General features: G+C 55.7%; 98 protein-coding genes and 1 pseudogene (2 of these 99 only partly in view). 50 read left to right on the plus strand and 49 right to left on the minus strand.

Annotated elements, in window-relative coordinates; translation table 11 throughout:
- From ACJY2L_RS07020 to ACJY2L_RS07040, 5 genes are all read right to left on the minus strand, one after another.
- Positions 1-173: the start of an anti-sigma factor family protein gene (locus tag ACJY2L_RS07020; protein WP_439213362.1), read on the minus strand. 562 nt of this gene lie to the left of the window's left edge; only the first 173 of its 735 coding nucleotides appear in the window; it begins with the start codon at positions 171-173; its stop codon lies off the left edge, out of view.
- Positions 170-679, minus strand: a complete 510-nt coding sequence (locus ACJY2L_RS07025) for an RNA polymerase sigma factor (protein WP_439213363.1) — start codon at positions 677-679, stop codon at positions 170-172. Before ACJY2L_RS07025 ends, ACJY2L_RS07020 begins: the two co-directional genes overlap by 4 nt.
- Positions 680-688: 9 nt before the next feature.
- The gene (locus ACJY2L_RS07030; RefSeq protein ID WP_439213364.1) at positions 689-1,228 is read right to left on the minus strand and encodes a cytochrome b; all 540 of its coding nucleotides are present in this window, start codon (positions 1,226-1,228) and stop codon (positions 689-691) included.
- Complete coding sequence (locus ACJY2L_RS07035; RefSeq protein WP_439213365.1) at positions 1,225-2,271, minus strand: catalase family peroxidase; 1,047 nt, start codon at positions 2,269-2,271, stop codon at positions 1,225-1,227. The genes ACJY2L_RS07030 and ACJY2L_RS07035 overlap by 4 nt, the downstream gene beginning before the upstream one ends.
- 129 nt (positions 2,272-2,400) lie before the next feature.
- Entirely contained in the window at positions 2,401-3,324 is a 924-nt protein-coding gene (locus tag ACJY2L_RS07040) for a DMT family transporter (protein ID WP_439213367.1), read from the minus strand.
- A gap of 74 nt (positions 3,325-3,398) precedes the next feature.
- On the opposite strand from ACJY2L_RS07040, the gene ACJY2L_RS07045 reads away from it, so the two are divergent.
- Complete coding sequence (locus ACJY2L_RS07045; RefSeq protein WP_439213368.1) at positions 3,399-4,253, plus strand: LysR family transcriptional regulator; 855 nt, start codon at positions 3,399-3,401, stop codon at positions 4,251-4,253.
- A 39-nt stretch (positions 4,254-4,292) separates the two neighbouring features.
- Here the strand turns inward: ACJY2L_RS07045 and ACJY2L_RS07050 are convergent, their stop codons facing one another.
- Entirely contained in the window at positions 4,293-5,225 is a 933-nt protein-coding gene (locus tag ACJY2L_RS07050) for a LysR substrate-binding domain-containing protein (protein WP_439213369.1), read from the minus strand.
- A 114-nt stretch (positions 5,226-5,339) separates the two neighbouring features.
- On the opposite strand from ACJY2L_RS07050, the gene ACJY2L_RS07055 reads away from it, so the two are divergent.
- Positions 5,340-6,065, plus strand: coding sequence for an SDR family oxidoreductase (locus ACJY2L_RS07055; protein ID WP_439213370.1), 726 nt, complete (start codon positions 5,340-5,342; stop codon positions 6,063-6,065).
- Positions 6,066-6,129: 64 nt separating this feature from the next.
- Here the strand turns inward: ACJY2L_RS07055 and ACJY2L_RS07060 are convergent, their stop codons facing one another.
- From ACJY2L_RS07060 to ACJY2L_RS07070, 3 genes are all read right to left on the minus strand, one after another.
- Positions 6,130-7,452, minus strand: coding sequence for a methyl-accepting chemotaxis protein (locus tag ACJY2L_RS07060; RefSeq protein WP_439213371.1), 1,323 nt, complete (start codon positions 7,450-7,452; stop codon positions 6,130-6,132).
- A gap of 346 nt (positions 7,453-7,798) precedes the next feature.
- A complete protein-coding gene (locus ACJY2L_RS07065) occupies positions 7,799-8,476 on the minus strand; it encodes a cupin domain-containing protein (RefSeq protein ID WP_439213372.1) in 678 nt (225 codons plus the stop codon).
- 89 nt (positions 8,477-8,565) lie between these two features.
- A complete protein-coding gene (locus ACJY2L_RS07070) occupies positions 8,566-8,784 on the minus strand; it encodes a hypothetical protein (RefSeq protein ID WP_439213374.1) in 219 nt (72 codons plus the stop codon).
- A 320-nt stretch (positions 8,785-9,104) separates the two neighbouring features.
- On the opposite strand from ACJY2L_RS07070, the gene yajD reads away from it, so the two are divergent.
- The 3 genes from yajD to ACJY2L_RS07085 all read left to right on the plus strand — a co-directional run bounded on the left by yajD (position 9,105) and on the right by ACJY2L_RS07085 (position 14,982).
- Positions 9,105-9,452: an HNH nuclease YajD gene (yajD, locus tag ACJY2L_RS07075; RefSeq protein ID WP_439213375.1), complete on the plus strand. Its 348-nt coding sequence runs from the start codon at positions 9,105-9,107 to the stop codon at positions 9,450-9,452.
- Between the two features lie 686 nt (positions 9,453-10,138).
- On the plus strand, positions 10,139-14,098 hold the full coding sequence (locus ACJY2L_RS07080; RefSeq protein WP_439213376.1) for an Ig-like domain-containing protein: 3,960 nt from the start codon (positions 10,139-10,141) through the stop codon (positions 14,096-14,098).
- 332 nt (positions 14,099-14,430) lie between these two features.
- Entirely contained in the window at positions 14,431-14,982 is a 552-nt protein-coding gene (locus ACJY2L_RS07085; RefSeq protein WP_439213377.1) for a hypothetical protein, read from the plus strand.
- A 118-nt stretch (positions 14,983-15,100) separates the two neighbouring features.
- Here the strand turns inward: ACJY2L_RS07085 and ACJY2L_RS07090 are convergent, their stop codons facing one another.
- On the minus strand, positions 15,101-15,712 hold the full coding sequence (locus tag ACJY2L_RS07090) for an MFS transporter (RefSeq protein ID WP_439213503.1): 612 nt from the start codon (positions 15,710-15,712) through the stop codon (positions 15,101-15,103).
- On the minus strand, positions 15,681-16,037 hold the full coding sequence (locus ACJY2L_RS07095) for a hypothetical protein (RefSeq protein WP_439351289.1): 357 nt from the start codon (positions 16,035-16,037) through the stop codon (positions 15,681-15,683). The genes ACJY2L_RS07090 and ACJY2L_RS07095 overlap by 32 nt, the downstream gene beginning before the upstream one ends.
- A gap of 542 nt (positions 16,038-16,579) precedes the next feature.
- Between ACJY2L_RS07095 and ACJY2L_RS07100 the strand changes: the two genes are divergently transcribed.
- From ACJY2L_RS07100 to ACJY2L_RS07110, 3 genes are all read left to right on the plus strand, one after another.
- A complete protein-coding gene (locus ACJY2L_RS07100; protein ID WP_439213379.1) occupies positions 16,580-17,050 on the plus strand; it encodes an isochorismatase family protein in 471 nt (156 codons plus the stop codon).
- A 269-nt stretch (positions 17,051-17,319) separates the two neighbouring features.
- Positions 17,320-18,099, plus strand: coding sequence for an MBL fold metallo-hydrolase (locus tag ACJY2L_RS07105; protein WP_439213380.1), 780 nt, complete (start codon positions 17,320-17,322; stop codon positions 18,097-18,099).
- A gap of 71 nt (positions 18,100-18,170) precedes the next feature.
- Positions 18,171-19,145, plus strand: coding sequence for a GlxA family transcriptional regulator (locus ACJY2L_RS07110; protein WP_439213381.1), 975 nt, complete (start codon positions 18,171-18,173; stop codon positions 19,143-19,145).
- A 150-nt stretch (positions 19,146-19,295) separates the two neighbouring features.
- Here the strand turns inward: ACJY2L_RS07110 and ACJY2L_RS07115 are convergent, their stop codons facing one another.
- Both ACJY2L_RS07115 and ACJY2L_RS07120 read right to left on the minus strand, forming a co-directional pair.
- Entirely contained in the window at positions 19,296-19,520 is a 225-nt protein-coding gene (locus tag ACJY2L_RS07115; protein ID WP_439213382.1) for a hypothetical protein, read from the minus strand.
- Between the two features lie 363 nt (positions 19,521-19,883).
- A complete protein-coding gene (locus ACJY2L_RS07120; protein ID WP_439213383.1) occupies positions 19,884-20,423 on the minus strand; it encodes a cysteine hydrolase family protein in 540 nt (179 codons plus the stop codon).
- Positions 20,424-20,726: 303 nt separating this feature from the next.
- Between ACJY2L_RS07120 and ACJY2L_RS07125 the strand changes: the two genes are divergently transcribed.
- Positions 20,727-21,104: a RidA family protein gene (locus ACJY2L_RS07125; protein ID WP_439213384.1), complete on the plus strand. Its 378-nt coding sequence runs from the start codon at positions 20,727-20,729 to the stop codon at positions 21,102-21,104.
- Between the two features lie 39 nt (positions 21,105-21,143).
- On the opposite strand, the gene ACJY2L_RS07130 is transcribed toward ACJY2L_RS07125, so the two are convergent.
- Positions 21,144-22,388, minus strand: coding sequence for an aromatic amino acid transporter (locus ACJY2L_RS07130; RefSeq protein WP_439213385.1), 1,245 nt, complete (start codon positions 22,386-22,388; stop codon positions 21,144-21,146).
- Between the two features lie 655 nt (positions 22,389-23,043).
- Between ACJY2L_RS07130 and ACJY2L_RS07135 the strand changes: the two genes are divergently transcribed.
- The 5 genes from ACJY2L_RS07135 (at position 23,044) to ACJY2L_RS07155 (ending at position 27,744) form a co-directional block, all read left to right on the plus strand.
- A complete protein-coding gene (locus tag ACJY2L_RS07135; protein WP_067436030.1) occupies positions 23,044-23,241 on the plus strand; it encodes a hypothetical protein in 198 nt (65 codons plus the stop codon).
- A 16-nt stretch (positions 23,242-23,257) separates the two neighbouring features.
- Positions 23,258-23,608 (plus strand): hypothetical protein, encoded by a 351-nt coding sequence (locus ACJY2L_RS07140; protein ID WP_439213387.1) that lies wholly within the window; start codon positions 23,258-23,260, stop codon positions 23,606-23,608.
- A gap of 73 nt (positions 23,609-23,681) precedes the next feature.
- Entirely contained in the window at positions 23,682-24,962 is a 1,281-nt protein-coding gene (locus ACJY2L_RS07145; RefSeq protein WP_439213388.1) for an HlyD family secretion protein, read from the plus strand.
- Positions 24,952-27,054: a peptidase domain-containing ABC transporter gene (locus ACJY2L_RS07150; RefSeq protein ID WP_439213390.1), complete on the plus strand. Its 2,103-nt coding sequence runs from the start codon at positions 24,952-24,954 to the stop codon at positions 27,052-27,054. The genes ACJY2L_RS07145 and ACJY2L_RS07150 overlap by 11 nt, the downstream gene beginning before the upstream one ends.
- A gap of 36 nt (positions 27,055-27,090) precedes the next feature.
- Positions 27,091-27,744, plus strand: coding sequence for an ATP-dependent Clp protease proteolytic subunit (locus ACJY2L_RS07155; RefSeq protein ID WP_439213391.1), 654 nt, complete (start codon positions 27,091-27,093; stop codon positions 27,742-27,744).
- Positions 27,745-27,752: 8 nt separating this feature from the next.
- On the opposite strand, the gene ACJY2L_RS07160 is transcribed toward ACJY2L_RS07155, so the two are convergent.
- Both ACJY2L_RS07160 and ACJY2L_RS07165 read right to left on the minus strand, forming a co-directional pair.
- Positions 27,753-28,691, minus strand: coding sequence for a LysR family transcriptional regulator (locus ACJY2L_RS07160; protein WP_439213393.1), 939 nt, complete (start codon positions 28,689-28,691; stop codon positions 27,753-27,755).
- A gap of 170 nt (positions 28,692-28,861) precedes the next feature.
- Positions 28,862-29,083 (minus strand): annotated as a pseudogene (locus tag ACJY2L_RS07165) (choline transporter); the annotation flags it as partial.
- 450 nt (positions 29,084-29,533) lie between these two features.
- Between ACJY2L_RS07165 and ACJY2L_RS07170 the strand changes: the two are divergent.
- Both ACJY2L_RS07170 and ACJY2L_RS07175 read left to right on the plus strand, forming a co-directional pair.
- Entirely contained in the window at positions 29,534-30,067 is a 534-nt protein-coding gene (locus tag ACJY2L_RS07170) for an SRPBCC family protein (RefSeq protein ID WP_439213394.1), read from the plus strand.
- Positions 30,068-31,234 carry a zinc-dependent alcohol dehydrogenase gene (locus ACJY2L_RS07175; RefSeq protein WP_439213396.1) on the plus strand — a complete coding sequence of 389 codons (1,167 nt, stop codon included), beginning with the start codon at positions 30,068-30,070 and terminating at the stop codon, positions 31,232-31,234.
- A 12-nt stretch (positions 31,235-31,246) separates the two neighbouring features.
- Here ACJY2L_RS07175 and ACJY2L_RS07180 read toward each other — a convergent pair whose 3' ends face one another.
- Positions 31,247-32,236, minus strand: a complete 990-nt coding sequence (locus tag ACJY2L_RS07180; protein WP_439213397.1) for an SDR family oxidoreductase — start codon at positions 32,234-32,236, stop codon at positions 31,247-31,249.
- 378 nt (positions 32,237-32,614) lie between these two features.
- Positions 32,615-33,130, minus strand: coding sequence for a thioredoxin family protein (locus tag ACJY2L_RS07185; RefSeq protein ID WP_439213398.1), 516 nt, complete (start codon positions 33,128-33,130; stop codon positions 32,615-32,617).
- A 158-nt stretch (positions 33,131-33,288) separates the two neighbouring features.
- Here ACJY2L_RS07185 and ACJY2L_RS07190 point away from each other — a divergent pair, with 158 nt between their 5' ends.
- On the plus strand, positions 33,289-33,711 hold the full coding sequence (locus ACJY2L_RS07190) for a GFA family protein (RefSeq protein ID WP_439213399.1): 423 nt from the start codon (positions 33,289-33,291) through the stop codon (positions 33,709-33,711).
- 5 nt (positions 33,712-33,716) lie between these two features.
- Here the strand turns inward: ACJY2L_RS07190 and ACJY2L_RS07195 are convergent, their stop codons facing one another.
- Together ACJY2L_RS07195 and ACJY2L_RS07200 are read right to left on the minus strand one after the other, a co-directional pair.
- The gene (locus ACJY2L_RS07195; RefSeq protein WP_439213400.1) at positions 33,717-34,010 is read right to left on the minus strand and encodes an AzlD family protein; all 294 of its coding nucleotides are present in this window, start codon (positions 34,008-34,010) and stop codon (positions 33,717-33,719) included.
- Positions 34,007-34,741 (minus strand): AzlC family ABC transporter permease, encoded by a 735-nt coding sequence (locus tag ACJY2L_RS07200; protein WP_439213401.1) that lies wholly within the window; start codon positions 34,739-34,741, stop codon positions 34,007-34,009. The genes ACJY2L_RS07195 and ACJY2L_RS07200 overlap by 4 nt, the downstream gene beginning before the upstream one ends.
- A 215-nt stretch (positions 34,742-34,956) precedes the next feature.
- Between ACJY2L_RS07200 and ACJY2L_RS07205 the strand changes: the two genes are divergently transcribed.
- Positions 34,957-35,355, plus strand: a complete 399-nt coding sequence (locus ACJY2L_RS07205) for a hypothetical protein (protein ID WP_439213403.1) — start codon at positions 34,957-34,959, stop codon at positions 35,353-35,355.
- On the opposite strand, the gene ACJY2L_RS07210 is transcribed toward ACJY2L_RS07205, so the two are convergent.
- On the minus strand, positions 35,319-36,200 hold the full coding sequence (locus ACJY2L_RS07210) for an ROK family protein (RefSeq protein ID WP_439213404.1): 882 nt from the start codon (positions 36,198-36,200) through the stop codon (positions 35,319-35,321). The genes ACJY2L_RS07205 and ACJY2L_RS07210 overlap by 37 nt on opposite strands.
- 206 nt (positions 36,201-36,406) lie before the next feature.
- Here ACJY2L_RS07210 and ACJY2L_RS07215 point away from each other — a divergent pair, with 206 nt between their 5' ends.
- Complete coding sequence (locus tag ACJY2L_RS07215; RefSeq protein ID WP_439213406.1) at positions 36,407-37,306, plus strand: LysR substrate-binding domain-containing protein; 900 nt, start codon at positions 36,407-36,409, stop codon at positions 37,304-37,306.
- Here the strand turns inward: ACJY2L_RS07215 and ACJY2L_RS07220 are convergent.
- The 6 genes from ACJY2L_RS07220 to ACJY2L_RS07245 all read right to left on the minus strand — a co-directional run bounded on the left by ACJY2L_RS07220 (position 37,281) and on the right by ACJY2L_RS07245 (position 46,695).
- The gene (locus tag ACJY2L_RS07220) at positions 37,281-38,087 is read right to left on the minus strand and encodes a substrate-binding domain-containing protein (protein ID WP_439213505.1); all 807 of its coding nucleotides are present in this window, start codon (positions 38,085-38,087) and stop codon (positions 37,281-37,283) included. The two genes, ACJY2L_RS07215 and ACJY2L_RS07220, sit on opposite strands and share 26 nt — an antisense overlap.
- Positions 38,087-39,403, minus strand: coding sequence for an MFS transporter (locus ACJY2L_RS07225; protein ID WP_439213407.1), 1,317 nt, complete (start codon positions 39,401-39,403; stop codon positions 38,087-38,089). The genes ACJY2L_RS07220 and ACJY2L_RS07225 overlap by 1 nt, the downstream gene beginning before the upstream one ends.
- 465 nt (positions 39,404-39,868) lie before the next feature.
- Positions 39,869-40,957 carry a type I restriction endonuclease gene (locus ACJY2L_RS07230; RefSeq protein ID WP_439213408.1) on the minus strand — a complete coding sequence of 363 codons (1,089 nt, stop codon included), beginning with the start codon at positions 40,955-40,957 and terminating at the stop codon, positions 39,869-39,871.
- A gap of 280 nt (positions 40,958-41,237) precedes the next feature.
- Positions 41,238-42,809, minus strand: coding sequence for a sensor domain-containing diguanylate cyclase (locus tag ACJY2L_RS07235; RefSeq protein ID WP_439213409.1), 1,572 nt, complete (start codon positions 42,807-42,809; stop codon positions 41,238-41,240).
- Positions 42,810-42,872: 63 nt separating this feature from the next.
- Positions 42,873-43,856 (minus strand): FAD:protein FMN transferase, encoded by a 984-nt coding sequence (locus ACJY2L_RS07240; RefSeq protein ID WP_439213410.1) that lies wholly within the window; start codon positions 43,854-43,856, stop codon positions 42,873-42,875.
- A gap of 61 nt (positions 43,857-43,917) precedes the next feature.
- Positions 43,918-46,695: a flavocytochrome c gene (locus ACJY2L_RS07245; protein ID WP_439213411.1), complete on the minus strand. Its 2,778-nt coding sequence runs from the start codon at positions 46,693-46,695 to the stop codon at positions 43,918-43,920.
- 575 nt (positions 46,696-47,270) lie between these two features.
- Between ACJY2L_RS07245 and ACJY2L_RS07250 the strand changes: the two genes are divergently transcribed.
- From ACJY2L_RS07250 to ACJY2L_RS07300, 11 genes are all read left to right on the plus strand, one after another.
- Entirely contained in the window at positions 47,271-48,782 is a 1,512-nt protein-coding gene (locus ACJY2L_RS07250; protein WP_067435964.1) for a DASS family sodium-coupled anion symporter, read from the plus strand.
- Between the two features lie 125 nt (positions 48,783-48,907).
- Positions 48,908-50,554, plus strand: a complete 1,647-nt coding sequence (gene fumA / locus ACJY2L_RS07255) for a class I fumarate hydratase FumA (protein ID WP_439213413.1) — start codon at positions 48,908-48,910, stop codon at positions 50,552-50,554.
- Between the two features lie 221 nt (positions 50,555-50,775).
- Positions 50,776-51,807 carry an isopenicillin N synthase family dioxygenase gene (locus ACJY2L_RS07260; RefSeq protein ID WP_225702090.1) on the plus strand — a complete coding sequence of 344 codons (1,032 nt, stop codon included), beginning with the start codon at positions 50,776-50,778 and terminating at the stop codon, positions 51,805-51,807.
- 14 nt (positions 51,808-51,821) lie between these two features.
- Positions 51,822-52,616, plus strand: a complete 795-nt coding sequence (locus ACJY2L_RS07265) for a MetQ/NlpA family ABC transporter substrate-binding protein (RefSeq protein WP_439213414.1) — start codon at positions 51,822-51,824, stop codon at positions 52,614-52,616.
- Positions 52,609-53,385 (plus strand): methionine ABC transporter ATP-binding protein, encoded by a 777-nt coding sequence (locus ACJY2L_RS07270; protein WP_439213415.1) that lies wholly within the window; start codon positions 52,609-52,611, stop codon positions 53,383-53,385. Before ACJY2L_RS07265 ends, ACJY2L_RS07270 begins: the two co-directional genes overlap by 8 nt.
- Complete coding sequence (locus ACJY2L_RS07275; protein WP_439213417.1) at positions 53,373-54,041, plus strand: methionine ABC transporter permease; 669 nt, start codon at positions 53,373-53,375, stop codon at positions 54,039-54,041. The genes ACJY2L_RS07270 and ACJY2L_RS07275 overlap by 13 nt, the downstream gene beginning before the upstream one ends.
- Positions 54,042-54,568: 527 nt before the next feature.
- On the plus strand, positions 54,569-56,128 hold the full coding sequence (locus ACJY2L_RS07280) for a putative bifunctional diguanylate cyclase/phosphodiesterase (RefSeq protein WP_439213419.1): 1,560 nt from the start codon (positions 54,569-54,571) through the stop codon (positions 56,126-56,128).
- A gap of 210 nt (positions 56,129-56,338) precedes the next feature.
- Complete coding sequence (locus tag ACJY2L_RS07285) at positions 56,339-59,452, plus strand: efflux RND transporter permease subunit (protein ID WP_439213420.1); 3,114 nt, start codon at positions 56,339-56,341, stop codon at positions 59,450-59,452.
- A 93-nt stretch (positions 59,453-59,545) separates the two neighbouring features.
- On the plus strand, positions 59,546-60,346 hold the full coding sequence (locus ACJY2L_RS07290) for an SDR family oxidoreductase (RefSeq protein WP_439213421.1): 801 nt from the start codon (positions 59,546-59,548) through the stop codon (positions 60,344-60,346).
- Between the two features lie 59 nt (positions 60,347-60,405).
- Positions 60,406-60,804, plus strand: a complete 399-nt coding sequence (locus tag ACJY2L_RS07295; RefSeq protein WP_439213422.1) for a YybH family protein — start codon at positions 60,406-60,408, stop codon at positions 60,802-60,804.
- Positions 60,805-60,820: 16 nt separating this feature from the next.
- Positions 60,821-61,138, plus strand: a complete 318-nt coding sequence (locus tag ACJY2L_RS07300) for a hypothetical protein (RefSeq protein WP_439213423.1) — start codon at positions 60,821-60,823, stop codon at positions 61,136-61,138.
- A 22-nt stretch (positions 61,139-61,160) separates the two neighbouring features.
- Here the strand turns inward: ACJY2L_RS07300 and ACJY2L_RS07305 are convergent, their stop codons facing one another.
- Positions 61,161-62,012 carry a Vmh family MBL fold metallo-hydrolase gene (locus ACJY2L_RS07305; protein ID WP_439213424.1) on the minus strand — a complete coding sequence of 284 codons (852 nt, stop codon included), beginning with the start codon at positions 62,010-62,012 and terminating at the stop codon, positions 61,161-61,163.
- Positions 62,013-62,206: 194 nt separating this feature from the next.
- Between ACJY2L_RS07305 and ACJY2L_RS07310 the strand changes: the two genes are divergently transcribed.
- Positions 62,207-63,115 carry a LysR family transcriptional regulator gene (locus ACJY2L_RS07310; RefSeq protein WP_439213507.1) on the plus strand — a complete coding sequence of 303 codons (909 nt, stop codon included), beginning with the start codon at positions 62,207-62,209 and terminating at the stop codon, positions 63,113-63,115.
- 83 nt (positions 63,116-63,198) lie between these two features.
- On the opposite strand, the gene ACJY2L_RS07315 is transcribed toward ACJY2L_RS07310, so the two are convergent.
- The 6 genes from ACJY2L_RS07315 to ACJY2L_RS07340 all read right to left on the minus strand — a co-directional run bounded on the left by ACJY2L_RS07315 (position 63,199) and on the right by ACJY2L_RS07340 (position 68,885).
- The gene (locus ACJY2L_RS07315) at positions 63,199-63,453 is read right to left on the minus strand and encodes a biofilm/acid-resistance regulator YmgB/AriR (protein ID WP_209502769.1); all 255 of its coding nucleotides are present in this window, start codon (positions 63,451-63,453) and stop codon (positions 63,199-63,201) included.
- 45 nt (positions 63,454-63,498) lie between these two features.
- Positions 63,499-63,792 (minus strand): hypothetical protein, encoded by a 294-nt coding sequence (locus tag ACJY2L_RS07320; RefSeq protein WP_439213425.1) that lies wholly within the window; start codon positions 63,790-63,792, stop codon positions 63,499-63,501.
- A gap of 192 nt (positions 63,793-63,984) precedes the next feature.
- The gene (gene ycgZ / locus ACJY2L_RS07325; protein WP_439213426.1) at positions 63,985-64,230 is read right to left on the minus strand and encodes a regulatory protein YcgZ; all 246 of its coding nucleotides are present in this window, start codon (positions 64,228-64,230) and stop codon (positions 63,985-63,987) included.
- Positions 64,231-65,045: 815 nt separating this feature from the next.
- Positions 65,046-66,770 (minus strand): ABC transporter permease, encoded by a 1,725-nt coding sequence (locus ACJY2L_RS07330; RefSeq protein ID WP_439213508.1) that lies wholly within the window; start codon positions 66,768-66,770, stop codon positions 65,046-65,048.
- A gap of 17 nt (positions 66,771-66,787) precedes the next feature.
- The gene (locus tag ACJY2L_RS07335; protein ID WP_439213427.1) at positions 66,788-67,786 is read right to left on the minus strand and encodes an ABC transporter substrate-binding protein; all 999 of its coding nucleotides are present in this window, start codon (positions 67,784-67,786) and stop codon (positions 66,788-66,790) included.
- Positions 67,787-67,799: 13 nt separating this feature from the next.
- The gene (locus ACJY2L_RS07340) at positions 67,800-68,885 is read right to left on the minus strand and encodes an ABC transporter ATP-binding protein (RefSeq protein ID WP_439213428.1); all 1,086 of its coding nucleotides are present in this window, start codon (positions 68,883-68,885) and stop codon (positions 67,800-67,802) included.
- A gap of 355 nt (positions 68,886-69,240) precedes the next feature.
- Between ACJY2L_RS07340 and ACJY2L_RS07345 the strand changes: the two genes are divergently transcribed.
- Positions 69,241-70,455, plus strand: a complete 1,215-nt coding sequence (locus ACJY2L_RS07345; protein WP_439213510.1) for an MFS transporter — start codon at positions 69,241-69,243, stop codon at positions 70,453-70,455.
- A gap of 182 nt (positions 70,456-70,637) precedes the next feature.
- Positions 70,638-72,065 (plus strand): alpha,alpha-trehalose-phosphate synthase (UDP-forming), encoded by a 1,428-nt coding sequence (locus ACJY2L_RS07350; protein WP_439213429.1) that lies wholly within the window; start codon positions 70,638-70,640, stop codon positions 72,063-72,065.
- Between the two features lie 18 nt (positions 72,066-72,083).
- On the opposite strand, the gene ACJY2L_RS07355 is transcribed toward ACJY2L_RS07350, so the two are convergent.
- Both ACJY2L_RS07355 and ubiT read right to left on the minus strand, forming a co-directional pair.
- Positions 72,084-73,133 (minus strand): tyrosine-type recombinase/integrase, encoded by a 1,050-nt coding sequence (locus ACJY2L_RS07355; RefSeq protein WP_439213430.1) that lies wholly within the window; start codon positions 73,131-73,133, stop codon positions 72,084-72,086.
- Positions 73,134-73,207: 74 nt separating this feature from the next.
- On the minus strand, positions 73,208-73,738 hold the full coding sequence (gene ubiT / locus ACJY2L_RS07360; RefSeq protein ID WP_439213431.1) for a ubiquinone anaerobic biosynthesis accessory factor UbiT: 531 nt from the start codon (positions 73,736-73,738) through the stop codon (positions 73,208-73,210).
- A gap of 199 nt (positions 73,739-73,937) precedes the next feature.
- On the opposite strand from ubiT, the gene ubiU reads away from it, so the two are divergent.
- The 3 genes from ubiU to fhuE all read left to right on the plus strand — a co-directional run bounded on the left by ubiU (position 73,938) and on the right by fhuE (position 78,301).
- Positions 73,938-74,933, plus strand: coding sequence for a ubiquinone anaerobic biosynthesis protein UbiU (gene ubiU, locus ACJY2L_RS07365; protein ID WP_439213432.1), 996 nt, complete (start codon positions 73,938-73,940; stop codon positions 74,931-74,933).
- 9 nt (positions 74,934-74,942) lie between these two features.
- A complete protein-coding gene (locus ACJY2L_RS07370) occupies positions 74,943-75,821 on the plus strand; it encodes a U32 family peptidase (protein ID WP_439213433.1) in 879 nt (292 codons plus the stop codon).
- 269 nt (positions 75,822-76,090) lie between these two features.
- Entirely contained in the window at positions 76,091-78,301 is a 2,211-nt protein-coding gene (gene fhuE, locus ACJY2L_RS07375; protein WP_439213434.1) for a ferric-rhodotorulic acid/ferric-coprogen receptor FhuE, read from the plus strand.
- 105 nt (positions 78,302-78,406) lie between these two features.
- On the opposite strand, the gene ACJY2L_RS07380 is transcribed toward fhuE, so the two are convergent.
- The 5 genes from ACJY2L_RS07380 to ACJY2L_RS07400 all read right to left on the minus strand — a co-directional run bounded on the left by ACJY2L_RS07380 (position 78,407) and on the right by ACJY2L_RS07400 (position 82,787).
- Positions 78,407-78,613, minus strand: a complete 207-nt coding sequence (locus tag ACJY2L_RS07380; RefSeq protein ID WP_067435895.1) for a YdgH/BhsA/McbA-like domain containing protein — start codon at positions 78,611-78,613, stop codon at positions 78,407-78,409.
- A gap of 195 nt (positions 78,614-78,808) precedes the next feature.
- Positions 78,809-79,492 carry a biuret amidohydrolase gene (gene biuH, locus ACJY2L_RS07385; RefSeq protein ID WP_439213435.1) on the minus strand — a complete coding sequence of 228 codons (684 nt, stop codon included), beginning with the start codon at positions 79,490-79,492 and terminating at the stop codon, positions 78,809-78,811.
- Positions 79,479-80,795, minus strand: coding sequence for a purine-cytosine permease family protein (locus tag ACJY2L_RS07390; RefSeq protein WP_439213437.1), 1,317 nt, complete (start codon positions 80,793-80,795; stop codon positions 79,479-79,481). The genes biuH and ACJY2L_RS07390 overlap by 14 nt, the downstream gene beginning before the upstream one ends.
- Entirely contained in the window at positions 80,795-82,237 is a 1,443-nt protein-coding gene (locus ACJY2L_RS07395; protein ID WP_067435886.1) for an amidase, read from the minus strand. The genes ACJY2L_RS07390 and ACJY2L_RS07395 overlap by 1 nt, the downstream gene beginning before the upstream one ends.
- 256 nt (positions 82,238-82,493) lie before the next feature.
- A complete protein-coding gene (locus tag ACJY2L_RS07400) occupies positions 82,494-82,787 on the minus strand; it encodes a VF530 family DNA-binding protein (RefSeq protein ID WP_439213438.1) in 294 nt (97 codons plus the stop codon).
- Between the two features lie 281 nt (positions 82,788-83,068).
- Here ACJY2L_RS07400 and ACJY2L_RS07405 point away from each other — a divergent pair, with 281 nt between their 5' ends.
- The 3 genes from ACJY2L_RS07405 (at position 83,069) to ACJY2L_RS07415 (ending at position 85,836) form a co-directional block, all read left to right on the plus strand.
- Positions 83,069-83,800: a YoaK family protein gene (locus ACJY2L_RS07405; protein ID WP_439213439.1), complete on the plus strand. Its 732-nt coding sequence runs from the start codon at positions 83,069-83,071 to the stop codon at positions 83,798-83,800.
- A 147-nt stretch (positions 83,801-83,947) separates the two neighbouring features.
- Positions 83,948-84,673, plus strand: coding sequence for an HPP family protein (locus tag ACJY2L_RS07410; protein ID WP_439213440.1), 726 nt, complete (start codon positions 83,948-83,950; stop codon positions 84,671-84,673).
- A gap of 146 nt (positions 84,674-84,819) precedes the next feature.
- Entirely contained in the window at positions 84,820-85,836 is a 1,017-nt protein-coding gene (locus tag ACJY2L_RS07415; RefSeq protein WP_187485480.1) for an AI-2E family transporter, read from the plus strand.
- A gap of 10 nt (positions 85,837-85,846) precedes the next feature.
- Here ACJY2L_RS07415 and ACJY2L_RS07420 read toward each other — a convergent pair whose 3' ends face one another.
- A complete protein-coding gene (locus ACJY2L_RS07420) occupies positions 85,847-86,782 on the minus strand; it encodes an AraC family transcriptional regulator (RefSeq protein WP_067435872.1) in 936 nt (311 codons plus the stop codon).
- 165 nt (positions 86,783-86,947) lie between these two features.
- Between ACJY2L_RS07420 and ACJY2L_RS07425 the strand changes: the two genes are divergently transcribed.
- Positions 86,948-87,691, plus strand: coding sequence for an SDR family oxidoreductase (locus ACJY2L_RS07425; RefSeq protein ID WP_439213441.1), 744 nt, complete (start codon positions 86,948-86,950; stop codon positions 87,689-87,691).
- Positions 87,692-87,882: 191 nt separating this feature from the next.
- On the plus strand, positions 87,883-88,515 hold the full coding sequence (locus tag ACJY2L_RS07430; protein WP_067435867.1) for an acyl-homoserine-lactone synthase: 633 nt from the start codon (positions 87,883-87,885) through the stop codon (positions 88,513-88,515).
- Here the strand turns inward: ACJY2L_RS07430 and ACJY2L_RS07435 are convergent.
- Positions 88,487-89,236, minus strand: coding sequence for a helix-turn-helix transcriptional regulator (locus tag ACJY2L_RS07435; protein ID WP_439213443.1), 750 nt, complete (start codon positions 89,234-89,236; stop codon positions 88,487-88,489). The genes ACJY2L_RS07430 and ACJY2L_RS07435 overlap by 29 nt on opposite strands.
- A 585-nt stretch (positions 89,237-89,821) precedes the next feature.
- Between ACJY2L_RS07435 and ACJY2L_RS07440 the strand changes: the two genes are divergently transcribed.
- Entirely contained in the window at positions 89,822-91,177 is a 1,356-nt protein-coding gene (locus ACJY2L_RS07440; RefSeq protein WP_439213444.1) for a glycoside hydrolase family 10 protein, read from the plus strand.
- Here the strand turns inward: ACJY2L_RS07440 and ACJY2L_RS07445 are convergent, their stop codons facing one another.
- On the minus strand, positions 91,178-92,209 hold the full coding sequence (locus tag ACJY2L_RS07445; RefSeq protein WP_439213445.1) for a LacI family DNA-binding transcriptional regulator: 1,032 nt from the start codon (positions 92,207-92,209) through the stop codon (positions 91,178-91,180).
- A 296-nt stretch (positions 92,210-92,505) separates the two neighbouring features.
- Between ACJY2L_RS07445 and ascF the strand changes: the two genes are divergently transcribed.
- Together ascF and ACJY2L_RS07455 are read left to right on the plus strand one after the other, a co-directional pair.
- Entirely contained in the window at positions 92,506-93,954 is a 1,449-nt protein-coding gene (gene ascF, locus ACJY2L_RS07450; protein WP_439213446.1) for a PTS cellobiose/arbutin/salicin transporter subunit IIBC, read from the plus strand.
- 32 nt (positions 93,955-93,986) lie between these two features.
- The gene (locus tag ACJY2L_RS07455; RefSeq protein ID WP_439213447.1) at positions 93,987-95,417 is read left to right on the plus strand and encodes a 6-phospho-beta-glucosidase; all 1,431 of its coding nucleotides are present in this window, start codon (positions 93,987-93,989) and stop codon (positions 95,415-95,417) included.
- Positions 95,418-95,515: 98 nt separating this feature from the next.
- Here the strand turns inward: ACJY2L_RS07455 and ACJY2L_RS07460 are convergent, their stop codons facing one another.
- The gene (locus ACJY2L_RS07460) at positions 95,516-96,724 is read right to left on the minus strand and encodes an aldose 1-epimerase family protein (RefSeq protein ID WP_067435853.1); all 1,209 of its coding nucleotides are present in this window, start codon (positions 96,722-96,724) and stop codon (positions 95,516-95,518) included.
- Between the two features lie 658 nt (positions 96,725-97,382).
- Between ACJY2L_RS07460 and ACJY2L_RS07465 the strand changes: the two genes are divergently transcribed.
- The gene (locus ACJY2L_RS07465; protein WP_439351290.1) at positions 97,383-101,108 is read left to right on the plus strand and encodes an autotransporter outer membrane beta-barrel domain-containing protein; all 3,726 of its coding nucleotides are present in this window, start codon (positions 97,383-97,385) and stop codon (positions 101,106-101,108) included.
- A gap of 55 nt (positions 101,109-101,163) precedes the next feature.
- Here ACJY2L_RS07465 and ACJY2L_RS07470 read toward each other — a convergent pair whose 3' ends face one another.
- On the minus strand, positions 101,164-102,549 hold the full coding sequence (locus ACJY2L_RS07470; RefSeq protein WP_439213449.1) for a J domain-containing protein: 1,386 nt from the start codon (positions 102,547-102,549) through the stop codon (positions 101,164-101,166).
- On the minus strand, positions 102,546-104,246 hold the full coding sequence (locus ACJY2L_RS07475) for an Hsp70 family protein (RefSeq protein WP_439213451.1): 1,701 nt from the start codon (positions 104,244-104,246) through the stop codon (positions 102,546-102,548). The genes ACJY2L_RS07470 and ACJY2L_RS07475 overlap by 4 nt, the downstream gene beginning before the upstream one ends.
- A 283-nt stretch (positions 104,247-104,529) precedes the next feature.
- On the opposite strand from ACJY2L_RS07475, the gene ACJY2L_RS07480 reads away from it, so the two are divergent.
- Positions 104,530-105,429, plus strand: coding sequence for an ATP-grasp fold amidoligase family protein (locus ACJY2L_RS07480; RefSeq protein WP_439213512.1), 900 nt, complete (start codon positions 104,530-104,532; stop codon positions 105,427-105,429).
- A gap of 30 nt (positions 105,430-105,459) precedes the next feature.
- Here the strand turns inward: ACJY2L_RS07480 and ACJY2L_RS07485 are convergent, their stop codons facing one another.
- Both ACJY2L_RS07485 and ACJY2L_RS07490 read right to left on the minus strand, forming a co-directional pair.
- Complete coding sequence (locus tag ACJY2L_RS07485; protein WP_439213452.1) at positions 105,460-106,527, minus strand: ATP-binding protein; 1,068 nt, start codon at positions 106,525-106,527, stop codon at positions 105,460-105,462.
- Complete coding sequence (locus ACJY2L_RS07490; RefSeq protein ID WP_439213514.1) at positions 106,524-107,225, minus strand: response regulator; 702 nt, start codon at positions 107,223-107,225, stop codon at positions 106,524-106,526. Before ACJY2L_RS07490 ends, ACJY2L_RS07485 begins: the two co-directional genes overlap by 4 nt.
- Before the next feature lie 283 nt (positions 107,226-107,508).
- Between ACJY2L_RS07490 and ACJY2L_RS07495 the strand changes: the two genes are divergently transcribed.
- The 4 genes from ACJY2L_RS07495 to ACJY2L_RS07510 form a co-directional block, all read left to right on the plus strand.
- Positions 107,509-107,763, plus strand: coding sequence for a hypothetical protein (locus ACJY2L_RS07495; RefSeq protein WP_439213453.1), 255 nt, complete (start codon positions 107,509-107,511; stop codon positions 107,761-107,763).
- A gap of 188 nt (positions 107,764-107,951) precedes the next feature.
- Entirely contained in the window at positions 107,952-108,842 is an 891-nt protein-coding gene (locus ACJY2L_RS07500) for an ABC transporter six-transmembrane domain-containing protein (RefSeq protein WP_439213455.1), read from the plus strand.
- A 63-nt stretch (positions 108,843-108,905) separates the two neighbouring features.
- The gene (locus ACJY2L_RS07505; RefSeq protein ID WP_439213456.1) at positions 108,906-112,007 is read left to right on the plus strand and encodes a multidrug efflux RND transporter permease subunit; all 3,102 of its coding nucleotides are present in this window, start codon (positions 108,906-108,908) and stop codon (positions 112,005-112,007) included.
- A gap of 522 nt (positions 112,008-112,529) precedes the next feature.
- On the plus strand, positions 112,530-115,343 hold the start of the coding sequence (locus ACJY2L_RS07510) for an autotransporter outer membrane beta-barrel domain-containing protein (RefSeq protein WP_439213457.1). 3,198 nt of this gene lie beyond the right edge of the window; the window shows 2,814 of its 6,012 coding nt (coding positions 1-2,814); it begins with the start codon at positions 112,530-112,532; the stop codon falls past the right edge of the window.

A 115,343-nucleotide genomic window follows, 5' to 3' on the forward strand; every position in this document is an offset into this window, starting at 1 on the left:
TACGGCGGTTGCCGATGTATCGCCTGTCGTAAAAGCTGCTTATCCTGACGCAACGCCGCCATTTCGGCGGCGATCTGCGGGTTCTCCGCCAGATAACGTTCTATCTTTTCGGCGCGGGCATCGTCAACTTCGCCATCCATCCACGCATGCAGTTCCTGTTCACCGGGCGTCATTTTAGCCTCCTCAATGGCAGTGGTGCGGCCTGACCTTCCAGCTTTTCATGCAGCAGTTTACGCGCCCGTGAGAGGCGAGACATCACCGTGCCCAGCGGGATATTTAATGCCATAGCAGCCTCTTTGTAACTCAACTCTTCCACGCTCACCAGCAACAGTATCGCCCGATAATCGGTGGGCAGCGTGGCGAAGAGCGCCAGCGTGTCGTCGGCAATCACCATCGATTCCACCGACGGGCCTGAGCGCTCTTCACCAGTAAAAAATGCCAGGATAGCCCGATAACGCTTACCTCGCCGTTCGCCATCAATAAACTGTCGATAAAGAATAGAGAACAGCCATGCCCGCAGGCTGTGTTCAGGTTTACGCTGTGCGCTGTGCGTCAGCGCTTTAAACAGACAGCTCTGCACCAGATCCTCAGCGCTGTGTGGATTTCGGGTCAGCCACAGGGCAAAACGTTGCAAATGCGGCATAACATCGCGAATTTCTTCATCAGTAAGATGTGACACAGAGGACCCTCAGCGTTTGCGCTTTCCCGCCATACTGGCAAACACGCCGTCCCGCAGGATCAAGGCATGCAGCAGTGCCGCCGCCAGATGCACCATAATGGTCAGGAACAGCAACAACGCAACGATCGAATGCAGAGAACGCAACAGCGCATAACTGCCGTTATTGATTGGCACAATCGGCGGTAATACCAGGCCACCTCCCAGCGTCACCGGATAGCCCGCTGCTGAAAGCATAGCCCAGCCAATCAGCGGCTGCGCCAGCATCATGGCATACAGCGCCCAGTGTGAAAGATGCGCCATGGCACGTTGCCAGCCCGGAATCGAGTGAGGCAACGCCGGAACAGCGGTACAGAACCGTAACCACAGGCGTGCCAGCACCAGCACCAGGATCATCAGGCCCAGCGGCTTGTGAATCGATACCAGCAAAGCATGTAACGAAGAAACGGTAGAGACCATGGCCACGCCGATCAACAGCATGAACAGAATCAGCGCGGCCATTAGCCAGTGCACCACGCGTAGCACAGGGTGAAAATGGGTAACCTGTTTCATAGTGAATGCCCTGACTGCTCGCGGGTGCGAAGGTTATAGGATTTGGCGTAGGCCGCGGAACGCGCATTCAGCAAAGGATCGTCAGATGCGGCGATGCCATCGGGCAGAATCAGCGGGTCATAATTAATGTCATTACATTTCCCTTCCCGCTGAGGCACGGCACGGTTGATTACCAGCGTGCCGGCATTAACGGTCTGACGATCGGCGGGCCACGCGCGCGACGCATCGTTTCCTGCATCGCCCGCGCCCGCCAGGGTAATGATCAAATCCCACTTCAGTGGCCCCTTCGCCAGGCGCTGCTGTAGATCCTTTTGCAGAAAATCGCTGTCGCCTTGTTCTGCTGCGGTAATCGGTTGCCGTGGCGTATGGGGTACCATGCTCCAGCGAACCAGATGCTCATGATGGGAAGCGTCGTCAAACAGAAAGGTGTTCAGGCTGTTGTATTGCTCGCTGCTCCAGCTGGAAGCAGGAACGGCCTGTTTTACCCAGCGGACAAAATGGGCGATTTCCGGATGTTTATGCACCAGCGCTTGCATGCTGGCCGGGTTGGGCTTGCCGGTTGTGGGATCGGGCCGTGACGCCTCTTGCTGATCGTAAAACCCCTGAACGGTCGCGACCGGAAAAAACGGTATCGCATTCATGCCGGTACGCCACTGTTCCCCGTTCGCCTGCTGGAATAACAGCGCCATACTGCGAACCGGAACGGCGTAATCGGGTGCCGCGGGATTACCGCCCGCAATTGCTAAGCGGCCTGTTACCGGCGTGCTGCCCGGTGCAAACAGCGCCGCACGGGAAAGGCTGCTGGCCTGGCCGTTGGCGATAAAATCACCCAGGATACAGATGCCTTTTGCATGATTGCGGCGATAACCGGGGTGTTTTCCGCCGGTTTGCTCAAGCGCGACAATCATTTTATCGGCGGACAGCCGTTGAGGCGTCAGCCAACCGCCTGCCCATAAAAATAGTAAAATCAACGCCAGCGGAACAGCGGCTACCAGCAAAAGCCGGGTCAACTTTTGGCGATTGGAAAGTGAAGGTTGTGTCATATCATGCGCTCGTCGGTTATCTGAGAGCAGATAAGACGAACCACCGGAAAGCTTATTCCCGCGAAAAGAAAATTTTTTTGCTGGCGGCGGTCGGGATCTGAACAGCAATAAATCAGATGCCCGCTCGGCTCAGCGGCGCTCGGCGCGCATCACCAGCGCGATGCCAATGGCGGAAATCATCATTCCCAACGCCATCTGCCAGGAGAGCGGCTCACCGAACATCATCCACGCCCAGAGCAGCGTAATGGGCGGACTGAGATAGAGCACGCTGGCCACGCGGGTTGCCGAACTGCGGCGCAGGCAAATCCAGTACAGCCCGTAGCCGCCGAAGGTTGACAGCCCAACCGTCCATAACACGCTCAGCGCGAAGCCCGTTGAGGGAATCGGTGCCAGACTGCCCTGGCTACCCTGAATGAGGGCGAAGGCGAAACTCGACACAAAACACTGTAACCAGAGGTTAGGCAGCAGGCCCATTGTCGAGGCGTCGCTGGCGCGCTTTTGCCACAGGGTGGCGACCGCCAGCGATAACATGCCTGCCAGCGGCAAACCGTAGGCCCACAGCGGCGCGTCGCCCAGCCCGAGCACGCTGTGAGTTACGGTGAGTACGCCAACCAGCCCGAGGAGCAGCCCCAGCCAGATCTTCGGTGCCAGTCGCTCGCCAAGACAGGCCGCCGCCAACAGCGCCATGCCCAGCGGCAGCAGATCGGCGCAGAGCGCGGCCAGACCCGCCGGTACGCCGAGCGCAATGCCTTGTGTGACGCCGGTCATGTAGCCCGCCATCGCCAGCAAGCCGATGGCGGCGTTTTTCAGCAGTACGCGAAACGAGGTTTGCCGCAACGGCCGCAGCACAAAGGGCAGCAGTAACAGAGAAACCACCACGCAGCGCCAGAAGACCACCAGCAACGCCGGGGCGTAATCGATAGAAAAACGGGTGCCGATAAACCCTGAACTCCAGGCGATGACCAGCCCGGCTTCCAGCAGTGGCAGCGGCAGAGTGGGCAGCCAGTGGCCACGTAGTGCAGGGTTAAGTTGGATCGGGAATGTTTTGTTCATTCCTCAAGGCTAGGCAATTGGGGTAATCTGGTAAATCAAAATATCGTGCATCAGTCGTTCACAAAGGTTAAATCATGAATGCGACTCTCGACATCGATCTGTTACGCACCTTTCATGCCGTGGTGCGCATCGGGAAATTCAGCGCGGCCGCTGAACAGCTGCACAAAAGTCCGGCAGCGGTGAGCGTGCACATTCAGCGTCTTGAAGCGGTGGCAGGCGGACGGCTGTTGAATCGCGACAACCAGTCCGTTTCCCTGACCGCGCTCGGCAAGCGTTTGTTGGCCTCCACCGCCGAACTGTTACACGCGCACGATCGGGTGCTGGCCGATCTGCACGGCACCGATCTGGTCGGACGCATTACCCTGGGCGTGCCCGATGAATATGCGCTGCACGTTATTCGCGACATCCTGCCGATTTTTACCGCCGCCTGGCCCAATGTGGTGTTGGAGCTGAAGACCGGGCCAAGTTATCTGCTCAGAGAATGGGTGCAGCGCGACAACGTGCAAACGGCGGTGGTGACGCAGCTGAAAGGGTATGCTGGCCCGCACAGCCAGCTATTGACGTCGACCACGCCGGTTTGGGTCGGGCCTATTAGTAGCGATCTGCTGCGCCGCGATCCTTTGCCTTTGGCGGTGCACGCCGTGCAATGCCCTTACCGCGAGGCGATGATCGAGGCGTTAAACGCATCCGGTCGCCGTGTACGCATTGTGCTCGAAAGCCACTCCAATCAGGCGGTTAAAGCCTGTGTGGAAGCGGGTCTGGCTATCAGCCTGATTGACCGCGGCAAAGTCACCGAACGCATGCAGATACTCGATGGCATGCCGTTGATTGCCGACCATGACATCGTGTTTATGCGCAGCGCCACTTCTGCGGGTGATAAGGCCATTACGTTACTGGCAGAGGCGATGCAGCAGCGGTTTCGGTTATAGAGGTCGCGCCGTGGCATAATCCGCAACCGGCCTGACGAATCACCGGCTGAGCATCGCGCGTTGTGCCTCTTGTTCGCGCAGAAAATCGATAAACGCCCGCAGTGGAGCAGTCATAAAGCGGCTGGAGAAATAGAGCCACGGCCCCTCAAACGACGACCACCATTCCGGTAAAACCGGCAAGAGATCGCCCGCGTCGAAATGCGGCTGTAGCCAGTTTTCAAACGTCGCGATGATGCCGTTACCGTTGCGCGCAAAATCGATGGCTGCCGATGCGCCATCGACCCCAATGATCAGCCGTCCTGGCGGATCCACGCGCAGCATCTGTCCGTGACGACTGAAATCCCACGGCACCAGCGCGCCGCTGGAAAATTTCAGCCGTATGCAGTCATGTTCAGGTAAATCAGTTGGATGGGTAATGCGGTCGCGCGACGCGAGATAGGCGGGCGAGGCGGCCAGTGCCAGGCGCTGGATGCGCGGCCCAATGGGCACCGCGATGGCATCCTTCGCCAGATGTTCGCCGTAACGAATGCCCGCGTCGCAGCCCGCCAGCGTGGCGTCCACCAGCCGATCATCGACCATCAGCTCCACACGAATCTGCGCATGCTGTGAGAGAAAGCGATCCAGCAGCGGCGGTAAGATGTCCACCATGACAGCGCCGGTGATGTTCAGTTTGAGCGTGCCGCGCAAATCCTGCTGCGGCGTAGTCACATCATTGAGCGCGGCGCGCACCTCCGTAAGCAGCGGCGCGATGCGCTCGGCCAGCGCCTGACCCGCTTCGGTCGCCCTGACGCTGCGTGTGGTGCGGGTAAACAGGCGTGCGCCAAGGCTGCGCTCCAGCGCCGAAACTTTCTCGCTGACCGTGGAGGGCGACAGGCCAAGCTGGATCGCCGCCGTGCGAAAACTCTTCTCGTTAAACACCGTCAGAAAAACCGCCAGGTTCTCCATTCCAGTCGCATCGCTATTGTTCGCCATACCGATCAGCCTGTTCTTATTATGCTCGTTTATCAAAACTATCAGGCAGGCTATAAATTCAGAACACAAAAAACGCCTGTTAAGCAGAAAGGCACTTATCTTCAGGAAACGCAGATGAACAGCAAGAGCGTACTTATCACGGGCGGCAACAAGAGCATCGGTTTTGAAACGGCCAGGCAGTTAGGTCAGCGGGGCTATACGATTTGGCTGGGTTGCCGCGACGAACAACGTGGCGAGGTGGCCGTTGCCAGACTGGCTGCGGAAGGCATCAATGCGCGGTTAATCATCATGGATGTCACCAACCTGTCGGGCATTCAGGCCGCGGTGCAGCGGATGCAGGAGGAAGAGGGAAAGCTGGATGTGCTGATTAATAATGCCGGGATTTCGGGTGCGCAGCCGGTTGCTCCCAGCGCGCAAAGCCTCAGTGACATCATGGCCGTTTATGATACCAACGTGTTTGGCGTCATCAGGGTGACGCAGGCGTTTCTTCCGCTGCTTAAATCCGCGCCCTATGGCCGTATTATCATGGTCAGCAGCGGCCTCGGTTCGCTGGAATGGGTCGCCGACCTCAGCCATCCCTATTCTCAGGTCGAGGCGATGGGCTACACCAGTTCGAAGTCAGCGCTTAATGCCATTACGGTAGCGTTCGCCAAAGAGCTGATCAAAGACAACATCAGCGTCAATGCGGTTGATCCGGGTTATACCGCTACCGATTTCAACGGCCACACCGGCTACCGAACGGTAGAGCAGGCTGCGGCGGGTATCGTCTGGCTGGCGGAGCAGGAGAGAGCGGAGATGACGGCAGGTTTCTGGTTTGATCAACAGCGGGCGCCCTGGTAATGGCCTCGCCCCCGTCGGCACCGGCGCCGATGGTTCAATGCCGATCGTTCTCCGCAGCGCGTTGTTATTCCGCCTCAACCGAACGCGCAACTTCTTTGACAGCGCTCTCCACGCGTTCTGAATTGCGCTGAATGCTGGCGATCACCTCGCTGGCTTCGCGCATCAGCGTAACGCCTTGCCCGGTATTTTCCAGGCTGGTTTCGATGCCTTTCAGTACGTCTCTGGTCAGCTGGTTGTTGCCGGATACCACCTTTTCAATCGCTTCGGTAGCGCCGCTGACGTTGGCGGCCAGGCTACGCACTTCGGCGGCGACAACGGCAAAGCTGCGGCCCGATGCGCCCGCTTTGGCAGCCTCGATCGCCGCGTTAAGCGCAATCAGGCGCGTTTGCAGGGCAAAGCCACGAATGGTTTCCACCATGCCATCAATGCTGTCTGACTGCTTGTTAAGACGGACAATGTCGGTCGAGACCGTGTTCATATCCTGGGCAATTTTATCGATCATGCGTATGCTGTTTTCGATCACATTGGCTCCGGCCTGCGCGCTGCCGCGTGTTTGCACTGCCATTTCCCACGCATGCACCGCCGCATTTTGCTCTCGCTGATTGCGCAAAACCTGTTCCGTCACGTCAGACGCAAACTTCACGATTTTGTACAGCTCGCCTTTGCTGTTAAACACCGGATTATAGGTTGCCCGCAGCCACAGCGGCTCACCGCGACGGTTAAGGCGGGGAAACTGGCCGGAGAAAAACTCACCCTGATTAAGCCTTTCCCAGAACTGCCGGTATTCGTCGCTGCGGCAGAGTTTTTCTGAGCAGAACAGACGGTGATGCTGACCCAGCACCTGATCGCGCGTGTAACCGGTGGCCTGCAGAAAGTTTTCGTTTACATCAAGCACGATACCGGCGGGACTGAAGGCGATCACCGCCATTGAGCGGCCGATCGCATTAATCACCGATTCCTGTTCCAGCGCAGATTCCATGCGCGCCGAGATGTCTGCGGCGATTTTAATGATTTTAAACACCTTGCCGCGACGATCGGCGATCGGGATATAGCTGGCTTCCAGCCAGACCGGGCGGTTACCGCTGGCCAGCCGCAGATATTTATTGCTGAAGCTTTCTCCCGCCGCGAGACGCTGCCAGAAGCGGCGATATTCAGGGGAATTAACCAGCTCCGGCGGGCAGAACATGCTGTGATGGCGGCCAATGATTTCATCAGCCCGGTATCCCATCGCCGTCAGAAACAGCGGGCTGGCTTTCTGAATGATGCCGGTAGGAGTGAATTCAATCACGGGCATCGCCTGGCTTAAGGCGTTAAAAGACGCGGATGAACGCTGGCCGCGGCGAGGGTTCAGCAGGGCAAAAAAATTTTTCACTACATTCAGTTGCATCAGAGATACCGGGTGAAATGGGGACTAGCTGGGTTATCGGCAGATCCGGCGTTCACATCACCCATCACTGTGATAGTTTCTGCTGATTATTATGTCCAGGCGTTACAGGCGAGGTAAATCAGACATTACGTCAGGCTCGCCGGCTGCGGAGAGAAGGGTGAGAAGGGAGAAAACGGCGGTCAGGTGGTGTGAAGGTCAACCTGAGGGAATGATGGTGTTCATTCCCGCAGGTTGCGTGCATGGGTGCAATTCGCGGGCGGCGTGCAGCTGGAGCTATCAAATGCTGCATCTTAGTGCCACAGGGCTCAGGCGGTTGATGACTGAAAGGGCCGGTTCAACCGATCGTTTAATCGGTGAACGTGAAATCCGCGTGGTGGAGATGACCGGTTTTCACATAGACCAGGGTGTCGGCAGCGGCGGCGTGCAGGGCGGGGTAGGCACCCGGAGCAAAGCGCAGCCAGCTCCCGGTTGGATAACGGGTTGCCGCCGAGGTTAATTCACCGGACAGGATCAACACTTCTGCTCCGCTTGCGGCGTGGTCCTGCACCAGCGGCTCGCCGTCCGCCAGCTTTTGCAGCAGCACCGTTTCACGCTGGCTACTGTACAGTGGGCAGAACTGCCTGCGCGGCTCGCCCTGCCAGAGCGTGCGATCGTGGGTATTGGTGCGCACCCAGGCGCTGTCATCGGCAGACATCTGACGAAGCTTAACAAACAGCGTGGCGCCTTCGCGACTTGATGGCTGATGGGACGATCCATCCGGGCTGCGCAGATAGCAGCCTGCGGGATAGTCGATACCGTTTTCGCTGAAAACGCCGCTCAGCACCAGGATTTCTTCACCACCTGGATGACTGTGCTGAGGAAAATCAGCGCCAGGCGCATATCTGACCAGGCTGGTGGCCCGCGCCTTTTCAGCGCCGATACGATCGAGCATAACGCGCTCGACGCCTGCCTGTGGCGAACTGATCCAGTGATGATCGTCAGGCGTCACCACAACGTTTTGTGAAAAATCAGCATTGATTAACATGGTTCTCTTCTTGTTATGCGGTATCCGCACATAATTAATGCCTTGCATCGTCAGAACAGCGCGGGTTTATCGCGAGTTACGGCAGGCGTTTACTTTCGCCCTGCTTTTTTCTTCAGCAGAAACATCGCGAAGGCGGTCAATACCCCAATCAAGGGGAAGGTGGCGGCACCTGCGAGAAAATTGTGCTGATCGGTGCGCTTTTCACGGCGAATGTCGGCAAAGCGGCGCAGCGCCCGGTCTGCATTCAGTGCGCTAACTTCTTCAAATTGCTTTTCATATCCCTGTTGCGACAGCTGTTCTGCACCCATGGCGTCCGATCTCTCCAGCGCAACAACGTGCCTGGCTTTCTTGTAGAAACAGTAGTGGGGCATGGCTGAATTCCTGCTAAGAGAAGCGAGTAAATAGTCCGTTTGTCTGCATACGGGTTTTTAGCCGTTGACTGAAGGCGCCAACGCATCACTTACGATAACAACATTAGCGAGCCGCGCGATAGCAGTGTGTGCTTACCTTCGTCCGCCGCCAGGCAAAAACAGGGCGCACCGCCTTTAGCCTGTCTCGTTCTGTGCCGATATGGGATATATTGATAACCCTTCTATAAATTCGCCTTTTATCACAGGTAATATCGGCAATGGCTCTGATCCCAAAAAACTATACGCGTCTGGAAAGCGGCTATCGTGAGAAAGCCCTGAAACTGTTTCCCTGGGTGTGCGGTCGCTGCTCGCGGGAGTTTGTTTACTCGAACCTGCGTGAATTAACCGTTCACCATATCGATCACGATCACACCAATAATCCGTCAGATGGCAGTAACTGGGAGCTATTGTGCCTCTACTGTCATGATCACGAGCACTCGAAATATACCGAAGCGGATCAGTATGGTACCTCGGTAGTGGCGGGTGAGGATGCGCAAAACGACGTTGAGGCAGCAACCTATAATCCTTTTGCTGATTTGCAGGCGATGCTTAACAAGAAGAAATAACCCAGATGCCGCACGGCTGCGGCTTTGCAAAAGCTGGCGCATTCTCGCGGCGGCTGTGCGACGCCGTAGCCACCCCTCTTTCTCTCCTTTCTCCTGACTTTTGCGCATCCCATGCTGCTTTTTTTTATCGGCGGCCTGTTTCTGCCCTAAAAGCGCTTTTCTTACCGCACCTGAATTGCATCACTCTGTAACACTTAAATTTAAATAATAACTTCCCTGCGTGGAATAAATTGGGCCTGGCCTGGCTGGCTACCTCATCTGGTTTGGTGATGTAAGTGACATTAATAAAAAATCATTTGGCTTAGGGCGGATTTTCCAGATTTTGGCCAGTAGTAAAGCGGGCGGGCGCAGACTAATTTATGGCAATCCAGCGTCGACTGTTAACCTTTTTCATCATATTAAGTCATTGAGGTTAATAGAAGTAAATTGAGCTGACGCGCGGGCTCTCACAAAGAGTGGTACTGTTTAATCTTGCCGACAGGCAATATCTGCGTCCTGCATTGAACATTTTATTTGGCTGTACTGTTAACCATTTTCCTTGTTGCGGATTGCCTTTTATCCCTGGAGCACCGGTTCAGGCTCAGCGCCTTTTTGGCCGCTGGCCGCTGCATGCCTGCGAATAGTAAAGATTTTCTTTACTTTTCCGGCGTCGTTTAAATCATTTACCGGTGTATAAGAGGAAAATCATGGCGTATTCAGGCACAGGTCGCGTCACTGCCGTATCGCTGGCCAGCGGTCAACCACTGTCGCAGTTCAGTGAAGGCGATTCCCGATCCATTCTTAACGAGCCTGCGATCATCACGCTGCAAGGCCCGGCTGCCCAGGTCGCGGCTTATCAGCAGCAGGGCAACGATCTGATCCTGCGTTTTCAGGACAGCGATACGGTTCGCTATCAGCAGTTTTTTAATCAAATCGACGGCAGGCACAGCGAGCTACGTTTTCAGCAGGACATCGCCGTGCAGAAAGTGCAGTTTGCAGATACCGCGCCGGGCGACTCCACAACGTTAACCCCGCTGCTGCCGGTGGTGCATGCGCCTGAAGGCGCGGCTACCGACGTCAGTACCCCAGCGTTAGTGGAAACCCCTGGTGCAGCGGCTGCCTCTATCGCCTCAAACCCCAACGATGCAGCTGACATCACGCTAAACCGTGACGCGCTGCCTGTTTCAACCCTCACCGCTGCACCATCAACAACGCCATCAACGTTAGCCATTGCCACTAATGAACCCAGGGCCGATGCGTTACCGGTACTGCATCTCGATCCGATCGCTGATGATAATGCGCTGAACTATCAGGAGGGTGTTTACGGCATTCTGTTTTCCGGCACCACAGAAAATCTGCCCACCGGTTCCATCGTTACGGTCACGCTGAATGGCAAAAGCTGGGAAAGCGGCGTCTATGAAAATCAGTGGCACGTGCAGATCAACGATAGCGAACTCAGGGACATCAAAGATGGCAACTACCGCGTCACGGTGAGCGTTGCTGATGAACAGGGGAACAGCACCAGCCTCAGCCGGGATCTGCTGCTGATTACCCACTACAACAGCAGTAATCCTGAGATCCACGTTAACCCTCTCACGCTGGCTGATGAGGTACAGCACGACGGCCAGACCTGGTACCGGCTCAGCGGCACCCTGGAAGCGCCGCTGCCGCTGAAGTCATTTGCGGTGCAGAGTTACGAAGAGATGAGCTGGCGCGGCGGCGAGATCCATGCCGACGGTAGCTGGAGTGTGGAGATCAGCGCCGATGATATCCGCAGCGGCGGTAGCCTGACGTTTGGCGTGCTTGATGGCGCCGGCAACTGGTTTGAGCAGGGCATGAATGTGTCGATTGACCTGACGACGCCGGTTGAACCGCACGACCCAGGCGACGTGGATCCTGCGCTGCCAGGCGATAACCCTGGCGATACGCCGCCGGTGGATGGCGGTGAAACCACGCCGCCGCCGATCAGCGGCCCGCCGTCGTTAACCCTCCACAGCTTTACCGGCGATGCGGTGCTGAGCGCCGGTGAAAAACTCACGGCGCAGACCCTGAGCGGCACCACGCAGAATTTGGCACCGGGAAGTACTCTGACCGTTCAACTGAATGGTGAGAGCTACACCACGATGCTGGCCGCCGACGGCAGCTGGAGCGTCACCCTTCCGGCGGCCGATCTTCAGGCGCTGCCGGTGGGAGCCAACCGCATCAGCGTCAGCTTTGACAACAGCGTCGGCGGCGTCACTACGGCGGTCAAAAATATCACCGTAGAAGCTGCTGTGCCGCCTGCCGATGCGCCGCAGCCGTCGCCAACCATTGAAACGCCGTTTGGCGACGGCATGATGAATTCAGCAGAGCATTACCGCGCCTTTACCCTCACCGGTAGCACCGGCATCACCGGTGCCGGACAGAAAGTTGAGCTGACCATCGACGGCATCAATTATGCGGGCACCGTTGACAATGCAGGTCGCTGGAGCGTGCCGCTCTCTTCAGAACAGCTGCGCGAAGCTGACTTGGGCGATGGCGGGCATAATATTGTGCTAACCGCCACCGATGTCTGGGGACAAACCGGTACGGCCCTGAACCACTTCATCATCGATACTCAGGAGCCCGCCATCAGCGTGAACACGCTGGCGGGCGACGGCCTGATCGATCTCACTGAAATCAACACGCCGCTGGTGATTTCAGGCCGGGGCGAAGCGGGCAGCGCTATTGAAGTGACCTTTGGCAGCACGGTGTGGAACGGCACTATTGATGGCAGCGGCCAGTGGCAGTTCACCGTGCCGACGGAGACGCTGCAGAGCATGGGCGAGGGCAGTTTCGTCGCCGTGGCCCGCGCGACCGATGCGGCGGGCAACAGCCACACCGACGCGGCCCAGGTGCAGATTTTTGCTTCGGAAGCGCTGCCGCAGCTGACCCTCGATCCGGTTACCGGCGACAACGCGGTCAGTTATCAGGAAGGCATCTACGGCATCCTGTTCACCGGTAGCGCGACGCACCTGCCAGGCGGCACGCTAATTTCCCTGACGCTGGACGGTAAAACCTGGGAAGGTAGTGTTTATGGCAATGAGTGGCGAGTGCAGATCTCTGACAGCGATCTAAAGCCGATCAAGGATGGCAACTATCACATCACCCTCAGCGCCACCGACCTGAACGGTAACCGCGCCAGCCTCAGTCAGGATCTGTTGCTGATTACCCACTACAACAGCAGTAATCCTAAGATCCACGTTAACCCCCTCACGCTGGCTGATGAGGTACAGCACGACGGCCAGACCTGGTACCGGCTCAGCGGCACCCTGGAAGCGCCGCTGCCGCTGAAGTCATTTGCGGTGCAGAGTTACGAAGAGATGAGCTGGCGCGGCGGCGAGATCCATGCCGACGGTAGCTGGAGCGTGGAGATCAGCGCCGATGATATCCGCAGCGGCGGCAGCCTGGAGTTTGGCGTGCTTGATGGCGCCGGCAACTGGTTTGAGCAGGGCATCAATGTGCCGATTGACCTGACGCCGCCAACCGATGGCGGAGGTCCGATCCTGCCAGAGCCCACCATCGATATGCCGTTTGACGATGGCTGGCTGAACCGTTCCGAAAAACAACACAACGAAACGCTGACCGGTACCACCGGCATCAGCGGTAGTGGCCAGGCGGTCAAGGTGATCATCGGTGGCAAAACCTATGCTGCCACCGTCACCGACGAGGGCAAATGGAGTCTGACATTAACACCGGAGAACATGAAAACCGGCTTTGGCACGGGTAAACACGGCATTATTGTTACCGCAACCGATGCATCTGCACATTCAGCAACCCTGACTGCCAGTTACACCGTCGATGTCTGTAAGCCAAAAATCAGCTTTTCGCATCTGGCTGATGGCCACAAAATCAACCTGGATGAAGGAATGTTGATCGCTGGCAGAGGTGAGGCGGGCGATGCGGTTACCGTGACGCTTGGCGATTATCAGTGGCAAACCAGCGTGACGCGGGCGGGCACCTGGAGCGTGCAGCTGGAGGCTGCTGAGGCACACACGCTGGCGTCAGGCGACTATGCGCTAACCGCCACTATTCAGGATGCCGCAGGCAACATCGGGCACGCTGCGCTAAACGTTGCGCTTTATCACGAGGTTGCACCGCCGCAGTTGGCCGTCGCGCCGAACGACGTGTTGGCGACGCTCACCGATGAAAAGCCGATCGAGGTAGCGGATCACAGCGCGGTGGAAAACCCGGGCGTTAACCCGGATGTGCTCAGCGCGGCGGGCCTGGGAAGTCACGACGCCTTCTCGCTGCTGTTTTTGCACACGCTCACCAGCCCGGACAGCAGTGCCGATCATGACATGCTGCGGATGACGGGCTCACACGAGGCGCTGGATTTCGCCACGCTGGGCCTGAAAATCAGCGGCGTTGAGGCGCTCGATCTGGGAAGCGCGGGCAGCAACAGCGTGACGCTGGGGCAGAAAGATCTGCTGCAGCTCGCCGATAGCGCCAGCGATACGCTGACCATTAAAGGTGCTGATGGCAATGCGGTGACACTGAGCACGAAAGAGGGCGGCGTCTGGCTGGAGGATGGGCAGCGCACCCTTGACGGCCAGCAGTACGATCTTTACCACACCGCTGCTCCCGGTCATGAAGGCTCTCTGGCGGATGTGCTGATCCAACATAATTTGCAGGTACAAATAGTCTGATCTCCCTGGCCGGAGCGGCAATGCCTCTCCGGCCCTGGTTGACACGTATTCTGCGGCGCTGGCGTGTTAAGGCCAGGCACCAATGGATTTATGGGCAACGACGGCACTGTTGTTGCTTCCATCCTTGCAGGCCGATCGACAGATATTCCCCTCCCCGATAACTCTGCCACCGAATCGTAGTCAGGAAGTTTCTGCTACGCTTCGGGCTGCACTTATTTAACAGCAACGGTGACGGTGACCACCACTGACCGCCGCCACGTTAAGTCAGTACCTCCCCCTATGGCCGCCGTGCGTTTCCAAAAAGGGAAATCAATAACATGAAGGAGCTTACGATGACGTTAAAAAAATCATTCACCATGATGGGTGCATTATGTCTGATTACGGCGCTGAGCGGCACGGCAATGATGGCATCTGCCGCCGACGTAAAAACCACGGCGGCAGCGTCAGCGCAGAAAATTACTCTGCTCGGTGGCAAACTGGCTTTTACGCTGCAGGGTTATGAGTCACAGCCAGTGCCGGGCGGTGCGCCGGGCACCCTGTACGTGAACCGGCAGCAGAAGCGCGTCATGATCGTCGGCGAAGAGGCGGTGCCAGTGGTCGCACGCGGCGCCAGCGATACGGATTTCCTCAACGGTATGAAGGCGATCAAGGACAAGCAAAAACAGGCCTCTCCGTCGTATACCGTGCTGAGTGAAAAAACCGAGAAGGTTAACGGCACTGACGTTTATCACATTGAAGCCTCCGACAGCATGGGCGGTAAAAATGTGCAGCAGGCCACTCTGCTGGCGGTAGCCAACAAGCAATTCACCGTGATTCAGGTGATTTCAGGCAGCAAGGACAAAGCAGGACATGAAAAAGCGGTCAATAACATTCTGGGTAAATAAAACCTGAGATCGCGCGTTACCTTGTTGAAATCATCACGAGCCTGAAGCGGGTTCGTGATTTTTTTTGCAGCTGTTATGACCGTCAGCTGATGCAGTAACAGTAATCATAGCTAACAGGTTAGTAACGCAATCGCGCAGCGCCGAGCGCTATCAGTAGAAAGCCCGCCGCCAGCAGAGAGAAGGCGAAAAACAGCGTGGAATAATGCGCTATCCAGCCCAACAGCGCCGGGCCACCAAGAATACTCAGATAGCCCAACGAGGTGACGAACGCCACCGACATGCTCACCGACATCGCCTTTGACTGACCGGCCAGCGTAATCAGCACCGGCACAATATTGGCAGCACCAATGCCGACCAGGGCGAAGCCGATCAGGCTGGCCGTCCAGCCCGGTACAAGTATCACCACCAGATAACCGACCATCGCAAGCAAGCTACCGGCTACCAGCATCATCCTGCGACCCAGGCGGTTGACCAGGCGATCGCCGGTCATGCGCATCAACGACATCGCCAGCGAAAACAGCGCAAATCCCCATCCAGCATGCTCCAGCGGCATCCCTCGTTCCAGGTTCAGGAAGGTGCCGCTCCAGTCGATGATTGCGCCTTCCGCCATAAAGCAGAGCATGGTCATGATGGCCATCATCAGCAGATACGCATCGGGCCTCAGGCGACGCGAACGCGGTTGCGCCGTTTTCTTCTCATCACTGCCGCCTGGCAACAGTCCACGAAACACCGTCAGCAATACGGCCGCAGTGATGGCAATGGCACAGAAGGTGCTGGTCAGCGGAGAAGCACCGTTGCCAAACAGCAGTGCGCCACCCCAGCAGCTCGAGGCTGTCCAGCGTCGCCAGCAGCGGTAACACCGCGCACCACAATGCGGCGGAAAGCACCATCACCGCGCGACAGCCAACGCGTTTAATGAGCATGCCGGAGAATGACATAGAGAGCAGCGAACCGGCACCGAGGCACAACAAAAGCATGCCCAGTTGATTAGCCTCGGCGCCGGTTCTGTTCTGTACATAGGGAACCAGCGCCGCCCACAGGCCATGTTTTGGCAATAGTGAAACACAGACTTGCAGGACTTAATGTATTAAAAAGAATGCTGACATGAAATTAACCTGGCGGAGTGTAGCAGAGTGGTGATGGCTGAAAAATCTCTGAAGGCTATCAGTGTCGCGCGCGGATGAATCTTGAAAAAGTAATGTCTGTATTTTTCTCTGATCGGTGAGTGCCAGCAATACATTAATGCGTTTTTAATCATCCCAATTAAAAGTGTATCTGCGCCAGGAGATATAGCCGATTTCCGACTCTACGCACCCAGGCAACGTTGGTGCAGTGGTCTTGCGGCAGACTGGCCCGTTTACATCGAAAAAGGGCCTGGGGCTGTCTCACCGCTATACCATGCATTGCTTATCATGGCCTGCCATCATCTGATTGATGGCGGCAGATAGCTCTCGCAGCGCCGTGAATGCTGCTAAGGTTAGCCTGACATTCGTGACGACGCGATGAACCTAAGTCTGCCTACCTCAGGATGGACGCAGCCACTTTCGTCCAATCCCCTGGCGCCAAAAAAGGATGCAGTATAAAAAATGCACTGATTGTGATCGACATACAGAATGACTATTTTCCTGGCGGCGCATTCCCGCTTGAGGGCGCTGAAGCCGCCTGTGAAGCGGCAGTAGAAGCGATTGCCCGTGCCCGCGAAAACGGCTGGCTGGTGGTCGGCGTTCAGCATATTGCTACGGCCGATGCGCCGTTTTTCCGTCCCGACACCGAGGGCGCTGCGTTTCACCCGCATGTCGCCGCCGCGCTGGAAAATGCGCCCATTGTGATCAAAGGCCAGGCAGACAGCTTCTTTGAGACCAACCTCGAATCACTGCTGAGTGAGCACGGCATTACGGAGATCTATCTGACCGGTATGATGACCCAGCATTGTGTCACCCATACCGCGCTGTCGCCGCAAAACCCTGGCATGAAAGTACACATTATTGCCGCAGGCTGCGCGGCACCAACCCGCGCGCTTAGCGATCTTGCGCTCTCCGGCCTTGGCGCTCGCTGCACCATCGAATAACATTGTCATGTAGGCAGGATGTCTACCGGGATCCTGCCTCCTCTTATTCCTTTACTTTCAACCGTTTTGCCTCTTCTGTCTCCATCTTCACGTCCGCCTAACTGCATTGTCTGACAGGTCAAATCAGAGTTGACCCGATTTCATCGATCATTGTCCTTTGAGCCTGTCACCACTTTCTCGTTCCTGTCGTAAAGTCAGTCATCGCACGGCGATGGCGGCCTTATGCGCTGCGCTGAACCTGAAAATGAACATGTTAGAAGGAGCACCTGATGAAACTGACTCAAATTCGTAATGCCACACTGTTACTGGAATACGCAGGCAAAAAATTCCTTATCGATCCGATGCTGGCTGAAAAAGAGGCCTGGCCCGGCTTTGCCGGTAATGCGCGTCCGCACCTGCGTAACCCGATGGTTGAGCTGCCGGTGAGCGTGGAAAGCCTGCTGGCGGTGGATGCGGTGATTCTGACCCACACGCATACCGATCACTGGGACGAGGCGGCGCAACAGGCGATTCCAAAAGAGATGCTGATCTATACGCAAGATAGCAACGATGCGGCGCTGGTGCGTTCCCAGGGCTTTCAGCATGTTCGTGTCTTGCAGGAAGAAAACGCCTTTGTTGATGGCCTGACCATTTTCAAAACCGACGGGCAGCACGGCAGCAATGAACTTTATGCCGATCCGGTGTTGGCCGAGCTGCTCGGTGACGCCTGTGGTCTGGTGTTCACTCATCCGCATGAAAAAACGCTGTATATCGCCGGTGATACCGTTTGGGTGAAACCTTATGTCAGAAGCCTGCAGCGCTTCCGTCCTGATGTGGTTGTGCTCAACACCGGCAACGCTACAAACGATCTCTACGGCCCGATCATCATGAGCAAAGAAGACACGCTGCGCACGCTGCAACTGTTGCCTGAGACCACGGTGGTGGCTTCGCACATGGAATCGATCAACCATTGTCTGCTCACTCGCGCCGAACTGCGTGAGTACACACGTGAACAGGGCATCGCGGACAAGGTGCTTATTCCGGCAGATGGTGAAACAATGGTGTTTTAAGCCGCTGCAGCGAAGACCAGAACGCGGCGTCCGACAGGGCGCCGCGTACCGCGAATGAGGAGGAGAAATCGATGTCAGCATTGACGGTTGCCGTGGTGATCACGCCGGGATTCAGCCCGTTTCATTTTTCGGTGCCCTGCATCCTGTTTGGCAACGCGATGCCGGATCCGCAGCTGTTCAACGTGGAAATCTGCGCGGAACAGTCGGGCACGGTGCTGTCAGATATTGGCCTGTCGATGAACGTGGAGCACGGTCTTGAACGGCTTGCGGTTGCTGACATTGTTATCGTGCCTTTCTGGCACAATCCTGACGAGCGGCCCGCGCAAGCGCTGCTGGATGCGCTGACCCACGCCTGGCAACGCGGTGCGGAGGTGGTGGGTTTATGCCTCGGCACCTATGTGCTGGCGTACGCGGGCCTGCTCGATCATCATCGTGCCGCCACGCACTGGGAATATGAACGTGACTTTAGCGCGCGGTTTCCTGCCGTTCATCTCGACAGCAACGCCCTCTACACCTGCGACGAGCGCCTGATCACCTCCGCTGGCACCGCAGCCGGTATCGACTGCTGCCTGAACATTATTCGCCAGCATTACGGTGCGGCGGTAGCTAATCGGGTGGCGCGCAGAATGGTGGTTCCGCCTTATCGCGAAGGTGGGCAGGCGCAGTTTATTGAGCGTCCGCTGCCGGAGAATACCCGCGATGCCAAAATTAATGCGCTGATGGATTATCTGCGGCGCAATCTTGACCAGCCCCACGATCTCGATTCGCTGGCACGCGTCGTCAATATGAGCCGCCGGACGCTAACGCGGCATTTTCTCAAGGCCACCGGCACCTCGCTGGGTGAATGGCTAAATGCCGAGCGGTTGCAGCGCAGTCAGGAGCTGCTGGAAACCACCGATAACAGCATTGAAAGCGTGGCAGCAATGGCAGGGTTCCAGTCGCCGATCTCATTTCGTCAGAGTTTCAAAGCCCGCTTTGGCGTCAGTCCCAGCGAATGGCGCCGCACGTTTCGCGGGCCTGCGCAGGTGGCGCTGGAGCACGCCTGACACCTTTTCGAGGCAGAGTCGTGCCTGAATCGTCAGCATGGCTGCCACTGCGTTTTCAGCGCAGACAAGCGGCCTAAGGCTTAGGGGGTATTCTCGGCGGGCGAATGAAAAGTGGAGAAAGGGCCAGCGTTTGTGGCCCTTCAGTAACGATTACTTGCCTTGATTCTGCTGCTGTTTGTCGGCTTCTTTCTGCTTTTTGTTCGCCATGTGATGACCGACGACACAGCCTGCCGCCGCGCCAGCGACGCCATGATGTGCCATGTGGCCGCCAACACCGCCGACCGCGGCACCTTTAAGACAGCCTTTCGCCTGTACCTGAACCGATGCCGACATCAGCAACGCCAGCGTGGCCACTAACAATGAAATCTTACGCATGTGACGAGTATCCTTGAAAGAGAGTAAACAGCGCTATGCCTGACAAACTGGCCAGAACTGCGGGCAACAGTCAGCCAGACACAGCGCTGTGAATAATTAACGGGTCGAATCAGGTTATGTATAGCCGATGCCTGAAGGTTGCGCCGGAGCTTATAGAAACAGGGTGTGTCCGCTGAAACAGATAGTGTCAGCGCCGATGACGTCGAAAACCTGTGGCAGCGCCAGGGGAAAACCGCGGCCAGCGGAAGAAAGATGCCCGCTGCGCTCTGCGCAGCCTGACGGCACGCGGCCCGGCGAGCATTGGCCGCATTGCAGATAACATCAGACGAAGCGAAAAGAGCGCCCTCAGGCGCCCGCAACTCGCTAAAAACTATACGCTTGCGCCGTTGAAAGTGTAACAAACGCAGCCGACAGCGTGGCGTTATGGTGCGCCACGATCGCGTCAGCGGAGAGCGCGGCGGTATCCATGGTGGTATGCGCATCCGCAATTAACGTAACTTTCCAGCCACCATCGGCCGCCGCACGGCAGGTGCTGTCGATGCAGAACTCGGTTTTCATTCCCACCACCACCAGTTCGTCGATTGCACGCTGGCGCAAAAGCCGGGCCAGTTCGGTTTCATGAAAACAGTTTGGCCGGGTCTTGCTGAACAGGATGTCGCGTTCGGATTGAACATCCAGCTGAGGGATTAACTGGGTTAGCGGGCCGTCCGGCGCCAGGGGCGAGCCCTGCGGTCCGGTGTGGCGCACGGCGAGGATCGGCGCGCCCGCGCATCGGGCATTGGCGATCAGTTGGTTGATGTTTGCCAGCACGCGGTCGCCGGCAAAGGGCGGCACGGCGCCGTGAAAAAGCCCGACCTGCATATCAATAATCAACAGGGCCTTGCGGCAGGATGGTTGTGGCATTGTCACTCTCCATTGGTGTCATGCACAACGGATCGCGATCGCCCCGTCGTTACATGACGGGGTTGAGAAGGATAGGTTAACTGACCATTGCATCCACGCTCACGCCGCCGCCAAATGCGGTGGTGCGGGTTGTGGTGGTGATACGTCCAGCGGCGATAAACATAGCGGCTCGCTATCCTGCAATGATAAGAAAGCTAACCTATCACATAATTTTCTGTCGGCCGTAGCAAATTCTCAGTTGATCGCCTGCGCGATGAGAAGCGGCATGAGACGGCCTTATTTTTCTGCTAACTGGAGTGCGTTATGGCTATCCTTGAAAGAAAAAACTATCCGGCGCTCGGCAATGTCAGCGCGCCCTATGTACACGCGGTAAAACACGGCGATACGCTGTATGTTTCGGGGCTGACCGCGTTTGGTAGCGCGGCACAAGGTGCCGGAATGGCTGCGCAGGCAGAGGAGATTTTTCGGCAGATGACGATCGTCGCGCAAGCAGAAGGTACGGATGTCGCCTCGCTGATTAAGGTGACGATTTTTATCACCTCATTTGCGGAGATTGCGGCGCTGCGCGAGGTCCTGTTTCGCCATTACGGCGATCACCTGCCCGCCAGCTCACTGGTTGAAGTGAGCCGTCTGTTTTCACCCGATTTGCAGGTTGAGATTGAGGGAATATTTGCACTCTGACGCATTGCCCGCAGGCACATGCGTCAGAGTGCCAACCTTCTAGCGATATAACGGCAGCAGGTTAGCCTTACCCAATGTCCACGCCGCGATGTTGATCACGCCAAAGGCGATAACGGCGATCACCATCAGCTTTTGTGGCAACGGCATCGGCCGATCCGCGGCGAACCGCTGCCTGGCCTTTACCGCTAACAGGGCTGGTACAATCACCGCCCAGATAGTGGCCAACAAACCGGCGTAACCGATGGCGGTGACAAAGCCATTCGGCATCCAGATCGAGGCCAGCAGCGGCGGCAGAAAGGTCAGCGCGCCAATTTTCAGCCGCTTACGCAACGCGTCGCGCTCTCCTGACCAGTCGGCGATAAAATCGAACAGGCCAGAGGTCACGCCGAGAAACGAGCAGAGCACGGCGAAATGGGAAAACACCGTCATCAGCAGCGTCAGGTAGCCTGTCTGAAGATGGCTGTGCAGCGCTTCCAGCAGCGCTTCAATATCACCGCCCTGCGTGATGATGGCCGGAAATTCGCTGCGAGGAATATTACCCATGGTGGCGGTCAGCCAGAACAGGTAAATCACCAGCGCCAGAAAAGTCCCGATCTTCAGCGCTTTTCTGACCCGCTGCTGTTCGCCGCCATAGTAGCGATCGAGGCCGGAGATATTACCGTGATAGCCAAACGACGCCAGGCAAAATGGCACTACGCCCGCGATATAAGGCCAGTACATGCCCGCGCTTTCCTGACTGTCTAACAGCACGGGAAGTTTTACCTGCATCAGCAAGCCGCCAAACAGCGCCACCAGCAGCACGATCTTGGCTATCAGGCAGACCGTCATCAGTCGGCTTACCTCTTTTGTGCCGAGGCAGACCACCGCCGCGACACAGCCGGTCAGCAGAATCTTCGCTTCAACCAGCGTGACCGGCACTCCCGCCGCGGTGATGGAGTGCTGGTAAACCGGACCGCTGGCCGAAATATAGGCGTAAGTCAGAATGCCAAGCACAAATAAAATGCTGACTGAATTGATGATCTCCCAGCCGCGACCCAGCAGATCGCGGGTTAAGGTGCTGTATCCGGCGCCAGCCTGATAATGCCGGGCGGCGTGCAAAAACAGTAATCCTGACATCAGCATGCTCGCCCAACTGCCGATCAGGATCAGTACTGACCAGCCAAACCACGCGCCCGCCATCACCACCGGTAACGTAAACATACCGGCACCGACTACCGTACCGCATATCACCATAGCACCCCACCATACGGATGGTCGGTGCTGCGAAATGGCCAACTCTGTCATTGATTTTTCCTGGTAAACGGGACGTCCGGCATCCGTATCTGCATGCCGCTCCCTTATATTGCGCATTATCCTGCGATCATGACCAGAAAAGCCAGAAATAGGAAGGATGGCAGGATGTTACACCAACAAAACGCCTAAAATCCGTACATCATTGCCATTAACTAATGAAAAATGACAGGGTAGCGTGCCTTCCTCTGCTAAGACCCGCAGCATACTCTGCAAGCCTGCGCGCAGGTTCACCATAGCCACCATGGCATGTGGCGTGGATTGCTGTGGCCGTGCTGCATAAATATAAGTGTTAACGTTGCTGAATATAAAAACAGCATTGACTCACATCCCATCCGCTATATTTGCAGCGTACATCCGTTAATTTCCTGAGCCGGTGCTGCCATGATGGAATGAGATAAGATAAAAAATAAAAAGATAAAGTTCATTAATTTATTGATGATACTTATCACCAAAGAAACAATATCAACTCCATTTCGTTTTATCATAACATATTGATTTTTGATATTATAAATTATGTATTCATAATTCAACCCATTTTGCTTACAAAAAATTACATTTAAAGTATTTATTTTGCTTACCAGAAATTCAATGCTGAAACCCTATTCAGGTTAACCGACATTTTCTTTTGCTTCAGGAGAAAATAATTATGATCAGAAATTTCTTATTGCGGGCGCTGTTTGCGCTTCTGGCTGGTGGGCTATTAGCCCTGGTCGCAGGAAAAGTGATTGATTATTTTCATCTGCCCCTGTCTTTCGATGCGATAGTTATTGGCATTGCGATGTTTGTGGTGATTATCGATCGGATTTTTATATCCCGTATCTTATTACGTCAGAGCAAGCAGTAATCAACGGAGAGAAAAAATGAGAGAACTTACGGTAACAGAACTGATGTCAGTGGCTGGCGGTAACGCCAATTCTGGCTATGAAGGCGGCTGCGCGGCGGCGGTTACGGATGGCGCGACCAGCGGTGCGGTAGCGGGTGCGGTAGGCGGTGCGGTTGCCGGTGCGCTGGGTACAGCGGCATCCGGTCCGGGTTCGCTGGCGGGCGCGGCCGTCTCCGGCGCCGTAGCCGGCATTGGCGGTGCAGCAGCAGGAGGAGTAAGAGCCTACACCACTTCACCAGCCTGTAATGACAACGGTGGCAATAACGGCGGCGGATCGCTGGGCGGAGATGCCAGCGACAACAGTGTTAATGGCCAGTGCCATTGGTAAGCCTGTAAACCGGGAAGGGGTGGCCTGACCCGGTTTTATCTTGCATGTTTTTTCACAGACAGAATATTGCGCCATGATGTACAGAAAGGAAGCGATTGCATCAAGAAATACGCACTGGTCAGGCAAAGCCATACTGTTAGCGGATGTGCAGCCTTACCGCGTCGTGCTGTTCACCCTGTTTTTTTTCGCTTTGTTTTTCGCCTTTATTATTTTTGGTAGTTATACCCGCCGCATCAATGTCTCAGGTGAAATTATCTCTTCACCCCGCGCGATTACCGTATTTTCCGGGCAACAAGGCTTTGTGGTGAGCCAGAAGATGTATCCGGGGCAGGCGGTAAAACGCGGTCAGCCGATCTATCAAATTGACGTCAGTCGTACCACGACATCCGGCGTGGTCAGTAACAAACGCCGTATCAATATCCAGAAGCAAATAGCGGCCATCGATCAGATGGCGAATAAAATCCGCCAGAATAAACAAACCACTCTCGACACGCTCAACCGTGAAAAAGCCAGCTACGAGGCGGCACTGCAACACTCATCTGATGTGCTGGATACGGCGCAACAGGGGCTGCGCATGATGAAAAAAAACATGGAAAACTATCGCAGCTACCAAAGGAAAGGCTTGATTAATAACGATCAGTTAGTTAACCAGTCAACTATCTACTACCAACAGCAGAATGATCTGCTGGGGCTACGCAGCCAGAATGAACAGAATGCCCTGCAAATTTTGGCGTTACAAAGCCGTCTACAAACTCAGGCCGTGGATTTTGATAACCAGCTTTCTCAGCTCGATATGCAGAAAAGCGGGCTGGCTGATGAGTTAACGGATGCCGATGCTAACAGCGATCTCATTATCACTTCGCCGGTTGATGGCTGGATCGACACACTGAGCGTTTCGCCTGGTCAGATGGTGAGTAACGGCGATAGTTTGCTGCAAATCATTCCCGGTGAAAGCCATCATTTTGAACTCATTTTATGGGTGCCTGACTCTTCTGTGCCTTATCTCAACGTCAACCAGTCAATCAACATTCGTTATGACGCCTTTCCTGCGGAAAAATTTGGTCAGTTTCCCGGAAAGATCGTGGCTATTGCCCGCACGCCAGCTTCAGCGCAGGAGATGGCAACCTATCCCGGTGCACCGATCAAATCTGCGGATAAACCGCAAACCTGGTACAAAGTGGTGGTTGCCCCCGGCAATCAGCATTTTCAATACAAAGGGCGACAGATACAGCCAGAAAACGGCATGAAAGCGACCAGCACACTGTTTTTAGAAGAGCGAAAACTCTATCAGTGGATACTTGCTCCACTCTACGATATTCGTAACAGCGCAGGAGGGCTGGTGGATGAAAAATGACACCGCCGTGTGGTTAAAGGAACGCATTCATTTTGGCCCGCAGCGGCGCGTGCCCATCCAGCTGCAAACAGAGGCCGCGGAGTGCGGCCTTGCCTGCCTGGTGATGATCGCCGCCAATTATGGCAAACATACCGATCTGCTGACGTTGCGTCAGAAGGCGGGATTATCCTCACGCGGTAGTACGCTCACCGCGCTGATCACGCTTGCTGAAGGAATGGGACTGGCGAGCCGGGCGTTATCACTGGATCTTGAAGATCTGCACCAGGTACGTAAACCCTGCATTCTGCACTGGGATTTCAATCACTTTGTGGTATTGGTCAGCGCCCGAGCCGATCGCTACGTGATTCACGATCCCGCCGCAGGCCGCAGAATAATTGACCAAAAAACGCTGTCGACACATTTTACCGGCGTAGCACTGGAGCTATGGCCGGGCACAGAATTTACCCCGGAAAAGCGCATCAACAAGCTCAGGCTTAGCACCTTATTGCACAACATCACCGGCTTCAAAAGTGCGATGGTAAAGCTATTCTGCGTATCGATGATTATTGAGTTTATTAGCCTGTTGATGCCCGTCGGTACACAACTGGTGATGGATAATGCGGTACCTGCTGCAGATAAGAGCTTATTAACGCTGGTCTGCATGAGTTTGATGATGCTTATTTTACTGCAGGCCGGCATCAGTATTTTTCGTGCCTGGACATCAATGGTGATGAGCACCTATATCGACATTCAGTGGAAAGATGGCTTGTTCAGACATTTGCTGCGACTGCCATTACCGTGGTTTGAAAAGCGCAAAATGGGCGATATTCAATCGCGTTTTGTTTCTCTTGATACGCTGCGCACAACCTTTACCCAAAGTCTTACCGGTGCGTTGATAGACAGTATCATTACAGTAGGTGCGTTTATTCTACTGCTACTCTATGGCGGTTCACTGACATGGGTGGTTGTCGCCTTTACGCTGCTCTTCGTGGTGTTGAGGGTCGCTACCTATAATCGCTATCGTCAGTCCTCGGAAGAGTTACTGATCAAAAATGCCCGCGCCGCCTCCTCCTTTACTGAAACGCTTTATGCCGTGGCGACAATTCGGGCGCAGGGGCTGGCTGAACAGCGGAGACAAAACTGGCTGAGCATGATATCTGACGCCACCAATGCGTCGGTCAGCCTGATGCGCTTTGATATGCTGTTTCGTATTATCAGCACTTTTGTCGGCGCCTGTGACAGCGTCATTATTTTATGGCTTGGCATCTCAGCGGTGATTGACCATACGCTCACCGTCGGGGCTTTCGTGGCATTCAGCGCGTATCGCTCGATGTTTTCCGATCGTATCCTGTCGTTAACCGGCCTGCTTTTACAACTGAAAATGCTGTCGCTGCACAACGAGCGCATTGCTGATATTGCGTTATCAACGCCTGAAGAAGATAGACCCACGCTGGCACTTTTTCAGCCCGGCGAGGCGTTATCATTAACGGCGGAGCGCATCACGTTTCGCTATGACAGCCATTCTGCGCCTGTATTCAGCGATCTCTCTGTCACGATCGCCGCGGGCGAGAGCGTGGCGATTACCGGACCTTCCGGCACCGGCAAAACCACGCTGATGAAAGTGCTGTGCGGGCTGGCCTCAGCCGATGACGGGCATGTTGTTGTTAATGGCCGCGATATCAGTGCGATCGGGCTTAACAACTATCGCCAGGCGATCGCCTGCATACTTCAGGACGATCGCCTGTTAGCCGGTTCACTGCGGGACAACATTACCGGCTTTAGTCGGGAAATCGATGAAGCGCATATGGAAGCCTGCGCAAAACTGAGCCACATCCATGACGATATTATGGCCTTGCCAATGGGTTACGAGACATTAACCGGAGAGCTGGGCGAGGGGTTGTCTGGCGGACAGCGGCAACGGCTTTTTATCGCCCGTGCTCTCTATCGGCGGCCCGGCATTCTGTTCATGGATGAAGCCACCAGCCATCTTGATGAACATAACGAAGCGTTAATCAATGCTGCTATTCGTCAGCTCAATATGACACGGATTATTATTGCTCATCGCCCCTCAACCATCGCCTCGGCAGATCGCATTATTAACCTGCCGCTATGATGCTGAGAGCAGCGCGATATACACATCGGGGAAATCATGAAAAAGCTTGCTCTGGCCGCTTTGTTATTAATGCCCGCCTGGGCAATGGCCACTACCTTTTCGGTCACGAACAATGTTAAAGCTGAGGAGGTGACAACCATAAAGATTTCACTTTCAGGGCTGATCAGCGGCAATAAATCGGCCGCGTTGCAATCGGTGCTTGATGAGATTAACCAACGTTATGTGAACAGCAAAAAAATCTATCTCTACATGAACAGCGATGGCGGCAATATGGATGGTGCGCTCGCCATGTATTATGCCCTGCGCAGCACAAACAAGCAGGTTATTACCGTAAATCAGTCGATGGTGGCGTCGGCTGCCACCCTGCCTTATTGCGCGGGACAGGAGCGTATCGTGCTGAAAGAAGCAAATTTCATTATTCATCCGGCACAAATGGACAGCATCGCCGATAAAAATATTACCCCGGCGAAACTCGCCACGGCCCAGAACTATATTGGCATGTACAACCGCATGTTCAGGAATATCTATCAACACTGTACGGACTTCAGCGCCGGGGAGATGGATAAGGCATTGGGCAGCGATGATAATCGTCTTTATCTTACCTCAGAAGCGGCGCTGCAACACAAGCTGGCCACTGTAATCGACGATAAAATGATCACCGCACCCGTATCCTATTTTATTACTGATTAGTACTCAGATTATACTGGCTGACTGCCGCTGGCAGTGGCATCACACACTCTTTTTCTGGCTGCCAGCACCGGCTGGCGCGTTTCGCCCCGGCGGATAGCGACGTAAACGTCAATATGCAGCTGCTGCGCGTCGGCGGAGCAGAGCGGGCGGTAACAGAGCCCATCCTGCGTAAAGATGCACTTTGACTGCGGCATCAGGGCAAACCCTTTGCCTCTGGCAATGTGCGTCAGCATTACCAGCGAATCATCCGGCTCTTTGACACGTTTAATTGCCGTTTCTAGCCGGGAAAAATACTTTTCACACTTATCATAAAACGCCGGATTCGCGCTTCTGGCGATCCAGAACAGTGGCAGATCGCTGATCGATTCCAGCGACACGATCTCCTCCGCGCTGGCGGGATGAGCGGCGGGCAGCGCCAGCAGCAGCGGTTCGCGGCAGAGCCAGCGATACTCGATGTTTTCCGCCTGCGCTACACCTTGTTCACCGCTAATAACCAGATCCAGCGTGTTTTTGGTCAGGCACTGCAGCAGTTGCGCCGAGGTCAGATTGGGCGTTTCAATATCTTCGCCGACCCTGAGATGTGCGAGTGACTGCTTCAGCGACGCGATCCTGTCAAAATTCAACGTGCGAGTCAGCCCGATGCGCACGCGTGCATCAGCGGGTGAGGGCTCAACTTTTAGTCCGGCAAGCGCCAGCAAAATCTCTTCCGCGCGCGGAACCAGCGATCGCCCGGCTTCCGTCAGGCTCACCTCATGGGTGCTGCGTAAAAAAAGTGACTGGTTCAACAGCGCTTCCAGGCTTTTGATCTGACGCGTTAACGGCGGCTGCGTCATGCTGAGCCGTTCTGCGGCGCGGCGAAAATTAAGCTCATGCGCCACTGCCAGAAAACATTGCAGCTGTTTTACGCTGGGCAGCGTGGTGCCGATCAGGTGCGTTGCCGGGGTCATAGAATCCTTCCTGCCAGTCAAAAAGGTATTTTACCTGTTTACCCTTTGTCGATATAGCGGGCGGCCGCCCACGGCAATAACTGATGCGCGGGTGCCTGGCCAGATAACAGAAAAAAAAGACCGGCCTGAGCCGGTCCTGAAGGGGTTTGATTGATCTCTGCGTCTGCGTCTTAACGCACCAGATGCAGGAAGTGAAGGTGTTTTTCATACTGGTCAAGAATATCGTTGATGATCTGTTCCTGAGGCCAGCTCATCACGTCATAATCCTGGCCGCCTTCCTTCAGATGCCCTTCGTCGCGGTAGTAGCGGTTCTCCTCTTTTTTCTCATCGCCTAAGGCGGCAAGGGCAAAAGTAGGCTGAATATAGGAGCGCAGGCGAACCTCATAAACAAAGCGGTAAGCTATCCGCGTCTCTTCATAAAACCGATCCAGGTCAGCGACCTGATTGATGATTTCTTTATGCCGATCGCCCGTGACGGCGCAGCAATCATCGAAGTGCAGATTGCGTTGCACAAGGCGCTCACCGCGCTGGCGATGTTTAATCCCCTGGCGTTCAGCACCTGCGCCCGCAAACATGCTGCGCAGGCAGTGGCGCTGGAGTGATAATGAAAGGTCAAGATATTTTATTGCTTTTGTACCCTGACGTTCCGATGGGCATGATAATTTTTTTAGCCAATGATAATAGTTTTATTAAGCCACGGAAATAACCCTTTCCTGTAACCGTTCATTCTGAAACGCTTCTCAGGCCACGCGCCATGCCGCTTCGCTCGCAATATTCCTGCTGCTGTACTTAACTGAAATTGATGTTTGATCACCGTTTCATGTCTGCAACAGGAGGTTCCTTTGGCCGATAAAACCCATGCTGAAGATCATACCGATGAGCTGGTGTTACGTCGCTGGATCACGGTGGGGTTGCCCGCTACCGATCTGTTTGCGCTGTGGCTGCATCCCGATACCTTGCCGCGCATCATGAGCCACTTTGCCAAAATCACGCCGGTGAATACCAGCGATGCGCTATGGCAGGTTGATGGGCCGTTAGGCAAACACTATTCCTGGGAAACGCGCATCGTCGAGGCGCAGCCGGGTGAAGTGATCGCCTGGCGTTCCCTTGAGGGCGGCGACATTCCCAATGAAGGCGAACTGCGGCTCCGGCCAGCGCCGGGCGAATGGGGCACCGAGCTGGCGTTGACGCTGCGCTTTACTCCACCAGGCGGCATGCTGGGTAAGAAAGTCACTACGACTTTTGACCTGCTGCCAAAAGAAGTCGTCAGCAAAGCGCTACACCGTTTCAAAAGCCTTGCTGAAACGGGTGAAATTCCCACCCTTAATGGTCAGCCCGCTGGCCGCCACGCCGAACGTCAGGATAAGGAGAAATAGATGCGCGCACTCTGCTGGAATGGCGTAAACGATTTACGCGTCGAAACCGTGGCCGATCCGGGCCTGATCAATCCACACGATGCGATTATTCGCGTGCGGCTGACCACCACCTGCGGCTCCGATCTGCATGTGATCGACGGCCTGATCCCCAGCATGCGGGAAGGCGATATTCTCGGTCACGAATTTATGGGCGAAGTGGTTGAGGTTGGCAACGCGGTAAAAAATATTCGCCGTGGCGATCGGGTGGTCGTGCCGTCGTTTATCTCCTGCGGTTCATGCTGGTATTGTCAGCATCAGCTGCCATCATGCTGCGATAATACCAATCCACAGTGGGAAAAAGGCGAAACGGTACTCGGTCATGCCACGGGCGGCATCTATGCCTACAGCCATGCGTTTGGTGGCTATGCCGGTTCCCATGCGGAATATGTCCGCGTGCCTTTTGCCGATAACGACTGCTTTGTGGTGCCGGACGGCGTTAGCGATGAGCAGGCGCTGTTTCTGTCGGATGCGGCACCGACCGGCTATATGGGCGCTGATTTTTGCAACATTCATCCAGGCGATACCGTGGCCGTATGGGGTTGCGGCGGCGTTGGGCTAATGGCGCAACAGAGCGCATGGTTGATGGGCGCGCATCAGGTAATTGGCATCGATCGTTATCCTGAGCGGCTGGCGATGGCGCGCGATCATGCTGGCAGCATCACGCTGGATTATAGCCAGGTCGATGTGACGGAAGCGCTGCTGGAATTAACCGGCGGACGTGGACCGGATAGCTGCATTGATGCGGTGGGTATGGAGGCGCGGGGCGAAGGGCTGAGTCAGGTTTATGACAAAACCAAACAGCTGCTGCATCTGCAAACCGACGTCGGAACCGCGCTGCGTGAGGCGCTCTATGCCTGCCGCAAAGGCGGAAATATCTCTATTCTCGGCGTGTATGGCGTGATGGATAAATTCCCGCTCGGCCTGATGATCAACAAAAGCCTGACTATTCGTACCGCGCAGCAGCATGGGCAGCGCTATATGCATCGCTTACTGGATCACGTGGCTAAAAATGAGCTAAGCCCGGCGTTTATGGCGACTCACCGCTTTACGCTGGAAGAGTCGCCCCGTGGTTACGAAATGTTTAAACACAAAGAAGAGGGGTGCCTGCGCGCCGTCTTCGCGCCCTGAGCAGCCGCGCCGTTACAAACGACGGCGCAAACTGCGTAATCCCAGCCAGGCAACGGCGGCAACGCCAAGGATCGCCAGGCCGGGATTATTCATGTTGAGATGCAAGGCACGGTCTTCGGCCTGATTGTCAAAACGACCGTGGCTGCGATGCAATCCTTCCACCGGCTGATGCAGGTTATCCGGGCGATCGGCGGCTTCCGGCTGGTCGGTGATTTGTCCTTCCCAGCCCTGTTTCGCCATCATGCGGTCAAGCAGGCCGGGAAACAGCATGGTGCCGACAATCGATTGCAGGGTGGAGCGGCCCAGCCACACTTCACGCGGTGCCCGACGTGCGGCACTGAGAATGGCGCGTGCGGCCACTTCCGGCTGATAAATCGGCGCGACCGGCTGCACGTTGTTGCCCATCTTGTTGCGCGACCAGTCGAACTGCGGCGTATTGACGCCCGGCAGATGCACCATGGTCAGACGAATCGAACTTTTGTTGTGGATCAGCTCGCTGCGCAGAGAATCGGTAAAGCCGCGAATCGCAGCTTTAGCAGCGCAGTAGGCGGCCTGTAAAGGTACCGAACGATAAGCCAGCGCAGAGCCGACCTGCACGATAGTGCCGCGATCGCGTTCGGCCATCAGCGTCAGCGCAGTGCGCGTGCCGTGGACACAACCCAGATAGGTCACGTCGGTGACGCGCTGAAACTCTTCATCGGTGATGTCAGTGACCGGCGCCAGCACGGTCAGCGTTGCCGCATTAACCCAAATGCTGATCGGCCCCAGCTCAGACTCAATTTTGCGTCCGGCGGCCAGCAATGCCGGGCCGTCTGAGACATCCACTGCGGCACCGCTGGCGCGTGCGCCCAGCAGCCGGAGTTCTTCAATGGTGCTGTTTACGCCCTGTTCGCTGCGGCCAATGACCGCCACCGCATAGCCTGCCTCGGCAAACGCCTGCGCGCTCGCGCGGCCAACGCCTGCCGTACCGCCGGTAATCACCACCACTTTTTCTGGAAACATAATCGGTCCTTGTTAATGGCCAGCGTGCAGCCGGATGAGGAAGGGAATCTCGCACAACGGTAATATTTGCTTATCTGATTATGGCAGGTGGTTGAATAATGACGGGTTCAGACCAGCGATTTTTTATGCAGGCAGCAAAAGCACAGGCTTTTTTTGCCCGCAGTGACGCGCTACTGGCGGTGGCTGAACGGCTTAACGAGGCTCAAGGCTATTGTCGATTTTCTGAGACGTAACGCTTTGCGCTATTGGGCTACATATTACCCCGGCAGTAAGGTAATTAACCGCCGGGTCGCTACACATCAGGAACAGACGCAGCACATCGATTGCCCGACAAGCGAGGCGTTACGTGAGTATGAACGCACCGTCGTCTGTTGCCCTTTAGCTCGCGTGGGACGCATCTTCGGCACGATACAGGATCTCAGCAATCTCGCGTGCGGTATCGGCCAGCAGTTCAGCGTTGCGGTAGCTTTCTTTAACCTTGCCTTGTTCATCCCATGCGCTTTTCGGGCGCTCGATAAACTGGCCCAGCGGCGTAAAATCAGCATCCAGCACCACGGCAAAAGGAATGCTGATTTTCTCCAGCTTGAAATGCGCCATGAACGCCTCGCCCGCCTGTTCACGCGTGACAATGCCCAGCCCGACGTGCGGCGCCAGCTGCGTAACGCGACGAATCGCAGGCAGGTTTTTATGGCAATCCGGACACCACATTTCAGCCACCACCAGAATATTGCAGGCGGTTTGCAGCGTGGGCAGGCGCGCCAGCTCGCCTTCATGGTGGATCGCTTTGGCCAGCTTTTCGCACTGTTTCAGCGCCTCAATGTCCTTTTCTTCAGCCTGAGCGGTGAAGTCGTGATAGGTCGACGCAGCGGCAAAAAGCGTTTTGAAATATTGCATGGTTTCTCTTCTCTGTCAGTGAGCAGCGGGAACGATTGTTCGCTGGCAACAGTGTAAACATTCCTGCTGCGCATCGCTATGTTGGGACACCGGCGGCAGTCAGGAATCGGAGAACACCTGTATGATAGCGGCTGTAATCAACAAACTGGAGAAGCGTGATGGAAGGTTCATGCCTGTGCGGTCAGGTCGCGTTTGCCGTAAAGAGGGCGCCAACGACATTTTACCGTTGTCACTGCTCGTTGTGCCGCAAGCAGAGCGGCGTGGGATTTAACCTGGCAACGCTGGTGGATACCGAGGCGTTCAGCTGGTTGCAGGGCGAAGAGGCGATCGTCAGCTGGACCAAAAGCACCGGCTATCGCAACGACTTTTGCAGCCGCTGCGGTTCCACCGTGCCGAATTCGCTGCGCGGTCAGCCTTATGTCTGGATCCCAGTTGGTCTGCTGGACGTTGACGATGAGATGACCTGCGTGGGTGACTTCTGCATCAACGATGCCCGCCGCTGGGACACCGTACGTTCTGACAACAACAGCGACGGCGCGGTAGATTCCGTGGCGTCGCTGGTGAAACGTCTCAACCCGTAGCTGCTTTATAACAGATGGCGCAGCAGCGCCGTCGATGCCACGCTAATCACCACCACCGGCAACAGAGATAATCGCATCGCGGCCAGCAGTGAAATTGCCAGCGCCAGCAGATCGGCAGGGTTGCCGGTGACAAAATGAGGCGCGATCACCGTAATCAGCACGCAGCCGGGCGCAGCGTCCATTACCGCGCGGGTACGTGGGCCAAGGTGCCGATTGCGCAGCAGAAGATAACCGGCCACGCGGGTAAAGTAGGTGCTCAGCGCCATCAGCACAATGGTAGCCGCGGTCAACATGCTCATGCCTTGCCCGCCATCAGTAAAATCGCCAGGATACCGCTAACCGCGCCGATCGGTACATATACCGCGCCCGGTAAAAAGTGATACGCGGCAGCGGCGCTCGCCAGGCTCACCAGCCAGGGAAAGGCCATCTTCATGCCTTTCCACATGCCACGCAGCAGCACAAAGAACACCGCCGGAAACGCCATATCAAATCCCCAGCGCGTGATATCGCCCAGCGCCGGCCCAATCACGACGCCCGCGGCGGTAGAGAAAACCCACATCAACCACAGCGCGCTGACCAGCCCAACATAAAAGCCCATGCTGAAGGCGGGCGGCAATCCCTGCTGCTGTCGGCGGGCGGTGTCGGCCATGCTCATCGCCCAGCTTTCGTCACACATAAAGAACAGCGCGGGCAGCACTTTACGCATCGGCAGGTGGCTGAGCCACGGCGAAAGCGAGGCGCCCATCACCATATGGCGGCTGTTAACCAGCAGGCTGACCAGCACAATGGTGAGCAGATGCGGCGGTGAACTCCACAATGCAATCGCGGCAAATTCCGATCCGCCAGCAAAATTCAGGCCGGTGAGCAGCGCGAGGCTGGCCGGTGAAAAACCTTTTTGCGCCGCCTGCGCGCCAAGCAATAGTCCAAACGGCAGCACGCCGATCAGCACCGGCAAGGCGGCGGTGATACCGCGGGAAATTTCCTGGCGAAAGGATGATGGATCTGAAACGCTGGAAGAATGAACCGACATAAACCGCCTCCTTTAAGGCTAAGTATTATAGAGGTTTCTTATGATAAGCGGTTGCATTTATACGACATTTTTATGATTGGCAACCATCAAGCGGCAGCCTTAAGTCGCCCGACAGGCCTTCACGGTGGCATTCTTACAGAGATCAGCCAGGCTGAAGCGCATTCTACTACGCCGCCACGCACTCCGCGGCAAAAGCGGCGCTGGCCGGGCTGGACATGCAATCGGGCGCTAATCTGGATCAGCAGGAGTGGTTTGCTGAGGCGTTGCGGGCGGCGGTGGCCCGCGGTGGCGTGCCGCAAAGCCGCATCGATGACATGATCAGACCTATTCTGCGCAGCCTGTTTGCGGTGGGCGCAATCGATCATCCGGCACAGCGCCACGGCGACATTGATTACATGGCACACCGCGTGCTGGCTCAGCGAGAGGCGGAACAGGGCATAGTACTGCTGAAAAACCGCGACGCGATGTTGCCGCTGTGCCGTGCTGCTCGGCGTGCAGATTGCAATCGCAGCGCGGCGCTTCGGCTACTGACGCGCAGAATAACGGGCACACGCTGCCCGTTATTTATCCTTGATGATTATCGATTCCGCTGTTCGGTTTGCAAGAAATGGTAAGTTGCCCCCAGCATGCCGGAATCGTTACCGTAGGTTGCCGCAGCAACGGGCGTCTCCACACCATATTTCTTGAGATGATCGGCCAGCTCGCTGAGGAAGGACTCGCGTTCAGTAATGCCGCCGCCAATAAATACCGACTGCGGGTCAAACACGCTGACCAGGTTATAAAGACAGGCGGCCAGATCGTTATAAAAACCGTCAACCACCTCCTGCGCCGCCGCATCGCCGTTATCATATGCATCGAACACATCTTTGCCGGTTACTTCGTCCGGCGAGATGTTCATCGCGCGCGCGTAATTCTCCCGCAGCGCGGTCATGGTGCAGCTCTTGCTCATGGTGTGCGGTTCAATATTGCTGTCAGCGGGGCGCGAGGTGAGCAGGCAGCCAAACTCACCGGCGCGATTACGTCCGCCGCGGATCAGCGCACCGTTGCAAAAGGCGGCGCCGCCGAGGCCGGTGCCAATGGTCAGCATCAGGAAATCATTAAGTTTTTTCGCTTTGCCTACCCAGCGTTCCGCCAGTAAGGCACAGTGCGCATCGTTTTCAACGCTGGTGGGCAGCGAAGTATTTTCATGCAGCCACTTGCGCAGGTGGAACTGGTCAAAGTCGCGAATGGTGCCGCCCATGCTGATAAAGCCGCTGTCCGGGTCGACATAACCGGGAATGCTGATGGCAATGCCTTCGCAGGAAGGATTCTTTTCCAGCCAGGCGAGGATCTCCTGCAGGATTTTGTCGCGTGAATTATCCGAGATATCCACGCTGTCGCCGGTGACGATGTTGCCGTCAGTGTCGGTCACGCCCATTTTTAACGAGGTGCCACCAATATCAAAGGCTGCAATGTTCATAAATGTTCCCAAAGGTGGTGAAGTAAATCAAAAGTATAGCGTTGAATTCTCAGCTGAATTCTCGCTTTAAGAATCCCACCGGGAGATTTGTCAGGGAGGTTGTAGAAATCTGGATTAATGTTAATTTATTGTAAATTATATTCTTATTTGTCCGGCCAGCCGCTGTATTGCCTTTAGCTTAACCGTGCACAGGAGTCAGTAAATCGATGCCCGTTAATTTTGACCTGAGCGATCTCTACGCGTTTCGGGCACTGGTGGAATATGGCAATTTTCGCATCGCCGCGGAATCGATCTGTCTGTCGCAATCGGCCCTGAGCCGCAGAATCGATAAGCTTGAAACGGCGCTGGGACTGAAACTGTTTGAACGCACCACGCGTCGGGTGATGTTAACGTTGAAAGGGCAGGCGTTTGCCGAGCGCTCGACGCAGCTGCTGGCCGATCTTGAAGCGGTCATGGCCGACCTCAGTGAAGTCAGTGCCGTGCGTACTGGCCTGGTAACCGTTGCCTGCGTGCCTTCCGCTGCCTACTATTTTATGCCGCGGGTGATCCGCAGCTTTCAGGCGCGCTATCCGCGCGTGCGGGTAAAGCTGATCGACAGCAGCGCCGGTAACGTTTACGACGCGGTGGTGAGCGGACAGGCAGATTTCGGTCTCAGCTTTTCCGCTGGCTCACAGCCGGATATGGCTTTCCTGCCGCTGCTTGAGGATCGTTATGTGGCGGCCTGTCGGCACGATCATCCGCTGGCGAGCAGAAAGAGCATTAGCTGGCGTGAATTTTATCAGCACGACTGGGTGGGACTCGATAAAACCTCGGGGAACCGCAATGTGCTCGATCGGGCGCTGGCACATATCGCGCCGGCGAAACCGAGTATATGTGAAACGCGGCATGTCACTACGCTGCTGGGAATGGTTGAAGCGGGGCTGGGCATTGCTGCCGTCCCCGCTATGTCGCTGCCGATCTCAGAGCCCTCTGCGCTGACCAGCGTGGCGCTGGTTGATCCGCAGGTGAATCGCACGGTTGGCCTGTTAAAGAAGCACACCCGTTTGCAATCACACATTGCAGCTGAACTCGAGAACCTGCTTATTGAGCAGTTTCAACAACTTTAGCTGGCTGTGACACCGTAACCGAATGCAGCCCGGTATCCTGAACCACCTGCTGCACTTCAGCGGATGCCAGCCACGCTAACAGACGCTTCGCCTGCTGCGGATGAGCCGAGCTTTTCACCACCGCACCGGCAAAACGGGTAGTGTATTGCAGGCTGGCGGGCAGTTCGCCAATAAAGGTAACGCCTGGCACCGGCAGCAGTTCGCTGACCTGTTGGAAGCCAATCGCGTATTTCCCGGCGGCAACCTGCGAGGCGACCGGTATCCGCTCAACCTGCGTGGCCTTGCCTCTGACCTGTTGCTCAATGCCCAGCTTTTTGAACAGTTGGGTGCTGACGTATCTGCCGCTGGCGCTGTCCGAATAGGCGATAGAGTTCGCATTAAGCAGCGCCGAACGCAACTGCTGTTCAGTGCTAATGCTGACGGGCTGCGTGCCTTGTTTGATCACCGCGCCGATTCGCGAGTCAGCCAGCTCAACCCGCGATCCCGGCAGGATGCGCTGCTGCTTTTCCAGCCCGCTCAGCGCATCGCCGACCATAATCACCACGTCAGCCTGCTCGCCACGCGCCAGCCGTGCCGGAATGGCCTGCGGCGTATTGCCCATCGACGGACCGGAAACGGTATGAATCGCCTCGCCTTCCTGTGCGGCATAACGCGGCGACAGCTGCTCCCAAGCCGCCTTGAAACCACCCGAGATCATGACGGTCAGCTCTTTAGCCTGCACGCCCGCAGAGCAGACCCACGCCATTAGAAAACTTATGAAGATACGTTGAATAGCCATGATTATTCCTTAATCAGAGTAGGGGGTGTGCGTTGAAACGACTCGGCACGGCGACGGTATAAAAACAGGGTTGCCAGCAGCGCACAGGCGGCGGCAAAGCTCATCCAGTAACCGGGCGACGCTTTATCGCCGGTATATTCAATCAATGCGGTGGACATCACTGGCGTAAAGCCGCCAAACACCGCGGTCGCCAGACTGTAAGCCAGCGAGAAGCCCGCCACGCGCACCTCGGCGGGCATGATTTCCGTCAGCGCCGGGATCATCGCGCCGTTATACAGGCCGTAGATAAAGGAGAGCCACAGCAGCACGCTCAGCATCATATAAAAGCCGGGTGCACCCGCCAGCAACCGCAGCGCCGGATAGGCGGTGGTCAACGCCAGCAGCGCCATGGTGATTAACACCGGTTTACGGCCAAACTTATCGGATAGCGCGCCGCCAATGGGCAGCCAGAAGAAGTTGGATACCGCCACCAGCAATGTGACCAGCAGGCTGTCGGAGGCGCTCAACATCAGCACCTTTTTACCGAAGGTCGGCGCATAGACGGTAATCAGGTAGAACGCGGTGGTGGTCATCGCCACCATCAGCATGCCTGCGATCACCACCTGCCAGTTTTTCAACAGCGTGTTAAAGGCCTGACGCATATCAGGATGGCTGCGACGTGCGTTAAACTCCTCCGTCTCTTCCAGCTTGCGGCGAAGCAGGAAGATAAAGGGCACGATCATGCAGCCAAGCAGGAACGGAATACGCCAGCCCCATTCGCGGATGGCGCTCTCATCGAGCAGCGCATTGAGCCCGAAGCCCAGCGCCGCAGCGACCATAATGGCAACCTGCTGGCTGCCCGACTGCCAGCTGGTGTAAAAACCTTTGCGTCCCGGCGTGGCAATTTCAGCCAGGTAAACCGATACGCCACCCAATTCAGCTCCGGCAGAAAAGCCCTGTAATAAACGCCCCATCAACACCAGAAAAGGCGCCCACAGGCCGATGCTCTGATAGGAGGGGATCAGCACGATCAAAAACGTCCCGGCGGCCATAATCGACAGCGTAACAATCAGGCCTTTACGCCTGCCCACTTTATCGATGTAAGCGCCGAGCACCACGGCGCCAATCGGCCGCATCAGAAAGCCTGCGCCAAACACCGCAAACGTCATCATCAGTGAGGCAAATTCGCTGCTCGCCGGGAAAAAGGTGTGCGCAATATACGTGGCATAAAAACCAAACAGGAAGAAATCGAACTGTTCGAGAAAGTTGCCCGAGGTTACGCGGAAAATGGCGCCAATTCGCGCCCGGGTGGTCATCGGTGAGTGAAGGGATGTTTGCATCAGGTTCTCCAGTGTATTGATGACGCTTTTAGCTGCGCCTGTGACTGCAGAGTGAATCAGGAACAAGGACGTAATAAGTGCAAAAAGCGGGTCAACCGATGTGCCAGACGCATCAATCACCGCACGGCAGTTAAAAAAACCTGCCTTTACGTGGGTTTACAAAAGCAGAGGGAGCTTTCGCGTCATGCAGCGCCAGAAAAACCGATGTGTGGAAATGTGACGGCATTCATAAGCGGATGATAGTGGGGCGGAGTTTGTGAGCGGCTTGATCCACTGAATGATTCAAATACACATTATGAGATTATGAATTCATAAGCCTTTATGGCTGGGTCGAGATTTCGTGAAAAATTTAGATAAAACAGATGTAGTCGAACCTTGAAAGATTACTTGGGGCGTTAGTGTACTCAAAAGACCGTACTTCTTTTTTCAGCACGAATAAGAAGAAGTACGGTTCAGGAGCCAGGCCTATTCGGTTTGATAAGATTTAGCTGTGTTAATCAGATTTTCTGAGAATTTGTAGATGTCATCGATTGATTCAATCTTATGCCTGGTTTCTTTCTTATTTTCGTCGAATAAGCCGATATACATTTGGCTACGGTTCAAATGCAGGCGACACACCGGTTTACGGTTATTGTCATCAATAAGTATCCCAAAATAACTTTTGGTATCCCGGTGTCCGATCCTTTCTGAAGGAAGAATGGTTCTGATAATCGACTTCACAATGTAAAAACCCTCCATCTCTTCAGCCGTGGTAACTATACCATCATCGTCATTCTGATCCGCAATGTCCTCGTCATTTTTTTCCGTTCCAGCCTCTGGTTTTAAAATGGTTGGTTTCGGATTGCTGATTGCTGACTTCAACCTTTCATTAACCTGATCGTTCAGCCACTGAGTAAGTGCCTTCCTGGTAAGCACAGAAAACTGTTCTCTGACTTTTTGAGTTTGTACGCCTTCGTAAACTCTGGAGGCGATAAGCCTGACAAAATCGTCTTCAGGATTGAGAAATTGCGAAGAAATTATCTTTTTGATTTGACTAACATACTTCAACTCACCTGCTGCATTAACAATGGATTCCACATCAAAAGCGCTTTTGGTTATTTTGAAAAGCTCCGGTATAACATGTTCGTCTATTTCCATTAAGTCCAGTTCAAGAAATGGCTTCTCATCCATTTTATTCGGTGCATCAAGATCGGTAAAAAACTTGTAAACCTGACCATTAGTCAAAATAGATATACGTGCTGTGGTGACGTGAAAGTATCGAAAGAGTTGTGAGGCGTGCTTGATGTTAAGGGGTTCGCCGATTTTCTTACACTCGATAAGTATCTGTATCTCACCATTCTTGATTATCGCATAATCGATTTTTTCTCCCTTTTTGGTTCCGACATCGCATATAAACTCCGGAATAACTTCCGTTGGATCGAAAACGTCATATCCCAGAACTTTGTTGATGAATGGCATCACAAAAGCGCTTTTTGTTGCTTCTTCGGTTTTAATTAATGCAGTTTGCTGCCGGATTTTTTCCGATAAAGAATTGAGTGTATCTAAAATTTCCATTTTTCACCAATAGGTTAGCTGTAAGTAGAGAAAAGACAGTTCCTGGCTTTCTAAAAATTGCGAAGCAAATCAGATTAATAATCAAATTATTTTAATTTTATTCTTGAAATTAATATTCTTCAAAAGAAAGTTATTGTCAACATGATTTCGGATAGGTTTCTTACAAATTAAGGTTTTGTGAGAGGGCTAAAATTTTTAGATTAGTTAACACTCTGCATCAGTCTGAATTAAATGCGGGCCTACCAGAAAGATTGGAGACCAAAACTTTTCAGGCTGGGATTTAACTCCCCGCGTCGATCGCTTTGCCTGCGGTCACTGCCTGGTTACGTCCTTTGCGTTTGGCGGTATAGAGCGCGTCGTCGGCCAGCTGTTTGAGCTTTTTCATGTCATCTTCCTGATTGGTGCTGAACAGTGTGGCGCAACCGGCGCTGATGGTGACGATGCGTGCTGGAATGGTGGTCGTGGCGTGAGGAATGTGATGGCTGCGTACCGCGCGCACGGCACGCCAGGCGATCGCCAGCGCTTCGTCTGCGCTGGTTTCCGGCAGGATCAGCGCAAACTCTTCGCCGCCGTAGCGCGCCGTTAAGCCGATACCGCGCAGCGACATGCCGCGAAGCGCCGCGCTGACATTTTCCAGGCACTGATCGCCCGCGACATGACCATAGGCGTCGTTGTACTGCTTGAAAAAATCGATATCGATCATCACCAGTGATACCGGCCTGGCGCTGCGACAGGCGCGCTTCAGGCTGTCGCGCAGGAAAATATCGAACTGTCGGCGATTGGCCAAACCGGTTAAGCCATCGACCATCGCCATCGATTGCAGGGTGTGGTTGATGGTGGTGAGTTCGTCACGCAGATGGGCCATTTCGTGCTGATTACGAATATTGATACGCACCTGACGCAGGATCCAGATGCCCACCACCAGCATCGTCACCAGCAGAACGCCATTAAGAATCACATCCTGTAGCCTGCTTCTGAGCCAGTTCTCCCACAATGAAGTCTTGTCAAAACCAGAAGCGACCACCAGCGGATAGCGTTCAGAGCGCACAAAACCGAACACGCGCGGCAGGCCGTCCAGCGCCGCATTCCATTCGCCGCTACCGCGATCGGATTTCATCAGCAGCTGCTGAAACAGATGGCTGGACGAAAGGTTTTTGCCGATATAGCTGTCTGACATTGGACGAGCATAAAGCACCGTGCTGTCCGCCAACATCAGCACCAGCACATCTTTGGCGTCCAGTTCGTAATAGCTGTAGAACTGGCGAAAATAATCGACCCGTACCGTGGCCAGCAGGATACCGGCAAAGCCGCCCGCGCTATCGTTCAGGCGCAGAGAAACCGGGATCACCAGTTCGCCGGTGCTGCGACTGTGGATTACCGGGCCGATATGAATATTGTTGTGGCCGTTGAGGCGATGGTAGGTGAAATATTCGCGGTCAGAATTGTTTACTCCGGCGGGGGAGCGCCCGGTTGACCAGGCAATCCACCTACCCGATGCATCGTAATAGAACAGGCCGTGAAGCTGAGGTAGGCGACTACGCTGTTCCCGCATGATGCGGCTAAGTTCATCGGCGTTGACCTCGCCAGGCGGGCGCTGTTGAATATTGCGCTGAATTTCCCGCAGCGAAATCTCAGTTTGCAGAAAGGTATCTTCCGCCTGGCGTGCCTGTGAAAGCGCCAGATTTACCGCAGTTTCATGGGCTGTCTTGAGGTTGAGCTGCCAGGAATCACGCAGCGACCAGCCGTTCATCAGGATCACTGCCAGAATCAGCAGGCAGCCGGAAACCGCAATGCTGCGACCAAGCGGAGAGCTGAGTAATGAAAAAGAAGAGGGCTGTTTTTGCGACGTCATTCCGCCTCCCGGGTAAGCCTCCTTTCATTAAAGCACACCCGGTGGCCTGCAACCTTCATTTGGCTAATTATCAGTCCGCATGATGTCAGGCTGATGGTAACTATCATCCAGTAAAGTGAAACGAAACTGACGTTGGGAAGAGCAGATCACCTGTTTATCCCGCGTGACAAAGATCGCTTCAATTTCAGGATGCGCGTTCAGATAGTGAATGCCTTGCTCAACGCCCATGCCGTAAAGCAGCGTGGTGTAAATATCGCCATCAATGGAGCGATCGGAAATGATGGTGACGCTCAGCAATTCATTATCCAGCGGATAGCCGGTTTTGGGATCGAGAATGTGATGATAATAGTGGCCGTCGACCTTGAAGTAGCGCTCATACACGCCAGAGGTAACCACCGATTTATTCACTACGTTAATCACACCAATCAGTGCATCCAGGCCAGCAAAAGGCGTTTTCAGGCCGATCGCCCAGCCTTCTGGCTCATCCGGCGGCGCGCCTACCGTCTGCACGTTGCCACCGAGGTTGATCAGCGCGCTGCCAACCTGCCGCTGGCGGAGAAACGCCTGCACGCAGTCGGCGATATAACCTTTGGCAATGGCGCCGAGATCGATTTCCATACCCGCCTTACGCAAAAAAACCGACCGTGCGTCGGCATCCAGTTCGATATCGCGCGGATCGGTCAGCGCCAGACGCGCCTGTAGCTCTGCGGCGGGCGGCACGTGATCGCCCTGAAAGCCGATTTTCCAGCGCTTCACCAGCGGGCCAATCGCCAGGTTAAAACAGCTGTCCGGCAGCAGGCTGACCTGACTGGCAAGCTGAATCAACTCGAACACTGGCTGGCTGACGACGACGGCGTGCTGGCCCGCGGCCTGATTAATATTCATGATTTCAGAAGGAGAACGGTTAACGGTGAGCAGGTTCTCCTGCTGCTTGATCAGCTGAAAAACCTGTCTGGCGAGAGTTTCATCGTGGTCGAAGAGTTTGAGCAGAATGGGCGAACCCATCATTACGGCGGAATAAGCACAGACGCGAGCTTCAGTTGGCATAAGCGACCCTGCATTGCGGGAAAAAAGCTGTGCCCGCGTCGCCGTAGGCACAGTTGAGCGCTTAACGCAGGGCCATCGCCGCTGCGTTGCGTCCGGCCAGAATACCAAAGATGATGATATCCGCCACCGCATTACCGCCGATGCGGTTAGCGCCGTGAATACCGCCGACGACTTCACCCGCTGCCCAGGCACCCTGAATCGGCTGTTGCTGCTCGTTAAGCACCGCGGTATCGAGGTTGATGGTTACGCCGCCCATGGTGTGGTGCACGCCGGGGGCGATGCGGATGGCATAATAAGGACCCTGATTAATCGGATGGCGCAGCGCGGTAGTGCGGCCAAAATCCTCATCTTTCTGCTGAATTACACATTCGTTGTAACGGCCCAGCGTGGTTTGCAGCGTTTCCTGATCCATATTGAGTTTGACCGCCAGCTCATGCGGCGTTGGCGCGCTGATCACAAAGCCTTTGGCAATGTATTCGTCGGCCGCTTTGTTGCCGCTACGCACCTGGTCGTCAAAGATAATCCAGGCACTTTTCTCCGGCAGGGCGATGATTTGCGCAGAGACTTTGTCGCGGGTTTCCATTTCGTTGTAGAAGCGCTTGCCCGCCTGACTGACGAGGATGGCACCACCGCCGCGAATGGATTCAGAAATCAGGTACGAGGTGGTCTGTTCCACGGTCGGGTGAATCTGGATTTCGCCCATGTCCACGGTGCCAGCACCAATGTGTTGCAGCATCGCGATGCCGCTGCCGGTAGCACCTTTGTGATTGGTGGTGACAAAGCCATCCAGCTCAGGGCGGTAGCTGACCACCATTTCACGGTTGGCGCTGAAGCCGCCGGTAGCCACAATCACGCTTTTCGCGTTCAGGATGCGGCTGTCGTTATATTCATCCACCACTTTCACGCCGGTAACCACGCCGTTGTCACACAGGATCTCTTCAACGGAGGTTTCCAGCAGCACTTCAATATTGCGCTGGTTAAGGTTTTTCACCAGGCCGCTGATCAGGAAGCCACCCACCGCAGAGCGGTCAGCCGGACGGTGCGTGCGGTCGATGCTCATGCCGCCGGTGATAGTGATGTCATTGAGCTGAATGCCATGCTCATCGAGCCAGTCAATCGCCTTCGGCGCCAGCTCAACAAACTCTTTCAGCAGTTCAGGGTTGTTTTTGAATTTGCCGCCTTTCAGCGTCTCTTCATAGAACAGCTCTTTGCTGTCTAGGATGCCTTTGATTTTCTGAAAGCGGGTTTCCGCCGCGTTCATGCCCACCGAGGCTTTAATGGTGTTACCGCCGATCGTTGGCATTTTTTCGATGATCACCACGCGGGCACCTTCATCGTGCGCCTGAATCGCCGCGGCCAGGCCGGCACCGCCGCTACCGATAACAACGACATCGTAATTCTGCGGTGCCTGCGGATTACCGCCTTCTTCAATGACGTGCGCTTTGCTGGAGGTGGTCAGCGCGCGGGAAACCGCTTTTTTCAGCGCTTCACTCTGCGTGGTGGCACCGGTAATAGCATCAACGTGCGGGCTGTTGGCCACCAGAATGCGGCTGCGCAGGCTCTCGAAGGTGGTGGTGAAATCGACGTCGAGTGATTCGTCCGGCACCAGTGAGATGTCGGTGATACGGTCGGTATCCAGCGTGACGTTGATTTTCAGCTTCAACGCTTCCGCCTCGACTTTCTCCTGATAGACGCCCGCTTTGTATTTGCGGCCGGTATCGCTGACGTCGCGGATCATGGCGTCCACCAGCGAGAAGCGCCACAGCGGTTCCGGGATAGTCAGCGCTTCGCGTTGGGTGCTGTCGATAAACAGCTCAAGATGCTGGTTGTTGATGATGCGGTCGGTCCAGTCGGGATAGGCGATGCACGCTTTACCGATTGCCACTAAATCGTAGCCGTGCTCCAGCGCCATTTCGGCATCGGCTTTATTAACCACACCGCCAACGCCGATAACCGGGACTTTAGCCAGCGTTTCTGAGCGACGCGCCAGATATTTGGTGATCAGCGGCGTCGGGTCGGTGGTATCAACGATAGAAGGGCGTAGCAGCTGGCCAACGGAGAAGTGCACGTAATCGAGGCCGCGTGCCGCCAGTTTTTCCAGCAGCCACAGCGTGTCGTCGAAGCGGATGCCGGGCACTTCAATCTCTTCCGGTGAAAAGCGATAGCCGATGATGAAAGAGTTATGCGCGAAACGGTCCGCCATCTTATGGGTGATTTCCAGCACTTCCAGCGGGAAGCGTGCGCGATTTTCGCGGCTGCCGCCCCATTTGTCATCGCGCTGGTTGGAGTTGGGTGAGTAGAACTGCTGAATCAGATAGGTATTGGCGCCATGAATCTCCACGCCGTCGAAGCCCGCCTTGATGGCGCGATTCACCGCGTCGCCAAACTTGGTGATCATCACGTCCACTTCTTCGGCGGTCAGCGCCTGCGGGGTGGTGGCGCCTTCACGCGGTGCGGCGATGGCGCTGGGCGCAACCGGCGTTCTGCCGCCAATCAGCTCGGGTTCTACCATGCGGCCGCCGTGATAGATCTGCAGGATAGCAGTGGAGCCTTCTGATTTGATGGCGTCGGCGATGCGTTTCAGACCAGGAATTTTATTGTCGCTGTCGATGGCGATGGCGCCGGGAAAGGCCGGACCTTTGGGATCGATAAAGCAGCACTCCACAATGACGGTGCCGATGCTGCCCGCGCGAGCGCGGTAATACTCCACCAGCTCACTGGTTACCGTGCCGTCATAGAAGCCGGTGCAGGTGGTCATGGGGGCCATCAGCAGGCGGTTTTTTAATACGGCGCCATTGGGCAAGGTAAGAGGATTAAGAATAGGGGTGAGCGTATTCATCAGGATCGACTCCAATATAAATGTGCAGGATGCTTTAGTGGACGCGTTTATTTAAATAAGTGGTCCGACTTCATGACTGATAATATATCCCTTTTCTGTGATCATGATAAGTATTAAATAGGGGTAATTGATGCTAAATTTCAGTTATGATTAAAGTTTGACAAAAATGATAAGGATATTTATCTTAATTGTTAACCAATGGTAACCAAAAAGCAATCTTTTGATATTTAAGTATTTTATGTAATAAATACAAAGGGTTGTAGTGTGTATTTTGTTGCTAATCATCCCGTTTTTTTGTAAAAGATTAACGGGATTGTCATCGTATTGTCATTTCGTGGCAAAGGTCGTTTAAAAACAGTAGCGTTACTCTGGTTTATTGATCCAGATCAATTTTTAATTTCAGATATTACGCATCATATAACAAAGTCCTTATGAGATAATTCATATCAACATTAAAGGACGACTCCAAATTAACGGCGTCGCGATGCAAAAATCGCAAAAAATAAAAACCATAAGAAACTAAGTGAAGTATCGGGGCGCAAATCGCATTCTTTTCAACCTTGCAGATAACTACTATGAAACAGACAACCGTTAAGAGTGAAACGGGCGCAGCACCTGCTGCTCCACCCAAAACTAAAAAATCGCCGATTTTCATGATCCTGCCGGTGCTGGTGGCGGTTCTGCTGCTGCTGGTGCCGGTGCCTGAAGGGTTGGAACCCTACGCATGGCACTTCTTCGCCATTTTCGTTGGCGTGATTGTCGGTTTGATCTTTGAACCGCTGCCCGGCGCGGTGATCGGTCTGACCGGCGTGGTGGTCATCGCCTTGTTCAGTCAGTGGCTGCTGTTCAGCCCGGCTGAAATGGCGGCGCCGAAGTTTAAGCTCGCCAGCGAGTCGTTTAAGTGGGCGGTCAGTGGCTTTGGTAACTCCACCGTCTGGCTGATCTTCGGCGCCTTTATGTTTGCCGCCGGTTACGATAAGACTCAGTTTGGACGCCGTCTGGCGCTGATACTGGTGAAATATCTGGGCCGTCGCAGCCTGACGCTGGGTTACGCCATCACCTTTGCCGATCTGCTGCTGGCACCGTTTACCCCTTCCAATACCGCACGTAGCGGCGGCACCATCTATCCGATTATTGCCAACCTGCCGCCGTTGTACGGCTCCAAACCCAACGACCCCAGCGCGCGCAAAATCGGCTCCTATCTGATGTGGGTGGCGATTACCGCAGCCTGTATCACCAGCTCCATGTTCCTCTCTGCGCTGGCACCTAACCTGCTGGCACTGGCACTGGTGAAAAGCATTATCGGTTTTGAAATCTCCTGGGGCAGCTGGTTTATCGCCTTTCTGCCACTCGGACTGCTGCTGATTCTGACCATGCCGCTGCTGGCGTACTGGTTCTATCCGCCGGAAGTGAAGATCAACGACGAAGTGCCGCGTTGGGCGAGCAGCGAACTGGTGAAACTGGGCAAGCTGTCACGCAACGAAATCTTGCTGCTGCTGTTTGTCTGTAGCGCGCTGGGCATGTGGATTTTTGCCACCGCGTGGATTGAACCGGCAATGGCGGCGCTGCTGGTCATCGTGCTGATGCTGTGGACCGGCGTGCTCAACTGGAACGATATCACCAGCAATAAACCGGCCTGGAATACCTTCGCGTGGTTTGCCACTCTGGTAGCGCTGGCGGATGGTCTGGCGCGGGTGGGCTTCATCGCCTGGCTGGGTAAAGAGGGTGCGCATCTCCTGAGTGGTATTCAGCCCAACGTGGCGGCGGTAATGCTGCTGGTGGCCTTCTTTATCCTGCACTACCTGTTTGCCAGCACCACCGCGCACACCACCGCGCTGCTGCCTGCGATGCTGACCATTGCCGCCTCGATTCCGGGCATCAATATGCCGGTGTTCTGCTTAATGATGGTGACGTCACTGGGTCTGATGGGCATCATCACACCGTACGGTACCGGCCCAAGCCCGATTTATTACGGCAGCGGCTATCTGCCAACCAAAGATTACTGGCGGTTGGGCACTATTTTCGGCGCTATCTTCCTGGCGGGTCTGATGTTAATCGCCTATCCGTGGATGGTATTGATGTTCTGATTGCCGAGGTAAGATACTATTCTGCCAGCACCTGTCAGCCTGGCGTATCGGGCTGGCAGGATAATAACTAACGATCTGGCTCGCCGCTCCGCACTGCGGAGGCACACATTTCTGAGTGAGAAACAATGTCTGATAAACCTTTCTTCTACCAAAATCCGTTCCCTGTCGCCCACGATGACACTGAATATTATCTGCTGAGCCGAGACTATGTCTCCGTTGATTATTTCAACGGCCAGGAGATGCTGAAAGTCGATCCGCAGGCGTTAACCTTGCTGGCGCAGCACGCGTTTCATGATGCGGCTTTTATGCTGCGTCCGGCCCATCAGCAGCAGGTTGCTTCCATCCTGCACGACGACGAAGCCAGCGAGAATGACAAATATGTTGCGCTGCAGTTTCTGAAAAATTCTGAAATCGCCGCCAAAGGCGTGCTGCCAACCTGTCAGGATACCGGCACGGCGATCATCATGGGTAAAAAAGGCCAGCGCGTGTGGACCGGTGGCGGCGATGAAGCCGCGCTGTCCCGCGGCGTCTATAACACCTACATCGAAGACAATCTGCGCTATTCACAAAACGCCGCGCTGGATATGTATAAAGAGGTCAACACCGGTTCAAACCTGCCGGCGCAGATCGATCTCTACAGCGTCGATGGCGATGAATATAAATTCCTCTGCATCGCCAAAGGCGGCGGATCAGCCAATAAAACCTATCTCTATCAGGAAACCAAGGCACTGCTGTCGCCGGGCAAGCTGAAAGCGTATCTGGTGGAGAAAATGCGTTCGCTGGGTACCGCAGCCTGTCCGCCGTACCACATCGCTTTTGTGATTGGCGGCACCTCAGCAGAGAGCACGCTGAAAACGGTGAAGCTGGCCTCGACGCACTATTACGACGGCCTGCCTGCTGAAGGTAATGAACATGGTCAGGCGTTCCGCGATCGTCAGCTGGAACAGGAGCTGCTGGAAGCGGCGCAGGAGCTGGGTATCGGCGCACAGTTCGGCGGCAAATACTTTGCGCATGATATTCGGGTGGTGCGCCTGCCGCGTCACGGTGCTTCCTGCCCGGTGGGCATGGGCGTCTCCTGCTCCGCTGACCGCAATATCAAAGCCAAAATCAACCGCGACGGTATCTGGATTGAGAAGCTGGAAGAGAATCCAGGCCAGTACATTCCGCAGGCGCTGCGTGAGCAGGGCGAAGGCGATGTGCAGCACGTTGATCTGAACCGTCCGATGGAGGAGATTCTGGCCCAGCTGTCGCGCTATCCGGTTTCCACGCGTTTGTCGCTGAGCGGCACCATCATCGTGGCGCGTGATATTGCGCATGCGAAGCTGAAAGAGCGCATCGACAATGGCGAAGGCCTGCCGCAGTACATTAAAGATCATCCGGTCTATTACGCCGGTCCGGCTAAAACCCCGGAAGGTTATGCATCGGGCTCACTCGGTCCGACCACCGCAGGGCGTATGGACAGCTACGTCGATCTGCTGCAATCCCACGGCGGCAGCAAAATCATGCTGGCCAAAGGTAACCGCAGCCAGCAGGTGACTGACGCCTGCCAGAAACATGGCGGTTTCTATCTTGGCAGCATTGGCGGCCCGGCAGCGGTGCTGGCGCAGCAGAGCATCAAAAAGCTGGAGTGCCTGGAATATGCCGAGCTGGGCATGGAAGCGATCTGGAAAATTGAAGTGGAGAATTTCCCGGCGTTTATCCTCGTGGATGACAAAGGCAACGACTTCTTCCACCAGCTTCAACGCAATCAGTGTGCGAAGTGCGTTAAGTAAGGTTCTGACATCAGGCTAAACAGGCCTGAATTACCTCCACGCGGCAGCGATACCTGCCGCGTTCTTTTTGTCTTTTCCCCGCGCGTTCGCCGCTTTTCAGCCTCATCTTTACCTCTTCCCGTTTGTTATGCGGATTTTTCACTATGCATAGCAGTTTAACTTAATAGATGAAAGCGCAGCCGACTGGCAGAGTGGCGTCATACCCTTTCAGGAGAGCAATGATGAGCAAAAGTAATGCCGTTGCCCTGCCGGTTATCGACTTCGCGCTGTTACAGGGTCACGAAGCGGATCGGCAGCAAATCCATACCCAGCTAAGCAAGGCGGCCCGCGAGGTCGGCTTTTTTTATCTCACTAATCACGGCATCGATCCGCAACTGCTGGCCGCGGTACAACAGGTATCACGGGCATTTTTTGCCCTGCCGCAGGCGGAAAAGCTCAGTGTGCAGATGGCGCAGTCACCGCATTTTCGTGGCTACAATCTGGAAGGTTCGGAGATCACCCGCAGCCAGCCCGACTACCGTGAACAGTTTGATATCGGCGCCGAGCGTCCGGCACTGCCGCTGACCGCCGGGACGCCCGCCTGGGCGCGGCTGCAGGGCCCTAATCAGTGGCCGCAGGCGCTGCCAGAATTGCAGCAGGTGCTAACTGAATGGCAACAGGCGATGACCGCGATGGCGCTCGAGCTGCTGCGCGCCTTTGCCGATGCGCTGCATCTGCCGCACAACGCCTTCGATAACCTCTACGGCGCGCTGCCCAATGAGCACGTGAAGCTGATTCGTTATCCCGGCAGGCCAGATAATGGCTCGCGACAGGGCGTCGGCGCGCACAAAGACTCGGGATTTCTGACCTTCCTGCTGCAGGACGATCAGCCGGGTTTGCAGGTTGAAGTTGCGCCGGATCGCTGGGTCGATGCCACGCCGCTGCCGGGTGCATTCGTGGTGAACATCGGCGAGCTACTGGAGCTGGCAACCAATGGTTATCTGCGCGCTACCGTGCATCGGGTGGTTTCTCCGCCTGCCGATCGGCAACGGCTTTCCGTGGCCTTTTTCCTCGGCGCCGAGCTGGGCGCGGTGGTGCCGGTGTATCAGCTGCCCGATTCGCTGGCGCGGCTGGCGCAGGGACCGGCCAGCGATCCGCTCAATCCGCTGCTGCGCGACGTGGGCTGGAACTATCTCAAAGGCCGTTTGCGCTCTCATCCTGACGTCGCGCAACGCTTCTATGCTGATTACCTGCGCGACACCGCCAGCGTCTGATTACGGAGAGAAATATGAAAAAAGGATTCGCTTTACCGCTGGCGGCGCTGACCCTGCTGGTCGCGCAGGCGGTTAACGCCGCGCCGTTGCGCATCGCCGCCGATCCGGTGCCGCATGCTGAAATTCTGGAGTATGTCAAAACGCTGGACCCTGGACTCGATCTCAACATCACCGAGCTGAGCAACGGCGTGAATGCCAATGAGCTGCTGGCCGCTGGCGACGTCGATGCCAACTACTTCCAGCATCTTCCTTATCTGCACGATCAGGAAAAGGCGCTGGGTAAAATCTTTGCGGTAGCCGCCGCGGTGCACATTGAGCCGCTGGGGCTCTATTCCAGCAAAATCAAAACGCTGGCTGCGTTGCCGGAGGGGGCGCGCATCGCCGTGCCGAACAACACCACTAACCTGAGCCGCGCGCTGCTGCTGTTGCAGCAGAGCGGAGTGATTACCCTGAAAGGCGCAACCACCAGCCTGCTGACACCAGCGGACATCAGCGCTAATCCTAAAAAAATTAAAATTGTGGAGATCGAATCGCCGCAAATTCCGCGGGCGCTGGATGATGTCGATGCGGCGGTGATCAACGGCAACTACGCGCTGGAGGCGGGCCTGGTGCCAGCAAAAGATGCGCTGGCGCTGGAATCCGCCACGAATAATCCCTATGCCAATCTGCTGGTAACCACGCCGTCGCTGGCGAAAGATCCGCGCATCCTGCGGCTGGCAAAAGATTTGCGCTCGCCAAAAGTGGCGGCGTTTATTCGTCAGCATTACAGCGGATCGGTGATCCCGGTCGTGGATGAGCAGCATGATTAGCATTGAGGCGTTAAACAAGCGTTATGGCGATAAACCCGCGCTGGTGGATCTCTCTTTCGAGATTGAGACCGGCGCCATTTTCGGCATCCTTGGCCGCAGCGGCGCGGGAAAAAGTACGCTGCTGCGCTGTCTGAACCGGCTGGAGCAGCCCGATGCGGGCAGGGTAGTGATTGACGGCGAGGATATCAATCGGCTCAGCCTGCGCGAACTGCGTGCCCAGCGGCGGCAGATGGGAATGATTTTTCAACATTTTAATCTGCTGCACGCGCGCACGGTGGGCGAGAACATCGCACTGCCGTTGCAGATTGCCGGTGTGCCCGCTGCACGGCGCGGCACACGCGTGGACGCGCTGCTGACGCTGGTGGGGCTGGAAGGCTACGCCGACGTCTGGCCTTCGCAGCTGTCGGGCGGGCAAAAACAGCGCGTAGGCATTGCCCGGGCGCTGGCTGCGGAACCGCGCTATTTGTTGTGCGATGAGGCAACCAGTGCGCTCGACCCGGACACCACGCTGTCGATTCTCGATCTGCTGGCCAGCCTGCAACGCCAGCTGAATATCACCGTGGTGTTGATCACGCACGAAATGGCGGTGGTGAAGCGCATCTGTCACGGTGCCGCGCTGCTGGAGTCGGGACGGCTGGTAGAGAGCGGGTCGCTCAGCGCAATCATGGCCAATCCGCACAGTCGCCTGCGTCAGTTGCTGTTGCAGGATGGCGAAGCGGACCGTGCGTTTCTTGCCCGTTATCAGGAGCAGTTACGATGCGTGGCATGAGCTGGGATCGCTTTCAGTCACTGCTGCTCAACGCTACCGGCGAAACGCTTTACATGGTAGCGCTGGCCGCGCTGTTTACCCTGCTGATCGGTCTGCCAGTTGGCGTGCTGCTGTTTATAACCCGTGCAGAGGGCATCTGGCCGCAACGCGCGATTGCGCAACCGCTGAACCTGCTGGTGAACATCGGCCGCGCTTTGCCCTTTATCATCTTGCTGATCGCGCTAATCCCCTTTACGCGGCTGCTGATCGGCACCACGCTCGGGAGCACGGCGGCAGTCGTACCGATTACGCTGGGCGCGTTTCCGTTTTTTGCACGCATTGTGGAAAATGCGCTGGCTGAGGTTGATCGCGGGCGTATTGAGGCAGTGATTGCCATGGGCGGCACACAGTGGCATCTGGTCAGTCGCGTATTGCTGCCCGAGGCGCTGCCCGCCTTGATCGGCGGCATGACGTTGACGCTGGTGATGCTGATCGGCTTTTCGGCGATGGCTGGCGTGATTGGCGGCGGTGGGCTGGGCGACCTGGCGATCCGCTACGGTTATCAGCGCTTCAACAATACGATGATGATCGCCACGGTGATCGTGCTGCTGCTGTTGGTGTGGGCGGTACAAAAGCTGGGTGATTGCGTGGTACACCGCCTGGCGCACCGGCGCTAACTCTTTTACGTTCCCGACGGCAGCCCTTTCACCGGCTGCCCGATCGTCTCTCCTGCCTGAATCTGTACAGCCTGCACTTAACGGAAATTATCCCTGATCAATAAATCCGCCCAAAAACTAATATCCTGAATACATTGTTTATTAATTAGATACGGTCGTGTCAAATAATGGATTCGTTACCACAATGTTAACTCAAATTTATTTCCTGAACGACTTGAGCTATTTCACTAATCATAATTTTTAAGAAAAAGTCTGATGGTTTTATATTATTCTATGCTTTAATTGCGACAGATAACAAATGGGTGACAGCCACGCAGTAGCTACAGGTAGCCGCTGTGCTGCCGATAACTCAATCAAGCCAGGGGAGGCGCTGTTACTGGATTGCGCGCTTCACGCACCTGTTTTCCGGCAATAAGCGAAATTTCCGAAATAATATTTTTTGAATGCCTCACTGGCAGGGCTCATATTTATTTCACTTAAATATTTATAAGAATGATTAACGTAATCAAAAATTACAGGGTATTAGTATGCGCCTGAAACTTCGCTGGCTTGCACTGCTGAACGTCATGACCATTATATTTCTGGCCAGTCTCTGGGAGTATGGTGCCGAGGCGTGGGTGTCAAAATTATTAGGTCTGAGTTATGACACTGATTTTGAAACTGCTGAGCGGCTGAGGTTTATTATGACTTCGGCTTCCTTTGCGCTGTTGGCCATGGTCGTGCCTGGCCTGCTGGTGGGGGGGCTGATGCGCAAACTGCTGCGCACTGAGCAGGCCGCCACGCAGATGGCGCATGTCGATGAGCTCACCGGCGTGGGCAATCGTCGGGCATTTCAGGTGCGCACTGAACAGCTGGATAATCTTGGCATCGTTTATGCCATCCTGATGATTGACGTCAACGATTTTAAAATTATCAACGACCTCAATGGTCATCATCAGGGCGATGCCACGCTGGTGGCGCTGGCCTCGCTGCTGATGGAGTTTACCGGTCCGCACACCCATGTGTTTCGCATCGGTGGCGACGAGTTCGCTTTGATCACCGTCAGCGACAACACCGATGCGCTGATGGTGGAGGCGGAAGAGATTCGCGCGCGTGCCAGCAGGATCAGCACCGGACCCGCCAGCTTTCTGGGCCTGTCGATCGGCATTGCCCGGTCCACCGATTGCAGCACCTACAGCATTGTTCAGGCCGCCGATTTGGCGATGTATCAGGCTAAAGGCGGCAAAGAATCGCAGCTGGCGCTGTTCACGCCGGATATGGAACGGCAGTTTCGGCAAAAAGAGATGTTCGAGCGCAGCGTGGCTAACGCGGTGCGTAATAATGACGTGGTGCCGTTTTTGCAGCCGATTCTGACGCTGGCTACTGGCAAGCTGGCGGGTTTTGAAATCCTGTCGCGCTGGACGCTGCCCAGTGGGGAAGTGGTCCCGCCGCAGGTGTTTATTCCGGTGGTGCAGAAGCTTGGTTTAATGGATCAGCTGACCGTGCAGCTACTCTGCGCGGTCAGCGTGGTCGCCAGTGAATGGGCCGGTGATTTAACGCTGGCGCTGAATATTACCCCAGAGCAGCTGATCAGACCGTCGCTGACCGATCGCCTTTACACCATTATTCGTGATTCAGGCGCACTGCGGCTGGAGCTGGAAGTCACTGAAAATGATGTGATGAGCATCTCCGATGAGGCACGTCAGGCGATAGAACGGCTGAAAGAGCGCGATATCCGCGTATCGCTGGATGACTTCGGTACCGGCTATTCCAACCTTTCCGTGCTGCTTGGACTGGGCATCAGCAAAATTAAAATCGATCGCTCGTTTATTTCAGCGGGCATGAATAATCGCGAACAGAAAAAGGTGGTGGAAACGCTGCTGGCGTTGTGCCGCGAACTTGGCGTTGAGGTCACGGCGGAAGGCATTGAAGATATCGGCACTCTGATGTGGCTGAAACAGCAGGGCTGCAATTACGGTCAGGGCTATCTGTTCCGCAAGGCGATCCCGGTCAATGAAGCAACCAGCCTGCTGCCGTCGGTGGCGTTTGCCTTGCCGGTCAAGGAGCTTTCGGCCAACGATCATGGCCATGCTGCCCAGGCAGTGTAACGACAATGATCTCACCGGGCGTTCTTCTGCGCCCGGTTTCCCCCTCTGTTTTCACTTCGCAACATCTGCTGGCGAAGAAAGCCCATTTCTTAAGACACAGGTTTACAGTTTTAGATCCGGTTACGATCTATAATTGCGCCTGATATGTTCACGCCGCCCGCAGGTATGCAGGCGCAGCTCCCCCGCCTGTGAAAGGAAGAGGCCAGTCTGATGCTTTCCCGTTTTTTTATCTATCGCCCGGTCTTCGCCTGGGTTATTGCTATTTTGATCATGCTACTCGGCGCGCTCGCCATTACCCAACTGCCGGTGGAGCAATATCCTGACGTTGCACCGCCATCGGTTAACATCAGCGCAACCTATACTGGCGCTTCAGCAGAAACACTTGAAAACAGCGTAACGCAGGTGATTGAGCAGCAGCTCACCGGGCTGGATAATCTGCTCTATTTTACCTCCAGCAGCAGCTCGCAGGGCAATGTGACCGTCACGGTAACCTTTAGTCAGGGCACCGATGCCGATACGGCACAGGTGCAGGTGCAGAACAAAGTGCAGCAGGCGCTGTCCCGTTTGCCGAGTGAAGTGCAGCAGCTTGGCGTCACCGTCACCAAATCACAGTCCAACTTTTTGCTGGTGATGGGGCTGTATGACACCACCGGTAAAAGCAGCAGCAACGATATTGGCGACTGGCTGGTCAGCAACATGCAGGAGCCGCTGGCGCGTACCGCCGGCGTTGGCGATATTCAGGTATTCGGCGGCCAGTACGCCATGCGCATCTGGCTCGATCCTTTCAAGCTGAATTCCTTCGCCTTGCAGCCTTCTGATGTCACCGCGGCCATTCTTGCGCAAAACATTCAGGTCTCGGCGGGCAAAATCGGCGGTCTGCCGTCGCCGAACAATCAACAGCTCACCGCCACGGTGCGCGCGCAGTCGCGGCTGCAAACCCCGGAGCAGTTTCGCAACATCATCGTGAAAAGCGACCGCAGCGGTGCCATCGTGCGCGTTGGCGATGTGGCCCGCGTGGAAATGGGCAGTGAGTCCTATGACATGACCACGCGACTGAATGGCCATCCGGCCGCAGGCGTCGGCGTGATGTTGGCTCCGGGAGCCAACGCACTGAATACCGCCACGCTGGTGAAGCAAACGGTAGAAGAATATCGTCACTCTATGCCCGCGGGTTATGAAGTCGCCTACGCGCTCGACAGCACCGACTTCATTAAAATCTCGGTAGAGGATGTGGTCATCACCCTGATCGAAGCGATTGGGCTGGTAATTGTGGTGATGTATCTGTTCCTGCAAAACTTTCGCGCCACCATCATTCCTGCGTTGGCGGTGCCGGTGGTGCTGCTTGGCACTTTCGGCGTGCTGGCGCTGTGCGGATACACCATCAACACGCTGACGCTGTTTGCCATGGTGCTGGCGATCGGTCTGCTGGTGGATGATGCCATTGTGGTGGTCGAAAACGTCGAGCGCATCATGCACGACGAAGGCTTACCGGCGAAAGAGGCGACGGTGAAGTCGATGCAGGAGATCTCCGGTGCGCTGGTGGCGATTGCGCTGGTGCTCTCTGCGGTATTCCTGCCGATGGCGTTTTTCGCCGGATCAACCGGCGTTATCTATCGCCAGTTCTCGATTACCATTATTGCTGCAATGACCTTCTCCGTGGTGGTGGCGCTGACCTTAACGCCTGCGCTGTGCGGTATCCTGCTGAAGCCGGGCAAGCCGCACAACAAGGGCTTTTTCGGTGGCTTTAACCGCTTTTATGCCGCTACCGAACGCGGCTACCGGCACAAGGTGGTCAGTACGCTGCGGCGACCGCTGGTGATGGTGGGATGCTACGCGGCGCTGGGCGCGGTGCTGTTTGTGATGTTTACCCGTCTGCCCGGCAGCTTCCTGCCAACAGAAGATCAGGGCAGCATTATGCTGCAGGCGACGCTGCCTGCGGGCGCCACCGCCAGCCGCACCGAAGCGGTAAACCAGCAGATTGTTGACTGGTTCCTGCGCGAGGAGAAAGCCAACGTCGACGTGGTGTTTACCATCAACGGCTTTAACTTCAGCGGCGCGGCGCAAAATGCCGGTATGGCCTTTATTAAGCTGAAAAACTGGGAAGATCGTCCCGGCAGCGAAAACTCAGCCGAAGCGATCGCTACCCGCGCCACCATTGCGCTGGCGGCCATTCGCGATGCGCAGATTTTTGCCCTGACGCCACCGTCGGTGCCTGGCCTCGGTCAGAACAACGGCTTTACCTATGAGCTGCTGGCCAGCGGCGGCACCACGCGCGATGAGCTTAACGCACTGCGCGATCAGCTGTTGCAGAAAGCGACGCAGACGCCTGAGCTGAGCGCCGTGCGCGCCAACATTCTGCCGCAAACGCCGCAGCTGCAAATCGATATCGACACCAATAAAGCGGTGGCGCTGGGTTTATCGCTGGATGACGTGACCAGTACGCTAACCAGCGCCTGGGGCGGCGCCTATATCAACGACTTTATCGATCGCGGCCGCGTGAAACGGGTGTACGTGCAGGGCGACGGTCAGTACCGCTCGGCGCCGTCCGATCTCGATAAGTGGTTTATTCGCAACAGTGACGGCGGAATGACGCCGTTCTCCGCTTTCGCCACCACGCGCTGGACCATGGGGCCGGAAAGCCTCGATCGTTACAACGGCTCTGCGTCTTATGAAATTCAGGGACAAAACGCGGAAGGCTACAGCTCGGGTGAGGCGATGGACGCCATAGAGCGGCTGGCAAATGAGCTGCCTGCGGGCACCACCGGCGCCTGGAGCGGGCTGTCGTTGCAGGAGAAACAGGCGGGCGGCCAGTCAACTACGCTGTATGCCATCTCAATTCTGGTGGTGTTCCTCTGCCTGGCTGCGCTGTATGAAAGCTGGTCGGTGCCTTTTTCCGTGCTGCTGGCGGTGCCGCTGGGTGTGCTGGGTACGGTGCTGGCTATCGCGCTGCGCGGGCTCGATAACGATATCTATTTTCAGGTGGCGCTGCTTACCACGGTGGGGCTGACCTCGAAAAACGCCATCCTGATTATTGAGTTCGCCGAAGAGGCGGTGCAGCAGGGACGATCACTCAGCGCCGCGGCGTTGCAGGCTGCGCGCACCCGCCTGCGACCCATCATGATGACCTCGCTGGCCTTTATCGCGGGCGTTATGCCGCTGGCGGTAGCGACCGGCGCAGGTGCTAACAGCCGCATCGCTATCGGCACCGGTATCATCGGCGGCACGCTGGCCGGTACGATACTGGCACTGTTTTTTGTGCCGCTGTTCTTTGTGCTGGTGAAGCGCTACCTGACGCGACACGCCGCTTCTGACAAAACCGCTTAACGGATTATTGGCGCGCCATGCACATTTCCCACGGCGCGCCATAATAGTTACTCACATGCTCGTATCATAACGTTCCGCTAAGTGAGGTTTTCAATGATGTTGTCTCTTGAGAAGCAGGTTGCTCTGGTTACCGGCGCCAGTTCCGGATTAGGCTATGCCTGCGCTGAGGCGTTGGCGGAAGCCGGTGCCAGCGTGGTGATTAACTATCACAGTCAGGCTGAACCTGCCGATGAGCTGGCGTCAAGAATACGCGACCGCGGCGGTGAGGCGATTTCGATAAAAGGCGACGTCTCGAAAGAAGCCGATGTGGATAATCTCATCGAACATGCGGTGGATCGCTTTGGTTCGCTGGATATTCTGGTGGCCAACTCCGGCCTGCAAAAAGATGCTGCGTTTGCCGACATGACGCTGGAGCAGTGGAACGGCGTCATCGATGTTAATCTCACCGGCCAGTTTCTCTGCGCCCGTGCGGCGCTGCGCCAGTTCCGCCGCCAGGGCGCGCGTCCTGATGTCAGCCGCGCGATGGGAAAAATTATTCACATGAGTTCGGTGCATCAGCTGATTCCGTGGGCCGGACACGCCAACTATGCAGCCTCAAAAGGCGGCGTGGATCTGCTGATGCGCACGCTGGCGCAGGAAGTGGGCGAAGAGCGCATCCGCGTGAACAGCATTGCGCCGGGCGCCATTGCTACCGCCATCAACGAAGAGAATACGCAGGGCGATGCGGGGAAAAGGCTGCTTGAGCTGATCCCTTACGGTCGCGTCGGCGAGCCGCAGGATGTCGCCAACGCCGTGGTCTGGCTGGCGAGCGATCTCTCCGATTATGTGCACGGCACCACGCTGTTTATCGACGGTGGTATGAGTCTTTATCCTGGCTTCCGTAATAACGGTTAATCGTTTACCGCGCCCGGTTTTGGCCTGGCGCGGCTTTCATTACGCTCACGGAGGAAAATATGCATCCGATCAGGCAAATTATTGAGGCGTGCGATCGCGCTATTACCGCACAAGATTTCGATACGCTCATGACTTATTACGCCGACGATGCGGCGCTGGTGGTCAAACCGCGCATGATCGCGCGCGGCAAAGAGGATATCCGTCGCGCCTTTGTTGCCATTGCTGACTATTTTCAGGGGCAGCTGCAGGTCGAGCAGGGCGAGATGCAGATTGTTGAAGGCGGCGGTGATGCGCTGGTATTGATGGAAACTGTGCTGCGTTTCCCCGATGGCCACGGTAGCCTGATTGAAACCACGCGCCGCGCAACCTATGTGTTTCGTCAGTCGCCTGACGGAAACTGGCTCTGCACCGTCGACAACTCCTACGGTACCACGCTGCTGGACGGCGAAACCGCCTGAATCGAGGGAGATCCTGATGAAAACACTGATGATATACACGGCAATAGCGCTGTCCGGCGTGGTTACTCTGGCGTCAGCCGCCAACTGGCCACCGGAAACCGGCGCTAAAGTGCCCGGCAATGCGCTTGAGTATCCAACCAAACTGGAGCCGGTGAACCGCTCGCTGCAACAGATGCTGAACGAGGGCGCCACCGTGGTCTCTTCCGGCCTCGGTGAGAACGGGCCGATAGTCACGCTGCACAGCGGAAAAAGCTATGTCATCTGCATGCTGAAGGGGGCCGGAACCGGCTCCGATCAGAATGTCGCCACCTCAAAATGCTATGCCATGAACTAATCTGGCTGCCCCGCGCGGGCGGCTACCACTTCATTTCACCGGTCAATACCTTAGCGCTCAGTTCCAGCGAGCGGGTCTCAGCAAGCTGCGGCCACGCGGCGGTCATCGTTTTGATAACGCCTGCGGAATCGTGGTGTGCGGCCAGCGCTTTCTCCATCTGCTGCAAATAGGTCAGCGTAAAGCTCACTGCCGCATCGCCCTGCGGACGCGCGCCGATAGAGTGACCGGGAATCACCGTCTCAGGATGTCGCTGCTGCATCTCCGTCAGCACATGGCGCCATGATTCACGACTCTGCGCGCTTTGTGTATCGGCGGTCCAGAGATGAATGCCCGACGAAATGCCGGTGCCGCCAAGAATTGCTTTGTTAGCCGGGACCCACAGGTAGGCGGCATAGCTATCGGCATGGCGCAACTCCACCGCTTCACCATCCACGCTGAAGCGTGTTTCGTGTGTCACCTGCGGCACAATCAGCTTTTCAGGCGCGCCTGCTTTCATCTGCGGTCCCCAGTAACTGAGCTTGGCCGCTTTGGTCTCCTCAATGTGTTTTACCACGGCAGGGGATGCCACAACCGGTACCTGCGGGAATGCTTTTACAATCGGTTCCAGACCGAAGTAAAAGTCTGGATCGCCGGAGGTGATGATGATCTGCTTGAGCTGTTTGCCGCTGGCTTTGATCAGTGCAACCAGCTTCTCGCCATCCTGCACGCTGAACTGCGCATCCACCAGAATCGCCTGGTGCGGGCCAGAAATCAGCGTGGAAGAGACCGGAAAAATGCCCTGTTCCTGTGGATTGTATACGTCGAGCTGAAGCGGTGCCGCCATTGCGGGAGCGGCGGCCATCGCCAGAATCAGGGAAGCGGTGCGTAACGTCATTAGGGTCATCCTGTTAATCGGTTGTCGGCGTAGCGAAAATGTGCGGCAGGCCAGCGGTGGCAAGGTGGGCAACCGGGTGCTGCGGCTATTTTGGCGTGCTGTCTGTTGCACTGTGCCTAGTGTAAGGCTTTTGGCTTCTGTTAGAATTCCTGCAATCAGAGATGCTGAGTTTCATAAATCGAGCAGGTGGCATGATGGACAGAGTAACAGCCGCAGCAGTGTTTAACCGGATATGTGAACTGGGCAGCCTGAGCGCGGCCGCGCGTGCGCTGGGCATGTCGCGTCCAATGGTCAGTCGCTATCTGGAGGAGATGGAGAACTGGGCCGGCGCGCGCCTGATACATCGTTCCTCGCGGCGGCTAACCATCACGCCCGCCGGTGAGAAAATCCTGCAGAAAACTGCGCAGCTGACGCGCCTCTCCGAAGAGATTAACGATCACGCTTCGCATAAGGCGATCGCCGGAACCTTGCGCATCGCCTGTGCGCATTTCACCGCCACGCAGATCGTCGGGCCGGTGATCCCGGGCTTTCTGGCGCGTTATCCCGATCTGCGCATCGAAATGGAGATCAACAATCAGCCGGTCAGCCTGATTAGCGAGCGAATTGACGTGGCGATTCGGATCACTGACGCGCCGGAACCTGCGGCTATCGCCCGCCATCTCGGGGACTGTGTATCGGTGGTGTGCGCATCGCCAGGCTGGCTGCAGCGGCACGGTGAGCCTCGAACGGTGGCGGAATTAGCGCAGCACAACTGTCTTTGTTACAGCCGTTTTGCCGGCCAGCTGTGGCATTTCGACGATGAGCAGGGTGAGAAGCTGTCGGTGGCGGTGAGCGGTAACTACAGCGCGGGCATCTCTTCGCTGCTGTGCGATGCTGCGATGGCCGATGCGGGTATCGCTATGGTGCCGGAAATTGAGGCGCGTGCCGGATTGCAGAGCGGTCGGCTGGTGCAGATTCTGCCTCGCTATACGCCGCGACGGCTGGGTATCTATGGCTTGTACATGTCGCGCGAACATACGCCTGCTGCGATGAAACTGCTGCTGGACGAGGTAAAAGCGGCGCTGGTGGCTGATGCGAAGAAGCAATCAGGCACGACTGGCTGAATAATCTCGTGACGAGGCAAAAAGCTCAGGACATGAAAAAGCCGCCCGCAGGCGGCTTCAGCTGTGTAGCACAAACACAACCATCAGATATCGCTGTCATCCGGCGTTCGACCAACCACCAGCTCCAGCGTGCTGCGCAGAATATCCTGTTGCAACACATCCTCGGAACTCTCCAGCGCCGCCAGCAGATGCAAAATAATCGCTTTATTGGTGACGTGACCTTTCGCTGCGGTGATTTCACGAATCGTCGCGCCCAGCACTTCGGTTTCAGTGGTGTAGAGTTCACCGCTGCTTTTAAAGTATTCGAGAATGTCCGCTTCTGATGACTGCTGCTGCATGTGCTTTTTCCTTACCGGGAAAAGCCCGGTTAAACGTTGTCGGGGTTAATGTTTTTTCGCGTCGTCGGCAGGGCCATCATTGTTAAAAAGGTGGCTAACGTTATTGCCGTCGCGAACGTTTACGGACGTAGTGTTATGGCTGGCGCTGATACTGCTACTTACATCGACAATCGCTTGCGAACAGGCTGACTGACGCTCTTCATCAGACTCCTGCGTCGCAATCTGCTGCAGCTGCATAAGCAATGTGGATGCTGAAACGCGCCGACCGTTACTCAACAAGGCCAGCACCGCTTCGCCTACCATAATATCTACCAGTTTTTCGTCTTCACTTCTTTTCATGTCAGCTCCCCCTGAATCGAATTACGCGGCCACTCTTGGTTGGATGCGCAGTGATTACAGGTCCCTGTAAAGGTCGGCAGGGCCTTAACCGTCAGAGCAGAATGGCTCTGGCGGTTAACGTCCCATGATGCTGAACAAGGTCAGAAAGTGTTAACGCGACGTTGGCTACGTTCTTAGCTAACGCCCCTTTAATCATTCGTCCCGAGCGAACAGCATCCGGATCAGCTCCTGATAATGCTTCTCTTCTTCTGCACTGCTGGCGACTTCAAGACGCAGCAGCAGCTTGGTGCAGATAGATTTACGGTTAAGGTTTTTACCTGCGCGCAGGATTTCAACCACAATGCGACCCAGCGTTTCTTGCTGTGAGGGCAGGGCGATGCTGTTGAAGTAACGGGCCATATCGTTCGTTGGTAGGGCACTGTATCCGTCCTGGCGCATGCGTCAGTCCTCTGTGGTTAAAGGTTGTTCATCAAGTTATGTGGCAAAGTTATACAGAATCAGGAAACTTGTACAGTTATTTGCGTTTGTTTTGAGATTTTTATGTGGCAAAAAGTGCTAGCTGTTATATATCAGTTGGTTGGGTGTTTGTGAGTCATTGTACCAGCGCGAGCGGTGTACAACAGGGTGGTGGTTGAAGCCAGTGGGGGCAACGGGTACAGGGCAGGCGTAGAAAGTTGTACAACCTTGTACAACTTTCAGCAGGCAGGCTGAATGTGATGGTCAATATTTCAGGAATTGTCTGAAAATAAGTTTTGTAGCGGGTTAGATGCGGAGAAATATAAAAAAGTACGCTGAAAGCGGCGTTTTATTTAATAAACAATGTGGCGTGAAAATCAATTATTAAACGAGGGGGGAATCAGCGGGAAATAACAACAACCGGGAACCGGATTGGAAGATCGCAACAGTTTGTCAGAGTGAAACATCAACTGCGCCGCGAGATAGCGCAGCCAGCATCAGCTTAACAGTTCTCAGTAAACAATGACTTGCAGTGGGGGCAGAGCATGGTATGCCCCTGGCTTTTTTGCTTTTCCGTCTGGCAGGAGTACATTTTACATACCGGGCATTTAATGCCGGGTTGCTGTTTTTTAACCAGACTTAAGAACCATTGCAAATGCGTCATGACAAATCCATTGATTGCGTTTCGCGCACCTTAACACAAATCAACGCAGGGGATGACATTTCACGCTGCTGAGCGCGGAATAAACGCAGCGGCAGCGGAGATCGTTATTCGCGACTGCCGTTGCGTTATTTGGTCATGGGCGCCACGGCAGCACCCCTGCGGGCAGCCGCGATGACAGCAGGGTGGCCAGGCCCATAAACAGCAGCACAAGCGCAATCATCAGGCAGCCAGTAGCAGCAGCAAGCGTTGCTGACCCACCTTCATCCAGCGCAATTATCAGCGGCCCCAGCGTTTCGGTATCGGCGGTCACCAGCAGCACCGACACCTGAATTTCATTCAGTGCGGTGAGAAACACCAAAATTGCCCCTGCCATCGCCGAAGGCGCCGCCAGCGGTAGCAAAATATCCCACATGCGCCGTAAAAAATGGGCCCCTGCCAGCTGCGCGGCTTCATCCAGCGCCCGATCGATCTGCGCAAAACCGGCCAGCGTAGGCCGTAATACCAGCGCAAGGAAGTTAGAGAGATAGGCGGCAAGAATGATCCACACCGTGCCGTAAAGGCTGATATTCAGCACCGGCAGCGGCTTGAGGAAAAAAAGGATGGCGGCAATGCCGGTGACGATGCCAGGTAAGGACCAGGCAATTTCACTGGAGAGCTGCAGCAGGCGCACCAGCCGCGTGCGCTGCCAGCTGATCCAAAAAGCCATAAAAAGCGCGGCCAGGGTCAGCAGGATGGCTGTTAACAGCGTCAGCCACAGGCTGGTAAAAAAGGCGTTGCGGATAGCGGGAAAGCCCCACAGTGCGGTGGCGTAGTTATCCAGCGTTAAGGTCGCCCAGCTTAGCGGCTGACCGAATCCACGGGTAAGTGACGTGCCCAGCAAGGCAGAAAGCGGCAGCAGCAACGTGATCGCCATCCACAGCCAGGCAGCGATGCTTACCGCTATGCGTCCGCGACCCAGCGGCTGCTGATGATGACGCGGCGTGCCAACCACGCGCACATCGCGACTGCCGCCCAGCTTCTGACTGACCATCAGGCCAGTCAACGTCATTACGGCGATTAGCAGTGACAACACCGCCATATCGGGTAGCGCTTCGGGCCCCAGGCTGTTGAGCCGTTGATACACCAGCGTAATCAACGTGGGTACATGGCCGGGAATGCCTAACATCGCCTGAATACCAAAGTTACCGACTGAGGCGACAAACGCCAGCGCAGCACCGGCAAAGATCGCCGGACGGGCCAGCGGCAGGATCACCGAAAACAGCAGGTAAGCTGGCGACGCGCCGGTTATGCGAGCCGCTTCCACCAGCTCTGCGGGCACCCGTCGCAGCCCGGCGCGCACCGACAGAAAAACCAGCGGCGCGCCATGCAGGCCGAGCAGCAGCACAATGCCGCCCGCTGAGTAGAGCGGTTGCTCACCCGCGGCTGGCGCAAGCCCGCTTACCCGCAACAGATCAAAGAGCGGACTGCTCGGCGAGATCGCCTGAATCCACGCCAGCGCGGTGACCTGCGGAGGAATCATTAGCGGCAGGATAAACGCGAACACCCAGCTCTGTTTTCCAGGCATGTCGGTCAGCGCCACCAGCCAGGCGGCCACCAGGCCAAGCAGCATGGCGATGAGCGTCGCCGCCAGGGCGATCCACAGCGTGTTAAACGCCGCTTCACTGACGCGTCTGCTGGCAATCAGCCGCAGCAAACGGGTTAAATCCAGCGAGCCTTGCGGAGCTAACGCCGCCCATAACAGCCGTAGCAGCGGGGCGATCGAAATCAGCGCAATGACCAGCACCAGAAACCAGAGGATCAGCTGCTCGCTGCCGGGCAATTTAGCGCGCCAGTCAGCGGGCTTTCGCGGCAGCAGCATTGAGAGCAGGCTCACGCTTACCCTCCAAACAGGTCGGTGAATTCAGCACGTACTGCCTTGTCTTCCACTACCGCTTTATCGCTGTCCAGCGGCAGCAGCTTTATCTGCCCGAGCGGCGGAAAACCTTCTGGGGCGGTGACACGCTCGTCAACCGGGCGATCGCCTTTCTCCCTGACCAGCTGCTGACCGCGCTCGGAAAGCATGAAATCGACAAAGGCTTTGGCCGCGGGCAAATTATGGTTGCCTTTAAGGATAGCGACCGGCTCGGTGACAAATGACACGCCTTCACGCGGATAGATCACGTCCACCGGCGAGCCCTGCTTCTTCGCGCGAATCAGCTCGGCGTCGGTGATGATGCCATATTTTGCCGTACCGCCCGCCACCGCCTTGAGCGCCGGGCCGTTGCCGCCCTGTGGGTGAATATCGTTGGCGGCCAGCTTCTGATAGAACGGCCAACCCAGCGAAGGCGTGTTGATCAGCGTGTGCAGGTGATAGAGCGCCGCGCCGGAATAGAGCGGACTCGGCACCGCCACCTGGCCTTTATTTTCCGGCAGGGTCAACGCCAGCCAGCTGTCGACAGGTTTTGCCGTGGTGGTGTTATAGCCGATGGCGGTGGCGATGATTTTGGTACCAAAAAAAGCCTTATCCTTGTCGTAAAATGCCGGATTGATGTGGCTGACCGGCGCAGCGTCATAGGTCAGCAGCGCGCCTTCTTTCTTCAGGGCGCCGAGATTAATGGCATCCGCCACCAGCAGCACATCGGCCTTTATGCCACCGCTCATCTGCTCGGTGCGCAGAACGTTCATCAGCTGCGTAGTGCCGTTGCGCGTCCAGGAAACGTCAATATTGGGCTGAGCCTGTTTAAAGGCATCAATGGTCTGCTGGGCAATTTCGGGCGCTTGCGAGGTATAAATCACCAGCTTACCCGCAGGAGCATCAGCGGCCTGAGCAGGAATAATGAAGCCGAATGCGGTCGCGCTCAGCAGAGCGAAAACGGTGTGACGAGCTTGATACATGGTCAGGGAATCCTTACGCAGAGGTAAAAGAGGGAATAATCCAGCCGTTGTTCAACGTGAGCGGCAATGTGTCGCCGGGCCGCAGCCCGCCCGCGTTCGGTAAATGCAGCGCCAGCCTCGCGCCCGGCACGCGGTTCGGCTCCACGTCGATCTGGCTGTAGCTACCGCGATAGATGATGCGTTTAATCGTGGTGCCAAAAGCGATGTCATCCTGTTTTGCAGGGCGCAGATCGTCCGCATGCAGGCAGGCGATGCCCGCGGGCTGCGCGGATTGTTGTGCGTGACAGCGTAACCTGTAGCGCTGTCCGGCCAGCTGTACGCTGGCATAACCGTCGCCCAGCGGCTCAATATCGCTGATCGGCATCAGCCGGCCATCGTCAATAAAGGTGGCGGCCATCTCATTGGCCGGTTCGCGATAAAGCTGCTGTGGTGTCGCAAACTGCATTATTTCACCCTGATCCATCACCACGATGCGGTCGGCAATCGCCATCGCCTCCTGCTGATCGTGGGTGATATAAACCAGCGTGGCGCCGGTGTGCTGATGAAAACGGATAAATTCCTCTTCCATCGCGGCGCGCAGGTGTACATCAAGATTGGCCAGCGGTTCATCAAGTAACACCACCTGCGGCCGGGCAACCAGACAGCGGGCGAGGGCGACGCGCTGGCGCTGGCCACCGGAAAGATCGGCAGGGGAACGCCGGGCAAAGGCGGAAAGTCCGACCATCGCCAGCGCCTCATCCACGCGTTGCTGGCGTTCAACGGCGCTGACGCCGCTGACCTTGAGGCTGTATTCGACGTTGCCCGCCACCGTCATGTGCGACCAGAGAGCGTAGCTCTGGAACACGATGCCAAGGTCACGTTTCTCTGGCGGCAGATGAAACTGCGGTGAGGAGCAGAGCCGATCGCCAAGCATTACAGTGCCGGTCTCCAGCCGTTCAAATCCGGCCAGCACGCGCAGCAGGGTGGTTTTTCCACAGCCGGAAGGGCCCAATACCGCGACGATTTCGCCCTGCGCAATCTCCAGCGAAATGGCGTTGAGCACCCTGGTGCCGTTATAGGATTTGGTAAGCTGATGAATATGGATAGCGGATGCGGGCAAAGCAAACTCCGGTAACAGGGACTGAGCGACCGTTAAGAAAATACGGCCTGAAAATGACAGAAAGGTGACAGGGGAGGTGAAGCGTATCAGCCGGAACAGCCCTTCTTAGTTACAGCATACAATTAAGCGTTCGTCTTAAGTGTTTAACTACAGCGTTAAACTCGACAGGCTAAACAGGACAAAGCGGGATCGGTAAAATGCACAAAATGGCCAACCTGCCGGAGTAAAACCGCAAGGAGGGTTCACTTCCTGGTCAGAAAAGGCATAGTAATGCGCTGAGGTCACCACGGCGGCAGCATCCTGCCTGACTATGCCGCTTTTCATTCGCCCGGAGAAAACATTGAATCAGCACGTCATGGACGCCCAGCCCAAACGGATTTTTCACTACGCCGCCTTCCGTTATCTGTTTTTTGCCCGCTTGTTTACCGTGCTGGGCAATGGCATCGCGCCGATTGCGCTGGCGTTTGCGGTGCTGGATATCGGCGGCACACCTGCACAGCTCGGCATCGTCGTGGCGGCGCGCTCGCTGTTCAACGTCATCTTTTTGATGGTTGGCGGCGTGCTGGCCGATCGCTATCCGCGCGGCAGAGTACTGTTCTCGTCCTCAATGCTGGCGGCTTTATCGCAGGCGCTGATCGCCTGGCTGATTCTTGATGGCAGCGCAACCATTGTCTCGCTGGCGGTTATCGGCGCATTTAACGGTGCCGCGGCGGGCATTGCGCTACCGGCGTCGTCGGCGATGGTGCCGCAAACCGTGCCCGCGCCGCGCCTGCGTGCCGCCAACGCGGTGATTCAGCTGAGCATCTACGCGGGAACGGTCATCGGTGCCTCGATGGGCGGCGTGCTGACCAGCACCGTCGGGCCGGGCTGGGGACTGGCGATCGATGCACTGGGCTTTGCGATTTCTGCGCCGCTTTACTTAATGATCAAGACCGGCGCGGGACAGGTGGTCAGCGCGCAGAGCAGCATTTTGCACGATCTTCGCGACGGCTGGCAGGCGTTCAGCAGCCGCAGCTGGGTATGGGTAATCGTCGCGCAGTTCACCATAGTTAATGCTGCTTTCAGCGGCGTGGTGATGGTGATTGGCCCGATTGTCGCTGACGCGTCGTTTGGCCGTACCGGCTGGGGAATGAGCGTGGCGGCGCAAAGCGTTGGCCTGATCGCCGGCTCCTTTATAGCGCTACGCTGGCGTCCGCAGCGGGAGCTGTTTATCGGCGTTATGCTGGTCGCGCTCTCGGCGCTGCCGGTGCTGCTGCTCAGTCAGGGCGCGTCGCCGGGCTGGCTGATGGCCGCGTTTTTTATGGCGGGCATGGGCTTTGGCCAGTTTGGCGTGGTGTGGGCGCATTCGCTGCAAACGCATATTCCGCCGGATAAGCTGGCGCGCGTCTACGCATGGGACGCGCTGGGTTCCTTCGTCGCTATTCCACTCGGTGAGATTGCCGCCGGTCCGCTGGCGATGCATTTCGGGACGGGGAAAGTATTACTGGCCTCTACTGCGGCGGTGCTGATTGCCACGATGGCGGCGACGCTGACGCCCGCAATCCGGCGGCTCGATAACCCGCATCACTGATCACCTCACGGCGAGATTAAAGGCTAATTCGCTGTTATCGCTATGTTATTTGCTAAAATTTTACGCCAGAGGCACTGATTTTTACGTCTTTTTTACAGGGTTTGATGATTAACTGATTGCTGACAATCTGCACGGTTCGCGTCGGCGAACGGTGCCATCATCTCACCCTTACGGACAACGCTATGTCAGGCTTGATTCTGGTTTCACATAATCTGCATCAGCACTCTACGCTCGCCGCTATTTACACTGCCATTTTGTCGCGCCGCGGCGGATTGTGGGTGAGCTGGGACGGAGAGTTTCACATTGCTACACCGGATCAACGGCGTCCGCTGACATTTCAGCAGGGCGATAAGTTCGATACGCTGACTTTTCCGCTGACCCGCGCCGAGTATGAAGAGGGTTATCATGGCTACGTGCATCAGGGACTGTGGCCGGTGTTTCATCAGCGGCCCGATCTGGCCCGATTCACCCACGACAGCCGCAGGCAGTATCAGCAGCTCAATCACGCCTGGGCCACGGCAATAACCGAATACGCCATGCCGGACGATGTGATCTGGGTGCAGGATTATCACCTGATTCCCTGCATTAAAGCGGTGCGCGATGCCGGCTTGCTCAACCGCATTGGTTTCTTCTTTCATCAGCCTTTTCCCGTAGGTCTGCATTTCGAAGCGATTCCGGAATGGCAATGGCTGGCGGAGTCGCTGCTCTGCTGCGACGTGATTGGCTTTCAGACGCAACAGGACATGAACAACTTTCTGTCGTGGATCGACAGCGAATTTCGCACCGAGCGGCTGACGGCGAACCGCTTTATGATTCATGGCCGCATCATCTCCACCGGCGTGTTTCCGCTGGGTATCGATCTCGACGAAGCGATCTGCCTGAGCGAGAGCAACAGCTGTGAATTTATGGCGCAGCAGTGTCAGGAACGTTTGCCGGTTAACACCGTGCTGAGCGGCGGCCATCTTGATGAGAGCGCCGGATTGCCGTATCGCATCAGCGCCATGGAAGTGCTGCTGCGCGCCCATCCGCACTATGCGGGCAACGTCACGCTGTTGCAGCTGGCGGCGCCCGCCGCCGGTCATCCGCATCGCGCCTCCACGCTCACTCACCAGCTGGAAAGCCTGTGCGGCGAAATGAATGGCGTCCACGGCACGCTGGAGTGGTATCCGGTGAGTTGCCTGAATCATCAGTACAGTCGGGAAGAGCAGGCGGGAATTTATCGCGCGTCGCGAGTGGGCGTCGTGACGCCACTGGTATCGGGAATGAGCCTGATGGCTAAAATGTACGTGGCGCTGCAGGATCCTGCCGATCCCGGCGTGCTGGTACTTTCACGCTTCGCCGGCGCGGCGGAACAGATGGACGGCGCGATTCTGGTTAATCCTTATGATCCGGACGCCATTGCGGATGCCATTCATACCGCGCTGCAATTGCCCCTGCGTGAACGGCAGAAGCGGCATGCCCGGCTGATGAAGGGGTTGCATCGCTTTGATTGTCACTGGTGGGCAGAGAGCATGATCGGCCGGTTAATCGATGCCGATGGGCATGATGCGCAGCCTGCCAGCGGGCTTCAGCGGCTCTATGTCGCCGCGCCTGGACGTGTGCGCTATTAACCACGACTCAGGCCGGAATCAGTTGTTGCTCTCTGTATCTGGCCTGAGGCGTTCCATCAAATCCACCATCGCGCCCTGATGCGCATCGATATTACGGATATAGCGCATCAGCGTTTCCGGCTTTTTCCACGTGCCTTCCTGCATGATCTGCGCCACGGCATAGCCCTGTTTGGCCATATCCTGCGCCGCGCCAACGCGCGCGCTGTGGCCGCTCCAGCCGCGATAGCGCGATTTATTGGCTCTGGCCGGTTCCGCCGGGCCGATGGTTTGCCAGGCGTGACTGAATATCGCTTCAATGGCGGGCGTGCTTAACGGCGCCTCTTCGGTGAGCAGGGCTTTATTGCAGCGATGCACCCGGCAAAACAGAAACGCATCGGGCTCGCGAGCCAGGCCAGCCGCGGCGATCCACGCCTCCAGCCGTCGGGTCGAAAGGGCGCTCAGCGCCTTGATCAAGCCGCCGGTTTGCACGATGGTTTTGGTCCAGGCAACATCAAGGATAATCCGCCCATCTTCGGCTCGCGTGACGTCGCGCACCCGCAGCCGCGCCAGTTCGCTAACGCGCAGCAGCGTGCCGTAGGCAATATGCAAAAAGGCGAGATTGCGCAAATCCTGTAAGCGCGTCGAGTTAACCCAGCAGCGATCCAGCGCCATCAAATCGTTGAGCCGGAACGGCACCGCCTGGCCGGTACGCTCACCGGCGATCACCGCCACACGATTGATCTTTTTCATGGTGCGAAATACCGCAGGCGAGGTATTGGGCGGTACCAGCCCTGCGTTGCGGTGCAGCATGGAAATCAGCGACGCGTGGGTAGAAATGGTGGAGGAGGCGCGGCCAATCTCCTGCAGATGGGTGAGATAGTCACGCAGATCATCAGGTGACATAGGCAGAAACGAACGTCCATTCTGCTGCGACCAGCTAAAGCAGATGCGCATCACGCTTAGCAGCTGGCGCCAGGTATTCGGTGAAAAGGCGTCTTTGTCGCGCACAAATTCCGCCAGACGCGCGCTGATATCGGCGTCGGCAGAGAGGGCGTGTAACGGCAGCGGTGCGGGTAACAAATCGGTCATGGGTGGCCTGAATATGCTGAAAAATATAACCTCTGGCGTTCAGCATAATGCGTCGCGTCGCTGCTGTCATGACGTTATATAAGCGGCATCGATTTTCTGCCTGAACTGCCATCGGTCGAGGGCATTGTGCGGGCCGCTTCTACCCACGACGCCAGCTGTTGCATGGCGTTGAGCAACGGGCGCGGCATAGCATCAAACTCCATGGCGTCCATCAGGTTCTTCACTTCCAGTCCCAGTTCGGTATCGCCTTCGATAGCCAGTCGGCGCTGGAAAAACAGCATGTCAGGATCGGCCTTGCGCGCCGCCACCAGCAGCAGGTCGTTAGCGTTGCCGCGAAACCAGACGTCAGCGTCGTCGCGAAGCATCACGCTGAGTTGACCCTGTTGCAGCGTGGTAACCCAGCGCAGGCCCATGTCGAGAATATCAATACCGAGGAAGTGATCCTGCAGAAAATCGAGCTCGCCCTCCGCCAGCGCCTGGCGAAACTGCGCGTTCAGTAGCTGCTCTAACATCCGCTTTCTCAGCGGAAAAGGCGTCAACGCCACGGGCAGCCCGACCAGCGCGGGGCCGTTTTGCACACACAGATTCTGTAATCGTTTCAGCACGGTTCAACTCCTGAAAAAAAATTTCACTGATTCTGCCACAGGGATTTTTAGCCGCCCGTGCCGGGATCAATAAAAGCGTGTGGGTGGCAGAAAAAATTCTTTCACGCTCAACAACTGCGGTTTCTCTGCCTTACATCAACATTTTCATCGCGCAGGCTGCCTAGACTCGACGCCCATCTGCAAGCTGAGAGGATCAACTATGGAGCTGTTGTGCCCGGCGGGCAATTTGCCTGCGTTACGCACCGCGATCGAAAACGGGGCCGATGCGGTTTATGTTGGGCTGAAGGATGACACTAATGCGCGTCACTTTGCAGGGCTTAACTTTACCGATAAAAAGCTGGCTGAGGCGGCGCGTTATCTGCATCAACATCGCCGCAAACTGCATGTGGCGATCAACACCTTTGCCCATCCGGACGGCATGACGCGCTGGCAGCGGGCGATCGACGTTGCTGCGCAAAACGGTGCCGATGCGCTGATTCTGGCGGATATCGCCACGCTGGAGTATGCCGCCACGCGCTATCCGCAGGTGGAACGGCATCTGTCGGTGCAGGCGTCAGCCACCAACCTCGAGGCGATCCGCTTTTATCATCGCCATTTTAATCTGCATCGCGTGGTGCTGCCGCGTGTGCTGTCGATTCATCAGGTTAAACAGCTGGCGCGCAGTACGCCGGTACCGCTGGAGGTGTTCGCCTTTGGCAACCTGTGCATCATGGCAGAAGGGCGCTGTTATCTCTCGTCATGGCTCACCGGCGAGTCGCCCAACAGCGCGGGTGCCTGCTCGCCGGCGAAGTTTGTACGCTGGCAGCAGACACCAAAAGGCATGGAATCGCGGCTGAATGAGGTGCTGATCGACCGCTATGCGCCCGACGAAAGCGCCGGTTATCCCACCTTATGTAAAGGGCGTTATCAGGTCGACGACAGCTGTTATCACGTGCTGGAAGAGCCGACCAGTCTGAACACCCTGGCGCTGCTGCCTGAATTGCTGCGCGCGGGCGTGGCATCGGTAAAAATTGAAGGGCGCCAGCGCAGCCCGGCCTATGTGGCGCAGGTGGCGCGCGTCTGGCGCCAGGCGATCGATCGGTGCATGGCACAGCCGGAACAGTTTGCGGTTGCTCCGCAGTGGATGCAGTCGCTGGGCGAGCTGGCCGAAGGCACGCAGACCACGCTGGGCGCTTACCATCGTGAATGGCAATAAGGAGGCAGAATGCAATATTCTCTTGGTCCGGTGCTCTGGTACTGGCCAGCCAGCGAGCTGGAAAGCTTTTATCAGCAGGCGGCAAACAGCAGCGCTGATATCGTTTGCCTCGGCGAGGCGGTGTGCAGCAAACGGCGCGCCACCACTTATCCGGGCTGGATGACGCTGGCACGCGAACTGGCAACCAGCGGCAAGCAGGTGGTGCTCAGCACGCTGGCGCTGCTGCAGTCGCCGTCGGAGCTGAAAGAGCTACAGCGTTACGTCGAGAACGGCGAGTTTCTGATTGAGGCCAATGATTTCGGCACCGTTAACATGGCCGCTGAACGCAGGCTGCCGTTTGTTGCCGGACCGACGCTGAATGTCTACAACGTCGATACGTTGCAGCTGTTGGTGAAAGAGGGCATGACGCGCTGGTGCCTGCCGGTGGAGATGTCGCGCGACTGGCTGCGGCTGCTGATGCAGCAGTGTGAGGAACGTGGCCTGCGGCAGCGGTTTGAGATCGAGCTGCTGGCTTACGGCCATCTGCCGCTGGCGCTCTCGGCGCGCTGCTTTACCGCCCGCTCGGAGAATCGGGCAAAAGACGCCTGCGAAACCTGCTGCATAAACTATCCCACCGGACGCCCCGTAAAATCGCAGGAGGGACAGCAGGTGTTTGTGCTGAATGGCATTCAAACCCTGAGCGGCTACTGTTACAACCTCGGTAACGATCTGCTGAGCATGCAAAATCTGATCGATATTGTTCGTCTGTCGCCGCAGGATGCCAGCACATTGCAGATGATCGATCGCTTTCGCGCTAATGAACAGGGCCAGGCGCCGCTGATGGTAGCACTGGGCAACGACTGCAACGGCTACTGGCGCAAAGTTGCGGGTATGACGCTGGCATCCTGACCTCGCTAACTTCTTCTTTCTACTGGCCCGCCTCCTATAGCGGGCCGTGTTTTCATCTCCTCAGCCCCCTGATGGCATCGAATCCCACCGCGTGAACAGACACGTTTGCAGAAATCCGGAAAAGTTCCTTAATATCCTTTTACACATCAAATAAAAAAAATTATAGTTCTCATTCTCATTTGTGTTCCGACTTGCAGCGCCTTTTATGGGTGTCAGCAGCAGCGGCGCATACGGTGGAAATAATAAAAAAACTCTTCTGAGGTAAAATGATGTCTTCTGTTTCACGTTGTAACCGGGAAGTTCGTTCTGACGCCGTTACCGGCATGCGTACCTCATTGTCTGTGGTCGCCCTGATGGTGGGTGCCGCGCTTGCTGCACCGCAGGTGTACGCTGCTGAAGCCGTGGCACAGGAACAGCAGACGCTGACCGTTGATGCCTCTGCCAGTGATGCGGCCGAGAGCAGCGCCGCCAGCGATTACAGCGTGCCGGTGACGCGTTCCGGTACCAAGATGGCGCTGGTCGCCCGCGACATCCCACAGTCGGTGAGCATTGTCAGCAAACAACGTATGGAAGATCAGCAGCTGCAATCGTTGGGCGAGGTGCTGAATAACACCACCGCCATTCAGGAGAGCGTGGCCGATCTCGATCGTCGTACTTATTATTCTCGCGGCTTTCTGATCGATAACTACATGGTTGATGGCATCAAAACGGTGTTTGAGCCGCGCTGGAACCTCGGCGATGCGCAGTCCGATACCGCGATGTATGAACGCATTGAAGTGGTTCGCGGGGCGACCGGCCTGATGACCGGCGCGGGTAATCCGTCTGCCGCGGTCAACATGGTGCGTAAGCATGCTGACAGCCGCGAGTTTACCGGCGACGTTTCGGCGACCTATGGCAGCTGGAATAAACAGCGCTACGTTGCCGATCTCTCCGCGCCGCTGAGCGAATCGGGTAACGTGCGCGGCCGCGTGGTGGCCGGTTATCAGGATCGCAACAGCTACGTTGAGCGTTACGGCGCTGAGAAGAAGTTTATCTATGGTGTGATCGATGCCGATCTTACTGATGCCACCACCTTGTCGCTGGGTTATGAATACCAGGAAACCAACGCCGACAGCGTGACCTGGGGCGGCGTGCCGCGCTGGTACGTTGACGGCAGCAAGACCGACTATCGTCGTGGCTTTAACACCGCACCGGACTGGACCTACAACGACAAAACCAGCAAAAAAGTTTTTGTGAACCTGAAGCAAAACTTTGATAACGGCTGGCAGACCACTCTGAACGGCACGCACAATGTCACCACGCTCGACAGCCGTCAGCTCTACATTCAGGGCTACTTTGATAAGAATACCGGCGCGGGGGTTTCACCTTACGCTGGCTATCCAGTCGTGGGCGGTACCGGCTATAACACCGGTGAACGCAAGATGGATGCGGTCGACGCCTTTGCTAACGGGCCGTATGAACTGTTTGGTCGCCAGCATGAGCTGATGGTCGGAGTGAATTACACCAAACAGCACAACACCTATTACGGCACCTTTGAAAACATCTCCAGCGAAATGCTGGGCGATTTCAACAGCTATAACGGTAACTTCCGTGAAACCGACTGGGGCGAGCGCTCGCTGTCGCAGGAAGATATCACGCGGGAAAAATCGGCTTATATGGCAACCCGTATTTCACTGGCCGATCCGCTGCACCTGATCGTCGGCGCGCGTTACACGCGCTGGACCAACGACACGCTGACCGCCAACATTGAGAAAAATAACATCACGCCGTACGCCGGGCTGATTTATGACATCGATGAAAACTGGTCAACCTACGCCAGCTACACCTCCGTCTTCCAGCCGCAGACCTATCGCGACATCAATGGCGGTTATCTGTCGCCGGTAATCGGCAAAAACTACGAAGCGGGCGTGAAATCGGACTGGTTTAACAGCCGTCTGACCACCTCACTGACCCTGTTCCGCAGCGAGCTGGACAACGTGGCGCAAAGCACCGGCCGCATCATTCCGAACAGCACTGAAACCGCGTATGAAGGGGTGGATGGTACGGTGAGTCGCGGGATTGAGTTTGAGATCAACGGCGCGATCACCGACAACTGGCAGATGACCTTCGGCGGCACGCGCTACATTGCGGCAGAACGTGACGGCACGGCGGTGAACCCGGATCTGCCGCGCACCCAGCTGAAGCTGTTTACCAGCTATCGCCTGCCGATGTTGCAGGAGCTGACCGTTGGCGGCGGCGTTAACTGGCAGACGCACGTCTGGCAGGATGTCGATGCGCCGGAAGGCAACGGCACCTGGCACGCCGAGCAGGGCAGCTATGCGCTGGTCAACCTGTTCAGCCGCTATCAGCTGACCAAACAGCTGACATTACAGGCGAACATCAATAACCTGTTCGACAAAGAGTATGACACCAACGTCAGCGACTCAATTGTCTGGGGCGAGCCGCGTAACGTCTCCGTGACCGCCAGCTATAAGTTCTGATAATGCGCCAACAAAAAGGGCTCCCTGAGGGAGCCCTTTTTTTATCGGTCACAAAAAAGGCCGCCGCGGGCGACCTTGTCTGGCATGTCCTTATGCAACCATCTCTTACTTATACAGCTCAGCGGTCATGTGCACGCCGTTATTGGTATAAGCTTCGGTGATTTTGTATTGCGCACCCTGTTCCTGCGCCTGCATGGCGATTTTCGCTTCGGTGTTGTCCAGGGTATCGCCGGTAGCGGTTACGCTCTGGGCAAAGCTGGCGAATGAAAGAACAGACAGGGCAACGGCTGCAGCAGCGTTAATGATTTTCATGGTTATAATCCTTCATCGGTATGGTTGAAGACGTGATTGCCTTCGATGGGAGTTATAATAACCATTGTTACTATTAGCGTAGTGACAAAAAGTGCGATCCAGATCACATTTATTGGGGGCCGGTCACTGCTTTGATGAACGGACATAAAAAAGGCGCTGTGATAAACACAACGCCATGCGCTCAGTCCGCCGCGTTTAGCCCAGCGCATCCAGTAGCGTGGCGGCGTTACTCACCGCACCAAAAATCCCGCCCTGCATATGAATCATGCTGATTGCGGCGTCATGATGATGCTGTTCGGTAGCGGCACAACAATCTGCCAGCACCAGACATTCAAAGCCGCGGTCGTTCGCCTCGCGCAGCGTGGTGTGCACGCATACATCGGTGGTGATGCCGGTGAGAATCAGGTTGGCAATGCCCTGACTGCGCAGGATCAGTTCCAGATCGGTGGCATAAAACGATCCTTTGCCCGGTTTATCAATGATCGCTTCGCCGGGCAGCGGCGCGAGCTCAGGGATAATTTCCCATCCTGCTTCACCGCGCACCAGAATACGGCCGCAAGGACCCTCGCTGCCGATCTCCGCCTGCATGCGTTTGGAACGCCAGCGCTTGTTGGCGGGCAGATCGCTGAGATCGGTCCGGTGGCCTTCACGGGTATGAATAATCGGAAAGCCGAGTTCGCGCATGCGCATCAGCACCGACTGAATCGGCGCAATGGGCGCGCGGGTCAGGGCGATGTCATAGCCCATGGTATCGACATAGCCGCCTTCGCCGCAGAAATCAGCCTGCATATCGATAATCACTAACGCGGTGTTTTGCGGCGAGAAAGCGCCGTCAAACGGCCACGCGTAAGGGGTGGAATCAACGCTAAATGCCAACATTTTTCTTCTCCATAGCCGGATGGCTGACTTTACTGGCTTTGACGATCAGCAGATAGCTGAACGCGGCGGTAATGATACCGATCACCGCTTCACCAAACTGCGGAAAGGCGAGGTGCGCCACGACCGCGCACAGGCTGCCGATGCCCCAGGCGATAAACGCCTGGCCGTGCACCGCCGCCACTTTGCGCTGCTGACTGACGCCCGCGAGGAAAATCAGGTCGACAATCATCACCGCGCCAAACGGCGGCACCACGATGCCAAGCAGGCTGAGCCATTGCAGAAAATATTGCCAGACGCCCGCCAGCGCCAGCGCACCGCCGATCAGCCCAAGAATAATGGTCCACAGGCGCATCTTGCTGTTGAAAAGGTGGCTGTAGCCGACCGCGCCGTTATAGAGGCAGTGGGTGCAGACTGAACCGAGATTGATAAATACAAACAGAAAGGCGATGGCGGAGAGCACATCGCTGTGGCCCATCAGCAGCGGCAGAAAGTTGCCGCCGTTGTGCAGCGGATCGACCGCCGCGCCCACCGCCACAATCACCACGCCAAACAGATACGAGACAACGTTAGCCACCGGAAACGCTGAGAACGCAGCGATCACCGCAGAACGGCCATCCTTAGACCAGCGGGTAAAGTCCGCCGTCATGGTGCCGGAATCGGCGAACCCGGCAATCACCATAGTCACCGCCGTGCCCATGGTCATCGCACCGGCGGCACTGGCACTGCCTTTCCACTGGGTCATGGTGCTGAAATCATGATTGGCGGCGATCAGCCACAGTGCGACCAGGCCAAGAATGACAAACAACGGCGCGGCGATCATGCCGAGCAGCGACAGCGCGCGGACGCCGAGAAAGGTCACCGCGGTATAAAGCACCATCGAGAAGGCGGTGACCGCCAGCGCGTTCCAGCCGAAGGTCTGGTTAATCACCGTGCCGGTCAGCCCGGTCTGAAAGGCGTACCAGCCAATCACCACCGTCGACAAAAATCCCGACACCAGAATATAGCCTTTGGTGCCAAAGGTGCGTTTTGCCTGGAGGGCAAAGTTCATGCCGGTGTGGCCGGCGAACCAGCTCAGCGCGCCCACGTAAGCAAACAGCACCAGGTTGCCGAGCAGAATGGCGATCAGCGCTGGCCAGAAGCCGAGATGCCAGGTAATGATGCCGCCGAACAGCGCATTGGTCAGGATCATCGGGAAGCCGAACCAGACCGCAGAAACCGAACGGGTGGAGTGTCGATGGCTAAGCGGCACGGGCTCATGTTCAAATTCCTGCTCAAGCGCAGGCGTTGAGGCGGATGTTTTCATCACGGTTTCTCTCTGGTCGCAAACAAGGGAGGCTGCACCGCGTTCCACGGCTGCAGGCGTTCAAATGCCGCGCTGGCGGCGAGTACGGTGGCATCATCCAGGTGACGGCCAACAATTTGCATGCCCACCGGCAAGCCGCTGGCGGTGAAACCCGCAGGCACCGAGGCGGCCGGCTGCCCGGAAAAATTGAAGGGATAGCAGAAGGAGAGCCAGTGATCGCTGCGCACCATGCGGCCAGCGATGATTTCCGGGCCCTGCATATTGAGCGGAAAGGGCGGCGTGGCGAGGGTTGGGGTAATGATCAGATCGTAGCGCTGCATAAAACGCCACAGCTGATTCACCACCGCTTTGCGATCGGCGATGGCATCGGTAAAGGTTTCTGCGCGCCACGGCTGTTGCAGCATCGCCTGCAGGTGCGGCGACATCTCCTCACGTGGCAGCGAACGCATGCCGCTGAGGTCGCTCTCCAGCGCCACCAGCGCGGCGAAGGTGGCCGAACGGTCGCCGAGATCGGGATGCGCCTCTTCCAACTCACAGCCAAGCTCGCTGGCAAAACGTTGTGCCGCTCGGGTGACAATGTCACGCACTTCGCCATCTACCGCGACGTAACCCCAGTCGGCGCTGAAGGCGATGCGCAAGCCGCGAATGTCGCGCTGCGGGGCTTCCCGCCAGTTAATATCGCCGCAGGGGATGGAATGCCGATCGCGCATGTCCGGCCCGGCAATCACCGACATCATCAGCGCTGCATCGGCTACACTGCGCGTCATCGGGCCAATGTGCTCCAGTGATTCCCAGCTCGATACGCCGGGATAGCGCTCGTCGCGGCAGCCGGGCCACAGCGGTACGCGACCCATTGATGCCTTAAATCCAAAGACGCCGCAGTGCGCCGCCGGAATCCTCACCGATCCACCGCCGTCGCTGCCTAATGCCAGTGGACAGAGCCTGGCGGCCAGCGCTGCGCCTGAACCGGCGCTGGAGCCACCGGTGGTCATCTCGCGATGCCAGGGATTACGCGGTGCAGGAAACAACGGATTATGCCCGACGCCGCTGTAGCCAAATTCTGGCGCGGTGGTTTTACCCAGCATGATCGCACCCGCCGCCAGCATTCGCTCTACCGAAATATCATCCTCCTGCGGAATAAAATCGCGGTAGGCCGCCGAGCCGGACGTGGTTTTCACTCCGGCGGTGCATATCAGATCTTTAACGCCCATCGGCACGCCAGCCAGCGGTCCGAGCGCTTCACCTCGCGCCCGGCTGCGATCAACCGTGGCCGCCTGTTGCAGCGCCAGTTCCGGCGTCGGCGTGCAGAACGCGGCAATCAACGGCTCGCGTTCAGCCATGCGATCCAGTGCCGCTTTGGCGATCTCAGTTGCAGAGACGTCGCCGCCGTGAATGTGGGCGGCCAGCGCGATCGCGTCGCCATCCAGTAAGTCGTCAAACATAGGAAACCTCGCCAGTGGGAATGCGAGGAAGAAATTGCATTAAGCGTGCCACTCTGCGCGGCGCGGCGCGCTGTAGAGAAGAAATTCAGGCGGGATACGGCTTTGGATACAAGATGGAATACTTATGGCTCAGCGGTGATGGCGCGCGCGCGAACGCAGGCACCGGCATGGCGCAGGGTTGCCCGTAATCGGGCGCAGGGAAAAGAGGAGGGCAAAGCGATTTTAATGGCCAGCGCGGCTGGCCTGATGCGATGGGTTAGTCGCGTTGATTTTTAGGGCGAGCGTTAGCCCACGGGTTGTCGGCGGGCAGTTCCGGCTCGGGTTCAGCAGGTTGATCCAGCGAGCTCAGATAAAGCGCCTCCACTTCGGCCCGTGCCCACGGCGTGCGGCGTAAAAACTTCAGGCTCGATTTCACGCTGGGATCGCTTTTAAAGCAGTTAATGTTGATGCGCTTGCCAAGCTCCGCCCAGCCAAAGCGCGCCACCAGCGCATTTATCTGCATTTCCAGCGTGACGCCGTGCAGCGGATCGTTTGAAGTGTGAGCGGTCATAATCTGTTCCGTGAGCTTCTGAAAAGTGTGCACATCTTACTGGGCTGACGCCGCAGCGCAACTCGTTGACCCGCTGACGGCCTGATTTTATCGGCAACGCGCTTTACACTAATTAAGAATTAGCAGACATAAACTGATAAAAGTCACTGACATCAACATTTTAACACAGGTTTATTTTGCACTAATCTGCCTTTTCGCTGGTCTGAGTTCTATGCTCAATAGAATGACGGCGCGCAAGCGGCCCGATTACGTCACTGTCCGTTCAGACCCAGGGGGTTACAATGCTGATAAAAAAGAAGAAAGCGCGGTCGCACACTGAAGACCGCTATCTGGCTTTAGTGCTGGCGACCACGGCAGGCGTATTAAACGCCATGGCCTTTGGTGCCTTTGGTTTTTTTCCCTCTCACATGACCGGCAATGCCTCGCAGATCTCCACTGAAGTCTCCGGTGCCGACTGGCAGGGGCTGCTTTACCTCGCCACGCTGATTCTGGCATTCATCGTCGGCTCGATGACCGCACGCTTTGTGGTCATCGGCGGGCTAAAGAAGAAGCTGCGCACCATCTTTTGTCTGATTTTGATGGTGGAAGGGGTGATTTTAACCCTCGCGTCGGTATTTGAAACTCTGCTGTTCTCCTCGAAGAACAACGGTGAAATTCTGATGCTGCTGGGATTTTTGATGGGCGTGCACAATTCTACGTCCACCCAGCTCTCTAATGGCCGCGTGCGCTCGACGCACGTTACCGGCACGCTCACCGATGCGGGCATTGCGCTGGGATCCTTTATCTCGGCGATCATCAGCCACGCGCCCCATGCGGAGCGTCGTCTGCATCAGAAGCTACTGCACACCCATCTCACCACCATCTTTTCGTTCCTGACCGGCTGTATCGCTGGCTACCTGCTGTTTAACGCCTACGGCTTCAACGCCATGATCGTGCTGGGTATGACGCTGTTTGTCATTGCACTCTACTTCACGGTTGTCACTATGCGTTCCGCTGCCCGCGTCACCGGTTAATCCCCGGCCCGCGCCGCAGCGGGCCCATTTTCTTGCCTTTTACTCTTGCTATCACTTCGCTTTCTGTAACTGGTCCGATTTGTTCGGCGGGGCAGCTCAAGCACAATCGCCGCCTCTTAGCCGCAAACCTCGGATGTAACTGGGTTGATGACGAAAAATAGATTAATGATATGGGCGCGCAAAGCAGGGCTATTTCTGCTGCGCTTCTGGCCACAGCCGCTGGCTTCAGGCGGCAAACAAATTGTGATTGCTGCGGTAGGTGCCGGGCTGGGGCTGATGCTGACCAGCCTGCTGTGCCACTGGATTTTAGGTGAAGTGAACCTGTGGTTTATCGCGCCGGTGGGCGCCTCGGCGGTGCTGGTATTTGGCGTGCCAGCCAGTCCGCTGGCGCAGCCGTGGTCGGTAATTGGCGGTAACACCCTTGCCGCGGTGGTCGGCATTACGGTGGGCAATCTGCTGCCGCATCCTTCGGTAGCCTGCGGCGTGGCGGGTGCTATCGCCATGGCACTGATGCACAAGCTGCGCTGCCTGCATCCGCCCGGCGGTGCGGTGGCGGTCACTGCCATTTTTGGCGGCCCAACGGTTCACGCGCTTGGCTATCAGTTTGTGCTGGCGCCGGTGCTGCTCAATTCGGTAATGCTGGTACTGGTTGGGGTGATATTCAATCATCTCAGCGGCCGCCGCTATCCGCATTTACCCGGTCCGGTGCCGGGCCCGGCGCCGGTGGCGATGCCTTATCCCATCTCGCGTGAAGATCTGCATGAGGCGCTGCTCAGCGGTGAAATGCTCGACATTGATGAAGATGACGCCCGCGATCTGCTGACTCGCGCCGAACAGATCGCCGCCAGACGGCAGGCGGGCCGTGCGCGGTAAGAATGTATTTCACCCGAACTCGCCTGCCCGCCGCAGGCGATGCAGGATGAGAAAGCGAAAATCAGCTACATTTTCATGACCTTTATCACTACAGCGGAGCGTCGCTGCGCCGATATAAGAACCGTATAAAAACCAGAAGGTGAAGTGTGATCAAATCTGAGAACAAGAACAGGTACTGTGAATATGTCAGCTACGCCCTGGCGGCGGCGCTGTTGTTGTTAACCTTTCCGCTACGGCTGATGTCCTGCCTGCTGGCGGGCATGATCGCCTATGAAATTATTACCAGCCTCAGCCGCCATATTTCACGGCTGGTGCGCACACGGATTGCCAGCTGGATTGCGGTGTTCCTGATCAGCCTGTTGGTGGTCGCCTCGCTGGTGCTGTTGGTGGCCGGTGCCTGGAACGTGCTGACGCGAGATTTCGCCAACGAATACGACCTCTATGCCAAAACCAACAGCATGCTGCAGGAAGCGCAGCGTACGCTGTCGCCGGTGCTTGGCGATTACCTGCCACAAAGCTATAACGATATTCAGAATGACTTCTTTATGTGGCTGCAGCGCAACGTGACGGTGATTCAGGCGCTGGGTCAGCGCGCGGTGCATTTCATGGCGATGGTGTTTGTTGGCCTGGTGCTGGCGGTGGTGGTGTCGTTGAGTCAGGGCGGTGAACATGCTGCTTCTGCGCCGCTCTCTTATCATCTGCAACAGCGGGTCAGACGCTTTCGCGCTGCATTCCGCAACGTGGTGCTGGCGCAGATTAAAGTGGCCGCGGTCAACACCCTGCTGACGGCCTTCTTCCTCTATGCGGTAATGCCGCTGCTGGGCCACCATCTGCCCTATGCGAAATCGGTCATTATCATTACGTTTTTGTGCGGGCTGCTGCCGATCATCGGTAATCTGATCTCGAATATCATTATCGTTACCATTGCGCTATCGGTTAGCCTCGGCGCCGGCGGCGTGGCAATGGGCTTTTTGATCTTCGTGCATAAGCTCGAATATTTTATCAACGCGCGAATATTTGGCAGCCGCATTGAATCGCAAACTTGGGAGCTGCTGCTGGTTATGCTGCTGTTTGAAGCGGCGTTTGGCCTGGCAGGCGTCGTGGCCGCGCCGATCTATTACGCTTATTTGAAGGCCGAACTCAAGGCGCTGAAGGTGCTGTAGTGGCACGCCACTAATGCGATAACGCCTGCGACTCCAGTTCTGTCGCGGGCAGCAATGCCAGCGCGTGCTTCATCCGGCGCGACTCCTCGCCGGGACTGCGGCCAAAGAAACGTTTGAATTCACGATTAAACTGCGAGGCGCTTTCATAGCCCACCTCCAGTGCCGCCGTTGAGGCGGGCATGTCACTGCGGATCATCATCAGCCGCGCCTGATGTAGCCGCACCGATTTAATGTACTGAATCGGTGAAGTGTGGGTCACCGCCTTGAAGTGATGATGAAAGCGCGGCACGCTCATGCCTGCTTTCGCCGCCAGCAGCGGCACGTTGAGCGGGCTTTTCCATTGTTGATGAATATGGTTTAACGCCTGTGAAATGCGGCCAAAATAGCCCTGATACGCCAGCGCCGCCCTGACCGCGCCGCCTTGTTCACTCATCAGTACGCGAAAGTGCAGCTCTCTGATCAGCGCGGCGCCCAACGCGTGGGTTTCCAGCGGCGATGAGAGCGCCATCACCAGCCGATGCACGACATCAAACAGCGGCGCATTGAGCGGGGTGGAAATCATGCCTTCCGGCGCGGCAGACACCGACTCGCCGCTGTCATTCAGCAGCAGCAACAGCTCCGCCGCCAGCGTCAAGTCAAGTCGCACGGCTATCGCCAGCATCGGCGCATCCGGCGTGGCGTCGGTTTCAGACCAGAAGGGCAGCGGCACCGGTAACACCAGGAACTGTCTCGCATCATAATGATAAACCCGCCCCGCCAGATACCCGCGCTTACTGCCCTGACAGACAATCACAATGCCCGGCTCATACAGCACCGGCGTGCGTTCGATCGGCCGATCGGCGCGCATAAAGCGCACGCCATCCAGCGCAGATTTTGTATAGCCTTCGTGCGGTGCCAGCTGCATCAGCCGCTGGCAGATGTGCTGCTGCAATGCGCAATCGCTCATCAAAAAGGTCCCCTGATAAAAGATGATCGGGCAAGCATAACGCGACAGTATGACAAATTCTTTGAGCTAATGAGATAAACAGGCAACATTCGCAGAGAATTGGGACTATTGCCGCTGCTGCACTCTGCCTACTCTGAAGCCTCACAACCCATGAGGACGATGATCATGTCTGCAATACACTCGACTACCGCAAAAGTGATTCTGTTAACCGGTGCCAGCAGCGGCATTGGTGAAGCGACCGCGCGCCTGCTGAGCGCCGAAGGGCACATTCTGCTGCTCGGTGCCCGCCGTCGTGAACGCCTTGAAGCGCTCTCTCAGCAGCTGCGCGAGCAGGGCGCGACGGTCGATGTTCTGGAAACCGACGTGCGCCGACGCGGCGATCTGCAACAGCTGGCCGATCTGGCGATCGAGAAATATGGCCGCATTGATGTGTTGATCAACAACGCCGGTATCATGCCGCTGTCGCCGCTGGCTGCGCTTAAGGTCGAGGAGTGGGAAAGTATGCTGGAGGTCAATGTGCGCGGTGTGCTCTACGGTATCGCCGCGGTGCTGCCGGTGATGCAGACGCAGCAGCGTGGCCACATTATTAACGTTGCGTCGATTGGTGCGCACAGTGTGTCACCCACCGCGGCGGTATACTGCGCCACCAAATATGCGGTGCGCGCACTTTCTGAGGGGTTGCGCCAGGAGCACGATAATCTGCGCGTTAGCGTGATTTCGCCCGGCGTGGTGGAATCGGAGCTGGCAGAGACCATCAGTGACGATACGGCACGTGACGCGATGCGCGTCTTTCGAAAAATAGCGCTAAAGCCGGAAAGCATTGCGCGCGCTATTTCCTGGAGCATTGCGCAGCCGGGTGAGGTCGATATCAGTGAGATAATCGTGCGACCCACCGCCAGCCCTTATTAATCATTTTGCGAAAAAGCCGGTCAGGGATCGCCGGCAGCGCCCTTGGGTTAGACATTTCGATGTTGACTATCGGGCATGCATGAGAAAAAAACATTAGTTCATTGCGTTGATTCAATCCCGTCAGATAAAAATAATTGTAGAATGCCGGTCTGGAATAAAACCGCTTTTATGATGAATCACAGGATGACGGAATGCTTGAACTTTTCGACGTCAGTTATGATGAGCTGACCGGTAAACACTCTCATGAGCTTTACCGATTGAGAAAAAAAACGTTCAGCGATCGCCTCGGATGGGACGTGGTGTGCAAACAAGACATGGAATTTGATGAGTTCGATAATCCTGCTACCCGCTATATTCTTGGCTTTTGCCAGCAGCAATTGGTATGCAGCGTGCGGTTTACCGGCCTCGAACAGCCAAATATGATCACCCACACCTTTCGGCATTGTTTTGAAGAGATGACCCTGCCGCCGGACGGCATTGAATCGAGTCGCTTTTTTGTCGATAAAACGCGGGCGCGCACGCTGTTAGGTGAACGCTACCCGGTGAGTCAGGCGCTGTTTCTGGCGATGATTAACTGGGCGCGGCACAACGGCTATGCGGGAATTCATACGATTGTCAGTCGGCCGATGCTGACCATTCTGAAGCGGTCCGGCTGGCGGTTTACCACGCTGAAAGAGGCTTTTTTGAGCGAGCAGGAGAGTATCTATCTGTTGTGGCTGCCCACCGGTGAAGCCGATCAGCACAGCATGGCGGCAAAACTGTTGGCCCATCCCAACGCGTCGGCAGCGTCGGCGCTTACCTGGCCCCTGTGTCTGACGGCGTGATTAAATCCAGCTCAACGCCCAGTCGAATTGCCTGACGGGCGTTGCTTACTCCCAGCTTGAGCACCACGTTGCCCATATGAAATTTCACCGTGCTGACGGAAATACCGGCGATGGCGGCAATTTCACCGTAGGTTTTGCCCATACTTGCCCAGTACAGCACCTCGTTTTCGCGCGGGGTAAAAATAGGGCGGTTGGTATTCTCTTCGCTTTTCTTCCTGCCCGATGATACCGACTGCGCCAGCAGGTACATCTGCTCGTTGATATCAATCAACAGGGTCTGCAAAACGCCACGATGGGTGGAGAGATAATTCTCCAGCTCTTCCTGTTCGGGACTGCCAATAATCACTGACAGCAGCGCCAGATTATTGAAGTGATCGTGTAGCACAAAGGTGAAGCCGTTGACGATGTTGTACTGACGGGAGAGCGAGAAAATCTTGTTGAATTTCAGGTCAGACATCAGGGTGATGTTCTCATCCCAGGCAAACGCCGAAGAGCGTCGAAACGCATTGAGGATCACCGGATCGGTCAGCTGAAAGTTGTTGGTACGATAGAGATCGACCCATTCATCCGGATAACTGGAAATTATTAGGGTTTCTGAAGGATTTTTCTTATTTACGACCGTGTAGGCGTATTCCGGGCTGCCAGGAAGACATAGTTTTCGATCGATATAGTTTCGAAGTGTGTCTGTGAGCACCTGATTATTATTGAAAACTGAAATCATGCACGCTTCCTGAAGGTCCGTTTCTTCCTGTGAGACAAGAACCTGTACTTAAGTTCAGGATGGTCAGGTACTTAAGTACAGCTTACGAATTTTAATCGATCCACTATAATCCCTCGCAGTCGAATTGAAAAAAAACCTGACCATCACAGTCAGGTTGCCAATACGGCCAACACCAGGGAAAAACTGCCGGCCAGACGGTGCATACAATAGCTACCGATGGCCGGTTTCTTTGCTCGCTATACTACACCTCTTAATCGATCTTTCAACGCCTGAAAGCCAGTAAATCACGTCTGGATAATCTGTCAGCGAATCGATACGCCTGTCTCTGTTTCCACCCAATTCCGCACCATTTTTAACAAGACAAATCTTGATCCGCCGATGCCAGCATTAATTCCTGTAGCCGGTTACCCCACCAGGCGTTGACGCGCCGGTGCGTATAATCATCATTATGTTAAATTGGACAGGCGATGGTTTTTCCTGTCTCTGCTCGTCTGCACTACTGCGCTGTTTTCCCGGGTCTCTCAGTGATTGACATCAACGGTGATAATAAGAGAATGTCCATCTTTCCGCGCCGCTCAGCCAGAAATGGAGTTCACTATCACTCGCCTGCCCCCTTTGAATGCCGCTACCGGCGTGTCCGCGCGCGCAGCGCTTACCGCGCTGGCCTGTTTACTGGTCAGTTGTTCTTCCGCGCCGCCGCCATCGCTGGTGACACCGTCGCCTGCGGTGACGCGACCAGCGCAGCCAGCGAAACCCACCACACCGACAATAACGAAGCAGCAACCGGTGCGCGGTGTTTGGCTGGCGACCGTTTCCCGGCTCGACTGGCCGCCGGTGAATTCCGTCATCGCCAGCAGCGCGGCGCAGCGCATCGCGCAACAGCAGCAGGCGCTGATCGCTAAACTGGATAAGCTAAAAACCCTCGGCATCAACACGGTGTTCTTCCAGGTCAAGCCGGATGGTACGGCGCTGTGGCGCTCGAAGATTCTGCCGTGGTCCGATATGCTCACCGGTAAGATTGGCGACGATCCCGGTTACGATCCGCTGCAGTTTATGCTTGATGAAGCGCATAAACGCGGCATGAAAGTTCACGCCTGGTTTAATCCTTATCGCGTGGCCGTCAACACCAAACCCTCCACCGTTGCCGAACTGAACCGTACCTTATCGTTGCGCCCTGCCAGCGTGTTTGTGCTGCATCCCGACTGGATTCGTACCGCCGGCGATCGTTACGTGCTCGATCCCGGCATTCCCGATGCGCGCGACTGGATCACCAGTATCGTGGCTGAGGTGGTATCGCGCTATCCGGTTGATGGCGTGCAGTTTGATGACTATTTTTACGCGGAAACACCCGGCTCAGCGCTAAATGATGCGCAAAGCTTTAAAACCTGGGGTCAGGGATTCAGCGCAAAAGCGGACTGGCGGCGCCACAATACCCAGCTGCTGATTGAGCAGGTCTCACGCACGATTAAACAACTCAAGCCAGAAGTAGAATTTGGCGTCAGCCCAGCCGGCGTATGGCGCAATCTTTCGTGGGATCCTGCCGGTTCCGATACGCGTGGTGCCGCGGCCTACGATGAGGCCTATGCGGATACCCGCCGCTGGGTGCAACAGGGTTTGCTGGATTACATCGCCCCGCAGCTCTACTGGCCTTTTGCGCGTCAGGCGGCGCGTTATGACGTGTTAGCACGATGGTGGGCCAACGTTGTCAGGCCAACCCACACCCGGCTCTATATTGGTTTAGCCCTGTATAAAGTGGGTGCGGCATCGAAAAATGAACCTGACTGGACGGTCAGCGGTGGCGTGCCGGAGCTGAAAAAACAGCTCGATCTGAACGACGCCTTACCTGAAATCAACGGCACCATTCTGTTCCGGGAAAACTACCTCAACCAACCGCAAACTCAGGATGCGGTGCGCTATCTGCGCTCGCGCTGGGGAGAATAATTACGCGTCGGCGCGGTCGCTAAACCATGGCCCCGGCGCGGTGGATTCACGCATGATGATGCGGGCCGCAAAGGTGTCGGGCTTACGCAGCTCACCGCCATCGAGCATCGCCAGTAGCTGACGAATGGTCTCCTGCACCATGTCGGTTACCGGCACCTTGACGCTGCTCAGCGACGGAATGATATAAGGCGCAAGCGGAATGTCATCAAAGCCGATCACCGATACCTCGCCCGGCACCGCAATATTCAGGCGCGAGAGCTGTTTGATGGCGCCGATGGCCATTTCATCGTTGCTGCCCACGACAGCCGTGAACGACTCGCCGCTGGCCACCCACTGCGCCACCGCCTGCGCACCGCTTTCGCCGTGCCATTTCCCTTCGGCAATCAGCGCCGGATTGACGCTAATATGCTGTTCTGTCAGCGCCGCTTTATAGCCCGCCAGGCGTTCCATACCGGTCGGTGAATCCAGCGAGCCGGTGATAAACGCAATGTCGCGGTGTCCCAGGTCAATCAGCGCATTCACCGCCGCCATGCTGGATGCTTTTTGGTCAAACCAGATGCAGTAACTGCCGTGCTGCCGCAGGCGACGGTTTACCACCAGAATCGGCTGCTTATGCTGCGAAATAATGTCGTCCATTTCATCAATCGATAAAAATCGCGGATAGATCATGATGCCGTCGCAGCGCAGATCGAGCAGGAAGTCGATGGCGGCGCGCTCTTCGGCGGCGCTGTGTTTGCCGTCCGCCAGAATCAGCTGCTTGCCCTGCTGCTCCAGAATGCGCGCCGACTGTGACATCAGCTCGCTGAAGTAGCTGCCGCTGTAGAGCGTGTTGGTGACCACCAGCCCAAGGGTTTGCGTCGATTTTACCGACAGGTTGCGCGCCAACAAATTGGGACGGTAGTCAGTTTCGGCGATCGCCTGCGTGACCCGTGCCCTTTTCTCCTCGCTGACATAGCCGTTGCCTGACAACACGCGCGACACCGTGGCTTTTGACACGCCCGCTTTCTTTGCTACTTCCAGTATGGTTGCCATCGCGTTTCCCATTTTCCTACCGCAAGGCCAGCAGTTTACCTAACGCGCTCATTGATTGGGATATTTTAATCATCGCGTCGCCGCGCTGCGTTTGACTCACAAAGTGATCGCATTCACACAAATTGAAAAAGCATTTCAAAACTATTGCTGGGTTAGTCGTAACTGTTCATGATTTTGTGAAACCGGTTTCTCATGTTCGATATTCGTACAGCGTTACATTAACGCGTGACGCGGTGCTGGAGCCGCCTGCCGTATCGGCATGCGCATCTGCCAACATTCATTCAGAGAAGACAACCATGTCTACCAACTATTCAGAAGTCGCGCCCGCCATCGTCCGCTCGCTGGGCGGCCTGGGCAATATTGAGGCGCTGACCCATTGCATGACGCGCCTGCGCTTTGTGCTCAAGGACAGCAGCCTGATCGACAGCGCCGCGCTGAAAGCCATTCCCGGCGTGATGGGTGTGGTGCACAACGACGCGCAGTGTCAGGTGATCATCGGTAACAACGTCGGCAAGGCGTATCAGGCGGTGCTGAGTCTTGGCAATATCGATGGCACCCCTGCGCAGCCGGTGAAGCGCAAAATCACCCCGCGAAGCATCGGCGCGGGCATTCTCGATGCGCTGGTAGGCACCATGTCGCCGCTGATTCCGGCGATCATCGGCGGCTCGATGGTTAAGCTGCTGGCGATGGTGCTGGAGATGAGCGGCGTGCTGGAGAAAGGCTCTTCAACGCTGATCATTCTCAACGTGATGGGCGACGGCGCCTTTTTCTTCCTGCCGGTGATGGTGGCGGCGTCAGCGGCGCTGAAATTCAAAACCAATATGTCGCTGGCGATCGCCATTGCCGGCGTGTTGCTGCATCCAAACTTCATTGACTTGATGGCGAAAGCGGCGCAGGGCCAGCACGTGGAGTTCGGCTTTATCACGGTGACCGCGGTGAAATACACCTACACCGTGATTCCGGCGCTGGTGATGACCTGGATTCTGTCGCACATCGAGCGCGGCGTGGATCGCATTACGCCTGCGGTCACCAAAAACTTCCTGAAACCGATGCTGATTGTGCTGATCGCCGCACCGATTGCCATTGTGCTGATTGGCCCGCTGGGCATCTGGATCGGCAGCGGCATCTCCGCGCTGGTTTACACCATTCACGGCTATCTTGGATGGCTGTCGGTGGCGATCATGGGCGCGCTCTGGCCGCTGCTGGTGATGACCGGTATGCACCGCGTCTTTACGCCAACCATTATCCAGACTATTGCGGAAACCGGCAAAGAAGGCATGGTGATGCCGTCGGAAATTGGTGCCAACCTGTCGCTGGGCGGATCGTCGCTGGCGGTAGCATTTAAAACTAAAAACCGTGAGCTACGTCAGACGGCGCTGGCCGCGGCGGCGTCCGCTATCGTTGCCGGTATTTCTGAACCGGCGTTGTATGGCGTGGCGGTTCGCCTGAAACGCCCGCTGATCGCCTGTTTGATCAGCGGGTTTATCTGCGGCGCGGTCGCCGGAATCGGCGGGCTGGCCAGCCATTCAATGGCGTCGCCGGGGCTGTTCACCAGCGTGCAGTTCTTCGATCCGGCAAATCCCTCCAGCATTCTGTGGGTTGGCGCGGTAATGGTACTGTCGGTGGTGCTGTCGTTCATTCTGACGCTGATCCTCGGCTTTGAGGATATCCCGGAAACCGCGCCCACCAGCGTCAGTGCCTCTGCCGGCACGCCAGAAACCGTTAAGCCCGTCAGCGCCAGCTGATCGGCGTCACGTTACGTTTATTGAGGTTATTTATGTCTGAACTGACATTTCCGCAAGGATTTTTATGGGGTGGCGCTTTAGCAGCAAACCAGTCTGAAGGCGGCTATCGCGAGGGCGGCAAAGGGCTAACCACGGTGGATATGATCCCCCACGGCCCTGCCCGCATGCCGGTCAAGCTGGGCCTGGAAAAACGTTTTGCCCTGCGCGAGGATGAATATTATCCCAGCCATCAGGCGATCGATTTTTATCATCGCTATAAGGAAGATATCGCCCTGATGGCGGAGATGGGTTTTACCGTGTTTCGTACCTCTATTGCCTGGAGCCGCCTGTATCCTAACGGCGACGAGCTGACGCCCAATGAGCAAGGCATCGCGTTTTATCGCAGCGTGTTTGAAGAGTGCCGAAAATATGGCATCGAGCCGCTGGTGACGCTTTGTCACTTCGATGTGCCGATGCACCTGGTGATTGAGTACGGTTCATGGCGCAACCGTAAAATGGTCGACTTTTTTGCCCGCTACGCACGCACCTGTTTTGAAGCGTTCGACGGTCTGGTGAAATATTGGCTGACCTTTAATGAGATCAATATTTTGCTGCATAGCCCCTTTTCTGGCGCCGGTCTGGTGTTTGAAGCGGGTGAAAACCACGAGCAGGTGAAATATCAGGCCGCGCACCACGAACTGGTGGCCAGCGCGCTGGTAACGCGCATCGCCCATGAGGTCAACGCGGAAAACCAGGTCGGCTGCATGCTGGCGGGCGGGAACTTCTATCCGTGGTCGAGCAAACCGGAAGATGTCTGGGCGGCGCTGGAAAAGGATCGTGAAAACCTGTTCTTTATTGATGTGCAGGCGCGCGGTGCTTATCCATCCTATGCAGCGCGCGTATTTCGTGAAAAAGGCATCACCATTGAGATGGCGCCGGAAGATGCAGAGATTCTGCGCAATACCGTCGATTTTGTCTCCTTCAGCTATTACGCGTCACGCTGCGCGTCGGCGGAGATGAATGAGCAGAACAGCAGCGCGGCTAACGTGGTGAAATCGCTGACCAATCCGCACGTCCCGCGCAGCGACTGGGGCTGGGGCATCGATCCGCTGGGTCTGCGCATCACCATGAACATGATGTATGACCGCTATCAGAAGCCGCTGTTTCTGGTGGAAAACGGTTTGGGTGCCCGCGATGAACTCACTGCCGATCAGCAGATCAACGATGATTATCGCATCAGCTATCTGCGTGAACACATTCGCGCCATGGCGCAGGCGATTGAGGATGGCGTGCCGGTGATCGGTTACACCAGCTGGGGCTGCATTGATCTGGTGGCAGCATCCACCGGTGAAATGAGTAAGCGCTACGGCTTTGTCTACGTCGACCGCGACGACCTCGGCGGCGGCACGCTGGCGCGCCTGCGCAAAAAATCGTTCTGGTGGTATAAGAAAGTGATCGCCAGCAACGGTCGCGACCTCGACTAAACGCGGTTTACAGGATGATGCCCGTGCGGATTGTCAGATCGGCGGGCATGATTTATTCCGGCGCGCAGGCTGCACGCCGGGAGAGCGGTTAAAAGGGTTTACTCGCTGGCAATTGGCGTTTCTGTCTCGGTGAGTTTGGTGTCACCCTGGATCGTGCTGATGCGTTTTTCAACCGCCGCAACCTGATCGGCGTTGTGCAACAAGGTGTAGGTCAAATCAAACGCGGTGCTGGCACCCGGCTCCAGCTGCTTCACGCGTTTCTGCTCACGCTCAACGGTCACCGGATAGGCGTAACTGGTGCCCGGCTCCATGCCGGTAACGTAACCCTGCTTAAGCGTGTCGGTGTTCTTCCACAGCGTCAGCACCGGCAGCTGTTGGGTATCGAACTGGATCGATACGCCTTTGTCCGCCTGTTTATTCACCACCGCAGCGACCGTCTTATGCTGGTCATCCGAAAGTGGCTTGATATTAAACACCATCTCATCAAAGCCTTTAGTTGGGCCGAGATAGGTCTGCCAGTTCTTCAGGCCAGTTTTAGCGTAATCGTTGAACGGACTGATATCGGACATCGGCGCGATAAAGCGTGCTCCCTCTTCCAGAATTGGCGTACCGACGTTGCTGTGATAAATAATCTGATAATCATGCGGATAGTCGGCATGGTTGGTCAGCACATCATGCAGGCTGAAGCTGTTGCTGCCGGGTACATAACGCAGTTCGGTGAGCGTCTGCAGATCGGCCTTTTTAAAGGTGCTCTCTTTGATCAGCCCGCGAATGCGAATTTCATGCGGCGCGGCGTCGGCCACTTCAACTTCCACCTGTGAAACTGGCGTGTTGCCCGCTTTGCCGTGCAGCGTGTAGAGGCGGCCATCGGCGGTAACCGGATGGCCGGTCCATTCATAACCGCAGCGCACCATCATTTCATTGAAACCTTCCAGCCAGCCCAACCCGTTACGACTTTCCAGATTAATATTGGCCGGGTTAACCACCTCTTTCACCGGGGAATCCCAGCCGATACGCGAGCCAAAACCCTCGATGTGCAGCAAATTCATACCGCGCGTCGGGCTGAGGGTAATTGTCAGCCCATCTTTGCTGGTAAGGGTGATGATTTTACTGCCTTCCTGCTTACCGCCGTGCAGGACTTTTTGCTCAATGCTGAACGGTTTGCCCTGGAATTTCAGCTGTTGGCTGGAAATCTTCCAGTTTCCTTGCTCCACGCCCTGTTCAGCGCTGGTCAGCACCCAGGTTTTTGCCGCTGCCGAACCGGAAATCATCACTGCAAGTACCGTTAACGCCAGTTTGGTTTTCATTTTTTATCCCTTTTGCTGAATCGTTTTTACATCACTAAAGCAAATCTACTGATTGCGGCGGTTCAGGAATGTGATGCTTCTCACCTGACGGGAATTAGCGCGGGATCAGATGCAAAAATGCGCGGTGAATCACAGATAAACCGCAATAGATTTACGATTTCATCACTGGGAGTGATGTTTTTCATCAAGCAGCCTTACGCGATTCAGCTCTAGTTCCGGCTTTTTTTACTGGCGGCTTAACAGATGTGCGGTCGAGGTTGTTTGTGAAGCGAATGATGTGCGCAAGGCTGAAACTTCGCTGTTTCAACAGCAAGAAATGTCTCAATTAATGTGCAGCTGTTTAATTTTTCATGAAGCGGCGAAAAGCAAAGAGAGGAAATTTACCCGACTGGATATTTAGATGTAACGTCATGTAATTTAAATATTATTTAACTCGCTGACTGTGAAAATAAATTAGAAATTCAAGACAGAACCCCGTTATCACTCCCCTTTAAAAACCCTAGGATTAGTCCTGTTTTTACGTACACCATTTTGCTAACAGACCCTCTCAGGTAATGACACCATGGAAAAACATCCGCAGTTCCTCACTGGCAGGCCAACGCAGTCTGCACGAACCACAACAAAAACTGACTTTAGGTTAAATGCCCTGACTGCCTGCATGCTCTCGCTGTTTGTGGCGGTGTCTCCTTCGGATGCCCGCGCAGAGACGCTGGAGTTCCTGACCGAACGCACTGAAGAGCTGGAGCAAACCACGCGCGAAGTACAAAGCATTGTCGTGGGGGATGGCGTGACCGGCACTGTCAGCGGTACCGGCGGCACGCTGATCTATAACGGCGGTGATTTCCTGCTTGGATCCGGTGAGGCCAATACCTCAAGGCTGGATATGACTGGGTTATCACATTTTGTGTTCGACAGCGCGGATGCCGAGTTGATTGTGTCAGGTCGCCGCGAGGGGCTATCGGGCAACGGCAGTGATGGCGTGCTGAATCTGGCCGGTGAAAGCAATGTGATTACCGCGAAAAAACTGGGCCTGGCGACGATAAGCCGCAATGTGCAGAGCGGCGCCACTAACTATGGCCTGCTTGAAATGGGCCGCGATAATACCTTCAATATCGATGCCATTGAGATTGGCACTAATCAGGGCAACGGTACGCTGAAGTTTAACGCCGATATCACCGATGGGCATTTACGCCTGCGCGGCAGCAATGGTGTTGATGCGGTAGAGCGTATTGATCTGGCATCGGGCGTAAACAGTAACTACAGCGACAGCACCGGCACCTTCGATACCCGTGCGGGCACGCTGGATGCTAAAGTCGATACCCTGCATGTTGCGCTGGGCCAGTATGGTGCGCGTAATGCCAACGGCTATTTTTTGATGGGAGCCGGTCAGCTTGATGTCAACAGGGTCGTGCTGGGTGAAGATACCCGGACGTTCGGTGATGGCAGCACCAACGCGGAGTTTAAGGTCAGCCGCGGTGGCGTGGTCAATGCTGGCGACATCATCATGGGCATCGCCAGCGGTATTGGTCAGGTGACCTCCACGCTGATGGCGACCGAAGACGCTATGGTACGCGCGGCGACTATCCTTGCCGGAGAGGGCAATGGCACACGGGAGATTACCCTCAACGCAGGCACGCTGGCCAACCGTGCGGCGGATGAAAATATGCGCTCTGACGTCAATATTTTGCTGACGGGCAACGGCAGCTTTTTTAGCGAAGGCAAAGAGGCCACCATGACCATTGAGGGCGTGGTCAGCGGTATCGGATCGCTGATTAAAACCGGCCTTGGTACGCTGGAACTCACCGCCAACAACAGCTACAGCGGCGGCACGCGTATCGACGACGGCGAGATCGCTTTTTCAGACGCCGGCAATCTGGGCAGCAGCGATATCACCTTAAACGGCGGCGGCCTGAAGTGGAACAGCGGCAACAGCAGCGATCTTTCCACCCGTTTGGTGGTGGATGCGCGCGGTGGCGTGCTCAACAGCAATGGCAATGACATTACTTTCGCTTCCGCTCTGCGCGGTGACGGCGGCCCGGTGCTTAAAACCGGCGATGGCACGCTCACGCTGCTGAGCGATAACAGCTGGAGCGGCACCACCTTTATCGAGCAAGGCGCACTGCAGTTCGGCGATGGCGGCACTACCGGCAGCGTAGCGGGTGACATCGTTAACAACAGTACGCTGATTTTTAATCGCGCCGATGACCTGGTGTTGAGCGGAACCCTCTCCGGCGACGGCAATATTGTGCAAAGAGGCAGCGGCACCACCATTCTGACCGGCGACGTCACCAGTGCCCGTGGCATCGCGCTGGAAAACGGTAAGCTACAGATTGGCAACGGCGGCAGCACGGGTAACCTGTATGCCGATGTGCAGCTTTCTGCCGGCAGCGCACTGTCTGTCAACCGTGCCGATACCACGATGTTGCCTGGTGTGATTTCTGGCGAAGGTGCCTTTGCGCAAAACGGCAGCGGCACCACGGTACTTACTGCGGATAACAGCTGGACTGGCGGTACCGACATCACAAATGGCACGCTGCAACTCGGCAACGATGGCACCCACGGCAGCATCACCGGCGCGATCAACAACAACGGCATTTTGCAATTCAGTCGCAGCGATGTGTACACCGTTAACAACCCGATCAGCGGCAGCGGCGACCTGGTGCAGATTGGCTCCGGCACGCTGGTGGTAGCCGGAGACCAGACCTACAGTGGTCAAACGCGCATTGAGCGTGGCACGCTGCAGCTGGACGGTTCGCTGCGGTCGGCGACCTCGGTGGCCGCAGGCGGCACGCTCTCCGGCAACGGTCAGATTTTTGCTGATCTCAACAATGCCGGAACCGTACGTCCTGGCAGCATCGGCGCAACGGGCTATCATGCGCTGACCGTCAGCGGTAATTACGTGGGTGATGATGGATTGCTGGTGTTGAACACCGAACTGGGCGGCGATGGTTCGCCATCTGACCGGCTGATTCTGGACGGCGGGCACGCCAGCGGCACCACGCGCGTGGCGATCAACAACACCGGCAGCGGCCAGGCTTACACCGAGAAAGATGGTATCCGTATTATCGATGCGATCAACGGTGCCACCAGCGAAGAAGACGCGTTTCGCCTTGCCAGTGAGACCCGCAGCGGTGCGTTGAGCTACCGCCTTTTCCGCGGCGATCTCGCTAAACAGGACCTGGAGAGCTGGTATCTGCGCAATCAGTTTATCGTTGAGCCAGAAATCCCGGTGGATCCCGATCCGATTACGCCGGAAGTGCCTGAAAATCCAACATTGCCACTTCTGCCTGAAGATCCGATTAATCCAGTGACACCACCGGATGCGCCACGCACCGGCACGACGCTGCCGCTCACGCCGCCATCGTCTGTGCTGCCTGCAGGTGAATATCCGGTGATCGGACCGGCCATTGCCACTTACGGCGTGGTGCAGCCGATGGCTCGCGAACTGGGCATGCTGACGCTCGGCACGCGCGATCAGCGCAGTGGCGACGGTGCGATGCTGATTAACGGCGACCAGCCACGCCAAACCAGCTTCTGGACGCGCCTGATCGCCACCAATATCGATCACTCCTGGCAGGCGTATGCCGCGCCATCGGCCAAAGGTTCAGTGGATGGGCTGCAGCTCGGTGCCGACCTCTGGCAGCAAAGCGCTATTACCGGCCATCACGATCGGCTGGGCTTTTACGTCGGTCAGAGTCGCGCAGCGGTGTCGGTCAGTGGTTTGGTGACCAATGATGCCGGTACGCAATATGTACGCACTGACACCGGCAAGGTAAAACTGAATGCCACGGCGTTGGGCTTGTACTGGACGCACAGCACAGATGCTCAAGCCTGGCTGGATGCCACCGCGCAGATCACCCGCTACCGTGGATCGGCGGAAAGCGCCTCGGGTCGTCTTGATGCAGAAGGTTACGGTGTTATCACCTCGCTGGAAGCGGGTTACCCGTTTGCCCTTTCCTCTCTCTCTGAAGGTTTCACTTTAGAGCCGCAGGCGCAGCTGATTTGGCAGCAGACGCGCTTTAAGCAGGCGGAGGATCATCAGAGCAGCGTGGCGTTCGGCAACGTTTCTGGCCTGACCGGCCGTGTAGGTTTACGTGCGCAGTGGCACGTCGAGACCGGCTCTGGCAGTTTTGTCGAGCCGTTCGTCAGCCTGAACTACTGGCAGGACTGGGAAGGCAAAGCGACAACGGTGTATGACGATCTTGACCGCGCACCGCTGGCGTCCTCGGGCGGTAGAGTCAGCGCCGATGCTGGTGTGACGACCGGTCTGACGCAGGCTCTGAAGCTGTACGGTAACCTGGGTTATCAGACCAGCACGTCAACCTCTGGCCTGCAGGATCGCAACAGCTATCAGGCTGCGGTCGGCCTGCGGTACAGCTTCTGATCGATCACCCCCGGCACCTTGCGGTGTGCGGGGGATTTTTCTTCATATCTGGCATTTAGGGCAACCAGGCAACGAACGCCAGCAGCTGATTCAGCAGCTTGTTCAACAGCACTGCACAGAACATTGAGTACACACTGACCAGTACAAAGCCGCTGATTTCAAACTCCAGTACCTTCAGCAGCCGCCACGGGCTGGACAGCAAACGTGCCACCGCTACGCCGGGACGACGCAGGCCGGGAACCGCCTTTGACCAGACAGACCACAGCACCAGCAATTCAATCGCAATGATAAACACCGGCAATAAGCCACCCACACTTTCGCCTTTAGGCGGCGCAACACTGCTGGCAAGCATTAACACACCCACAAAAAGCGCCAGCAGCAACAGCGAACAAAACAGCGCATCCAGTATTAAAAGCAGCGTCCTCAACCAGGATCGCCGAATGCCTGACATCATCAGGTCATAAAGCCAGAGGGAGTAAATCACTACGCCGCTGACGGCCAGACCGACGGGTGACAGTAGCCCGACCTCCGGCATTGCCAGGTTTAGTATCGCACCCCAGAACACCAGTAAAAACACCCCTTGCCAGCTCAGGGCGCGAGGCCGCTCCCGCAAAAAATCGAGCATGGCGGGATTCAGGCGATCTATCAGCTCAGGGAACGTCGACCACAGTTGGTTAACCTGCTGCGACATCTTATCGAGCAAGCCCGGCACCAGCCTGATCCAGAACGGCGCGGCGGCGCGATCGCTACACAGTAGTTTCAGCGCCAGGCCGCTCTGTCCACCGGCGTGACGCTGCTCGGCCATCAGCTTTTGCCAGGCTTTTTCCGCTTCAGTGGCGCGCACGCGTTCATCCAGTGCCCTCTGTAACGCCTCGGGTATCAGATGACCGCTGTTATAGCTCTCCAGCTGCCAGCCAAGTCGTTCGCTGACCTGTTCCACCAGCCAGTTCTGCAGCCCTGGCTGTTCTGCCAGCGCCGCCGCCAGATCCTGATGAAATTGCTGTTGCTGCAGCAGATTACCTTTCTCGCTCACGCGCTGATGCAACCTCTGCAGCGCAGGAAAATTCTGCGCGCTTTTTTCCACCAGGGCGTCGGCCAGTTCGGCGATCTCTTGCTCGCTGTAGGGCGGCATGACGGAAAACGCGTCACTCTGCGGCACGGTATGCGACGATTCATCCCGCGGTTCGGCGATCTTTTCCGGCCAGTCGATCGCACTATCCTGCGATTCGGCGACAGGCTGCGGCTGCGGCTGAGCATAGAATTCGGCCTCAGCCTCAGCCGCACCGGCATGATTTTTTGCCCAGTCAAACGCCTCACGCAACTGTTGATAACCCTGGGGATCGCTGTCCGGTCGATGTACTTTCAACAGGCGCGCATAGGCGCGGCGGATCAGCGATTCATCGGAGGTGGGTTCAATGCCCAGCACCTGCCAGCCATTCATCGTGGCGCCCTCTCTTCGAACTGTGCCAGCGCCTCTTCCACCTTCTGCCGAACGTCAGCGATCCGCCGCTCATCCTGGCTCTCCAGCGCCTGTTCAAATACGCTCATCACGTTATCTATCCACGCGCGCTCTTCGCCCAAAAGAAAGGCGAACAGCCGCGAGCCGTGCAGCAACAGTTCACGGTTCTCCTGACGATCGCGCGGATGACGCTTCAGGTCGTTGAGCTTTTGCAGGCTCTGCGCAATCTGCTCGGCATTCATCTGTCCCGGTACTTTTTCAATCACCATACTGACCGCGCTCGGGCTGTCACTGTGCTGACAGGTCACTTCCAGCAGGCCATCCAGCGTATAGGTAAAACGCACGTCAAGGGCAACTTCACCGCGTGGGCGCGGCGGGATGTCGATATTCATCTCGCCGAGATAGACGTTATCGGTAATCCGGCGCCCTTCGCCCTGATAAATTTTCAGCAGCACGTGAGTTTGATTGTCGGCAACGGTATAAAGTATTTTGTTTTTACTTACCGGCAGCCAGGTGTTGCGCTCAATCAGCGGCAGGAAAAACCCCTCTTCCTGTTTGCCATAACTTTCCTTGACCGTTTCCACGCCGAGCGAAAACGGCATGACGTCGGTGAGGATGATATCTTCCACCGCGGCGTCCTGCATCACCATGCCCGCCTGCACGCCCGCCCCGAGCGCCACGGCTTCATCGGGATGCAGATCGTGCCGCGGAAAGCGACCAAACAGCCGTGCTACCGCCTGACGTACCAGCGGCATGCGCGTTGCGCCGCCGACCAGCAGCACATGATCAAGATCGTGCAGAGCAAAACGCGCGTCGTGCAGCGCCTGCATCACCGGCTGCTGCAAGCGGGCGATCAGCGGCTGGCAACAGTGTGCAAGCGCCTCTTCACTCATCGTCCAGCGCCAGGTCTTCTCCTGCCAGTGCAGCTCGGCAGTGGCTTTGGGCACGCTGCTCAACAGGCATTTCAGTCGGCCAGCCTCTTCCAGCAGCAGCGGTTTCACGGCGGGCAGCGCGGCTTTCAGCTCCGGCTGTTGATTGAGCATCCACTGACAGATCGCTTCACTGAAATCGTCACCACCAAGCTGGACATCGCCGCTGCTGGCGCGCACTTCGATCACGCCTTCAAACATGTCGATGATCGAAACATCAAAGGTGCCGCCGCCTAAATCAAAGGTCAGGTATTTTTGCTCGCGGTTTTCCAGCAGACCAAACGCCAGCGAGGCCGCGGTAGGTTCGTTCAGCAGGCGCAGCACGTTAAGACCGGCCAGCGTACCGGCGGTTTTCACCGCGCGCCGTTGTACGTCGTTGAAATACGCCGGTACGGTAATCACCGCATCAACAATCGGCTGACCGAGCCAGCGCTCAGTATCTTCTTTTAACTGACGCAATAAAATGGCGGAGAGTTCTTCGGCGCGAAAGGTTTGCGTTCCCAGCCTGAGCGTCGCTTCGGTGCCCATAAAGCGTTTAAAGCTGGCCTGCGTGAGATGCGGATGGGTACTGAGACGGGCTAGCGCCAGCTGACCGGTGATCAGGTTACCCTGATCGTCCAGCCCGACCACCGACGGCGTTAACAGCACGCCCTGTTTATTGGCAATCAGCTGCGATTTACCGTCATGCCACACTGCCACCGCGCTATTAGTGGTGCCGAGATCGATTCCTGCTACCTGCCTGGCTGCCATGCTTGCTCCCTGAGTGAGCCTGTTGCTCATCACCGCGCTTGCGTCATCTGGCGCGCGATTGAACAGGCTGTGGAAAATTAATGAGGTGATTAATCTGTTTATCGTCTGTCAGGGAGCGATCTTTAGCGTGGATGTACAGACGCGGCTGCCCGTTTCGCTCAAAGCCGTTTCTTGCTCTCCTTCTGTGCCAAATGACACAAGCCCTCCACAGAACATACATAGTGGCTACAAACTCGCACAACGAAAGGTTTTTAAAATGGCGCCTTCTTATTCAGGAGGTAAAATGAACACGTTGAAATCTATGCTCAAAAAAGCCGAATATCAGGTAAAGGTAATAAGAAGCTTTTTAGTAAGTGATGAAACTTTTCATCGTCGGCGGCTTAAAAAGCTCTACCAGTTTGAACCAGATTTGAAAAGGCCATTAACCCTGAATGAGAAAATCTGCTACAGAATGATTCATGATCGAAATCCTTTACATACTCTTCTCGCTGACAAAATAAAAGTAAGAGAGTATGTAAAAAACAGAACGCATCTCGTGATGCTGGCACCGTTGATCGCTATATATGACAACACCCGGCAAATTGATCTTGAAACGCTGCCCGATCGCTTTGTTTTGAAATGCAATCATGACAGCGGCAGCACAATAGTATGCCGCGATAAAAAAACATTTGATAAAGAAAAAGCATTTAAAAAACTGGAATTAGCGCTGTCAAAAAATATGTATTACAGTACAAGAGAAAGGCATTATAAAGATATAGATAAAAAATTAGTGTGTGAAGAATATCTACACAGGGAGAAACTAAAGGACAGATATTCGTTACCAGAGATGCTGAGAATACACTGTTTTAATGGGGTAGCCTGTTTCACTGAAGCAGATTTTACTGACCTGCAAGGCAATGAGTTTATCAATGTTTACGACAGAGGCTGGAGATTGCAGCCTTTTGTGATGGAACATCCAAACTCTCCTGGCACCATCGCCGAACCTGCACTTTTTTATAATGCCTTGCTTGCCGCTCAGGCGTTAGCTCAGGGAATAGATTACTGCCGGGTAGATTTAATGCTGCATAATAACGGCCTGTTTTTCAGTGAAATAACGCTGACGCCTTGCAGAGGTAAAATGGCTATCACGCCAGTAAAATGGGATTACCAGCTGGGTAAAATGTGGGAGCAAGATATTTACTAGGAGTAATGCCCACGGGTGACCGGCTGGACATCAGCTTTTTCTGACCGGCCACTGCAGGGTAAAAGTTGAATGGCACGCTGGAGAGCGCTGGTAAAACACGTCACCTTTATGCGCCTGCATGATAGCCCGAACGACCGATAAGCCCAGGCCGCAACCCTGTGGGTTAGCTAAGCGGCCCGTTGTTCCTCTTTGAAAAGGTTCAAACATAAACGGCTGGAATTCCGGGTCGATCCCTGGCCCACTGTCAGTAACAGAAATACGATAAAACTCATCATCCATACTGTAATCAATGATCACCAATCCAGGTGTAGAGTAGTTGGTGATGTTATCTAGGATGACGTTCAGGCACTGTAAAATCCTTATTGAATCGCATCGGATAGTGGATTCTTTTTTGGATAAGCTGATCGAGAAGCCTGCATTTTTTAATTTATCATCAAAGCTTTCCAACGATTTTTCAATGATATCATCAAAACTGTCCTGCTCTATTTGTAAAGAAAAGGCGTTCGAGTCCGTTGAACCTACCACTCTAAGATCATCGATTATTCTGGATAATCCTTCGGTCTGGGTCAGCAAATTTTTAAACAGCCTTGGATCGGGTTCAAATACGCCATCAACCAGACCCTGTAACCTGCCGCGTAATATGGTCACCGGCGTCCTCAATTCATGGGCAATAGCAGCATTCCAGGATTTCCTGTCAACATCCATAACCTGTAGTTTTTCTGCCATAAGATTAAAGTCGCTGACCAGGCTGTTAATTTCCTCTAAATGACTCTTCTTGCTCAGCGCGCGTGCACTGAGATCGCCATGAGTGATTTGTTGCAGGCTGGTAGCAACGGAATTCAAAGGAGAAAGAATGCGCGCTGATAAGCGTATAGCAAAAAATACAGCAAGAGTTAAGCTGACCAAGGAGGCAAAAATAATCCATACCCAGTCAACGACAGTGACTGCATCTTCATTGGCAGAGGAGGCATAGCTCGGGAAACTATAAATCACGGTGTAAAAAACGTAACTTCCCAACACTGAAACAACAATAATACACAGCGTTAACCCGAGCATAAACAGCAGTATCTGCTTACTTAAATCGCTTTTTTTTCTCATTTTTCATTACCCAGGCGATAGCCAATACCGCGTACGCTCTCAGGCACATTATTCAGCCCCAGTTTTTCCAGCTTCTTTCTTAATTTACTAATATGACTGTCAATGGTCCGGTCAAGTTTATCTCCCTCAGGCAGGCACGAATCCATCAGCGCTTCTCTTGAAAAAACTTTTCTCGGATATTTAGCCATATAAGCAAGCAGCTTGAATTCCGAGGTGGTTAAGTCAGGGCTGTGTGTTTCTCCATTAATGGCTATTTCCACATGAAATTCTTCAGGGTAAATAGTCATGAAGTGCGTTCTTATCGGGGTGTTTTTTGGCTCTTCTTCAGGTTTTACTCTGCGCAAAACGGCTTCGATACGCGCCAGAACTTCCAGAGGATTAAAAGGTTTAATGATATAATCATCAGCGCCAAGGCGCAGGCCCATCAGCTTATCAATATCCTGATCGAAAGCCGTGACCATAATAACAGGTATGTTGCTCTCTTTTCTTAATGCGGTTAAGAAATTCCAGCCTGTTATATCTGGCAGCTGGATATCCAGCAGAATCAAATCCGGTTTTTTCTGCCTGAACAGCGCCATGCCTGTTGCTCCATCTTTCGCATGAATCGCTGTCATCGCTGATTTGTTAATATAACTGGTTAAGATTTCAGCTATCTCCTGCTCGTCTTCAACCACCATTATTACGTTGTGATGATTCATACTCTGTTCCATTGTGCGGCTCATGCCTGATACTTTATAGAGCCAGTGCCGGAAATACCAGCGGCGAACAATGCCAGGCCGCCGCTTCTTGTTAATCACGGGATGTGCCTCGTTCATCCAGGATTCACGCCTCTATTTGTTATTATTTTTGCTTTCTCCACACTCTCTCCATCAAACAGCCATTAACAATACACAGGTGCCATTTATCATTGTTGTTTCATTAAGGACGCTATTCATCATAACTGGATGAACCTTACCCTGATAATAGCGGATGTAACATGTTATGCACTGGAAAGTTATTGATTATAAAGTTTTGCAGAAAAGCCATTTGGCTATGGTTCTCGAGTCAGGAAAATGTAAAGTTATCGCTTATGCAATGACGCAGGTTAACGTCAGGCTGGATGATAAATTATCGCTGGCCAAAGATGACTTCTATCGCGTGAATAATACCGATGATAAAAAAATCAGGTTTATTAGGGCTAATAAATTCACCGCTGAAGAGTGGAGAGCCGTTACGCTGGTAAAGCGTCATCCATAACTCAATTTTTCCTGAATTGATCAGGGATTGACCGATATTTAACACAGGATAACCCATTGTCGATGCAGACCAGGCTGCCAGGGAGGATAAATATCACCTCTTGCTCATGGCGTTTCATTGCCAATCCCGGCTATGAAGGCGGGATTTCAGAAATTACCTCTCATCTTGTTAGTAATTAAAAATAAATCATGAATATAACCGAAGCTATTGCGGTACGCAGCGCGGCCGCCACATTAAAATCACTGGGACGTCGTCACTATAAAAAATTGCTGATCACGCTGTTACTGGTCACCGCTGAAAATGTTATCTGGCTGCTTTATCCGCTGCTGGCGGGTTTTGCCATTAATTCAATACTGGCAGGTAAGGCGCTGCATGCGGTGCTCTACGCAGGCATGGTATTTACCATGTGGTCGATTGGCGCCGCGCGCCGCAGTGTTGATACACGCACCTTTGCCCGAATTTATGCTGAATTAGCCGTGCCGGTAATACTCGCCCAGCGTCGCGACAATGAGTCTCCGTCAACCGTTGCCGCGCGCGTTGCGTTGTCGCGTGAGTTTGTGGACTTTTTTGAAAAACATCTGCCGGTGTTGATCACCTCGGTGGTCTCCATTGCTGGCGCAACGATAATGCTGTTGACCATCGAGTTCTGGACCGGTATCGCCTGTCTGCTAATTCTGGCGCTGTTTACGCTGTTCCTGCGTGGATTTACCCGCAAAAATGAAGTGCTTTTTCTGCGGTTAAATAATCGCCTGGAAAAAGAGGTCAATCTGGTCAGCAGCGCACGGGCTTCTCCTCTGGTTCGCCATTATAACGTATTGGCCAGATTGAGGATCTGCCTGTCCGATCGGGAAGCTGGCGGCTATCTCACCATTGGCGTGGCCGCTACCCTGCTGTTTGCGATGACCATTCTGGTGATGACTTTTAGAGGTAGTCACGACGCCGGGCATATTTATGCGGTGATGACCTATATGTGGATGTTTGCCATGAGCCTGGATGATGCACCGCAACTGCTGGAAAAATATTCACAGCTAAGGGATATCGGAAAACGGGTGAATACCGGGCAGCCCCAGGCTGCTTAATCAGGCGGGCAACATAGCGGATTGCTCTGATCAGAACGAAACCCTTTTATACGGATACCTGTGATGCCGCAGTTTTTTATTGAGCGCCCGGTTTTTGCTTGGGTAATTGCACTTTTTATCGTGCTTTCAGGCCTTATCGCCATTCCACAACTACCGGTAGCGCAGTACCCGTCGGTGGCACCGCCGAGTTTAACGGTGTCGGCAACCTATCCCGGTGCCACACCGGAAACCATGAACGCCTCGGTGATTTCCCTGCTGGAGCGGGAAATTTCCGCTGTGGATAATCTGCTTTATTTTGAATCAGCCAGCGACGCCTCAGGCACTGCCACCATTACCGTGACCTTCAAGCCCGGCACCGATATTCGTCTGGCTCAGGTTGATGTGCAGAACCAGCTTAAGGTGGTTGATTCGCGCCTGCCGCAGGCGGTGCGGCAAAATGGCCTGCAGGTAGAGGCGGCTAACTCTGCTTTTCTGATGATCACCGGCCTGAAATCACCGTCGGGACATTACAGTGAAGGCGATCTCAGTGACTATTTTGCCCGTAACGTATCGGATGAGCTGCGCCGGCTTCCGGGCGTAGGCAAAGTGCAGCTTTTTGGTGCTGAAAAAGCGATGCGTATCTGGATCGATCCGGTAAAGCTGTTTAATTACCGCCTCTCCTTTAGCGATGTCACCACCGCCCTGAGCCAGCAAAACGCGCAAATAGCGCCCGGCAGAACCGGTAGTGAGCCTGCACTGCCGGGTCAGCGTGTGACTTATCCGCTAAGGGTACAGGGTCAACTCTCTTCAGTTGAGGCATTCAGTAACATTACGCTCCGCGCCAGTGCCGATGGATCCCGAGTCCGACTCGGTGATGTCGCCCGCGTCGAACAGGGTTTACAAAGTTATGCTTTTGCCACCCGTGAAAACGGCAAGCCGGCAACCGCTGCAGCCATTCAGCTGGCAACCGGTGCAAATGCGGTAAAAACGGCACAGGCGGTGCGAGCGCGCCTCGATACGTTGTCAGCGCTATTACCGGAAGGTATGCAGTTCTCCGTATCCTTCGATACTGCCCCTTTTGTGAAGCTTTCGATTGAAAAGGTGGTGCATAGCTTTCTTGAGGCGATGCTGCTGGTGTTTTTGGTTATGCTGTTATTTCTGCAAAACCTGCGCTACACCTTTATTCCGGCCATCGTGGCGCCGGTTGCCCTGCTCGGCACCTTTACCGTGATGCTGCTAAGCGGCTTTTCCATCAACGTGCTGACGATGTTTGGCATGGTGCTGGCGATTGGCATTATCGTGGATGATGCCATTGTGGTGGTGGAAAATGTTGAACGGCTGATGGCAGAGAAAGGGCTTTTGCCACGAGACGCCACCCGTGAAGCCATGGCCGAAATTACCCCGGCGATCGCGGGTATTACGCTGGTGCTCACCGCCGTTTTCATTCCGATGGGCTTCGCTACGGGTTCAGTGGGCGTTATCTATCGCCAGTTCACGCTCTCTATGGCGGTTTCAATCTTAATTTCTGCCTTTCTTGCTCTGACGCTGACGCCTGCGCTTTGTGCCTCGCTGTTGAAGCCGGTCAGCCATCATCACGCCGATAAAACCGGCTTTGCAGGCTGGTTTAATCGTCATTTTAAGCAGCTGTCGATGGGCTATGAGTCCGGTTTGCGCTATATCCTGAAACGAACCGGTCGCGTCATGGTGCTGTATATCCTGCTGTGCGGCATGTTGTTTTTAGCGCTGCGGGCACTGCCCTCATCCTTTATTCCTGATGAAGATCAGGGCTACTTTATGACGTCGGTTCAACTTCCTTCTGATGCCACGCAGCAGCGAACGCGTGAAGTGATGAACCGCTATGAAACACTGGTTGCCGCGCGAGAAAGTATTCAAGGTAACCTGTCAATCTTCGGCTTCGGTTTTTCCGGCTCAGGTGCCAACACTGCCCTCGCCTTCACCACGTTAAAGACGTGGGAAGAACGCCACGGTACCAACGCCGCTGAAGAAGCGGATTATATTCAGGCCGCCATGAGTGCCGATCCGGATGCAACCGTGATGAGCCTGATGCCGCCAGCGATTTCCGATATGGGCACCTCCTCGGGCTTTACCTTTTATCTGCAGGATCGTGCTGGCAAAGGCTATGCGGCATTGATTGCCGCTCAGCAACAGCTGATGGCGCAGGCGGCTAGCAGCCACATTGTCACCGATGTGTATCTGGACGGCCTGCCGGAGGGAGTCAGTGCCACGCTGAATATCGACCGGGAAAAAGCGCAGGCCATGGGCGTTTCCTTTGAAGAGATAAACCAGACGATCTCTTCCGCCTCAGGCTCAAATTACGTCAACGACTACAGCGACAATGCACGCGTACAGCAGGTTATCGTTCAGGCCGATGCGCCTTTCCGGATGCAAACTGAGGATCTCATGAAGCTGTTTGTGCGTAACAACAGGAATGAGATGGTCTCTTTAGCCTCTTTTGCCACGATAAGTTGGGGTTTGTCGCCGCAGCAGCTCAATCGTTATCAGGGCTATCCGGCGGTGAAAATAACCGGCAGCGCGGCACCCGGCCACGCCAGCGGTGCCGCAATGGCGGAGATGGAAAAACTGGCCGCTACGCTCCCGGAGGGTTTTATGATGGAGTGGACAGGCACATCCCTGCAGGAACGTTCGTCAGCTTCTCAAATGCCAGTGCTGATGGTGCTCTCGATATTGGTGGTGTTTATGGTTCTGGCAGCGCTGTATGAAAGCTGGGCGATTCCCTTCTCGGTGATGCTGGTGGTACCGCTGGGGCTTATTGGTGCGGTTGCCGCCGTATACATAGCCGATATGCCCAACGACATTTTTTTCCGCGTCGGCATGATCACATTAATTGGCCTGTCCACAAAGAACGCGATTTTGATTGTGGAGTTTGCTCGTCAGCTCTCTGCCGGTGGCATGACTCTTTTTGATGCCACATTGCAGGCTGCACGGCTGCGTTTACGCCCAATTCTTATGACGTCGCTGGCGTTTACGCTTGGCGTGGTGCCATTGATGGTGGCCAGCGGCGCCAGTGCGCGCACGCAACACGCCATTGGCACCGGTGTTTTTGGCGGCATGATAAGCGGCACGCTGCTCGCCATATTTTTTGTGCCGGTGTTTTATCTGGTTGTGCTCCGGGGCGTAGCAGCAACAAAGTCGAAAACATCCTGATATAAGGCGGCGTCGAGGTTTCTTCACTGTTATCAGCAAAAACATCGCCAATTAACGCGTCTGTTTCTTTGAGGCGCACGGCAAACTGGCTGCTATCAGCCGCCCGCCTGCTGACCTCGTCCGCTGCTTCCGCCAGTGAATTACGCTGTTCCTGGTAGAAAAAAGGCGTGGAGGGTTAACAAAAACCTCCTTGCTGATCAAATCAAAGTTTTTTATCAAAAGATTAAAAATCAAACCTGATTAACACAGGTACTTTTTTTTTAATTATCACGTTGAATTAGCATTATTACCGATCTGCAATTAGCGCCAGGGTTAATTGTGGTTATTCGGCGATTTTTCCTAAAGCCGATTTTCTACGATGCCGATCGTTAAATGCTGCTGGACAATAGTTTTGCAAAATGATGTTATTTATTTCGCTCTGGATCTGCTTATTCTTACCAATAATTTCACTTCAATAATTATGCCTGAAATAGCGTGCTGCGTGTTTTCAGGTTTTGTCTTTTCTCTGTTGAGGAAAACAATGTGTTTAAATTTAATCCGGTATTTCTGGGTATTATGGCCGCGCAAGGCGTAATGCTGCCGTTATTGAGTGTGTCGGCAGCAGTTCTGAAACCCTATACTCCTGAAGTGAATGATAATAAAGCTGGCGTATATTGCCTGTGTAACGGCAGTACCCAGACGCTAAGCGGTTTACCGCAGTTTGCACCAGGGGAAAGCGGATCGACCCGCGTAACGCTTGGTGAGTTACAACGCATTGGCCGAATTGTTGATGATAAACTGACGGGACAGGAACGAATTGATATTGGGAAACAGAACTACAGCATCGTCATTCCTGATTATCAAAATAACAGTTATAAAGTTTATCAGGTGTATGACAGTCTGGGATTCAGCGAATTACCGGTTGTCGGCCTCGATACACAGGTGCAGGATTATTATAATGTTAACGATCGGCAATATATTGATGCCCGCGTTGCATCGGTAAGCAACGGTACCCTTAATATCGATATCGGGCAGGCCGGTGCGGCAACCCACTCTACTACCAACAGCTGGTCAATGGCGGCTAAACAGAGCCAACTGTTTACCGCGTCCAACCGCGGTCATCTGAACTGGCACTCCGACAATCGCATTACCTTCACCGCCGCCGCGCCGCCTTTCAGTGGCGATCGCCTGACCTACAGCGCGGACAGTGTGGTGACTTATACCGGCATATTCACCGTTGATACGCTGAATGGCAGCACCACAACCTTTAATGTGACCAACCTTGGCGAACTGCGTGATTACAATGACTGGCTAATCAATCAACTGCTGAATGCGCATATCACGCAGGAACAGTACGGGCAGGCGTTTAATAAAGCCTTCACCTTAAATGAAGCCAGCGTGGTTTATCGCATGGCAGCCAATAACCGCCATGATGAGGTCAGGCAACCCTATGGCGATCAGGTGGTATTAGGCGCCGCGGGTTATCAGGCCAGCGTGAAAATTGCTGCCGATAGCACGCTTGAGGTGGTAAACAGCAGCAGCGCTGCGGTGCGCGCCAGCGGAGGTGCGACGGCGATCGTTGACGGTAAACTTGCGGTAACCGGCGCGGCTCATGCGGACAGCAGCGCTCTGGCGTTGCTCGGTGGCAGCTCCGGGCTGAATAATGGCGTGATAAACAGCGGCTTTTTGAATCCGACTAGCGGCGAAGGCGTTGATGGCAATACGCTGGGCTATACGGCCAAAGCCGTGGTGGTGAGCAGCGGCAGCCAGTTCACCAATAATGGCATCATCAACATGGCACCAGGCGATGCGCTGCCATTCGGCAGAAGCGATGGGATTTGGCTCAGCGACGGCAACGCAATCAACCACGGTAATATCAACATTGGCGTAGCCGAGGTGCGTAACGGCACCACTGTGGCAGGCGTCAACCTCAGCGGCCAAAGCCGCTTTATCAACGCTGAAGATGGCACCCTTTATATTGGCCGCTCGCCACAAAATCTTAAAACCGATCCCACGCAGGATGTTGCGGTTAATCTCAGCGGTGGCGTCAGTGCTATTCAGCAAAGGCTTAACAGCAGTGCCATCAATAACGGGCATATTGTTATCGGCTCCAGCGTGCAAAATGCCGTTGGCATGCGCGTTGAATCCGGACCGGCGGCGCTGGCGCAGAATAACGGCGTCATTGATGTTAACGGACGGGCGCAGGCCCAGCCGCTGGAGAATATCGGCATGCTGGTGATCGACGCTGGCAGCGGTGGCGATGTAGGCAACAGCGGTACGATTAACCTGAACGGCGATAACAGTACCGGCATCAAGGTGATCGCCACCGCAGGCCATAGCGCCAGTGCCTATTCTACCGGGACGATCAACGTCAATGGCAACGCTGACGCCGCTGGCGGTAGCCATAACACGGCTGTGTGGGTAACTGGCCAGCCGGGCGGCCAGGCAAGAGCAGAGCTCAGCGGACCGATTAACCTGAGTGGCAACGCGGCTATCGGCATCCGCGCAGAGGGCAATGCGATAGCCAACGTCACGGCCAACGCGGTGCCCCACTCGGCGGGTGGAGAAGATCAGATCAGTTTCTTCACCCTCGGCCCGGACGCCAGGATCAATTTATCTGCCGATGGCCGCTATCTGACCTCGAGCCGAAACGGCACCCTGTTCCGCCTGACCGACGGCGCAGATTTTGACGCCAACGGCATTACACTGTCACTTAACGCAGCGGGCGCAACGGGCGTGATCGGCAGCGGTCAGGGCAGTGATATTTTCACTCATGGTGCGACGTTCAACATTGGCAATGCGGCAACGGGCATACAGGTGGAGGGCGGCGCGCAGGGAACGATAGATGTTGCTACCCGATTACGTCTCACCGGTGAAGGATCCCGTGCGGCAACGGTAGATGGCTATCAACGCGATCTGCGCGGCAGCGTGATCAGCCCCGGTTTTGTACCGGATGCCAGCACTGCGTTGACGAACCATGCTGCTATTAGCGGCCTGGCAAATACTCAGATTGGTTTGCTGGCGCAGAATCAGGCACAGCTGGTCAATACCGGCGATATTACCTTAGGCGGAGCAGGATCGGGCGGCATTGTTGCACGCTCCGGCGCAAAGGTGACTAACAGCGGTGATATCAGCATAACGCGCGGCGGCATCGGTTTATATTCAGCGGGCTACGACTCTCCTGAAGCCAGTACCATTCCTACGGAAATCACCAATAAGGGCACGCTGAACGTTTACGGCACCGCTGACAGCATGCAGCCAACCTATGGCGCTGTCGCCAGCGGCGAGTTAGCGGTGTTGAATCAGGACGGTATCATTCATCTTTATGGTGACAACGCCGTCGGCGCCCGCGCAGCC

It is taken from the genome of Duffyella sp. Ts4, assembly GCF_051851875.1.
Taxonomy (GTDB): Bacteria; Pseudomonadota; Gammaproteobacteria; order Enterobacterales; family Enterobacteriaceae; genus Duffyella; species Duffyella gerundensis.

Excerpts from the sequence above, each read along its gene's own strand:
- ACJY2L_RS07030 (WP_439213364.1), bottom strand. The coding sequence starts at position 1,228 with ATGAAACAGGTTACCCATTTTCACCCTGTGCTACGCGTGGTGCACTGG.
- ACJY2L_RS07035 (WP_439213365.1), bottom strand. The coding sequence starts at position 2,271 with ATGACACAACCTTCACTTTCCAATCGCCAAAAGTTGACCCGGCTTTTG.
- ACJY2L_RS07040 (WP_439213367.1), bottom strand. The coding sequence starts at position 3,324 with ATGAACAAAACATTCCCGATCCAACTTAACCCTGCACTACGTGGCCAC.
- ACJY2L_RS07045 (WP_439213368.1), top strand. The coding sequence starts at position 3,399 with ATGAATGCGACTCTCGACATCGATCTGTTACGCACCTTTCATGCCGTG.
- ACJY2L_RS07050 (WP_439213369.1), bottom strand. The coding sequence starts at position 5,225 with ATGGCGAACAATAGCGATGCGACTGGAATGGAGAACCTGGCGGTTTTT.
- ACJY2L_RS07055 (WP_439213370.1), top strand. The coding sequence starts at position 5,340 with ATGAACAGCAAGAGCGTACTTATCACGGGCGGCAACAAGAGCATCGGT.
- ACJY2L_RS07060 (WP_439213371.1), bottom strand. The coding sequence starts at position 7,452 with ATGCAACTGAATGTAGTGAAAAATTTTTTTGCCCTGCTGAACCCTCGC.
- ACJY2L_RS07065 (WP_439213372.1), bottom strand. The coding sequence starts at position 8,476 with ATGTTAATCAATGCTGATTTTTCACAAAACGTTGTGGTGACGCCTGAC.
- ACJY2L_RS07070 (WP_439213374.1), bottom strand. The coding sequence starts at position 8,784 with ATGGGTGCAGAACAGCTGTCGCAACAGGGATATGAAAAGCAATTTGAA.
- yajD (WP_439213375.1), top strand. The coding sequence starts at position 9,105 with ATGGCTCTGATCCCAAAAAACTATACGCGTCTGGAAAGCGGCTATCGT.
- ACJY2L_RS07080 (WP_439213376.1), top strand. The coding sequence starts at position 10,139 with ATGGCGTATTCAGGCACAGGTCGCGTCACTGCCGTATCGCTGGCCAGC.
- ACJY2L_RS07085 (WP_439213377.1), top strand. The coding sequence starts at position 14,431 with ATGACGTTAAAAAAATCATTCACCATGATGGGTGCATTATGTCTGATT.
- ACJY2L_RS07105 (WP_439213380.1), top strand. The coding sequence starts at position 17,320 with ATGAAACTGACTCAAATTCGTAATGCCACACTGTTACTGGAATACGCA.
- ACJY2L_RS07110 (WP_439213381.1), top strand. The coding sequence starts at position 18,171 with ATGTCAGCATTGACGGTTGCCGTGGTGATCACGCCGGGATTCAGCCCG.
- ACJY2L_RS07115 (WP_439213382.1), bottom strand. The coding sequence starts at position 19,520 with ATGCGTAAGATTTCATTGTTAGTGGCCACGCTGGCGTTGCTGATGTCG.
- ACJY2L_RS07120 (WP_439213383.1), bottom strand. The coding sequence starts at position 20,423 with ATGCCACAACCATCCTGCCGCAAGGCCCTGTTGATTATTGATATGCAG.
- ACJY2L_RS07125 (WP_439213384.1), top strand. The coding sequence starts at position 20,727 with ATGGCTATCCTTGAAAGAAAAAACTATCCGGCGCTCGGCAATGTCAGC.
- ACJY2L_RS07130 (WP_439213385.1), bottom strand. The coding sequence starts at position 22,388 with ATGACAGAGTTGGCCATTTCGCAGCACCGACCATCCGTATGGTGGGGT.
- ACJY2L_RS07135 (WP_067436030.1), top strand. The coding sequence starts at position 23,044 with ATGATCAGAAATTTCTTATTGCGGGCGCTGTTTGCGCTTCTGGCTGGT.
- ACJY2L_RS07140 (WP_439213387.1), top strand. The coding sequence starts at position 23,258 with ATGAGAGAACTTACGGTAACAGAACTGATGTCAGTGGCTGGCGGTAAC.
- ACJY2L_RS07145 (WP_439213388.1), top strand. The coding sequence starts at position 23,682 with ATGATGTACAGAAAGGAAGCGATTGCATCAAGAAATACGCACTGGTCA.
- ACJY2L_RS07150 (WP_439213390.1), top strand. The coding sequence starts at position 24,952 with ATGAAAAATGACACCGCCGTGTGGTTAAAGGAACGCATTCATTTTGGC.
- ACJY2L_RS07155 (WP_439213391.1), top strand. The coding sequence starts at position 27,091 with ATGAAAAAGCTTGCTCTGGCCGCTTTGTTATTAATGCCCGCCTGGGCA.
- ACJY2L_RS07160 (WP_439213393.1), bottom strand. The coding sequence starts at position 28,691 with ATGACCCCGGCAACGCACCTGATCGGCACCACGCTGCCCAGCGTAAAA.
- ACJY2L_RS07175 (WP_439213396.1), top strand. The coding sequence starts at position 30,068 with ATGCGCGCACTCTGCTGGAATGGCGTAAACGATTTACGCGTCGAAACC.
- ACJY2L_RS07180 (WP_439213397.1), bottom strand. The coding sequence starts at position 32,236 with ATGTTTCCAGAAAAAGTGGTGGTGATTACCGGCGGTACGGCAGGCGTT.
- ACJY2L_RS07185 (WP_439213398.1), bottom strand. The coding sequence starts at position 33,130 with ATGCAATATTTCAAAACGCTTTTTGCCGCTGCGTCGACCTATCACGAC.
- ACJY2L_RS07190 (WP_439213399.1), top strand. The coding sequence starts at position 33,289 with ATGGAAGGTTCATGCCTGTGCGGTCAGGTCGCGTTTGCCGTAAAGAGG.
- ACJY2L_RS07195 (WP_439213400.1), bottom strand. The coding sequence starts at position 34,010 with ATGAGCATGTTGACCGCGGCTACCATTGTGCTGATGGCGCTGAGCACC.
- ACJY2L_RS07200 (WP_439213401.1), bottom strand. The coding sequence starts at position 34,741 with ATGTCGGTTCATTCTTCCAGCGTTTCAGATCCATCATCCTTTCGCCAG.
- ACJY2L_RS07205 (WP_439213403.1), top strand. The coding sequence starts at position 34,957 with ATGCAATCGGGCGCTAATCTGGATCAGCAGGAGTGGTTTGCTGAGGCG.
- ACJY2L_RS07210 (WP_439213404.1), bottom strand. The coding sequence starts at position 36,200 with ATGAACATTGCAGCCTTTGATATTGGTGGCACCTCGTTAAAAATGGGC.
- ACJY2L_RS07215 (WP_439213406.1), top strand. The coding sequence starts at position 36,407 with ATGCCCGTTAATTTTGACCTGAGCGATCTCTACGCGTTTCGGGCACTG.
- ACJY2L_RS07225 (WP_439213407.1), bottom strand. The coding sequence starts at position 39,403 with ATGCAAACATCCCTTCACTCACCGATGACCACCCGGGCGCGAATTGGC.
- ACJY2L_RS07230 (WP_439213408.1), bottom strand. The coding sequence starts at position 40,957 with ATGGAAATTTTAGATACACTCAATTCTTTATCGGAAAAAATCCGGCAG.
- ACJY2L_RS07235 (WP_439213409.1), bottom strand. The coding sequence starts at position 42,809 with ATGACGTCGCAAAAACAGCCCTCTTCTTTTTCATTACTCAGCTCTCCG.
- ACJY2L_RS07240 (WP_439213410.1), bottom strand. The coding sequence starts at position 43,856 with ATGCCAACTGAAGCTCGCGTCTGTGCTTATTCCGCCGTAATGATGGGT.
- ACJY2L_RS07245 (WP_439213411.1), bottom strand. The coding sequence starts at position 46,695 with ATGAATACGCTCACCCCTATTCTTAATCCTCTTACCTTGCCCAATGGC.
- ACJY2L_RS07250 (WP_067435964.1), top strand. The coding sequence starts at position 47,271 with ATGAAACAGACAACCGTTAAGAGTGAAACGGGCGCAGCACCTGCTGCT.
- fumA (WP_439213413.1), top strand. The coding sequence starts at position 48,908 with ATGTCTGATAAACCTTTCTTCTACCAAAATCCGTTCCCTGTCGCCCAC.
- ACJY2L_RS07260 (WP_225702090.1), top strand. The coding sequence starts at position 50,776 with ATGAGCAAAAGTAATGCCGTTGCCCTGCCGGTTATCGACTTCGCGCTG.
- ACJY2L_RS07265 (WP_439213414.1), top strand. The coding sequence starts at position 51,822 with ATGAAAAAAGGATTCGCTTTACCGCTGGCGGCGCTGACCCTGCTGGTC.
- ACJY2L_RS07270 (WP_439213415.1), top strand. The coding sequence starts at position 52,609 with ATGATTAGCATTGAGGCGTTAAACAAGCGTTATGGCGATAAACCCGCG.
- ACJY2L_RS07275 (WP_439213417.1), top strand. The coding sequence starts at position 53,373 with ATGCGTGGCATGAGCTGGGATCGCTTTCAGTCACTGCTGCTCAACGCT.
- ACJY2L_RS07280 (WP_439213419.1), top strand. The coding sequence starts at position 54,569 with ATGCGCCTGAAACTTCGCTGGCTTGCACTGCTGAACGTCATGACCATT.
- ACJY2L_RS07285 (WP_439213420.1), top strand. The coding sequence starts at position 56,339 with ATGCTTTCCCGTTTTTTTATCTATCGCCCGGTCTTCGCCTGGGTTATT.
- ACJY2L_RS07290 (WP_439213421.1), top strand. The coding sequence starts at position 59,546 with ATGATGTTGTCTCTTGAGAAGCAGGTTGCTCTGGTTACCGGCGCCAGT.
- ACJY2L_RS07295 (WP_439213422.1), top strand. The coding sequence starts at position 60,406 with ATGCATCCGATCAGGCAAATTATTGAGGCGTGCGATCGCGCTATTACC.
- ACJY2L_RS07300 (WP_439213423.1), top strand. The coding sequence starts at position 60,821 with ATGAAAACACTGATGATATACACGGCAATAGCGCTGTCCGGCGTGGTT.
- ACJY2L_RS07305 (WP_439213424.1), bottom strand. The coding sequence starts at position 62,012 with ATGACGTTACGCACCGCTTCCCTGATTCTGGCGATGGCCGCCGCTCCC.
- ACJY2L_RS07310 (WP_439213507.1), top strand. The coding sequence starts at position 62,207 with ATGGACAGAGTAACAGCCGCAGCAGTGTTTAACCGGATATGTGAACTG.
- ACJY2L_RS07315 (WP_209502769.1), bottom strand. The coding sequence starts at position 63,453 with ATGCAGCAGCAGTCATCAGAAGCGGACATTCTCGAATACTTTAAAAGC.
- ACJY2L_RS07320 (WP_439213425.1), bottom strand. The coding sequence starts at position 63,792 with ATGAAAAGAAGTGAAGACGAAAAACTGGTAGATATTATGGTAGGCGAA.
- ycgZ (WP_439213426.1), bottom strand. The coding sequence starts at position 64,230 with ATGCGCCAGGACGGATACAGTGCCCTACCAACGAACGATATGGCCCGT.
- ACJY2L_RS07330 (WP_439213508.1), bottom strand. The coding sequence starts at position 66,770 with ATGCTGCTGCCGCGAAAGCCCGCTGACTGGCGCGCTAAATTGCCCGGC.
- ACJY2L_RS07335 (WP_439213427.1), bottom strand. The coding sequence starts at position 67,786 with ATGTATCAAGCTCGTCACACCGTTTTCGCTCTGCTGAGCGCGACCGCA.
- ACJY2L_RS07345 (WP_439213510.1), top strand. The coding sequence starts at position 69,241 with ATGGACGCCCAGCCCAAACGGATTTTTCACTACGCCGCCTTCCGTTAT.
- ACJY2L_RS07350 (WP_439213429.1), top strand. The coding sequence starts at position 70,638 with ATGTCAGGCTTGATTCTGGTTTCACATAATCTGCATCAGCACTCTACG.
- ACJY2L_RS07355 (WP_439213430.1), bottom strand. The coding sequence starts at position 73,133 with ATGACCGATTTGTTACCCGCACCGCTGCCGTTACACGCCCTCTCTGCC.
- ubiU (WP_439213432.1), top strand. The coding sequence starts at position 73,938 with ATGGAGCTGTTGTGCCCGGCGGGCAATTTGCCTGCGTTACGCACCGCG.
- ACJY2L_RS07370 (WP_439213433.1), top strand. The coding sequence starts at position 74,943 with ATGCAATATTCTCTTGGTCCGGTGCTCTGGTACTGGCCAGCCAGCGAG.
- fhuE (WP_439213434.1), top strand. The coding sequence starts at position 76,091 with ATGTCTTCTGTTTCACGTTGTAACCGGGAAGTTCGTTCTGACGCCGTT.
- ACJY2L_RS07380 (WP_067435895.1), bottom strand. The coding sequence starts at position 78,613 with ATGAAAATCATTAACGCTGCTGCAGCCGTTGCCCTGTCTGTTCTTTCA.
- biuH (WP_439213435.1), bottom strand. The coding sequence starts at position 79,492 with ATGTTGGCATTTAGCGTTGATTCCACCCCTTACGCGTGGCCGTTTGAC.
- ACJY2L_RS07390 (WP_439213437.1), bottom strand. The coding sequence starts at position 80,795 with ATGAAAACATCCGCCTCAACGCCTGCGCTTGAGCAGGAATTTGAACAT.
- ACJY2L_RS07395 (WP_067435886.1), bottom strand. The coding sequence starts at position 82,237 with ATGTTTGACGACTTACTGGATGGCGACGCGATCGCGCTGGCCGCCCAC.
- ACJY2L_RS07400 (WP_439213438.1), bottom strand. The coding sequence starts at position 82,787 with ATGACCGCTCACACTTCAAACGATCCGCTGCACGGCGTCACGCTGGAA.
- ACJY2L_RS07405 (WP_439213439.1), top strand. The coding sequence starts at position 83,069 with ATGCTGATAAAAAAGAAGAAAGCGCGGTCGCACACTGAAGACCGCTAT.
- ACJY2L_RS07410 (WP_439213440.1), top strand. The coding sequence starts at position 83,948 with ATGACGAAAAATAGATTAATGATATGGGCGCGCAAAGCAGGGCTATTT.
- ACJY2L_RS07420 (WP_067435872.1), bottom strand. The coding sequence starts at position 86,782 with ATGAGCGATTGCGCATTGCAGCAGCACATCTGCCAGCGGCTGATGCAG.
- ACJY2L_RS07425 (WP_439213441.1), top strand. The coding sequence starts at position 86,948 with ATGTCTGCAATACACTCGACTACCGCAAAAGTGATTCTGTTAACCGGT.
- ACJY2L_RS07430 (WP_067435867.1), top strand. The coding sequence starts at position 87,883 with ATGCTTGAACTTTTCGACGTCAGTTATGATGAGCTGACCGGTAAACAC.
- ACJY2L_RS07435 (WP_439213443.1), bottom strand. The coding sequence starts at position 89,236 with ATGATTTCAGTTTTCAATAATAATCAGGTGCTCACAGACACACTTCGA.
- ACJY2L_RS07440 (WP_439213444.1), top strand. The coding sequence starts at position 89,822 with ATGGAGTTCACTATCACTCGCCTGCCCCCTTTGAATGCCGCTACCGGC.
- ACJY2L_RS07445 (WP_439213445.1), bottom strand. The coding sequence starts at position 92,209 with ATGGCAACCATACTGGAAGTAGCAAAGAAAGCGGGCGTGTCAAAAGCC.
- ascF (WP_439213446.1), top strand. The coding sequence starts at position 92,506 with ATGTCTACCAACTATTCAGAAGTCGCGCCCGCCATCGTCCGCTCGCTG.
- ACJY2L_RS07455 (WP_439213447.1), top strand. The coding sequence starts at position 93,987 with ATGTCTGAACTGACATTTCCGCAAGGATTTTTATGGGGTGGCGCTTTA.
- ACJY2L_RS07460 (WP_067435853.1), bottom strand. The coding sequence starts at position 96,724 with ATGAAAACCAAACTGGCGTTAACGGTACTTGCAGTGATGATTTCCGGT.
- ACJY2L_RS07465 (WP_439351290.1), top strand. The coding sequence starts at position 97,383 with ATGCTCTCGCTGTTTGTGGCGGTGTCTCCTTCGGATGCCCGCGCAGAG.
- ACJY2L_RS07470 (WP_439213449.1), bottom strand. The coding sequence starts at position 102,549 with ATGAATGGCTGGCAGGTGCTGGGCATTGAACCCACCTCCGATGAATCG.
- ACJY2L_RS07475 (WP_439213451.1), bottom strand. The coding sequence starts at position 104,246 with ATGGCAGCCAGGCAGGTAGCAGGAATCGATCTCGGCACCACTAATAGC.
- ACJY2L_RS07480 (WP_439213512.1), top strand. The coding sequence starts at position 104,530 with ATGAACACGTTGAAATCTATGCTCAAAAAAGCCGAATATCAGGTAAAG.
- ACJY2L_RS07485 (WP_439213452.1), bottom strand. The coding sequence starts at position 106,527 with ATGAGAAAAAAAAGCGATTTAAGTAAGCAGATACTGCTGTTTATGCTC.
- ACJY2L_RS07490 (WP_439213514.1), bottom strand. The coding sequence starts at position 107,225 with ATGAATCATCACAACGTAATAATGGTGGTTGAAGACGAGCAGGAGATA.
- ACJY2L_RS07495 (WP_439213453.1), top strand. The coding sequence starts at position 107,509 with ATGCACTGGAAAGTTATTGATTATAAAGTTTTGCAGAAAAGCCATTTG.
- ACJY2L_RS07500 (WP_439213455.1), top strand. The coding sequence starts at position 107,952 with ATGAATATAACCGAAGCTATTGCGGTACGCAGCGCGGCCGCCACATTA.
- ACJY2L_RS07505 (WP_439213456.1), top strand. The coding sequence starts at position 108,906 with ATGCCGCAGTTTTTTATTGAGCGCCCGGTTTTTGCTTGGGTAATTGCA.